Below are 113,631 nucleotides of genomic sequence, written 5' to 3'. Positions count from 1 at the left end.
CGCGCCGTCGCTCGTGGAGATCAGCACCCGGGTCGTGGACTGGGTGCCGTGCTTGCCCTCCAGGATGCGGACCTTGTAGTCCACCAGCTCCAGCTTGGCGAGCTGCGGGTAGATCTTCTCCAGGGCCACCCGCAGCGCCCGGTCCAGGGCGTTGACCGGGCCGTTGCCCTCGGCGGTGGCGACGATCCGCTCGCCCTTGGCCCACAGCTTCACGGTCGCCTCGTTGGCGTGGGTGCCGTCGGGGCGGTCCTCCACGATCGCCCGCCAGGACTCCACGTCGAAGTACTTCAGCGGGGCGCCCTGGGCCTCGGCGCGCAGCAGCAGCTCGAAGGAGGCGTCGGCGGCCTCGTAGGTGTAGCCCGCCAGTTCGCGTTCCTTGACCCGCTCGACCACCCGGCCCACCAGTGCGCGGTCGCCGCCGAGATCGACGCCCAGCTCGCGGCCCTTGAGCTCGATGGAGGCGCGGCCCGCCATGTCGGAGACCAGCATCCGCATGGTGTTGCCGACCTGCTGAGGGTCGATGTGCTGGTAGAGGTCGGGGTCCACCTTGATGGCGGAGGCGTGCAGCCCGGCCTTGTGGGCGAAGGCGGAGACGCCGACGTAGGGCTGGTGGGTGGAGGGCGTCAGGTTGACGACCTCGGCGATGGCGTGCGAGATACGGGTCGTCTCGCGCAGCGCGCCGTCGGGCAGCACCTTCTTGCCGTACTTCAGCTCAAGGGCGGCCACGACCGGGAAGAGGTTGGCGTTGCCGACCCGCTCGCCGTAGCCGTTGGCCGTGCACTGGACATGGGTCGCGCCCGCGTCGACGGCGGCGAGGGTGTTGGCGACCGCGCAGCCGGTGTCGTCCTGGGCGTGGATGCCGAGCCGGGCGCCGGTGTCGGCGAGCACGGTGGCGACGACGGCGCCGATCTGCGCCGGGAGCATCCCGCCGTTGGTGTCGCAGAGGATGACCACGTCGGCACCGGCCTCGGCGGCGGTGCGTACGACGGCCTTGGCGTACGCGGGGTTGGCGCGGTAGCCGTCGAAGAAGTGCTCGCAGTCCACGAAGACCCGGCGGCCCTGCGCGCGCAGATGCGCGACGGTGTCGCGGACCATCTCCAGGTTCTCGTCGAGCGTGGTGCGCAGGGCGAGTTCGACGTGCCGGTCATGGGCCTTGGCCACCAGGGTGATCACCGGGGCGCCGGACTCAAGCAGGGCCCTGACCTGCGGGTCGTCGACGGCCTTGGCGCCGGCGCGGCGGGTGGCGCCGAAGGCGACGAGCTCGGCGTTCTTCAGGTCCAGCTCTTTCGCGGCGCGGGCGAAGAACTCGGTGTCGCGCGGGTTGGCGCCGGGCCAGCCGCCCTCGATGAAGCCCACGCCGAAGTCGTCCAGGTGCCGTGCGATGGCCAGCTTGTCCGCGACGGTGAGGTTGATGCCCTCGCGCTGCGCGCCGTCGCGCAGCGTGGTGTCGAAGACGTGGAAGGAATCGTCGAGCTCGCTGGTTGCGGTCATGGTCTCAAGGCTCCTGTTGTGATGTCGGTCTTACCGGAATGACCGGCTCCACCGTTCCCCCCAGTTTCCCTCGCGCTCCGTCACCGGCCGTGGGTGGGCCGAAAACGAAAAAACCTCTCGCGGGTGCGAGAGGTCTGCGCGCGGGTCGAGGACGACGGTGCCACCCGTACCTGGTCGTACGAGGTGGTCACTGCGGACCGGCGCGCCTGCTGCCCATAATCATGGAGAGCGAGAACACGGGGGAAGTCTGGCACAGAACGCCCGCCGTCCCACCGGCTGTCTCAGTATGCGGGCGAGGGTGTCCAGAACGGCGAAAAGGCAAGCGCCCCGGACCTGCGGAAATCCGGGGCGCTTGCCTGTGGGCGACGGCCGAGGGCCGCGCCGGGTGTCTTACTGCGCCAGCTCGTGCATCCAGCCGTGCTTGTCCTCGGCGATGCCGCGCTGGAGGTCGAGCAGGGCCTCGCGCAGGCGGAGGGTGACCTCGCCGGGCTCGCCGTCGCCCTGCTTCCACTCGGCGCCCTCGCGCTTGACCGTGCCGACCGGGGTGATGACGGCGGCGGTGCCGCAGGCGAACACCTCGGTGAGGGTGCCGTTCTCCGAGTCGCGCTGCCACTGGTCGACGGAGATACGGCCCTCCTCGGCCTCGTAGCCGAGGTCGCGGGCGACGGTCAGCAGGGAGTCGCGGGTGACGCCCTCCAGGATGGAGCCGGTCAGGGTCGGGGTGACGATCTTGTTCCCGTAGACGAAGAACAGGTTCATGCCGCCCAGTTCCTCGACCCACTTGTGCTCGACGGCGTCGAGGTAGCAGACCTGGTCGCAGCCCTTGGCGGCGGCCTCGGCCTGGGCGAGCAGGGAGGCGGCGTAGTTGCCGCCGGTCTTGGCGTCGCCCATGCCGCCGGGGACGGCGCGGACGCGGTCCTCGGAGGCCCAGATGGAGACGGGCTTCACGCCGCCCTTGAAGTAGGCGCCGGCCGGGGAGGCGATGACGAGGAACAGGTACTCGTTGGACGGCTTCACACCGAGGCCGACCTCGGTGCCGATCATGAAGGGCCGCAGGTAGAGGGACTCCTCACCGCCGTGCGCGGGCACCCAGTCCTTGTCCTGGGAGACCAGCGCGTCACAGGCCGCGACGAAGGTCTCGACGGGCAGCTCGGGCATGCCCAGGCGGTGCGCGGAGCGCTGGAAGCGGCGGGCGTTCTGCTCGGGGCGGAAGGTGGCGACCGAGCCGTCGGGGCGGCGGTAGGCCTTCAGGCCCTCGAAGATCTCCTGCGCGTAGTGCAGGACGTTGGTGGCCGGGTCGAGCGGGATCGGCGCGTACGGGACGAGCTGGCCGTCGTGCCAGCCGCGGCCCTCGGTCCACCGGATGGTCACCATGTGGTCGGTGAAGTGGCGGCCGAAACCGGGGTTGGCCAGGATCGCCTCGCGCTCGGTGGCGGCGAGCGGGTGGGCGGAGGGCTTGAGCTCGATCGTGGGCGTCGTCATGAGCGGGAATCCTTCTCTTCCTGGCGTGGTCGGGGCGGCTTCCGGTCTTTCGGCCGGGCCGGGGTCGCCCCCGGCGGAAACGCAGCACCGGTCGTGGCGGGCCGCGCTCACGCCGCCCGCACCGGCCGGGGCCGGTGTGAGGACGTCCGAGCATTCCCTCATACCGCGGCTCCGCGTTCGATTATCGCGCGGAGCCGGGGCCGGAAGGAATCGGGGTGAATGCGGACCCGGAGGTTGATGGTGGCATCGCACGGGCGCACGGCAAAGGGCCGCCGGGCGCTGGACGCGACCCGGCGGCCCTCAGGGGGCCCGGCGGGTCAGCCGGTTACGCCCGCTACGAGCGCGTCGCCGATCTCGGCGGTGGAGCGGGCGGGGCGGCCCACGCGGGCGGTGAGGTCGGCGGCCACGGCCGCGTCGACGCGGTCGGCCTCCGCCTCGTAGCCGAGGTGGCGCAGCAGGAGGGCCACGGAGAGGACCGTGGCGGTGGGGTCGGCCTTGCCCTGTCCGGCGATGTCCGGGGCCGAGCCGTGGACGGGCTCGAACATCGAGGGGTACTCACGGCTCGGGTTGATGTTGCCCGAGGCGGCGACCCCGATGCCGCCGGAGACGGCCGCGGCGAGGTCGGTGATGATGTCGCCGAAGAGGTTGTCGGTGACGATGACGTCGAAGCGCTCGGGCTGGGTGACCAGGTAGATGGTGGCCGCGTCGACGTGGATGTACTCGGTGGTGACCTCGGGGTACTCCTCGGCCACCTGGTGGAAGATGTTGGTCCACAGGCGCCCGGCGAAGGTCAGCACGTTGTTCTTGTGGACCAGGGTGAGCTTCTTGCGCGGGCGGGCCTGGGCGCGGGCGAAGGCGTCGCGGACGACGCGCTCGACACCGTAGGCGGTGTTCACGGAGACCTCGGTGGCGACCTCGTGCTCGGTGCCGGTGCGGATGGTGCCGCCGTTGCCGGTGTACGGGCCCTCGGTACCCTCGCGGACCACCACGAAGTCGATCTCCGGCTGGCCGGCGAGCGGGGTGGCGACGCCGGGGAGCAGCTTGGAGGGGCGCAGGTTGACGTGGTGGTCGAAGGCGAAGCGGAGCTTGAGCAGGAAGCCGCGCTCCAGGACGCCGGACGGGACGCTCGGGTCGCCGATGGCGCCGAGCAGGATGGCGTCGTGGTCCTTGAGGGAGGCGAGGTCGGCGTCGGTGAGGGTCTCACCGGTGGCGTGGTAGCGCCGGGCGCCGAAGTCGTAGTCCGTGGTCTCCAGCTTCACGTCCTCCGGGAGGACGGCGGCCAGGACCTTGAGACCTTCGGCCACGACCTCCTGGCCGATGCCGTCACCCGGGATCACTGCGAGATGGATGCTGCGAGACATGTCGGCACCCTACTCCGGCGTCCCAGGTGATGACACGGCCTGTCCGCGATGCGGACAGTGAGGGCGGCTCGTACGTCTCAGTGGCCGGTCTCGCCGCCGTTGTCCCGGCGGTCCAGCGCGCGCTGGAGCGCGGCGGCGGCCTGGGCGCGGTCGGTCTCGTTCGTACGGGAGGTGTGGCGGACTCGGCGGCGGACGGTCGTCTCGGCCATGGGAAATCGACTCCTTCGACGGGCTGGGAGCACGGCGGCATGAACGGTGAGACGCCGGAAGGGGCGGAGAGCGGGCGCCGCAGGGATTGCCTGCACAGGGCGCGGCTCACGACCGCCATTCGCTGGATGGAGCGAGTCGTTCGGCTCATCCCAAGCTAAGGGACCGGCCCGCGCCTGTCTGCATCATTACTCGGACTTCCTACTATCTGAGACGGCGCGTCGCCTCAGACGCCGCTGACCTGGGCGTTCGCCATTCCCGGCCGCAGGGCGCGCAGCTCGCGCACGAGCGCCCGCACGGCGGAAACGGCCGCCAGCTCCGGCGTCGTCACATAGCCGACCGAGCGGTACGGGCGCTCAGGACCGAGGTCGGTGACCGCCACGGCGGGCGGTACGGCGGTGAGCGAGAGCGCGGGCATGACGGCCATGCCGAGCCCGCTCGCCACCATCGACAGCACGGCCCCGTCGTCCTCGGCGTGGACGGTCGCGGCCGGTATCCAGTCCTGGGCGGCCCACCAGTCGCGGGTGTAGGAGCCGCAGTTCTCCGTCCAGTCGACCAGGGGCAGGGTGCGCGGGGCGGGGTGTCCCACCGGGTGGACCAGGGAGTACGGCTCGCGCAGCAGCACGCCCCCGACCAGCCCGCCCGGGGGCCGGTCGCCGTCGCCGAGGGTGGCGATGCCGAGGTCGGCCCGTCCTGCGGCGACCTCGCCCGCCGTGCCGGCGCCCACTTCCCGTACGACGCTCACGCTCACCTCGACGCCGGGGTGCCGGGCGGACAGCCGTTCCAGGGCGGCCGGCAGCAGATGGAGGGCCGCGCTGCGGAAGGCGGCCACGCGCAGCGGGCCGGAGGTCTCGCCCGTCTCCGCGCCCCGGGCGTCGGCGGCCAGCGCCCGGAGCATCCGCAGCACGCGCCGCGCGTGAGCGGCCGCCCGCTCTCCGGCGGGCGTCGGCCGGGCGCCGAACCGGCCGCGCTCGAAGAGGACGGCGCCCAGCTTGCGTTCGATGCCGCGCACGGCGTGCGAGACGGCCGACTGGGTGGTGCCGAGCCGGACGGCGGCGGCGGAGAACCCGCCCTCCTCGGCCACGGCGACGAGCGTCCGCAGCTCCTGCGGGGCGAGGTCTGCTGCTGTCATGTCGGGGCTCCCACCTGCCGGTATGAGCGCGGCTCATGGATCGCCGCGTCGCATGAGCCCAACCCCCTGCCCGGCCTGGTCATTCCCGGCCTACGGTCCGGGACATGACCGACACCGCGCTCACCGTGCACCAGACCGCCCGCCCGGACGGCTTCCCGACCGCCGCCCACTTCCGCTTCGTCCAGTCCCCCGTGCCCGAACCGGCGCCGGGTACCGCCCTGTTGGAGAACCTGTGGTGGTCGGTGGACCCGTACCACCGCGAGATGATGGACGGCGACTTCGCGCTGGACGCCCCGCTGGAGGGCCGCACCCTCGGCCGGGTGGTCGCCTCGCGCACCCCTGAACTCCCCGAGGGGGAGGTCGTGTTCCACCGGCAGGGCTGGCGGACGCACTCCGTGGTGCGCCCCGAGGAGGTCCGCCGGCTTCCCCGTCACGCGGACGTGCCGCTGTCGGCGTATCTGAGCGTGCTCGGCGGGACCGGCCTGACCGCCTGGGTGGCCCTCACCCGTATCGCCCGACTGCGCTCGGGGGACGACGTGTTCGTCTCCGGCGCGGCCGGCGGCGTCGGCACGGCCACCGGCCGCTTCGCCCGGCTCCTCGGCGCCGGACGCCTGATCGGCAGCGCGGGCTCCCCGGAGAAGGTGAAGTACCTGACGGAACAGGTGGGTTACGACGCCGCCTTCGACTACCACGAAGGACCGGTCGCCTCCCTCCTCGCCGGCGCCGCCCCGGACGGCGTCGACCTCTTCGTGGACAACGTCGGCGGCGGCCATCTCGGCGCGGCGATGGGCGCGTTGCGCGAGCGGGGGCGCGTGGTGCGGGTCGGCACGATCAGCCAGTACAACACCCCGGCCGCGCCGCCGGTCGTCTTCGACCACGCCGACGTGGTGGAGAAGAGCCTGCGGATCGAGGGCTTCCTGGTGAGCGATCACCGGGACGCGCAGGAGGAGTTGTACGACTTCGCCGTACCGCGGCTGCGGAGCGGCGAACTGTCCCTGGACGAGACGGTGGTGGACGGCTTCGACCGGATCGTGGAGGCGTTCCTGCTGATGCTGCGCGGGGGCAACACGGGCAAGATCCTGGTGCGGAAGGTGTGAGGCGCGCCCCCTCACCCGAGGACGAACGGCAACCGCCCCGCCAGTGGACCGAGTTGGGCCCGCTCCCCTGCCGTCGGCGGGCGGCGGCCCGTGCCGAGCAGCAGCGCGTCCGGGTCGGACAGGGAGGCGGGGAACGGCTCTCCCGTGATCCTCTCCAGCAGGGCGCGGGAGTGGGACAGTCCCTCGGCGGGCGGGGGCGGGGCGTCCGGGAGGTGGGCGATGAGGTCCAGGTGGTGGAGGGTCCACTCCAGGACGTACGCCGAGAGGTAGTCGGCGGTGGTGAGGACCATGTCCTGGGTGGCGACCGGGGTGACGGGGTCCGCCAGTCGCGCCGCGCGTCCCGCCGCCGAGCCCACGTCGTCCAGGTGGAACTTGAGCAGCGCCGGGTCCTCGTACGCCGCCGCCAGCCGGACGGTCAGCGCGTCGAGCGGATCGTCGCCCGTGGGCGGGGTGTCGGTGACGGTCCAGTAGGCCGCCGCGTCGTGGGTCGGGGGCGTGCCGGCGGGCGTCACCAGGGTGATCAGGACGTCCTGGGCGTCGACGACCAGGTGGCAGACCAGGTCGCGGACGAGCCAGCGCGTACAGCCGGAGGGGCGGGCGAAGTCCGGGTCCGGGAGGGCGGCGACCGCCTCGCGCAGCGCCGTCCAGGAGCGGGAGAAGGGGTCCATGGCGCGGACGCTAGCAGCGGCCGGACGGACCACGGGCGGGGTACGGGAACGGCCCGGGAGGTCCCGACTCGTGGTCGGGGCCTGCCGGGCCGGTTTCACCGGGAAGGTCAGCCCATGTGCGGGTAGCCGTACTCGGTCGGCGGGACCAGGGTCTCCTTGATGGCGCGGGTCAGGGTCCAGCGCATCAGGTTCTGCGGGGCGCCGGCCTTGTCGTCGGTGCCGGAGACGCGGCCGCCGCCGAAGGGCTGCTGGCCGACGACGGCGCCGGTGGACTTGTCGTTGATGTAGAAGTTGCCCGCCGCGTAGCGGAGCTTCTCCATCGTGTACGCCGCCGCCGCGCGGTCGTTGGCGATGACCGAGCCGGTGAGGGCGTAGTCCGAGACGGACTCCATCTGGGTCAGCATCTCGTCGTACTTCTCGTCGTCGTAGACGTACACGCCGAGGATCGGGCCGAAGTACTCGGTGCGGAAGACCTCGTTCTCCGGGTCGGTGCACTCGATGACGGTCGGGCGGACGAAGTAGCCCACCGCGTCGTCGTAGGAGCCGCCCGCGACGATGGTGCAGGTGGGGTCCTCGGCGGCGCGGTCGATGGCGGCCTTGTTCTTGGCGAAGGAGCGCTCGTCGATGACCGCGCCGATGAAGTTCGACAGGTCGGTGACGTCACCCATGGTCAGGCCGTCGACCTCGGCCGCGAACTCCTCCTTGAAGCCGGAGTTCCAGAGGGAGGCCGGGATGTAGGCGCGCGAGGTGGCCGAGCACTTCTGGCCCTGGTACTCGAAGGCACCGCGGGTCAGGGCGGTCTTCAGCACGGCGCGGTCGGCGCTGGGGTGCGCGACGACGAAGTCCTTGCCGCCGGTCTCGCCGACCAGGCGCGGGTAGGCGCGGTACTTCTCGATGTTGTTGCCGACCGTCTTCCACAGGTACTGGAAGGTCTTGGTCGAGCCGGTGAAGTGGATGCCCGCGAGGTCGCGGTGCTCCAGGGCGACCTCGGAGACCGCGATGCCGTCGCCGGTGACCAGGTTGATGACGCCCTTGGGCAGCCCGGCCTCCTCCAGCAGCTTCATCAGCAGCACGGCGGCGTGGGTCTGCGTCGGGGACGGCTTCCAGACCACCACGTTGCCCATGAGGGCGGGCGCGGTGGGCAGGTTGGCGGCGATGGCCGAGAAGTTGAACGGCGTGATCGCGTAGACGAAGCCCTCCAGCGGGCGGTGGTCCATGCGGTTCCACACGCCCGGGGAGTTGGCCGGGGGCTGCTCGGCCAGGATCTGGCGGGCGTAGTGCACGTTGAAGCGCCAGAAGTCGACGAGCTCGCAGGGGCTGTCGATCTCGGCCTGCTGGGCGGTCTTGGACTGGCCCAGCATGGTGGAGGCGGCGATGGTCTCGCGCCAGGGGCCCGCCAGCAGCTCGGCGGCGCGCAGGATGATCGCGGCGCGGTCGTCGAAGGACATCGCGCGCCAGGCCGGGGCGGCGGCCAGGGCGGCGTCGATCGCGTCCTGGGCGTCCTGCTTGGTGGCGTTGCGCAGGGTGCCGAGGACGGCCTTGTGGTTGTGCGGCTGGACGACCTGGAACGGCTCGCCGCCGCCCATCCGCTTCTCGCCGCCGATGGTCATCGGCAGGTCGACCGGGTTCTCGGCCAGCTCCTTGAGCTTGGCCTCCAGGCGGGCGCGCTCGGGCGAGCCGGGGGCGTAGCCGTGCACCGGCTCGTTGACGGGGGCGGGGACCTGGGTCACAGCGTCCATGTGATCCGTTACTCCTTGGTGTGAGCGGGTGGTGGGGGGCTCGGCCGAGCGGGTGTGGGGGTTCAGCCCGTGCTGACCATCGAGCGCAGGAAGAAGCGCAGGTTCGCCGGCTTCTCCGCCAGACGGCGCATGAAGTAGCCGTACCAGTCGGTGCCGTAGGCGGTGTAGACACGCATCCGGTGGCCCTCGGCGGCGAGCCGCAGGTGCTCCTCGCTCCGGATGCCGTAGAGCATCTGGAACTCGTACTCGTCGAGCTTACGGCCGGCGCGGTGGGCGAGTTCCTGCGCGATGGCGATGAGGCGCGGGTCGTGGGACCCGATCATCGGGTAGCCCTCGCCCTCCATCAGGATCCGCAGGACGCGCACGTACGCCTTGTCGATCTCGTGCTTCTGCTGGTAGGCGACCTCGGCGGGCTCCTTGTAGGCGCCCTTCACCAGGCGCACCCGGCTGCCCGCGGCGGCCAGGCGGCGGGCGTCGGCCTCGGTGCGGAAGAGGTACGCCTGGATGACGCAGCCGGTCTGCGGGAAGTCCTTCCGCAGCTCCTCGTGGATGGCGAACATCGAGTCGAGGGTGGTGTGGTCCTCGGCGTCCAGCGTCACCGTCGTACCGATGGCGGCGGCCGCCTCGACGACGGGGCGGACGTTGCCGAGGGCCAGCTCGTGGCCGCCGTCCAGCGCTTGGCCGAACATGGAGAGCTTGACGCTCATCTCGACCTTCTCGCCCAGGTTCAGGAGCGCGAGGCGGTCGATCAGCGCGAGGTAGGCGTCGCGGGCGGCGTAGGCCTGCTCGGGGGTGGTGATGTCCTCGCCGACGACATCCATCGTCAGCTGGAGGCCCCGGCCGGTCAGGTCCTCGATGATCGGGACGATGTCGTCCACGCTCTCGCCGGGGATGAAGCGGTCCACGACCTGCTTCGTCACGGGCGCCGCCGTGACGAGACGGCGCATCCGGTCGCTGCGCGACGCGGCGAGAATCACAGGACCCAGCACGGGGCACCTCCAACAGCACAAGCACCAAGCCGGCCGTCGGCCGACGATGCGGCAACGGCGCGGAGAACCACCGTGAAACCTAAGGATCTCTCCGATGGTCGGCCATCGACAGCTGTCACGCATCCGTTCCCCTGATCTCAGACAGATGTATGAAGGCCCCTCGGATATGCGGCAGAATGCCCGGGTGGCGGCGGATACCGGATCGTTTCACCGAGGCGACTACCAGGAGCTGGTGGACGAGATCTCGGAGCTGCTCGACGCCCCGGCGACCCTGGAGAGCCGGGATTTCGAGCTGATCGCCTTCGGGGCGTACGACAGCGAGGGCGACCTCGATCCCCTGGCCCTGGACCCGGTGCGGGCCCGCTCGATCCTGACCCGGCGTTCGACGGCGGCGGTGCGGACGTGGTTCGAGGGCTTCGGCATCACCCGCGCGACGGTGCCGGTGCGCATCCCGCCCACTCCGGAGGCCGGGGTGTACCGGGGAAGGATCTGTCTCCCGGTACGCCATCGGGGTGTCGTCCTCGGTTACGTCTGGCTGCTGGACGACGATCCGGGCCCGACCGACGCCCAGCTCGCCGCCGCCATGCAGGTGACGGGCCGGATCGGCGCGCTCCTCGCGGACGAGGCGCGGGCCGGGGCGGGGCTCGGCCGGGAGCTGCGGGCGGTGCTGACCGCCGAGGAGGGCTGGCAGCGGGACATGGCGGTGACCGAGCTGCGCACCGCGCTCGGCCCGCGCGCGGACGGCCCGCACACCGTGGTCTGTGTGGCCCCCTGGCCCTCGGCCGACCCGGACGACGCCCCCTCGGTGCGTACGGTCCCGCACGCCACCGCGCTGTGCACGGTGCCCTGGGGGCCGACCGGGCAGAGCCTGGCGGTGCTGGTGCGGCTGCGCGGTACGGACGCGACGGCGCCGGCGCTGACGGCGGCGGCGCGGCTGGTGCAGGAGGCGGCGGCCGGGGACCCCTCCGGCGGCCGGGCGGGGGCCGACGGCCGGGCCGGGACCGGTGTCCGGACGGGGACCGGTGTCCCGGTCGGGGCCGGTGTCCGGGCCGGAGCCGGTGTCCGGGTCGGGGCCGGGATCGGCGATCCCCGGACCGGGCTCGCGGAACTGGGGACCGTGTGGCGGGAGGCGTCGGCGGCGGCGCGGGCCGCGCTGGCCGAGCCGAGGTTCGGGCCGGTCGCCCAGTGGCGCGGGATCGGGCCGTACCGGCTGCTGACCGCGCTGCCGCCGGGCGCGGTCCAGGACCCGGTGGTCCTGCCCCTCCTCTCCCCCGCCCAGCACGAACTGGCCCGCACCGCCGAGGTCTACCTCGACTGCGCGGGCCAGGCGGGCCGGGCCGCCGCCGAACTGGGCATCCACCGCCAGACGCTGTACTACCGCCTCTCCCGCGTGGAGCGCCTGACCGGTCTCGACCTGGACGACGGCGAGGACCGGCTGCTGCTGCACATGGCGCTGAAGCGGGCGCGGCTGGGCTGAGGGGTCAGCTCTTCCGGGCCGCCGCGACGATCTGGCGCAGCCCCTCGGTGAGGCGGTCGGCGGTGGGCGCGGACTTCGGGTCGAAGGACCACTGCGCGATGAGGCCGGTCATGAGGGTCACGTAGAACACGCCGAGGGTGTCCGCCGTCTCGTCCGTGACGTCCTCCTCGCGGCCGCCCATGAGCAGCGGGACGAGTCCGCGCCCCGCCTCCCGCTGGGCGGCGGCGAGATGGTCGCGGACCTCGGGCATCTGGTCGCCCATGGTCACGACCTCCATGCTGAGCCGCCAGATCGAACCCGGTTCGCGCATGGTGCCGATGATGTTCGACCACACCTCCTCGAACCGCTCGGTGGAGCCGGGAGGCGTGGCGCTCTCGCCGGCCGTCTCCCCCTCGAACGTGTCGCCCATCGCCTCGACGAGGGAGACGTACGCCCGCGCCAGCAGCGCGTCCTTCGAGCCGTAGTGGTAGCCGATGGAGGCCAGGTTGGTGCCGGACTCCTTCACGATGTCGCGCGCGGTGGTCCGGGCGAACCCCTTGGCCAGCAGGCAGCGCTTGGCGCCTTCGAGCAGATCCTCACGGTGTCCCATGCCGGCCAGCGTACCCCGGTCCATACAAGCGTCCTAGACGCATGACTTATACAGTCGTTCTAGACAAGCGTTTAAGACGCGCGTACATTCCTCGGCATGGTGAATCCGACGAGCACCACCCCAACCCCCTTCCAGGACAAGCCCGTTCGCGCCGGACGCCGCGAATGGACCGCGCTGGGCGTGCTGATGCTGCCGCTGCTGCTGGTCTCGATGGACGTCTCGGTGCTGTACTTCGCGACGCCCGCGATCAGCGCCGACCTCCACCCGAGCGGCACCCAGCAGCTGTGGATCTTCGACGTCTACGGCTTCGTCCTGGCCGGGCTGCTGATGACGATGGGCGCGCTCGGCGACCGCTTCGGCAGCCGCCGGCTGCTACTCACGGGGGCCGCGGCCTTCGGCGCCGCCTCCGTCCTCGCCGCGTACGCCGACAGCGCGGCGACCCTGATCGCGGCCCGCGCGGTGCTCGGCGTCGGCGGCGCGACCCTGATGCCCTCGACCATGGCGCTGCTGCGCACGATGTTCACCGACCCCGGCGAGCGGGCGAAGGCGATCGGGCTGTGGTCGGGCGTGATGACCGGCGGTATCGCGCTGGGCTCGGTGATGAGCGGGGTCCTGGTGGAGCACTTCTGGTGGGGCTCGGTGTTCCTGGTCAACCTGCCCGCGATGCTCCTGCTGCTGGTGCTCGGCCCGGTCCTGCTGCCCGAGTCGCGGAAGACGGCCACCGGCCGCTTCGACTGGCCGAGCGTGCCGCTGTCCCTGGCCGCCGTACTGCCGGTCGTCTACGGCCTGAAGGAGATCCCCTCCGAGGGCTGGCACCCGCTGTACGTCGTCTCGGTGACGGTCGGTCTGCTCTTCACCGCGCTCTTCGTCCACCGCCAGCGCACGGCCGCCGCACCGCTGGTGCCGCTCGAACTGCTGCGGCGGCGGGGCTTCACCCCGGCCGTGGTGCTGACGCTGCTGTCCGCGTTCGGGATGCTGGGCTCGGCCATCTACACCACGCAGTACATCCAGTCGGTGCTCGGCAAGAGCCCGCTGTCGGCGGCGCTGTGGAGCCTGCTGCCCTCGGTGCTCATCGGGGTGGCCGGGCCGGTGACCGCCGCGCTGGTCGCCCGGGGCGCGGACCGGGGCCGGGTGGTCGCCGCCGGGTTCGCGGTCTCCGCCGCCGGCTACGTCCTGCTCGCGCTCGTCGGCACCGACTCGCTGTGGCTGGTGCTGGCCGGGGCCGGGGTGCTGGCGTCGGGCGCGGTGATGGTGATGTCGCAGCTGACGGACCTGGCGATGGGCACCGCCCCGGCGGAGCGGGCGGGTACGGCGTCCTCGCTGCTGGAGACGGCCACGGAACTGGGCGGGGCGCTCGGGATGGCGTTCCTGGGCTCGGTCGGCGCCGCCGTGTACCGGCACGGGATGCCCTCGGACGCGCCCGGTCCGGCCCGCGAGACCCTGGGCGGCGCGCTGGCCGGCGCCGCCCGGCTGCCGGGCCGTACCGGCGAGGCGCTGCTGGCCTCGGCGCGCGAGGCGTTCACGAACGGGATGCAGGCGGCGGCGGTCACCGGGGCGGTGGTGCTGGCGCTGGCCGCGATCGGGGCGGCGGTGACGCTGCGCGGGCTGGGCAGGGAGGAGCCGGGGACGGAGCGGACCGCTGCGGAGCGGCGGACCGGCGTGGAGCAGCTCGACCCCCAGTAGCCCAGGCAGCCCAGGCAGCCCAGGCAGCCCAGGGGGAAACGCCGGAGCGCCGGGCGGGACCGATCGTCGGTCCCGCCCGGCGCTCCGGTGTGACTCAGACCAGGTTCACCGACCGGGCGGACGTCGCCCCGATCTCCTCGGCCAGCTCGGTCAGGGTGACCGGCGAGACCGTGTCGTCCACGGTCAGCACGGCCAGTGCCTCGCCGCCGGCCGCCGCGCGGGCGACCTGCATACCGGCGATGTTGACGCCCGCCTCGCCGAGGACCCGGCCGACGGTGCCGACGACACCGGGACGGTCCTCGTAGCGCAGGACGACCATGTGCTCGGCGAGCGCGAGGTCGACGTCGTACTCCCCGACGGCGACGATCTTCTGGACGTGCTTGGGGCCGGCCAGCGTGCCGGAGACCGAGACCTCCTCGCCGCCCGCGAGGGTGCCGCGCACGGTGACCACGTTGCGGTGGTCGGCGGACTCGGAGCTGGTGGTCAGGCGGACCTCGACCCCGCGCTCCTGGGCGAACAGCGGGGCGTTGACGTAGGAGACCGTCTCGTCCACCACGTCCTCGAACACGCCCTTGAGCGCGGAGAGTTCGAGCACCTTCACATCGTGCTGGGTGATCTCGCCGTACACCTCGACGTCGAGGCGGACCGCGACCTCGCCCGCCAGCGCGGTGAAGATGCGGCCGAGGCGCTCGGCGAGCGGCAGACCGGGCTTGACGTCCTCGGCGATGACACCGCCCTGGACGTTCACCGCGTCCGGGACCAGCTCACCGGCGAGCGCCAGGCGCACCGAGCGGGCCACCGCGATGCCCGCCTTCTCCTGGGCCTCGTCGGTGGAGGCGCCCAGGTGCGGGGTGCAGACGACCTGGTCCAGCTCGAAGAGCGGGGAGTCGGTGCACGGCTCCTTCGTGTACACGTCGAGACCGGCGCCCGCGACGCGGCCCTCCTTGAGCGCCGCGTACAGCGCGGCCTCGTCCACGATGCCGCCGCGCGCGGCGTTGACGATCCGCACGCTCGGCTTGACCTTGCGCAGCGCCTCGTCGCCGATCAGGCCGAGGGTCTCGGGGGTCTTCGGCAGGTGGACGGTGATGAAGTCGGAGACCTCGAGCAGCTCGTCCAGGGACAGCACCTTGACGCCCATCTGGGCGGCCCGCGCGGGCTGCACGTAGGGGTCGTAGGCGACGACCTTCATGCCGAAGGCGGACATCCGCTGGGCGACCAGGGCGCCGATGCGGCCGAGGCCGACGACGCCGAGGGTCTTCTCGGCCAGCTCGACGCCGGTGTACTTGCTGCGCTTCCACTCGCCGTTCTTCAGCGCGGTGTTGGCCTGCGGGATGTTGCGCGCGCTGGCGAGGAGGAGGCCGCAGGCCAGCTCGGCGGCGGTGACGATGTTGGAGGTGGGGGCGTTGACGACCATCACGCCGGCCTTGGTGGCGGCGGAGACGTCGACGTTGTCCAGGCCGACGCCGGCTCGTGCGACGACCTTCAGCTTCTTGGCGGCGGCGATCGCCTCGGCGTCGACCTTCGTCGCGGAACGGATCAGGATCGCGTCCACGTCGGCGATGGCGGGCAGCAGCTCGGCCCGGTCGGCTCCGTTGCAGTGCCGGATCTCGAAGTCCGGTCCGAGTGCGTCGACGGTCGCGGGCGACAGCTCTTCAGCGATGAGTACGACGGGTTTCGAGCTCACGTGAGTCCTCACAAGTCCAATGCGGACGGCCGTCCCGACGGCCGCTGGCGGTGGAGGGGTGCTAGCCGCGTGGAAGACGCACGACACTGTGGGCCTGACGCGTATGTAGTGCTGCAGTGTAGTGGCGCGAGGGCCGCCCGAACGTGCCACTGCGGAAGGATCACCCGGACGGGAAGCGCCGCTTTGTACGGGGCGCCCGCACGGCTCGGTGCGGGGCCCTCGCGCGGGCCCCGCGGCCGTGCTCCCCGGTCACCGGAGGGCGCGGCCGCGGGGCGCGGGGCTCACGCCTCTTCGTCGACCCAGGACATCAGCTTGCGCAGCTGCTTGCCGGTGGTCTCCAGCAGGTGCTCGGAGTCCTGCTTCTTGTACTCGTCGTACTTCTTCAGGCCGCCGTGGTACTCGTCCATCCAGTTCTTGGCGAAGGTGCCGTCCTGGATCTCGGCGAGGACCTGCTTCATCTCGGCCTTGGTGGCGTCGGTGATGATGCGCGGGCCGGTGACGTAGTCGCCCCACTCGGCGGTCTCCGAGATGGACCAGCGCATCTTCTCCAGGCCGCCCTCGTACATGAGGTCGACGATCAGCTTCAGCTCGTGCAGACACTCGAAGTAGGCGATCTCCGGCTGGTAGCCGGCCTCGGTCAGGGTCTCGAAGCCCGCCTTGACCAGCGCGGCGGTGCCGCCGCACAGCACGGCCTGCTCGCCGAAGAGGTCGGTCTCGGTCTCCTCGGTGAAGGTCGTCTTGATGACGCCGGCGCGGGTGCCGCCGATGGCCTTGGCGTACGACAGGGCCAGCGCGAAGCCCTCACCGGAGGCGTCCTGCTCGACCGCGACGATGCAGGGGACGCCGCGCCCCTCCTCGTACTGACGGCGCACCAGGTGGCCCGGGCCCTTGGGGGCGACCATGCAGACGTCGACGCCCGCCGGGGGCTTGATGAAGCCGAAGCGGATGTTGAAGCCATGGCCGAAGAACAGCGCGTCGCCGTCCTTCAGGTGCGGGGCGATGGACTCCTCGTAGACCTGGGCCTGGATGGGGTCCGGGACCAGGATCATGATGACGTCGGCCTCTTCGGCGGCCTCGGCTGGGGTGACCACGCGCAGGCCCTGCTCCTCGGCCTTGGCGCGGGACTTGGAGCCCTCGGGCAGACCGACGCGGACGTCGACGCCCGAGTCCCGCAGCGACAGGGCGTGGGCGTGGCCCTGGCTGCCGTAGCCGATGACCGCGACCTTGCGGCCCTGGATGATGGACAGGTCTGCGTCGTCGTCGTAGAACAGCTCGGCCACTGGTTCTCTCCTTGATGTGCGGTGTGCGTCCCACCGTATTGCGGCGGGGTGACGGAAGGTCTGGGGGTCTCGGCATCCGGTCGCCGCGCCGGTGCGGCGGCGGCCGGGCCGGGGATCACGCCGAGCGGTCGAGGGCGCGCAGCGAGCGGTCGGTGATGGAGCGGGCGCCGCGTCCGATGGCGATCGTGCCGGACTGGACCAGCTCCTTGATGCCGAACGGCTCCAGCATCTTGAGCATGGCGGACAGCTTCTCGCCCGAGCCGGTGGCCTCGATGGTGACGGCCTCCGGGGAGACGTCGACGGTCTTGGCGCGGAAGAGCTGGACGATCTCCACAATCTGGGAGCGGGTCTCGTTGTCGGCGCGGACCTTCACCAGGACGAGTTCGCGCTGGACGGCCTGACCCGGCTCCAGCTCCACGATCTTGAGCACGTTGACGAGCTTGTTGAGCTGCTTGGTCACCTGCTCCAGGGGCAGGTCCTCGACGCCGACCACGATGGTGATGCGGGAGATGTCGGGGTGCTCGGTGACGCCCACCGCGAGCGAGTCGATGTTGAAGCCGCGGCGGGAGAAGAGGGCGGCGATGCGGGCGAGGATGCCCGGGGTGTTCTCCACCAGGACGGAGAGCGTGTGCTTGGACATGGTCGTTTTACGTCTCTCTCGCTCAGTCTCGCTCAGTCGTCCGCGCCGTCGCCGAAGTCGGGACGGACGTCACGGGCGGCCATGATCTCGTCGTTGGTGGTGCCGGCGGCGACCATCGGCCACACCATGGCGTCCTCGTGGACGATGAAGTCCACGACCACGGGGCGGTCGTTGATGGCGTTGGCCTCCTCGATGACCTTGTCCAGGTCCTCGGGGCGCTCGCAGCGCAGGCCCACGCAGCCCATGGCCTCGGACAGCTTCACGAAGTCCGGCACGCGGGTGCCCCTGGCCGCGGGGTTGACGTCGTCGGGGCCTGAGTGCAGGACGGTGTTGGAGTAACGCTGGTTGTAGAACAGGGTCTGCCACTGGCGGACCATGCCGAGGGCGCCGTTGTTGATGATGGCGACCTTGATCGGGATGTTGTTCAGCGCGCAGGTGGTCAGTTCCTGGTTGGTCATCTGGAAACAGCCGTCGCCGTCGATGGCCCAGACCGTGCGGCCGGGCTGTCCGGCCTTGGCGCCCATGGCGGCGGGGACCGCGTAGCCCATCGTCCCGGCGCCGCCGGAGTTGAGCCAGGTCGCGGGCTGCTCGTACTCGATGAAGTGGGCGGCCCACATCTGGTGCTGGCCGACGCCCGCCGCGAAGATCGTGTCGTCGGGGGCGAGCTGTCCGATGCGCTGGATGACGGCCTGCGGGGAGAGCGAGCCGTCGCCGGGGCGCTCGTAGCCGAGCGGGTAGGTCTCGCGCCAGCGGTTCAGATCGCGCCACCAGGCGGTGTAGTCGCCCTGGTTGCCCTCGCTGTGCGCCTTCTGCACGGCCTGCACCAGGTCGGCGAGCACCTCGCGGGCGTCGCCCACGATCGGGACGTCGGCCTCGCGGTTCTTGCCGATCTCGGCCGGGTCGATGTCGGCGTGCACGATCTTGGCGTACGGCGCGAAGCCGTCGAGCTTGCCGGTGACGCGGTCGTCGAAGCGGGCGCCGAGGGCGACGATCAGATCGGCCTTCTGCAGCGCGGTGACGGCGGTGACCGCACCGTGCATGCCCGGCATGCCCACGTGCAGCGGGTGGCTGTCGGGGAAGGCGCCGAGCGCCATCAGGGTGGTGGTGACGGGCGCGCCGGTCAGCTCGGCGAGGACCTTCAGCTCGGCGGTGGCGTGCGCCTTGAGGACGCCGCCGCCGACGTAGAGGACCGGGCGCTTGGCGGCGGTGATCAGCTTGGCGGCCTCGCGGATCTGCTTGGCGTGCGGCTTGGTCACCGGGCGGTAGCCGGGCAGGTCCATGACGGGCGGCCAGGAGAAGGTCGTCTTCGCCTGGAGGGCGTCCTTGGCGATGTCGACCAGGACCGGGCCGGGGCGGCCGGTGGAGGCGATGTGGAACGCCTGGGCGATCACCCGGGGGATGTCCTCGGCCTTGGTGACCAGGAAGTTGTGCTTGGTGACCGGCATCGTGATGCCGACGATGTCCGCCTCCTGGAAGGCGTCGGTGCCGATCGCCTTGGAGGCGACCTGGCCGGTGATCGCCACCAGCGGCACCGAGTCCATGTGCGCGTCGGCGATCGGCGTGACCAGGTTGGTGGCGCCCGGGCCCGAAGTGGCCATGCACACGCCGACCTTGCCGGTGGCCTGCGCATAGCCGGTGGCCGCGTGGCCCGCGCCCTGCTCGTGGCGGACCAGCACGTGCCGGACCCGGGTGGAATCCATCAGCGGGTCGTACGCCGGCAGGATCGCGCCGCCGGGGATGCCGAACACCGTGTCCGCGCCGACCTCCTCAAGTGAGCGCACGAGCGACTGGGCGCCCGTGACGTGCTCGACAGGGGCGGTGTGCTGCCCTCCGGATCGGGGCCGCGGCTGCGGATGGTGGGCCCCGGTGGCCTGCTCGGTCATCGGCATTCTCTTCTCGATGCTGAGGGTTTTTGCGAGGTTTGAGCGGAGCTGGAGCGCCGCACGAGGGGCACTCGTGCAACAAAAAACCCCTCGTGCCGGGATGGCAAGCGAGGGGAGCGCGTCGGTGAGGTCGCTGGGGGTTTCCGGTTCGTCCTCCGGTCGTCCCAGCTCAGCCGACGCGCTTTCCAAGTACGAGAATTCGGGTGCGCATGGCACTGACCCTCCCCCCGGCGCGCACCTACTGTCAAGTGGGTGGGACGGCCGTCTCATTATGTGAGCGCAATGTGGTGGTACCGCCGATCACCGTGGACATGCCCCCGGCGTACACCCCGGCACCCGCGCCCGCACCCGCTCCCCCGCTCCCGCCCGGCCCCGCGCCCTTGCCCGCGAGCACGGGCCGGCCCGGGGCGTGCGGCACCGGATAGCGCCCGGCGGCCAGCGCGCGGCGCAGCCGGTACTCGTCCACCGGCCCGGCGAAGGCCATGCCCTGGCCGTGTGTGCAGCCCATCGCGCGCAGGGCGACGACCTGTTCGGGCAGGTCGACCCCCTCGGCCACGGACTGGAGACCGAGGTCGCCCGCGATCTTCAGCAGCCCGCCGGTGATCTTGTGCAGCCGCGCGGACTCCACGACGCCCTCGACCAGGCCCCGGTCGAGCTTGAGGATGTCCACCGGGAGCCTGCGCAGCGCGGTGAAGGCGGCGCAGCCCCCGCCGAAGCCGTCCAGGGCGATCCGCACCCCGAGCCGGCTGAGGGCGGTCAGCCGGCGTTCCAGCTCGTCCAGGGAGAGCCGGGGGTCGGTGTCGGAGAGTTCGATCACGAGCGCCCCGGGCGGCAGGCCGTGCCGGGTCAGCAGGGCCTCGATGGTGCCGAGCGGGGGCAGCGAGCGGTCGAGAAGCCGCCGGGCGCTCATCCGGACCGCGACCGGGACGACCAGTCCCCCGGCGGCCCGCTCGGCGGCCTGCTCCACGGCCTCGCGGAGTATCCAGCGCTCCAGCTCGGCCGTCTTGTCGCCGTCGTCCGCGACCCGCAGGAACTCGGCGGGGGTGAACAGCACGCCCTGGGAGGAGCGCCAGCGCGCATGCGCGGAGACGGAGGCGATCCGGCCGTTCTCCAGGCAGACCACCGGCTGGTGCAGCAGCGCGAACTCGCCGTCGTGCAGCGCGGCGCGCAGCCGTCCGGCCAGCTCGGCCTTGCGGACGACGTCCTGCTGCATCTGCGGCCGGTACAGCTCCACCCGGCCCTTGCCGCCCGCCTTGGCGCGGTACATCGCGAGGTCCGCGTTGCGCAGCAGCTCGCCCGCGCCGAGTCCGGGCTCGGCGAAGGCGACGCCGATGGAGGCGTTGACGCGGACATCGTTGCCGTCGATCGGGTAGGGCTGGGAGAGGGTCACCCTGAGGCGGTCGGCGAGCTCCAGGATGTTGCGCTCCCGGGCGGCACGGTCGCGGGTGCCGTCGCCGGTGATCAGGGCGGCGAACTCGTCGCCGCCGAGCCGGGAGGCGGTGTCCGACTGGCGCACCGCCTCGTGCAGCCGGCGGGCGGCCTGGACGAGGAGCTGGTCCCCGGCCTGGTGCCCGATGGTGTCGTTGACGGCCTTGAAGCCGTCCAGGTCGATGAAGAGCACGGCGGTGCCGCGCAGGGCGGCGCCCCGGTCGCTGGCCCGGCGCCCGGACAGGGCCTGCTGGACGCGTCTGGTGAACAGGGCGCGGTTGGGCAGGTCGGTGAGCGGGTCGTGCTCGGCGTTGTGCTGCAACTGGGCCTGGAGCCGGACGCGTTCGGTCACGTCGCGGCTGTTGAAGATCAGGCCGCCGTGATGCCGGTTGACGGTGGACTCGACGTTGAGCCAGCCGCCGGTGCCGGAGCGGAAGCGGCACTCGATGCGGGTGGTGGGTTCGTCGGCGGGGCTGGCGGCGAGGAAGCGGCGCACCTCGTGCAGGACGCAGCCCAGGTCCTCGGGGTGGATGAGCTTGGCCAGCTCGGTGCCGACCAGTTCCTCGGCGGGGCGGCCGTAGACCCCGGCGGCGGCCGGGGAGACGTACCGCAGGATGCCGCTCGGCGCGGCGATCATGATGACGTCGCTGGAGCCCTGCACCAGGGAGCGGAAGTGGTTCTCCTTGTGGGCCAGTTCCTGGGCGAGGGTGATGTTGTCGAGCAGCATGATGCCCTGGCGGACGACGAGCGCGAGGACCACGGCGCCGGCGGTGATCAGCACGACGTGGTCGGGCCTGCGGCCGTTGAGCACGTTGTACAGGATGCCGAGCGTGCACACGGCGGCGGCGAGGTACGGGGTGAGCGCGGCGAGCGAGCCGGTGATGGGGCGGCCCGCCGGGTACCTGACCTGTTCGGTGTCCGGTGCGGGCGGGCAGCCGGAGCCTCCCGTGCGCGGTCCGGGGACGCGTTCGCGGAGCGTTCGGGGCGGCCCGTCGTGCGCGTGCTGCTTCGGGGCGGCCCAGGGGGCGTACGCGAGCAGCAGCGAGCCGGCGAACCAGCCCGCGTCGAGCAGCTGCCCCGAGTGGTAGTGGCTGTGCAGCAGCGGGGAGGTGAACAGCGCGTCGCACATCACCGTGAGGGCGAGGGCGCCGATCGCGGTGTTCACCGCCGTGCGGTTGCCCGGGCTGCGCCGGAAGTGCAGGGCGAGCACCATGCTGACCAGGACGATGTCGAGCAGCGGGTACGCCAGCGAGAGCGCGGTGTGCGCGACGCTCGGGCCGTCGAAGCGGGCGGCCTGGGCGAGGGCGAGGCTCCACGACAGGGTGAGCAGCGAGCCGCCGATCAGCCAGGCGTCCAGGGTGAGACAGATCCAGCCGGCCCGGTTGAGCGGGCGTTTGGCGAGGACCAGCAGGCCCACGATGGCGGGCGGCGCGAAGCAGAGGAAGAACAGGTCCGCGTAGCTCGGGCTGGGCACGTCGCCGCCGAGGACGACCTCGTACCACCCCCAGACCGCGTTGCCGAGGGCGGCCATCGCGGAGGAGAGCGCGAAGAGCAGCCAGGCGGGACGGAAGCGCACGCCGGGGCTGCGGGCGTAGAGGAAGCAGGAGACGGCGGCGGTGCCCGCGGCGGCGGCGAGGCCGAAGTCGCCCATGAACAGCGCGACTTGCTTGCTGCCCCAGTCCAGCGCCGCTCCGACGCCGTACGCCCCGCAGATCAGGGCGAGGACGAGCTGCTGGGCCAGGCGTGAGCCCTCGGCGGCGGGCGGGGCCGGCTTCGGGGCCTGGGGCGGCTCCGGCGCGCGCAGCGCCCCGTCGAGCGCGGTCGGTGTGAGCGAGGGGAGCGCGTTCACCGGGGCCTCCCGCTCCGTGCCGGTCCCCGGTCGGCGGGGGGACGGTGGACAGGCCTCCTGCGGGCGCCGGGCCTGTGGTGCGGGCCGGGCCGCGCGCTGTGATGCGAGCCGTGGTGCCTGTGATGGCTCGCGTGATGGCCGCGACCGCGCGCGGTCGTGCGCCAGGGTCGCCGCCGGCGGCTCCGCCGCGTCGGATCGTTCGTCCATAGGCCGTGCATCGCCCGTCGCCCCCCTCACCATTCCGAAGTGTCCATCCCCGGCGCCGAACGGTCGGCGGCGCTGCCCCTGTCGGGACGATACACCAGTATCGTCACTCAGGGACATAGCTTCTCTACTCTCCGTGACGACCAGCGGCGATGCGGGCACGGACCGCGCCCGAAGGGTCGCGGAGGGTGCCCGTGGCGGTCAACCGCCGGTGGTGTCGGGGCCGGTGGTGAGGATCACGTTGCGCAGCGGCTCGTGGTTCACGAAACGGCTCAATTGGTCCGCCACGAGCCGCTTGGCGCGCGGCAGGAAGGCGGAGGTGGGTCCGCCCACGTGCGGGCTGATGAGCACACCGGGCGCCTGCCACAGGGGGTGCGCCGGAGGCAGCGGCTCCGGGTCCGTGACGTCGAGGGCCGCGCCGATACGGCCGCTCTCCAGCTCCCTGAGCAGCGCCTCGGTGTCCACGACCGGGCCACGGGCGACGTTGACCAGCAGGGCACCGTCCTTCATGCGGGCGAGGAATCCGGCGTCGACCAGGCCCCGGGTGGTCTCGTTCAGGGGTGTGGCCAGGATGACGACGTCCGCTTCCGGGAGCAGCGCGGGCAGATCGGTGAGTGAGCGCACGGGACCGCGCACCGTGGTGCGCTCGGAGCGCGCGACGCGCGCCACCCGCGCGACCTCGAACGGTACGAGCCGGTCCTCGATGGCGGAGCCGATGGCGCCGTAGCCCACGATGAGGACGTTCTTGTCGGCGAGGGCGGGGTGGAACCCGCTCTGCCAGTGCCCCCGCTCCTGCGCCCGGACGAACTCCGGGATCCCGCGCAGCGAGGCGAGGGTCAGGGTGAGGGCGAGCTCGGCGGTGCTCGCCTCGTGCACGCCGCGGGCATTGCACAGCCGGACGCCGGGCACGATCGCGGAGAGGTGTGCGGTGATGTCGTCGACGCCGGCGGTGAGGGTCTGGACGACCCGGAGGCTGCGCATCGACTCCAGCGGGCGCACCTTGACCGGCTGGCGCTTCAGGTAGGGCACCACGTACACGACGCAGTCGGCGGGGTCGCCGGGGAACTCCCGCGTACCGTCCTCGCCGCCGTCCCAGAAGAGGAAGTTGAGCCCCTGCGGAAGGCCGTCGATCTCGCCGGGAGGAATGGGCAGCCATACGTCTGAGGTCATGATCGGGAGGCTATGTCAGGGGCGCGGGAGCGCGGAGGTTAGGTTGGGGGCCACGGTGAGGGAGGTTCGCGGGCAGGTGGAGCGCAGGACGATCGGCGCGGGGGTGCTCTCCGCCGGGGCCGTCGGGCTCGGGTGCATGCCGATGAGCTGGGCCTACACCGCCTCCCGACGGCGGGGCGAGGAGTCGCTCCGTACCGTGCACCGGGCGCTGGACCTGGGCGTGGACTTCCTGGACACCGCGGACATGTACGGCCCGTTCACCAACGAGCTGCTGCTCGGACGGGTGCTGAAGGAGCGGCGCGCGGACGCCTTCGTGGCGACCAAGGCGGGGCTGCTGGTGGGCGGCGACCGGCACGTCGTGGCCAACGGCCGCCCCGGCTATGTGAAACGCGCCTGCGACGCCTCGCTGCGCCGGCTCCAGACGGACGTGATCGACCTCTACCAGCTGCACCGCGCCGACCCCGAGGTCCCCGTCGAGGAGACCTGGGGCGCGATGTCCGAGCTGGTGCGGGCCGGGAAGGTACGGGCGCTCGGGCTGTGCGCGGTGGGCCCGCGCGGCACGCGCCGCTCCGGGGCCGGGCCGTACGCCACCGCGCTGGACCAGCTCCGGCGGGTGCAGCAGGTGTTCCCGGTGGCCTCGGTGCAGGCGGAGCTGTCGGTGTGGTCGCCCGAGGCGCTGCGGGCGCTGCTGCCGTGGTGCGAGGCGCGGGGCGTGGCCTTCCTCGCGGCGATGCCGCTGGGCAGCGGCTTCCTGACCGGCACGCTGACCCCGGGCCAGGGCTTCGAACCGGACGACGTACGCGCCCGGCATCCGCGCTTCACCGCCGAGATGATGGCGGCCCACCAGCCGGTCGTGGCCGATCTGCGCCGCGTCGCCCGCCGCCACGGCCCCGGTGTCACCCCGGCCCAGGTGGCTCTGGCCTGGGTCCTGGCGCAGGGGCGCCATGTGATCGCGCTGCCCGGCACCAAGCACGCCCACTGGGCGGAGGAGAACGCGGGGGCGGCGGGGCTGCGGCTGACGGCGGAGGATCTGGCGGAGCTGTCGGGGGCGCCGGGGGTGCGGGGGGCCTGGGACTGATCCCGGGCGGTGGGGGTCCGCCGGAGCCGGGGCGGGCACCGGGTGGGGGAACCTCCGGGTCCGGATGTGGGACTTCGGGAACGGGAGGGGTGGGACGGTACGTTTCCGTGTCGGACGGGTAGCTGTTCCACGGCCGTCGCTCCGAGAGGACCCTGATCGTGCGAAGCCGAATCCTGCCGGCGGTGCTGGCGACGACCGCGCTGCTGTTCGTGGCGGGCTGTTCCGGCGACGGCGCCGGGGGGTCCGACGGCGGGGTGTCCGACGGCGGGCGGAGCACCACGCCCGGCGGGGCCGCCTCGGCGACCGCGTCCCCGGCCGCTCCCGCCGCCAGGGGCTCCGTGAAGGTGCTGCGGACGGTGGCCGACGGGCTGCGCACCCCGTGGGGGCTCGCACCGCTGCCCGGGGGCGATCTGCTGGTGTCCTCCCGGGACGACGCCACGCTCACCCGAATCGACACGAGGACCGGCCGGAAGACGGAGCTGGGCCGGATCTCCGGAGTCTCCCCGGCCGGCGAGGGCGGCCTGCTGGGCATCGCCCTGTCCCCGGACTTCGCCTCGGACCGCATGGTCTACGCCTACTTCACCTCGGCCTCCGACAACCGCGTCGTCCGCGTGCGCTACGACGAGAACAAGCCGTCCGGTGAGCAACTGGGCGCCCCCGACACGGTGTTCAAGGGCATCCCCAAGGGCCGCATCCACAACGGCGGCCGCATCGCCTTCGGCCCGGACGGCATGCTCTACGCGGGCACCGGCGAGAGCGGCAGCGGCGACCTCGCCCAGGACCGCGCGTCGCTCGGCGGCAAGATCCTCCGTCTCTCCCCGGAGGGCGACCCGGCCCCGGGCAACCCCTTCCCGCACTCCCCCGTGTACTCCTACGGCCACCGCAATGTGCAGGGCCTCGCCTGGGACTCCCGACAGCGGCTCTTCGCCTCGGAGTTCGGCCAGGACACCTGGGACGAGCTGAACGCGATCACCCCGGGCGGCGACTACGGCTGGCCCGACGCCGAGGGCAAGTCCTCCGACAAGCGGTTCCGGAGCCCGCTGGCCCAGTGGCACACCGACCAGGCCTCCCCCAGCGGCATCGCCTACGCGAACGGCGTGATCTGGATGGCGGGGCTCCGGGGCGAACGCCTGTGGCGCGTCCCGCTGCACGGCACCACCGCCTCCGCACCGCCCCAGGCGTTCCTGGACGGCACGTACGGCCGGCTGCGCACGGTGGTCCCGGCGGGCGGCGACCGCCTCTGGCTGCTCACCAGCAACACCGACGGCCGCGGCGACCCGAAGAAGGGCGATGACCGGCTCCTCGAGTTGCGGGTGAGCTGACAGGGGCTCACCAAGACGCCCCCCCCTCAGGGCGCCGCCCGCTACCCCGCCACCAGCCGCTCCTCCCCCGGCGGGAACAGCTCCAGCCGGTGGGCCAGCGCGGCGGCCTCGCCCCGGCCCGACACCCCCAGCTTCGCCAGGATGTTGGAGACGTGCACGCTCGCCGTCTTCGGGGAGATGAACAGCTCCTCGGCTATCTGCCGGTTGGTGCGCCCGGCCGAGACCAGGCGGAGCACGTCCCGCTCCCGGCCGGTGAGGCCGAGGGCGGCGGCCGGGTCCGCGACGGCGAGGGGCTGTTTCGCGGCGCGGGCCAGGGTGAGGCGGGCGCGGCGGCCGAGCCGGGCCACCGCGTCGGCCAGCGGACGCGCGCCCAGATGGTCCGCGACCGCCGCGCTCAGCCGCAGCAGCTCCACCGCCCGCTCCCGCTCGTCCTCGCCGCCCTCGGCGAGCAGCGCCTCGGCCAGGCGGTACCGGACCCGGGCGAGGTCGTACGGCCGGTCCAGGCGCTCGAAGGCGCCGGCCACCGGCGACCAGACGGCGGCCGTGGCCCGGTCCTCGGCGCGCAGCAGCTCGGCGCGGGTCCACTCCTCGTACGCCCGCCAGAGCGGGACTCCGGTCGGCAGGGTGCGCACGGTCTCGCGGAGCAGGGCGAGCTGGGCGGCGCGGCCGGGCCCGGCGGCGGGCAGGGCGCGGATGCCGGCCTCGGCGGTGGCGGCGGCCCGCAGCAACGGCCAGGCGTGCCGGTGGGCGCCCGTCGGCACCCCGCGCTCCAGTGCCGCGCGCAGTTCGGCCCGGGCGTCCTCGAACCGGCCCTCCTCGACGGCGACCCCGAGGGCGACCCGGGCGAGGGGCAGCCACTGCTGGGGCATCGGGTCCTGGGTGCCGTAGCGCTCCTGGGCTGCGGCCAGTTTCCGGGCCGCCTCCGCGATGTCGCCCCGGGCCAGCGCGAAGCGGGCGAGGCTGAGGGTGCCGCCGCCCTGCGGCCGGGCGCTGGTGGCGGTGCGCAGGGCCCGCTCGGCGGCGTCGGCCGCCTCGTCCCAGCGGCCGAGCGCGTACAGCGTCTCGGCGAGGTTGCCCCACATCCATGCCTGGGGGTCGCACCGTCCGGAACGGCGGGCGAAGTCCAGCCCCTCGCGCAGCAGGGGTTCGGCCTCCCGCTGCCGTCCGAGGGCCAGCAGCACGGAGGGCAGGTTGATGTAGGCGCGGCGGGCCACCTCGGTCACGCCCTCCGCGAGCGCGTCCGCGCTGACCTGGCGCAGCTCCGCGAGCCCGGCCTCGATGCCGCCCGCGTCGATCATGAGGCTGCCGAGGGTGAGCCGGGCCTGGAGTTCGATCTCGCGGGCGCCGACCATGCGCGCGTACTCCACGGCCCGCTCGGCGGCGGCGAAGGCGTCCGGACCCGGCCGGTGCAGCATGGACCAGCCCGCGGCGAGGGCCAGCACCTCGGCGTGCACCTCGGAGGGCGGCAGCCCGCGCACCAGGTCCTGGGCGGTGGCCAGTTCGCGCCGGCCGTCGCCCCGGGCCAGCGCCTGGACCAGATGGGAGCGCTGCACCCAGAACCAGGCGGCGCGCAGGGTGTCGGGCTCGTCCTCCAGGAGCCGCAGCGCGCGTTTGCAGATCTTCAGCGCGCGTTCACGCTCGCCGCCGAAGCGTCCCGCGAGCACCGCCTCCGCGAGCAGATCGATATGGCCCAGCGGGCCGGGCGGGCCGTCCGGCTCCCCGGAGGGGTGCGCGGGGGCCGGGTAGACGTCCATGCAGTCGATGGGGCGCAGCGCCGCGCGGGTCTCGTCCGGCGCGTTGTCCCACAGGACCATCGCCCGCTCCAGCAGGCGCAGTTGCTCGGTGTAGGCGTGTCTGCGGCGGGCGACCACGGCGGCGTCGAGGACGGCGGGGAGCGCCCTGGCCGGGTCGTGGGCGTGGTACCAGTACCCCGCCAGGCGCAGCACCCGGGCGTCGGCCGGGACCAGCCCGGGATCGGTCTCCAGGGCTTCGGCGTAACGGCGGTTGAGCCGGGAGCGTTCGCCGGGCAGCAGGTCGTCGGCGACGGCCTCGCGGACCAGGGAGTGGCGGAAGCGGTAGCCGTCGCCGTCCGGGTCGGGGATGAGGATGTGGGCGCCGACGGCGGCGCGCAGGGCCTCGATGAGATCGTCCTCGGTGAGCCGGGCGACGGCGGCGATGAGCCGGTGCTCCACCGTCGAGCCGCCCTCGGCGACGATCCGGACGACCCGCTGGGCGCTCTCGGGCAGCGCCTCGACGCGGACCAGGAGCAGATCGCGCAGGGAGTCGGTGAGCCCCGTGCCGCAGCCCTCGCAGCCGGCCACGGCCAGTTCCTCCACGAAGAAGGCGTTGCCGTCGGAGCGTTCGAAGATGTCGTCGACCTGGCGGGGGTCGGGTTCGGCGGCGAGGATGCCGGCGATCTGGCGGCCGACCTCCTCATGGGTGAAGCGGGCGAGTTCGAGCCGGCACACGGTGCGCAGCCGGTCCAGTTCGGCCAGCAGGGGGCGCAGCGGATGGCGGCGGTGGATGTCGTCGGAACGGTAGGTGGCCAGGAGCAGGACGCGGCCGGTGCGCAAGGTGCGGAAGAGGTAGGCGAGGAGGTGGCGGGTGGCGGTGTCGGCCCAGTGCAGGTCCTCCAGGACGAGCACGACCGTTTGCTCGGCGGCGGTCCGCTCAAGCAGCCGCGCGGTCAGCTCGAACAGCCGGGCCGTGCCCTGCTCGTCCCGTCTGTCCGTGACCGCGCTCTCGCCCAGCTCGGGCAGCAGCCGGGCGAGTTCCTCCTCCTGTGCGCTCGCCGCGTCGGCGAACGGGCCGGGCAGGGCCGCGCGCAGGGTGCGCAGCGCGCCGGAGAAGGGGGCGAACGGCAGCCCGTCGGCGCCGATCTCCACGCAGCCGCCCCGCGCGACGACCGCGCCCCGGGCCGCCGCGAGGGCGCCGAACTCCTCGGTGAGACGGGTCTTGCCGACCCCCGCCTCGCCGCCGAGCAGCAGCGCCTGCGGCTCCCCCTCGGCGGCGCGGGCGAGCGCGTCTTTCAAGGTGCCCAACTCCTCGGCACGGCCGACGAACACGGGACTGACGGACCTGGTTTCCACGTGCCCGAGCATCGCACGGGACGGGGAGGAGACGGCGGGAGTTTTCCACAGGGCCGGTGCGATCGTCGTACCGCCATCGGTCCTCGGGGCCACGGCAGCGCTCACCGGCCCGTTCCTCACGCCGCGCGGGTGAACCGGCGCCGCTCCGGACCGTCCGGGCGCCCGGGTCCCTCCGGCCGCCCGGGACCGTCCGAGCGCCCCGGCCCGTCCAGCCGCCCCGGACCACCGGCGGACCCGAGTCCGCCCGAACGCCCCGGGCCACCGACGGACCCGAGTCCGCCCGAACGCCCCGGACCTTCCGGCCGCCCCGAGCCGCCGGTATGCGCCTCCGCCTCCGTACCTCCCCGCCGGGCGCCCGGGCCGCGCCCTCCGGCCCGCCGCGCCGCACGGTCCGCCCGGGCCGCGCGCGTCGCCTCGCGGACCAGCCGGTCCCGGTCGGCGGCGCGGCGCAGTTCGGCGGAGCGCATCCGGTAGTCGTCGTACGCGAACATGGCATGTCCTCCTGGGATGTCGGATGGAACCGCTCGCTTCTCGCGAGGACTCCACCCTCCGCCCCCAGGGGGCCGCGCCGCATCGGGCGACTTCCGCATCCTGACGTGACCGTCCGCGCCCCGGGCACGCGTAAGGGGGCCTCAGAAACTCCCCGGAGGCCCCTGAGGGCACTCCTGAGACTTTCTGAGGCCCCCTTGGAGGAGGAGCCGGGGTCAGCTCGCCGAGGGCAGGCCGAGCAGGGCGTCGGAGTACTTCAGCACGGCGAGCAGCAGGCCGATGACGCCGAGCGAGACACCCGCCCAGGCGACGGACTTGATCCAGGGGGCCTGCGGCCGGCCGGGCGCCCCGAAGGCGGGCCGGATCAGCACGACGGCGCCGGTGACCAGCGCGGCGACGGCGAACAGACCGGCCCACAGCGCGGTGGCGTGCCAGGAGTCGCCGTACACCGCCTTGATCTGCTGGGAGACGCTCGCGGTGGACGAGGTCTTCAGCTGGCCGATGAGCTGCGCGCGGGCCGAGGCCAGCGTGCCGATCCAGCCGCCGTTGAGGGAGACCAGGCCGAGCGCGGCGGAGACCACGGCGGCGGCACCCTGACCGACCCCGGTCTTCTCGCGGGGCTCGACGGAGTCGTCCTCGGCGAGGAACTCCTCGTGGTCCTCGTCCGACGGCTCGGCACGGTCGGCGCCGGCCTCCGCCTCGGGGGCCTCGGTCTCAGGAGTCTTCGCCTCGGGGGCCTCCTTCTCGGGGGCCTCGGCCACCGGTTCCTCCTCCGGTGCCCGCTCGTCGTCGGTCTTGGTGACGTCGTCTGTCTTCGTAGCCATGCCCGGCACCGTACGGACGGAGTCTGAGAGTCGTCTTAACGATCGCTGTGGGCGGCACGCGCGCGTGCCGCGCGCCACTCCGGGGCGAGCACCGCCCAGATCTCGGTGTCCTGGCGCACACCCCGGTGCGGGAAGTTCTCGCGGAGCACGCCCTCGCGGCTCATGCCCAGGCGCCGGGCCACGTTGACGCTCGGCCGGTTGTCGGGTGCGACCTGCCACTCCACGCGGTGCATCCCGCGCTCGTCGAACGCCCAGTCCAGCAGCGTCCGCATCCCGCGCGTGACGAGTCCGCGCCCGGCCGCCTCCGGCACCAGCCAGCAACCGGCCTCGCAGCTGCCCGTCTCCGTGTCCCAGATCCGGAAGAGCAGGCCGCCGACGAGCCTGCCGTCCAGCCATATGCCGTGCAGGCTGCCGCTGTCGGTGGCGCGCTTGTCGGCGTACCGCTTCACATACGCGCGGGCGCCGTCGAGGTCCGGGATCACGTCCGGGAGAGCCACGTACCGCCCGATGAAGTCCCGCGCGCCGTCGATGGCGGCGAACATGGCCTCCGCGTGCCAGACCTCCATGGGCCGCAGTTCGGCGCCGTCGTCACCGAGGGATGTGGCGTACATCGTGCTGTGCTTCCTTCCGCAGTCCCCGGCGTTCCTCCGGCCCGGGCCGCGACGAGCTTTTCACACCGGCCGTTCACACCCCCTGCGGAACCGGACGCCCCCGCCGGACCCGCCGCCTCAGCCGAACCGGCCGCCTCAGTCGAACTGGTCGCCTCAGTCGAACTGATCGCCCAGCGCCATGATCATCGTCCCGGCCACCAGGAGCCACAGCGCGCGGCGGGTACGGCCCCGGGAGCCGAGGAACCCCGCGAGGGCGCACACGGCGGCACCGAGGGCGTAGGCGGCGGGCACCAGCGCGGGTTCGGCCGCGGTCAGCCGGAACAGCGCGGCCCCGGCCCCGGCGGCACAGAGCAGGGCACCGGTGAGGACGGAAGCCCAGCGGGCGCGGCGGGCGTCGTCGTACTCGTCGTCATCGTCGTCATCGTCCGGGTCGTCGTCATCGCCCTCGTCGTCGTCCGGGTCGCCGTCATCCGCTCCGTCCGCGTCGCCCGCGTCACCCGAGCCGTCCGCGTCCTCCGCGCCCCCGCCGGCCTCCCCCTCGGCGCCCGCGGCACCCGCCCGCGCCGTCTCCTCGTCGCTGCCCCCCGTGCTCTCCGCGAGGTCGTCCCGTTCGGCGGTGACGGGTGCGGTGCCGGAATCGGTACGTCCACTCATGCGGCGCGAGCGTAGCGCCTCGCTCGGACCATTCCGGGTGCGGGGCTGCCCGTAAGAGTGCTGTCCCTGATCGCTCTTGACCGGAAAACTGCAGAGTTCCGACGAACTCGACCGTCGTACACAAGGGTGTGGCCCCGCAGGACGCGAAGTCCTGCGGGGCCACGACCGGCGTGCGGCGGGACTCAGCCCTCGCTCACGCCCAGCTTCTCCAGGATCAGCTCCTTGACGCGGGCCGCGTCGGCCTGGCCACGGGTGGCCTTCATGACCGCGCCGACCAGCGCGCCGGCCGCCGCCACCTTGCCGCCGCGGATCTTGTCCGCGACGCCCGGGTTCCCGGCGATGGCCTCGTCCACGGCCGTGCCGAGCGCGGAGTCGTCGGAGACGACCTTCAGCCCGCGCTTGTCGACGACCTCGTCCGGGGTGCCCTCGCCGGCGAGGACGCCCTCGATGACCTGGCGGGCCAGCTTGTCGTTCAGATCACCGGAGTTGACCAGCGCGGTGACCCGCGCGACCTGCTCCGGGGTGATCGCCAGCTCGTCCAGGGACGTGCCCGACTCGTTGGCGCTGCGCGCCAGTTCGCCCATCCACCACTTGCGCGCGGAGGCCGCGTCGGCACCGGCGTCGATGGTGGCGACGATCAGGTCCAGCGCACCGGCGTTGGTGATCGACTGCATGTCGGTGGCCGAGATGCCCCACTCCGCGAGGAGTCGGGTACGGCGGGCCAGCGGCAGTTCGGGCAGCGCGGCGCGGATCTTCTCGACCCACTCGCGCGAGGGCGCCACCGGGACGAGGTCGGGCTCCGGGAAGTACCGGTAGTCCTCGGCCTCCTCCTTCACGCGGCCCGAGGTCGTGGACCCCGTGTCCTCGTGGAAGTGGCGGGTCTCCTGGACGATCGTGCCGCCGCCGTCGAGCACGGCCGCGTGGCGCATGATCTCGAACCGGGCCGCACGCTCGACCGAGCGCAGCGAGTTGACGTTCTTCGTCTCGGAGCGCGTGCCGAACTTCTCGCGGCCGTGCGGGCGCAGCGACAGGTTCACGTCGCAGCGCATCTGGCCCATCTCCATGCGCGCCTCGGACACACCGAGGGCGCGGATGACCTCACGCAGCTCGCGGACGTAGGCGCGCGCGACCTCGGGGGCCCGCTCGCCCGCGCCCTCGATCGGCTTGGTGACGATCTCGATGAGCGGGATGCCCGCGCGGTTGTAGTCGAGCAGGGAGTGGGACGCGCCGTGGATACGGCCGGTGGCGCCGCCGACGTGCGTCGACTTGCCGGTGTCCTCCTCCATGTGGGCGCGCTCGATCTCCACGCGGAAGGTCTCGCCGTCCTCCAACTGCACGTCGAGGTAACCGTCGAAGGCGATCGGCTCGTCGTACTGGGAGGTCTGGAAGTTCTTCGGCATGTCCGGATAGAAGTAGTTCTTCCGGGCGAAGCGGCACCACTCGGCGATCGAGCAGTTCAGCGCGAGGCCGATCTTGATGGCGGACTCGACGCCGGTCGCGTTGACGACCGGGAGCGCGCCGGGCAGGCCGAGGCACACGGGGCACGTCTGCGAGTTGGGGTCGGCCCCCAGCTCGGTCGAACACCCGCAGAACATCTTGGTGTGGGTGCCGAGTTCGACATGGACCTCAAGGCCCATGACGGGGTCGTACGACGCCAGAGCGTCCTCGTACGACACCAGGTCGGTCGTGGTGGTCACGGTGAAAACTTCCCTCTCAGCCCAGCAGGACGTCGTCGTCGCCCAGCCGCTTCAGCTCGCGGTAGAGGATGGCGAGTCCGGTGACGATGGCGACGGCGGACGCGGCGGCGTCGATCAGGCGCAGCGTGTCGTGCTCGGCGCGGGCCTTCCTGATCTGCTTGGCGACACCGACCGCGCCGAACGCGGTCCCGGCCATGGACAGGTACGTGCCGGACCTCGACTGCTTGAAGCCCTTGGCCTTGTTCAGTGCACTCACAGCGACGGTGCCTCCTCGATGAGCGGGTGCCCCCACTTTTCCACGAAGGCGGCCTCGACGGCGGCGCCGACCTTGTACAGCCTGTCGTCCTTCATCGCCGGGGCGATGATCTGCAGGCCCACCGGGAGGTTGTCCTCCGGGGCGAGACCGCAGGGCAGCGACATGGCCGCGTTGCCCGCGAGGTTCGTCGGGATGGTGCACAGGTCCGCGAGGTACATCGCCATCGGGTCGTCGGCGCGCTCGCCGATCGCGAAGGCGGTGGTCGGGGTCGTCGGGGAGACGATCACGTCGACCTGCTCGAAGGCCTTCTCGAAGTCCCGCGTGATGAGGGTGCGGACCTTCTGCGCGGAGCCGTAGTAGGCGTCGTAGTAGCCGCTGGAGAGGGCGTACGTGCCGAGCATGATGCGGCGCTTGACCTCGTCGCCGAAGCCCGCCTCACGGGTGAGGGAGGTGACCTCCTCGGCGGAGTGGGTGCCGTCGTCGCCGGTACGGCGGCCGTAGCGCAGGCCGTCGAAGCGGGCGAGGTTGGAGGAGCACTCGGACGGCGCGATCAGGTAGTACGCCGAGAGGGCGAGGTCGAAGGACGGGCAGTCCAGCTCGACGATCTCGGCGCCCAACTCCTTGAGCAGCTCGACGGACTCGTCGAAGCGCTGGAGGACACCGGCCTGGTAGCCCTCGCCGCGGAACTGCTTGACGACGCCGACGCGCATCCCCGCGACCGAGCCGTTGCGCGCGGCCTCGACGACCGGCGGGACCGGGGCGTCGACGGAGGTGGAGTCCAGCGGGTCGTGCCCGGCGATGACCTCGTGCAGCAGGGCCGCGTCCAGGACCGTACGGGCGCAGGGGCCGCCCTGATCGAGGGAGGAGGAGAAGGCCACCATGCCGTAGCGGGAGACCGAGCCGTACGTCGGCTTGACGCCGACCGTGCCGGTGACGGCGGCCGGCTGGCGGATGGAACCGCCGGTGTCGGTGCCGATGGCGAGCGGGGCCTCGAAGGAGGCGAGCGCGGCGGAGGAACCGCCGCCGGAGCCGCCGGGGATCTTGGTGAGGTCCCAGGGGTTGCCGGTCGGGCCGTAGGCGCTGTTCTCGGTGGAGGACCCCATGGCGAACTCGTCCATGTTGGTCTTGCCGAGGATGACGACGTCGGCGTCCTTGAGGCGCTTGGTGAGCGTCGCGTCGTACGGCGGGATCCAGCCTTCGAGGATCTTGGAGCCGACGGTGGTCGGCACGCCCTCGGTGGTGAAGATGTCCTTGAGCGCGAGCGGGACGCCGGCCAGCGGGCCGAGCTTCTCGCCGCGGGCCCGCTTCTCGTCCACGGCGCGGGCCTGGGCGAGAGCACCCTCGCGGTCGACGTGCAGGAAGGCGTGCACCTTCTCGTCGACGGCGCCGATGCGGGCGAGGTGGGCCTCGGTGACCTCGACGGCCGTCAGCTCGCCGGAGGCGATCTTCTCGGCGATCTCGGCGGCCGTGAGCTTGATGATGTCGGTCATGACGGGTTAGTCCTCCCCCAGGATCTGCGGCACCTTGAAACGCTGCTGCTCCTGGGCGGGGGCGCCGGAGAGCGCCTGCTCGGGGGTGAGCGAGGGACGGACCTCGTCCGCGCGCATGACGTTCGTCAGCGGGAGCGGGTGCGAGGTCGGCGGTACGTCTTGGTCGGCGACCTCACTGACGCGGGCGACCGCGCCGATGATGTCGTCCAGCTGTCCCGCGAAGTGGTCGAGCTCTTCGGGCTTCAGCTCCAGACGCGCCAGCCGGGCGAGGTGGGCGACCTCCTCGCGCGTGATGCCAGGCATTCAGCGATCCTCTGGGGTGAGTGTGTGTGCTTTGGGCCAATCCTATGGGGCGGGCACCGGTACCCGTGAAACGGTTTCCGGTGCCCGCCCCACAGGACCTGCGGCCGCCGCGCTCAACCGCGCCGGTCGTCCCACGCCTCGCTCCGCAGGAAGTGGTTGTCGTACCGCTCCTGCACCTCAAGGAGGCTCTCCGGGGTCAGCTCGCCGAGGCGGATGCGCTGGAGGTGGCGGAAGTACTCGAAGCGCTCGACTCCGGGGGTGATGACGACCAGGAGATCGACCCGGGAGCCGGGGACGGCGGCGAAGGCGTGGGGGCGGTCCGGCGGGACGATGACCAGGTCGCCGCGCCCGGCGGTCACGACGTCGTCGCCGGAGAGGACCTCGGCGGCGCCGTCGAGCACGTAGAACATCTCGGCGGAGTGGTGGTGGACGTGCGGGCGGGCTCCGTCGGCGCCCTCCGCGAGGGTGACGCGCACGGTGGACAGCGCGCCCCCGCTGGCGCTGCTGTCGGCCAGGAGCCTGACTCCGACGGGATCATCGCCGATCAGCTCGGCGTCGGCGTCCCGGACGAGCACGGTGTCGTCGAACTTCGGCACGAACAGTGACATCGGTTCCCCCTGCGGCTTCCGGAATGATCTTCAGACGGCGAACAGTAGCCCTGCCGCGATCAGCACGACCATCGCGGTGGCGAAGTGGATTCCGAAGGCGACGGCCCGCGTACCCCCGTTGCGCAGGACGATCAGGGTGTCGCCGAGCGGGATCAGGGCGACGCAGACCATGAACCACGCCTCGGCCCGCGCCCCGACGAGGAAGAGCAGCGCGAGACCGACGACACCGAGCGTGCCGTCCCGCAGCCCCTTGATGGAGAGATAGGCACCGGCGTCGCCCTCGGGCCGGGCGGGGACGCCGTAGCCGGCGGCGGCGGAGGCGGGCTGGAACAGGAAGCGGTAGCCGAGGAACACACAGAACAGGTCGAGCACGACGGCCAGGGTGTACGCGGTGACGAGCATGTCTTCTCCCCCTGATTTCTAGCAACGCTAGCAGTAATAGCGAAGCTAACAGAGCAGGAGCAGAAATGCTAGCGCTGCTAGAATCCACATCATGTCGATCCAGACGCGCCGGGAGCGCGAACGAGCGGAACGCGAGCGGCTGATCGTCACCGCCGCACGGGACCTGGCCGAGGCCGAGGGCTGGGACGCGGTCACCACGCGCCGCCTGGCCGCCGAGATCGAGTACAGCCAGCCGGTCCTCTACAGCCACTTCAAGGGCAAGGACGCGATCATGGCCGCGGTCGCGGTCGAGGGCTGCGTGGAACTGGCGGCGGAGCTACGGACGGCCCGTACGAAGGCCACGACCCCGAAGGAAGCCCTGGCGGCCGTCGGCAGGGCGTACACCGACTTCGCCCACCGCCGCCCCGCCCTCTACGACGCGATGTTCACCCACCACGTGGACCTCCCCTTCGCCACCCCGGAGGCCCCGGCCCCCCTGAAGGAGGCGTTCGGCGAGATCCTCCAGGCGGTGGAGCCGATCACAGCCGAGGGCGAGAATGCCGACCTGCTCACGGAGACGTACTGGGCAGCCCTGCACGGCCTGGTGACGCTGATGCGCAGCGGCCGCCTGCCGAAGGAGGCACAGGAGACGAGGCTGAAGCTGCTGATCAGTCACTTCGCGAAGAACTGAACCGGGAGCAGGGCAACTCCCTAAAGGGGCGCGGGGAACTGCGCGACAAGCCACGACGAACCCGCACCCCGCAATGGCGAGAACCCCTCACTCCCCGGCCGGAAGCGCCGCAGGCGACCGCCACCCCCGAGACCCCCGAGCCCGCAGCCAAGCGGTGGTCTCCTCGGGAGGCATAGCCGCAGCGACCAGCCACCCCTGCACCGCGTCACACCCCAGATCCCGCAACCGCTCCCACGTCTCGTCGTCCTCCACGCCCTCGGCGACGACCACGAGCCCGAGCGAGTGCGCCAGATCCACCGTGCACCGCACGATCTCCGCGTCCTCGGTGTCCACGGCGAGCCGCGCCACGAAGGACCGGTCGATCTTCAGCTCGCTGACGGGCAGCCGCCGCAGATGCACGAGCGAGGAGTACCCGGTGCCGAAGTCGTCGAGGGACATCTTGACGCCGTGACCGGTGAGCGCGGCGAGCGTGTCGGCGGCCCGGGTCGGGTCCTCCAGCAGCACGTGCTCGGTGATCTCCAGTTGGAGCGCCCCCGCCGGGACCCCGTGCCGGGCGAGCCGGGCGGCGACCGACCCCGCGAAGCCGGGCGAATGGACGTCGCGCGGGGAGACGTTGACGGCGACCGGCACCCGCAGGCCCTGCTCGCGCCAGCGGGCGACCTGGCCGAGGGCGGTCTCCAGGACGTACTCGGTGAGCAGCGGCATCAGCCCGGAGGTCTCGGCGATGGCGATGAACTCGTCCGGCGGAACCTTTCCGCGCTCCGGGTGCACCCAGCGCACCAGGGCCTCCAGACCGGCGACCTGTCCGTCGAAGCGGACCTTGGGCTGGTAGTGCAGCTGCACCTCGTGGGCGTCCAGGGCGCGGCGCAGATCGCCGAGGAGGGCGAGCCGGTCGGGGGTGTTGGAGTCCCGCTTGGACTCGTACGCCTCGACGCCGGAGCGGTCCCGCTTCGCCTGGTACATCGCCACGTCGGCGCGCCGGAGCATCCCCTCGGCGTCCAGGGCGTGGTCGGGGAAGAGGGCGACGCCCGCGCTGGCCTCCAGGACGAGGGTGAGCCCGTCGAGGTCGAGCGGGGAGCTGAGCGTGGTGACCAGGCCGCGGGCGATCCGGGTGGCCGAGGTGGTGGAGTCGGCGACGGGCAGCAGGACCGCGAACTCGTCCCCGCCGAGCCGCGCGGCCTCCGCCCCGCGCGGCAGGGCGTGCCGCAGCCGTTCCGCGATCTGCAGCAGTAAGCGGTCCCCGGCGAGATGACCGAGGGTGTCGTTGACCGATCGGAACCGGTCCAGGTCGATCAGCAGGAGCGCGGAACGCGCCCCGATGCGTTCGGCGTCGTCCAGCGCGGTCCAGATGCGCTCCAGCAGCCACTGCCGGTTGGGCAGTCCGGTCAGCGGGTCGCGCAACTGCTCCTCGGCGCGCGCCCGGGCCATCCACAGCGCGGAGTCGAGCGCGATCAGCGGGACGGCGAACAGCGGCAGCAGCACCGGCTGCGCGTCCGCGACCACGCACACCAGCGGGGCGATGCCGAGCAGCGCCACCGCGACCAGACCCTGTCTGACCAGGGCGCTGCGGGCGACGGTCGGCAGCCCGCGCCCACGCGGGGCGCGCAGGTACCACAGCAGCCCCCGCCCGACGACGAGGTACGCGGCGGCGGCGAGCACGGTCTCGGGTACGGTGCCGAGGCCCCAGCCGCCCATCCCCCACGGCCGCTCGACGGTGGGCACCCGGCCGAACGCGCCGAGCACCAGCCCGCCCGCGCCGACTCCGAGGATGTCCACCGCGCCGTGCAGCACGCCCTGGCGCGGCCGCTGCCGCCGGGCGACGCCGACCAGGACGACGACGGTGAGGCTGACCAGGGCCGCGGGTATCCAGCCGTAGAGCAGCAGGACGGCGAGGGTGAGCGCGGCGCCGGAGCCGGTGCCGCCCCACCAGCGGGCCCGGCCCAGCATGACGAGGTGTCCGACGATGACGCCGGTGAGCAGGGCGAGCGCCCAGCCGGCCGTGCCGCTCGGGAAGAGGGCGTGGCCGTCGGCGAAGGCGAGGGCGAGGCCGGTGGTGAGCGCCAGTCCTGCGGCGGCGACCACGAGCGCGGGCAGCGATCGCAGCCGTCGCAGACGGGAGCCGGCCGGGGCGCCGAATCCCGCCGGGAGTACGGGAGTTGATGCCGGGGCGGGGAGAGGTGCCGGGGCGCGGGGGCCGGCGCGGTCGCCGCTCTGTCCCGTCCACCGGATCCCCCGCCACGCGCCCGGACGGCGGCGCGGCCGCCGTGCGTCCGGGGCCACGCTCTCGGTCGGTTCCATTCCCGTCCCTCTCACAGCCGGCGGTGCCCACGCCACGCGGCTCGATGGCCGTCGGCCATCGGCGGCCCGGCGGTGTACAGCCCTCCCCCGGGCCGCCCCGCGGCCTCGGGGATGCCCCGGCCGCGGCTGGGCACGGCGGGCGCACACCTCAACAGTAGGCCGCCGAGGGCCTCCCCGGGCAGCGGTCGTGGACGGTTGCCCGAATGCGGCCGGGCCACCCGTATGCAACTGATATGCGCCGATCGGGTGGCCTTCAACCGCTACTCCTCGGTCGCCAGGGCGACTTCGGCCGCCGCGTCGGGGCCGCGCTCCAGCAGGACGGTGAAGCCGTCCTCGTCCAGGACGGGCACCTTGAGCTGCATCGCCTTGTCGTACTTGGAGCCCGGGTTGTCACCGACGACCACGAACGAGGTCTTCTTGGACACCGATCCGGTCACCTTGGCGCCCCGGGTCTGGAGGGCCTCCTTGGCGCCGTCCCGGGTGAAGTTCTCCAGGGTGCCGGTGACGACGACGGTGAGCCCTTCGAGGGGGCGCGGGCCCTCGTCCTCGCCGGTGGCCTCCTCCTCCAGGGGGACTCCGGCCGCCTTCCACTTGCGGACGATCTCGCGGTGCCAGTCCTCGGCGAACCACTCCTTGAGCGCGGCCGCGATGATGGGGCCCACGCCGTCGGTGGCGGCCAGTTCCTCCTCCGTGGCCGCCTCGATGCGGTCGATGGAGCGGAACTCGCGGGCGAGCGCCTGCGCGGCGACCGGGCCGACATGACGGATCGACAGACCGTTGATGAAGCGGGCGAGCGGGCGCTGCTTGGCCGCCTCGATGTGCTCAAGCAGGGAGAGGGTGTTCTTCTTCGGCTCGCCCTTCTGGTTGGCGAAGACGGTGACGACCTTCTCCTCGCCGGTCTTCGGGTCGCGCTTGGGCAGCCCGCTGTCGGGGTCGAGGACGTACGCCTTGATGGGGAGCAGCTTCTCCACCGTCAGGTCGAACAGGTCGCCCTCGTCCACCAGCGGCGGTTCGGCGGGCTCCAGCGGGCGGGTGAGCGCGGCGGCGGCGACGCCCCCGAAGTGCTCGATGTCCAGGCACTCGCGGCCCGCGAGGTAGGCCACTCGCTCTCTCAACTGGGCCGGGCACGTACGCCCGTTGGGGCAGCGGAGGTCGATGTCGCCCTCCTTCATGGCGCGCAGCGGGGTGCCGCACTCCGGGCAGTTCGCCGGCATCACGAACTCCCGCTCGCTGCCGTCGCGCAGGTCGACCACCGGGCCGAGGATCTCGGGGATGACGTCACCGGCCTTGCGCAGCACCACGGTGTCGCCGATGAGCACGCCCTTGGCCTTGACGACCTCCTGGTTGTGCAGGGTGGCGAACTCGACCTCGCTGCCCGCGACCTTGACCGGCTCGACCTGGGCGTAGGGGGTGACGCGGCCGGTGCGGCCGACGCCGACCTTGATGTCGACCAGCTTGGTGTTGACCTCCTCCGGCGCGTACTTGTACGCGATGGCCCAGCGCGGGGCGCGCGCGGTGGAGCCCAGGCGCCCCTGGAGGCGGATCTCGTCGAGCTTGACGACGACTCCGTCGATCTCGTGCTCGACGGAGTGGCGGTTCTCGCCGTAGTACTTGATGAACTCCCGTACGCCGTCGAGGTCGTCCACCACGCGGTTGTGCGTGGAGGTGGGCAGGCCCCAGGTCTTCAGCAGGTCGTACGCCTCGGACAGGCGGGTCAGGCCGCTGAAGCCCTCCAGGGCGCCGATGCCGTGGACGACCATGTGCAGCGGGCGGGTGGCGGTGACGCGCGGGTCCTTCTGGCGCAGTGAACCGGCCGCCGCGTTGCGGGGGTTGGCGAAGGGCTTGTCCCCGGCGGCGACCAGGCGCTCGTTGAGCTCCAGGAACTTGTCCATCGGGAAGTAGACCTCGCCGCGGATCTCCACGAGGTCGGGCACCGTCTCGCCGTGCAGACGGTCGGGGATGTCGGCGATGGTGCGGACGTTGGGCGTGATGTCCTCGCCGGTGCGGCCGTCGCCCCGGGTGGCGGCGCGGGTGAGGCGGCCGTGCTCGTACGTGAGGTTGACGGCGAGTCCGTCGACCTTCAGCTCGCACAGGAAGTGGTAGTCCTGGTCGCCCAGTTCGCGCTGGACGCGGTCGGCCCAGGTGGCCAGCTCCTCGTCGTCGAAGGCGTTGTCCAGGGAGAGCATGCGCTCGCGGTGGGCGACCGCGGTGAACTCCGTCTCGTAGGACCCGGCGACCTTCTGGGTGGGCGAGTCCGGGGTGCGCAGCTCCGGGAACTCCTCCTCCAGGGCCTCCAGGGTCTTCAGGAGCGTGTCGAACTCCGCGTCGCTGACGACGGGAGCGTCCTTCACGTAGTACCGGAAGCGGTGCTCCTCGACCTGCTCCGCGAGCCGCCCGTGCCGCTCGCGCGCCTCGGCGGGCACCGTTGTCGTCGCCGCTTGCTTGTCGCCGGCCACCGTGTGGTCCTCCCGTTACTCAGGGTTGTCCGCGAGGGATCTCGCCGCCCGGACGCAGTGGGCGAGCGCCTGGCGGGCGTAGGCGGGGGAAGCACCCGCCAGACCGCACGTGGGCGTGACCGTGACCGCCTCCGCGAGCAGCCCCGGTCGCAGCCCCAGCCTGCGCCACAGCGTCCTGACACCCATGACGCTACCGGCAGGGTCTGACAACGCGGCATCCGTGCCGGGCACGACACCGGCGAAGAGCCGGGTGCCCGCCTCGACGGCCTCGCCGATCGTGTCGTCGTCACGCTCGGTGAGAAGCGCGAAGTCGAAGGAGACGGCGTCCACGCCGGCGCGGCGCAGCAGCGCGAAGGGCACGTCGGGGGCGCAGGAGTGGACGAGGGTGGGGCTCTCACCGTTGGCGCCGAGCACGTCGCGCAGGGCGGACTCCACCACCTGGCGGTCGACGGCGCGGTGGGTGCGGTAGCCGCTGGCGGTACGGATCTGCCCGCGCAGTACGGCCGTCAGGGAGGGCTCGTCCAGCTGGAGCACCACGCGGGCGCCGGGGATGCGGCGGCGCACGTCGGCGAGGTGGAGCCGCAGGCCCTCGGCGAGGGAGGCGGTGAGGTCGCGGCAGGCGCCGGGGTCGGAGAGCACGGCCTCGCCGTTGCGCAGCTCCAGGGCGGCGGCCAGCGTCCAGGGGCCGACGGCCTGCACCTTGAGGTCGCCCTCGTAGCCCTGGGTGAACTCCTCCAGGGCGTCGAGGTCCTGGCGCAGCCAGGCGTGCGCGCGCCGGGTGTCGCGCCCGGGGTGGTCCGACAGGCGCCAGCCGCTGGGCTCCACGCGCGCGTACAGCTCGACCAGCATTCCGGCGGTACGGCCGATCATGTCGGCGCCGGGGCCGCGCGCGGGCAGCTCGGCGAGGTACGGGAAGTCCTCCAGGCTGCCGGTGACCGTCTTCGCGGTCTCGCGCGCGTCCCCGCCGGGCATCGAGCCGACGCCGGTGGCGGCCGGGAAGGTGAACTCGCTCTTCTCACTCACCCCGGCAGGGTATGCCGTACGGCACCGGCGTCGCAGGTCAGCGCCCGGGACGGACCGTCAGGTCGTTGATCTCGGCGTCCCTGGGCAGATCCAGCGCGAGCAGGATGGTGTCGGCGACCGACTCGGGGTCGATGAACTTGCCGGGGTCGTACTCCTTGCCCTCCTGCTGGTGCACCTTGGCCTGCATGGGGCTGGCGGTGCGCCCGGGGTAGACGGAGCTGACCCGTACGCCGTTGCCGTGCTCCTCGTGGCGCAGCGAGTCGGCGAGGGCCTTGAGGCCGTGCTTGGAGGCGGCGTACGCCGCCCAGCCCGCGTGGGCGTTGAGTCCGGCGCCGGAGTTGACGAAGACGACCTGGCCGCGGGCGGCGCGCAGCTGGGGCAGGAAGTGCCGGGTCAGCTCGGCGGGGGCGATCAGGTTGACGTTGAGCTGGTGCCGCCAGGCCTTGGGGGTGAGGTCCCCGACGTCACCGAGGTCGACGACGCCGGCGATGTGCAGCAGCGAGTCGACGCGCTCCGGCAGGCTCTGGTGGGAGAAGGCCCAGGACAGCTTGTCCGGGTCGGAGAGGTCGCCGACCAGGGTGCGGGCGCCGGGGAACTCGGCGGCGAGCTCCTTGGCTCGGCCCGCGTCGCGCGCGTGCAGGACGAGTTCGTCCCCGCGCGCGTGCAGACGGCGGGCGACGGCGGCGCCGATGCCGGAACCGGCGCCGGTGATCACATGAGTAGCCATGTCCGCCATGCTCGCATCAGCGGGCGGGCAGGGACTCCTCCAGGTGGGCCAGCGCGGCGGCGGGCTCGGCGGCGAAGTGGACCAGCTCGGAGAGCGGGCGGGGCAGGAAGCCCTCCTCCTCCATGCGCTGGAACTGCTGCTGGAGGCCGTCGTAGAAGCCCGCCGTGTTGAGCAGGACCACCGGCTTGTCGGTCTTGCCGTGCTTCTTCAGCTCCAGGATCTCGGTGGCCTCGTCCAGGGTGCCGGTGCCGCCGACCATGATGACGACGGCGTCCGCCTTCTCCAGGAGCAGCTTCTTGCGCTCCGCGAGGGTGGGGGCGACCACCATCTCGTCGGCGCCGGGCCGCGCCACCGCCGACAGGAACTCCACGGAGACGCCCACGAGCCTGCCTCCGGCCTCCTGCACACCGTCCGCGACGACCTTCATCAGACCGGAGTCGGAGCCGCCCCAGACGAGGGTGTGGCCGCCCTTGCCGAGCAGTTTCCCGAACTCCCGCGTGGGGCGCGTGTAGCGCTCGTCGAGGTCGGCGGCGGAGAGGAAGACACAGATGTTCATGCCGCCACGGTACGCGGGAACATAGACGGCTCCGCCGGTGCTCTTCCGGTATGGGCGATGGACACACGATCACGATCGAAAAGGGCGAGCAGCATGTGCGCGTCGTACACGACGGCCAGGTGCTCGCGGAGACCGACCGACCGCTGGTGCTGCGCGAGACGGGCTGTCCGCCGCGCTACTACCTGCCCGCCGAGGACGTCCGCCTGGACCTGCTGACGCCCTCGGAGACCCACACCGTCTGCCCGTTCAAGGGCACCGCGTCCTACTGGTCGCGGCCGGACGCGCCCGACCTGGTGTGGGCGTATCCCGATCCGAAACCGGAGGTGGCCGAGATCCGGGACCACTACTGCTTCTACGCGCCCGAAGTGTCGTGACCTCGGGTGTCGCCGCCGTGTCGTGACGGATGAGTACGGCACCGTACGGCAGTCTGCACGGGCATGGACAAGAAGACGACTTCCGCCGACGGGACCTCGCTCGCCTATCAGGTGACCGGCGAGGGGCCCACGGTGATCCTGGTGAGCGGCGCGATGTCCACCGGGGGCACGCTCGCGCCCCTGGCGCTGTCCCTCTCGAAGCGGTGCACGACCGTCGTCTACGACCGCAGGGGGCGCGGCGCGAGCGGTGACACCCCGCCGTACGCCGTGGAGCGCGAGGTGGCGGACCTGGCGGCGCTGCTCGCGGCGGTGGGCGGCGAGGCGGCGCTGTTCGGGGTGTCCTCGGGCGGCGCGCTGGTCCTGGAGGCGGCGGCGAGCGGGCTGCCGGTCGCCCGGGCGGCGGTGTACGAGGTGCCGTTCGCGGACTTCCTGCCGGGCGGCGCCGAGCAGCAGACGGTCTACGCGGCGAACCTGTCCCGCCTTCTGCAGGCGGGGCGCCTCGGGGACGCGGTGGAGCTGTTCCTGCGGCTGACCGGGCTCGCGGAGCAGATGATCCAGCGCGCCCGGCAGTCCCCGATGTGGCCCGGCATGGAGGCGGTCGCGCCGAGCCTCGCCCATGACGCCGCCGTCCTGGGCGACGGGCTGCTGCCCTTCGCGCGGCTGGCCCGGATTCCGGTGCCGGTCCTGTCGGTGGCGGGCGGGATGAGCCCGGCCTGGATGCGGGAGGCGGCCCTGGCGGTGACGGAGGCGGTGCCCGACGGCACGTACCTGGAGCTGCCGGGCCAGACGCACATGATCGACCCGGCGGCCCTGGCACCGGTGCTGGCGGCCTTCTTCACGGAGTGAGCCTTCGCTGAGTGAGCCTTCGCCGAGTGAGGCCGGCCGCCGCCCGGTGCGTGGTCAGACGGTCGCGGCCGCCGCCCGCGTCGTGGCGGCGATGGTCGCCGAGCCCACCACGCGCGTGCCGTCGTACAGCACGATCGCCTGGCCGGGGGCGACGCCGCGCACCGGCTCGGTGAAGGTGACGCGCAGCTCGCCGTCCACCAGCTCGGCGTCCACCTCGGTCTCGCCGCCGTGGGCGCGCAGCTGGGCGGTGTAGGTGCCGGGGCCCTCGGGGGCGGCGCCGCACCAGCGGGGCTTGATCGCGGTGAGCGCGGTGACGTCCAGGGCGGCGGCGGGGCCGACCGTGACGGTGTTGTTCACCGGGGAGATGTCCAGGACGTAGCGCGGCTTCCCGTCGGGGGCGGGGGTGCCCAGGCGCAGGCCCTTGCGCTGGCCGATGGTGTAGCCGTAGGCGCCCTCGTGGGTGCCGAGGCGGTTGCCGTCCTCGTCCACGATGTCGCCCTCGGCCTTGCCGAGCCGCTGGGCCAGGAAGCCCTGGGTGTCGCCGTCGGCGATGAAGCAGATGTCGTGCGAGTCGGGCTTCTTGGCGACGGCGAGTCCCCGGCGCTCGGCCTCGGCGCGGATCTCGTCCTTGGTGGTGACGGTGTCGCCGAGCGGGAAGAGGGCGTGCGCGAGCTGGCGGTCGTCCAGGACGCCGAGGACGTACGACTGGTCCTTGGCCATGTCGGAGGCGCGGTGCAGCTCGCGGGTGCCGTCCTCGCGGACGATCACCTGGGCGTAGTGGCCGGTGCAGACCGCGTCGAAGCCGAGCGCGAGCGCCTTGTCGAGCAGCGCGGCGAACTTGATCTTCTCGTTGCAGCGCAGGCAGGGGTTGGGGGTGCGGCCCGCCTCGTACTCCGCGATGAAGTCCTCGACCACGTCCTCGCGGAAGCGGTCGGCGAGGTCCCAGACGTAGAAGGGGATGCCGATGACGTCGGCGGCGCGGCGGGCGTCGCGGGAGTCCTCGATGGTGCAGCAGCCCCGCGCTCCGGTGCGGAACGATTGCGGGTTCGCGGAGAGCGCGAGATGGACGCCGGTCACGTCGTGCCCGGCTTCCGCGGCACGCGCGGCGGCGACGGCGGAGTCCACCCCGCCGGACATGGCGGCGAGGACGCGGAGGGGGCGCTGCGGGGTCTCAGTCATAACCCTTCCAGGGTACGGGGCGCGGGAACCGCGGACGCCGGGAGCCCGTTGAAGATCACAGGGGGAACGGGACGGCGGGGAGACGGGGGCGGCATGGGTGACGGGGACCGGCGGCTGGGCCGGCGGGCGCTGCTGATCGGCGGCGGCGCGGCGGCCGCGGGCACGGCGGCGCTGGCGCGCGAGGAGCTGTCCCGGCTGTGGTGGCGGCTGCCGGGCGTGGAGCGGCCCCGGGTGGCCGGCGCGGTGGACTTCCGGGGGGCGCGCTGGGTGGCGGCCGCGCCGGGGAACTACCGCCGCGCGGACCGCCCCGACGACTATCCGGTGGACCGGGTCGTCGTCCATGTCACGCAGGGCGATTACGCCTCGGCGGTGAAGGTCTTCCAGCAGCGGGGGTACGGCGCGGCGGCGCACTACATCGTGCGCGGGGACGGCCGGGTCACCCAGCTCATCCGCGAGCTGGACGTGGCCTTCCACGCGGGCAACCGGTCGTACAACGAGCGCAGTGTGGGCATCGAGCACGTCGGTTTCGTGGACGACGCCTCGTCCTTCACGGACGCGATGTACGCGTCCTCGGCGCGGCTGACGGCGCGGATATGCGCGCGGTACGGCATGAAGCCCGACCGGGAGCATGTGATCGGGCACGTGGAGGTGCCGGGCACGGACCACACGGACCCGGGTCCGCACTGGGACTGGGACCGGTACATGAAGCTGGTGCGGCAGGCGCGGGTTTAGCGGGAGACTCCCCCAGGTCTAGGTCAGTCCGGCGGCGCGCGCCCGCTCCACGGCGGGTCCGATCGCCTTGGCGACCGCCTCCACGTCCTCGTCGGTGGAGGTGTGGCCGAGCGAGAAGCGGAGGGTGCCGCGGGCGAGGTCGGGGTCGGTGCCGGTGGCGAGGAGGACGTGGCTGGGCTGGGCGACGCCCGCCGTGCAGGCGGAGCCGGTGGAGCACTCGATGCCCTGGGCGTCGAGCAGCAGGAGCAGGGAGTCGCCCTCGCAGCCGGGGAAGGTGAAGTGGGCGTTGGCGGGCAGCCGGCCGCCGGGGGCGGGGTCGCCGCCGAGGATCGCGTCGGGGACGGCCGTCAGTACGGCGTCCACCAGCCGGTCGCGCAGCGCGCCGACCTCGCGGGCGAACCGCTCCTGCTGTTCGGCGGCGATACGTCCGGCGACCGCGAAGGAGGCGACGGCGGGCACGTCGAGCGTGCCGGAGCGGACATGGCGCTCCTGCCCGCCGCCGTGCAGCACGGGTACGGGACTGTACTCCCGGCCGAGCACGAGCGCGCCGATGCCGTACGGCCCGCCGATCTTGTGCCCGGAGACGGTCATGGCGGCGAGCCCCGACGCGGCGAAGTCGACCGGGACCTGCCCGAACGCCTGGACCGCGTCGGCGTGCAGCGGGACCCCGAACTCGGCTGCCACGTCGGCCAGTTCACGCACCGCCATGAGGGTGCCGATCTCATTGTTGGCCCACATCACGGTGGCGAGGGCGACATCGTCGGGGTTGCGGGCGATGGCCTCGCGCAGCACCTCGGGGCTCACCCGGCCGTAGCGGTCGACGGGGAGGTACTCGACGACGGCGCCCTCGTGCTCGCCCAGCCAGTGCACGGCGTCGAGGACGGCGTGGTGCTCGACGGGGCTGGACAGGACACGGACGCGGGCCGGGTCGGCGGCGCGGCGGGCCCAGTACAGGCCCTTGACCGCGAGGTTGTCGGCCTCGGTGCCGCCGGAGGTGAAGACGATCTCGCTGGGCCGGGCGCCCAGCGCCTCGGCGAGGGTTTCACGGGACTCCTCGACCGTACGGCGGGCCCGGCGGCCGGAGGCGTGCAGCGAGGACGCGTTGCCGGTGACGCCCAGGCGGGCGGTCAGCGCCTCGGCGGCCTCGGGGAGCATCGGGGTCGTGGCGGCGTGGTCGAGGTAAGCCATGGTGCCGCCGATTCTACGGCGGCCGGACCCACACCCCGCGCCGTCGGCCCGGCCCGGGCTCCCCGGCTCGGGGACACCGGCCCATCCGGCTCGGAGACACCGGTCCCCACCGACTCGGGGACACCAGCCCCCCGGCCCGAGAACACCCGCGCCGCAAGCCCGGGAACGCCGGCCTCCCCAACTCGGGGACACCAGCCCCCGGCCCGGGAACACCCGCGCCACAGGCCCGGGAACGCCGGCCTCCCCAACTCGGGGACACCGACCCATCCGGCCCGAAGACACCGACCCCCGCCGACTCGGGGACACCAGTCCCCCGGCCCGGGAACACCCGCATCACAGGCCCGGGAACGCCGGCCTCCCCGACTTGGAAACACCGGCCCCGCCGGCTCGGGAACGCCGGCCCACCGCCCCGGGGCACCAGCCCCCGGCCCGGGAACACCCGCGTCACAGGCTCCAGGACACCGTGTGGGACAGCTGCATCGAGACGGCCAGGGCCACCAGGTCGGCCGCGCCCAGGGTCATGCCCAGCCAGGCCCGGCCGGGGCGGGACGTGCCGCGCCACAGGGCGACGGCGGCCAGGACGATGGAGACGGGGCCGAGGACGAGGTTGAGGACGAGCAGGCCGAGGAGGCCGAGGACGAAGGAGGCCACCGCCATGCCGTCGGCGTCCCGGGTGCGCGGGGCGGCCTCGGCGGGGCGGACGGCGGGTGCGGTCAGTCGCATGGTGCTCAGCTCCTACGGATCGTGACGGGCGGTCAGTCGGCGGAGTGGTGGCGCCTGCGGCCGTGGTACTCGCGGAGCGCGAAGACGCCGAGCCAGGCGGCGATGAAGACGGCGACGGCCGCGGTGACGGGCAGCGGCGCGTGGGCCACGGTGCCGAGGACGACACCGAGCAGCATCAGTGCGGCGACGAGGAACAGCATGGGATCGAATCCCCCCTCCGAGTGTGGGTGAACAGTTGTAGTAACAGTTGTTCACTGACACCGAGTCTAGCGCGCCGCACGACTTTCCAATTAGAGAGAACAGTTGTTAACTGGATGACATGAGTCACACCCTCGGCGCCCGGCAGGCCCAGAAACAGCGGACCCGTCAGGCGTTCCTGGACGCGGCACTCACCCTGCTGGAGGAGCAGAGCCTGAGCAGCCTGGGGCTGCGCGAGGTGACCCGGGCCGTCGGCGTGGCCCCGACCGCCTTCTACCGGCACTTCCGCTCGACCGCCGACCTCGGCGTCGCCCTGGTCGGCGAGGCGCTCGGCAGCCTGCACCCGATGGTGCGCCCGACGGTCGCCGCCGGGAACGACAGCGAGGAACGCATCCGCCGTGCCGTCGAGTTGATCGCCCACCACGTGGACACCCATCCCGCGCACGTCCGCTTCATCGCGCGCGAGCGGCACGGCGGGGTGAAGGCGGTACGCGAGGCGATCCAGGCCGAACTGGCCCGGTTCGCCGAGGAGGTGTGCTCCGAACTGGGCGCCGACCCGCAGACCGAGGGCTGGGCCGAGGCCGACGTACTCATGCTGGCCCACCTCTACGTGGACCAGATGCTCATCACCGCCTCCCTGTTCCTGGAGTCCCAGGACGGCCCCCCGGGCGAGCGGGAGCGCGTGACCCGGCTGGCCGCCCAGCAGTTGCGGCTCATCTCGCTGGGCAGCAGGCACTGGCTGGACTGAGACCCGGCTCCCCCGGAAATCAAGCCTGTTCGCCGTACAGCTCCAGCGCCGAGCGCGCGCCCCGCAGGAGTTCGGCCCGCGCCTCGGGCGGGTCCAGGATCTCCACCTGGTCGGAGAAGCCCAGGAGTTGACGCACCGCGCGCAGCACCGGGAAGGTCATCCGGGCGACGACCCACTCCTCCTCCCCCGTGTCCGGCGGGAGTTCGGCCAGGTGGGGTCCCGCGATGCGCAGGAAGAAGTCCAGGCGTTCGCGGCGCACCCGCACGGTGACGTCGATCGCGCCGTCCGGCCAGTCCTCCACCTGGCGGAGCAACACCTCCCACACATCGGCCAGTTCGGTGCCGGGGCGGCGGCGCACCGGGTCGTCGAGGAGGCGGGCCGCGTCCACCCGGTCGGCCCGGAAGAGCTGCGGCCGGGCCCGCCGGTCCGCGACCAGGTACCAGACCCCGGCCTTGGCGACCAGGCCGTAGGGGTCCACGGTGTAGGTGCGCGGCTCCCGCTGTCCGCTGTGCCGGTAGCGCAGCCGCAGCCGCCGGTCGCGGAACACCGCCTCCCGCAGCACCTCCAGATCGACCGCCGCCCGCGGTCCGTCGCGCCAGCGCGTGGCGTCGACGAGCACGCGGCGGCGGGCGAGTTCGGCGGCGGGCCGGTGCGGTTCGGGCAGCGCCGCCATCACCTTGCGCAGGGCCGAGCCGAGGGCGGCGTCCAGGCCGAGCGCGGCGTGCGCGCCCTCGGCGGCCAGGATGAACAGCGCGCGGGACTCGTCGGCGGTGAGCCCGCTGACATCCGTACGGAAGCCCGCGAGCAGCGCGATCCCGCCGTGCCGGCCACGCTCGGCGTACACCGGGACCCCGGCGGCGGACAGCGCCTCCACGTCCCGGTAGACCGTGCGCACCGACACCTCCAGACGGGCGGCGAGTTCGCGCGCGGGGACCCGGCCCCGGGTCTGGAGGAGCAGCAGGATCGACAGCAGCCGGTCGGACTTCACGCGCCCAGGATTGCGCCGATGGGGGGACGCGCACAAATGTTGACGGAATCTGTCAGGTTTTCCGCCGATGCTCTCCCCACCGGCTCACGCGCCCCACCGATACAGGGGCCGATTCACGGAGAGGCACCACCATGACCACCACCGACTTCACCGACCCGCGCCCCGTCTACCACCGCGCCAGCGAGCAGGCGGCCCGTCTGATCTCGGCGGTACGGCCCGATCAGCTCGGCCTGCCCACCGCGTGTACCGAGTTCGACGTGCGCGGACTGCTGGAGCACGTCGTCAACGGCACCCGGGGCATCGCCGCGATCCCCGGCGGCGCGGCCCCCGCCCCGGGCGGCCGTCCCGCCGGCGAGGTCGCCGACGACGGCTGGGGCGCGGCCTACGACGAGGTCCGCACCCTGATGCTGAAGGCGTGGGACGACGACGACCTCATGACGCGGGCGGTCCGGGTGCCCTGGGGCGAGGTCCCCGGTCACGCGGCCCTGGCGGGCTATGTGATGGAGATCGTGGCCCACACCTGGGACCTCTCCGACGCGCTCGGCCACCCCGTCGAACTCGACCCGGAGGTGGGCGCGTTCGCGCTCGCGGTGGCCGAGCGGCAGCTGCCGGAGTCCCGGTCGCGCGAGGTGCTGCCGTTCGGGGAGCGCCGCAGCGCCCCGGAGGGCGCCGACGCCTACGGGCGGCTCGCGGCGTGGCTGGGCCGTACGCCGATCAGCCGAGCCTGACGCGGGCCAGCTGACGGGACTGGGCGACGAGCCGGTCCTCGCTGTCCCAGACCTCGGCGTCCTCCTCCAGGAAGCCGCCGGCCAGGTTGCGGGTGGTGATCGACACCCGCAGCGGGCCGGGGGCGGGGCGCCTGCGGACGTGGACGGTCAGCTCGACGGTGGGCACCCAGCCGGTCAGCCCGATCTCGAACGCGGTCGGCGGCAGCGCGTCCACCGTGAGCAGCAGCGAGAGCGGGTCGGCGTCGCGGCCGTCGGCGAGCCCGAACCAGGCCCGCATCTCGCCCTTGCCGGAGGGCGCGCCGAGCGCCCAGCCGAGGGTCGCGGGGTCCAGCTTGAGCATGAGCCGGTCGGTGATGGCCGAGCCGCCCTCGACCGGCGCCGGGCCGTCCTCGGGCCCGAGGCACCGCGCCGGCGGCGGGATCACGGGCGGGACGGCGGTGGTGCGCACGTCGTCGGGGAGGGCGCCGAGGTCGCCGTAGGAGGCGAGGACGCGGATGCGCTCGACCTCGTTGCCGTCGGCGTCGTACTGGAACAGCGACGCCTGGCCGGTGGAGAGCGTGCGGCCGGTGCGCACGGTCTCGGTGCGCACCACGGCGGGCCCTGGCTGGGACGCGGTCAGATAGTGCGCGGAAACCGTGAACGGGTCGGGGTGCGGCAGGGTGTCCGCGAGGGCCCGGCCGAGGACGGCCAGCAGATAGCCGCCGTTGACGGCGTTGATGATGGTCCAGCCGGCCGAGAGGTCGATGTCGTAGACGCCGGGCTCGCGGCGGACGACCTCGGTGTCGCGGTCGAACTCGCTGTCGCCGATCAGGGCCGCTGCGGCGGGTACGGAAGCTGCTTCTGGCATGGGTGAACCGTACAACAACACATTACTAAGCAGTAGCTTTGGGTGTTGCGGGCAGATGACGAGATCTTCGCGCGCACGGCTCCGCTACTCCTCCATGACCGTCGACCGGCGGTTCCAGGCGCGCGGCGCCCGCCAGTGGTACTTCATCGCCAGCAGCCGCAGCACGAAGGCGGTGACGGCGGCGACCCCGCTGGTGACGGGGGTGAGGGCGTCGTAGCGGATACAGAGCACCACCATGGTGGCGCCGACGATCGCCGGGACGGCGTACAGGTCGCGGTCCCAGCGCAGCAGCGAGGGCACCTCGTTGGCGAGCACGTCGCGCAGCACACCGCCGCCGACGGCGGTGGCGAGGCCGAGTGTCGCGGAGGCGGTGAGGCCGAGGCCGTAGCTGTACGCCTTGGTCGTGCCGGTGACGCAGAAGAGGCCGAGTCCGGCCGCGTCGAAGACGAGCACCGCCGACTGGATGCGTTCGACGTGCGGATGGAGGAAGAAGACCACCACGGCGGTGAGCAGCGGGGTCACGAAGTAGCCGAGGTCGGTGAAGGCGGCCGGCGGCACGGCCCCGATGATCAGATCGCGGATCAGCCCTCCGCCCAGCGCGGTCACCTCGGCGAGGACGGCGATGCCGAAGACGTCGAAGTTCTTCCGGACGGCCAGCAGGGCGCCGGAGATCGCGAACACGAAGATGCCGATGACATCCAGCGTGTGCTGAACGGAGGGACTGAAGAGTTGCTGGATCTGCACCCTGACATTCTCACCTGACAGCGGGTGCGCGCCTTGCGATGCAAGGGGGAAACCCGGAGGGCTCCCTTCCGCCGCCCTGGCGGTGGAAGGGAGCCCTCGATGGTGTGCCCGGGTGTGTCAGCCCTCGGTGCTCTTCGGGGCGGCCTCGGGGGCCACCTCGGCCGCCAGCGCGGCCGACGTCTCCGCCGACTCGGCCAGCACCTCGTCGGCCACCAGCTCCGCCGCCTGCTTGGCGGCGGTCAGCAGCACGGTGTCCTGCGGGGCCTGGTCCTCGAAGTTCTCCGGGTGGTGGCAGGCGACCTGCTGGCCCGGCGTCAGCTCGACGAGCTTCGGCTCGGTGGTCTTGCAGACCTGGGTCGCCTTCCAGCACCGGGTGTGGAAGCGGCAGCCGCTCGGCGGGGAGATCGGCGAGGGCACGTCGCCCTGGAGCAGGATGCGCTCGCTCTTGGCCGACTTGCGCCGCGGGTCCGGGATCGGCACCGCGGACATCAGCGCCTTGGTGTACGGGTGCATCGGCCGGCGGTACAGCGCGTCGCGGTCGGCCAGCTCGACGATCTTGCCCAGGTACATCACCGCGATGCGGTCCGAGACGTGCCGGACCACCGACAGGTCGTGCGCGATGATCACGTACGTCAGGCCCAGCTCCTGCTGGAGGTCGTCCAGCAGGTTGACGACCTGCGCCTGGATCGACACGTCCAGCGCGGAGACCGGCTCGTCCGCCACGACCAGCTTCGGCTTGAGCGCGAGCGCGCGGGCGATGCCGACGCGCTGGCGCTGACCGCCGGAGAACTCGTGCGGGTAGCGGTTGTAGTGCTCGGGGTTGAGACCCACGACCGACAGCAGCCGCTGCACTTCCTTCTTCAGACCGCCCTCGGGCTCGACGCCCTGGAGCTTGAAGGGAGCGCTGATGATCGTGCCGATGGTGTGGCGCGGGTTCAGCGACGAGTACGGGTCCTGGAAGATCATCTGCACATCGCGGCGCATCGGGCGCATGCCGCCGACGCCGAGGTGCGTGATGTCCTTGCCCTCGAACTCGATCTTGCCGCCGGTCGGTTCGAGCAGCCGGGTGATCAGCCGGCCCATCGTCGACTTGCCGCAGCCCGACTCGCCCACGACGCCGAGCGTTTCACCGGAGCGGACCTCGAAGTCGAGGCCGTCGACCGCGTGCACCGCGCCGACCTGCCGCTGAAGCAGACCCTTCTTGATCGGGAAGTGCTTCTGGAGCCCGGTCACCTTCAGCAGGACCTCGCGGTCGCCGGAGCCCCCGGCGGCCGCGCTGTCCGTGCCCTGCGCGGGAATCGTCACCGCTGCGTCCTTCGCTTTCTCACTCACAGCTTCGGCGCAATCTCTTCGGTCCAGATACGCTCCCGCTGCTCCTGCGACATGTGGCAGGCGGCCCAGTGCCGGTCGCCGACCTCGGTCAGGTCGGGGCGGACCGTGCGGGTGACGTTGTCCTTGGGGACGTCCGCGTACGGGCAGCGCGGGTTGAAGGCGCAGCCGGACGGGATGTTGATCAGGGAGGGCGGGGAGCCCTTGACCGGGATCAGGCGCTCCTGCTGCTCACGGTCCAGCCGCGGCATCGAGCCGAGCAGACCCCAGGTGTAGGGGTGGCGGGGCTCATAGAACACCTCTTCGGCCGGACCGCGCTCGACGCAGCGGCCGCCGTACATCACCAGGAGGTCGTCGGCCAGCTCGGCGACGACACCCAGGTCGTGGGTGATGACGATGACCGCGGAGCCGAACTCCTTCTGCAGGTCGCGGATGAGGTCGAGGATCTGCGCCTGGACGGTCACGTCCAGGGCGGTCGTCGGCTCGTCCGCGATGAGCAGCTCGGGGTTGTTGACCAGCGACATCGCGATCATGGCGCGCTGGCGCATACCGCCGGAGAACTCGTGCGGGTAGCTGTCGACCCGCTTGTCCGGCTGGGGGATGCCGACGCGGTCGAGCATCTCGATCGCGCGCCTGCGGGCGGTCTTCTTGTCGACGTCGTGGTGGGTCCGGTAGGCCTCCACGATCTGCGCGCCGATCGTGTAGTACGGGTGCAGCGCCGACAGCGGGTCCTGGAAGATCATCGCCATCTCACGACCGCGCATCTTGCGCACGCGCTCGGGGTCGGCGGACAGCAGCTCGGTGCCGTTCAGCCAGATCTCGCCGGAGATCTGCGCCTTGCGCTTGCCGTACTGGCCGGCGGTGTGCAGGCCCATGATGCCGAGCGAGGTCACGGACTTGCCGGAGCCGGACTCGCCCACGATGCCGAGGGTCTTGCCCTTCTCCAGCGAGAAGGTGAGCCCGTCGACGGACTTCACCAGACCGTCGTCGGTCGGGAAGTGCACCTTCAGGTCACGCACTTCCAGGAAGGATTTCGGCGCGGGCGAGGAAACCGTGGGCTCGCCCACGGCCGCTCCGCTCTTGCTCAGTTCGGTCATGACAGCCTCACTCGGGGGTCGACCACGGCGTACAGGATGTCGACCACGAGGTTGGCGATCAGCACCGCGAGGGAGGTGATCAGGGTGACACCGAGGATGAAGGGCAGGTCCTGGCCCTTGATCGCGTCCAGCACCTTCTGGCCGAGGCCGGGCAGGCTGAACGTGGTCTCGGTCAGGATCGCGCCGCCGATGAGGGCGCCGAGGTCCATGCCGAGCATGGTCAGGATGGGGGTCATCGCGGAGCGCATGGCGTGCTTGCTGATGACGACCCGCTCCGTGAGCCCCTTGGCGCGCGCCGTGCGGATGTAGTCCTCACCGAGGATCTCCATCATGGTGGCGCGGGTGATGCGCGCGTACATCGCCGCGTAGAGGAAGGCCAGCGTGATCCACGGCAGGATCATGCCGCCCAGGTAGCCCGTGAGGCTGTCGCTGAGCGGGACGTACTGTGCGTCGATCAGGTCGAGGCCGTAGCTGAAGACGGCCAGCGACAGCAGACCGGTGAAGTAGATCGGCAGCGAGACACCGGCGAGCGCCACGACCATCGCGCCGCGGTCCCACAGGCTGCCGCGCTTGAGCGCGGAGAGGACACCCGCGGCGACACCGAAGACCAGCCACAGCAGGGCGGCACCGAGCGCGAGACCCAGGGTCACCGGGAAGCGGTCGGTCAGCACCGGCCAGACGGCCTGCTCGCTGCGGAAGGAGTAGCCGAAGCAGGGCGCGGCACAGTGGGTGACATCGCCGCCGGCCGCGTAAGTGCGCCCGACGAAGAGGCCCTTGAAGAAGTGCCAGATCTGGAGGTAGACCGGGTCGCCCAGACCCAGCTTCTCCCGGACCGCCTCGACGGATGCCGGGTCGGCCTGCTTGCCGACGAAGCTCGTGGCGATGTCGACGCCCGCCCACTTGGGGATGACGAAGAAGATGCAGAAGACCACCGAGATGATGACCACCAGCATCACTGCGGCGGCGAAGAGCCGCCTGATGAGGTAAGCGAGCACAGCTTACGGCCCGCCGCGGACCGCGGGCCCCGGAGGTCGTCCGGGGCCCGCGGTCACGCCGCGCCGGCCTTCACCTGCCTTTCGTGCCGTTCGGCGGGTGTGCCGGGATTACTTCGAGGCCTTCAGGCCCAGGCTGACAAAGTCGTACTGACCGCTGTACGCGTTGGTGGTGTACACGTCGGCGAGACGGTTCGAGCGCCAGTTGAGCATCTTCTCGAAGGTGAAGGGCAGGTAGTAACCGCCCTCCATGACCTTGTGGTTGAGCTCAGTGGCGATCTTGGCCTGCGTGGCGGTGTCGGTCGCCTTGGTGTACTGGTTGAACAGCCCGTCGATCTTCTTGTCCTTGATCAGGGCGAAGTTGTTGTTGCCGTTCTCCAGGATGTAGCTGCTGGACCACAGCGGCAGACCGTAGCCCTGGACGGACGGGAAGTCCGGGCCCCAGCCCATGATGATGATGCCGTAGCCCTTCTTCTTCACGTTCGAAGGGCTGCCGATGATGCCGGCGTACTGCGCACCGTCGTACTGGTCGATCTGGGCGTTGACGCCGATCTTCTTCAGCGACGCCTGCATCGACTCGGCGGTGGCCACCTCGACCGGCTTGTTGTTACGCACGGCGATGGTGGTGCTGAAGCCCTTCGGCTTGCCGCACGCCTTCAGCTCTTCCTTGGCCTTCGCGACGTTGCCGTCCTTGTTGGCGCCGGAGATCTGGTACGGGTCGTACTTCTGGCCCTCGGAGCCCGGCACGGCCGGCGGCAGCATGTTGGTGCCGATGTCGCCACCCGCGATCGGGCCACCGCGCGCGGTCTGCAGCGAGACGTGGTCCGCGCCGTAGATGACGGCGTTGCGGCAGTGGATGTTGTCGAACGGCTTCACGCTCTGCGGGAAGGACGCGTAACGGATGAAGCCCGAGACCGGGTTGTCCAGGTTCGCCTTGTGCTGCTTGAGGGCGATGGTGCGGCCCTGCGGCGACATGCCGGTCTGGCCCAGGTCCAGGTCGTAGTCGCCGGCGATCAGACGCTGGTCCATGTCGTTGGCGTTGGTGAACAGCTTGACGCTGATCTTGTCCGGGAGCGCCTTGCGGAACGGGTCCGACGACTTCTTCCAGGCCGCGTTGCGGACGAGGAGGAGGCCCTTGCCCGGCTCGTAGGACTGGAACTTGTACGGGCCGTTGGAGAACGGGTGCAGGCCGTACTTGGACTTGGTGTCCTTGTCCTGGCGCACCGGCGAGGCCGAGGGCAGCGCGATCATCTGCAGGAAGTCCGAGTTGGCCTCGGGCAGGTGGAAGACGATCGTCTTGTCGTCGGGCGTGTCGATCGCCTTCAGGCCCAGGTGGTCCTTGGCGGAGTCCTTGTAGGGACCCTTGTACTTGTTCTTCGGGTCGAGCACGTTCTTCAGGTAGACCGGGCCGCCCGAGAGGACGTCCTGGGCCCACTGGCGCTCGATGCCGTACTTGACGTCCTTGGACGTGACCGGCTTGCCGTCCTCCCACGTGGCCCCGTCGCGCAGGGTGAACGTGTAGGTCTTGCCGTCGTCCGAGACCTTGCCCATGTCGGTGGCGAGGTCGGGCTGCAGCTGCGCGCCCGTGGCGCCCGGCTCGGTCTTGTAGGTGACCAGCTGGCGGCTGTAGAAGCGCATGAAGTTCCATGCGAAGCCGTAGTAGCCACGGGTGGTGTCGTACGAGTCGGCGTCCTGAGTGGCCGCGAACTTCAGCTCGCCGCCCTTCTTGGCGAGCGACGCCTGGGCCACCTTGTTGTTGGCGGCGTCGAAGCCGGGCGCGCCGGCCTTCGAACCGCTGTTGTCGTCCTTGCCACCGCCGCACGCCGCCGTGGTCAGCAGGCCGGCGACCACTACGGCAGCGGCAAGGGCCTGCTTGCGCCGCCCTGAGGTGCGTTGGGTAGTCACGATCTCGGATCCTCCGGATTGGATGAAAGACCCCGTGCCAGGTGCCACGGGTCGCTTGGGGTAGGGCCGTTCAGCGGGAGCCCTTCGGGTCCAGCGCGTCACGCACGCCGTCGCCGAAGAGGTTGAACGCAAGGACGGTGATGAAGATCGCCAGACCGGGCACCACCATGTACGTGGGGTCCGAGTCGTAGTAGTCGATGGCGTTGGAGAGCATCTGTCCCCACGAGGCGGTCGGCGGCTTGACGCCCACGCCGAGGAAGCTGAGCGCCGCCTCCGTGAGGATGTTCGTCGGGATCATCATCGTCGTGTACACGATGATGGGCGCCACGAGGTTGGGCAGCAGTTCCTTGAAGAGGATGTAGAACCGCCCGGCGCCGAGCGAACGGGCCGCCTCGACGTACTCGCGTTCACGCATCGAGAGCGTCTGGCCGCGCACCACGCGGCCGATGTAGGGCCAGCCGAAGAAGCCGATGACCAGGATCATCACGAAGACGCGCACGCCGGTGCCGTGCAGGCCCAGCATGTCGTTCGGCATGACGGAGACCAGCGCGATGATGAAGAGCAGCTGCGGGAAGGCCAGCAGGCCGTCCATGATCCGGCTGACGAGGGAGTCGACCCAGCCGCCGAAGAAACCGGCGAGGATGCCGAGCACGGTGCCGAGGATGATCGCCACCACGGCGGACATGAAGCCCACCAGGAGCGAGATCTGGGAGCCGTAGAGGATGCGCGCGAAGATGTCGCGGCCGCTGACCGGCTCGACGCCCAGCAGGTGCTCGCCGCTGATGCCGCCGAAGGAGCCCGTGGGGGTGCCGAACAGCGGGTCGATCAGCTTCTCGTTGTGGACGTCGGGGTCCTGCCCGACCAGTCCGGCGATCACCGGCGCGAGCAGGGCCACCAGGATCAGCAGGAGGACCACGGTGCCGCCCGTCAGGGCGAGCTTGTCCCGCTTCAGGCGCTCCCAGGCGATCCGCCCGAGAGAGCGACCCTCGACCTTCCCCTTGCCGGCGCCGTCGAGCACAGCTCCCGGCTGTGCTTCGGCCGCCGCCCCGGTGGTCTCGATCGGTGCGGTCACAGTGACCCGACCCCTCTCGCCGGTGGTGACCGGCCTGTGCCTGCCGCGGATTGCGGCTATGTCGACTTGCACTCGAACACAAGATCTCCACCTCGTGTTCTGTTCGGGAGTCTTCAGTGCCGTCATGATCGCCCGCCAGTCCTGACGGGGAAAGGATGCGCAACCGTGATCCACTGAAGGGGGTTTCCGTTACCCGGTCCGTGGGTAACCATCTTCGAATCGTGGCCAGTTGGGACAGACCGGCAATCCCACGCGGTTGGGGTGGAACGACACGTTCCAGATGTGTCTTTGTGTTTCCGCTGGGTAAATTTTGCTCGCGGAAAACCAAAGGCCCTCCGTAGAGGGCCTGTTGCTCAGTAACCGCCGCGCACCGGTGGGTAGCCGTACCCGGCCGCGGGCGCCTGAGGCCTTACGGCGGGCGGGAGTTGGGGCGGGGACGCGACGACGTGGGCCTCGCGGTCGTAGAACGGGCGCGCGTTGGCGCGCATCCACATCACGACCGGGTCGTAGTCGTCGGTCATCGCGACCGTCGAGACGGGCAGCCCGTCGGGCACCGCGCCGATGGACTGCTGCATCATCGCCCGCACCGAGTCGACCGCCGCCGGGGTCGTCTCGTACACGTCCAGGCCGATGGCGAGGTACGGCGCGCCGAGCGCGGGCTGCACCCAGGCCCGGCGCAGCGAGCGCAGGGCGGGGGTGCGGTGGGCGTTCTGCGCGAGCAGGGCGTAGAACGCCGGTACGCCGATGGCGGGTTCGGACATGCTGAGCGGACCTGCGGGCTGGCGGTCCAGGCCCGTGGCGATGCGGCGCAGGTCCAGCCAGGGGATGCCGACGCCGCCGCCGGGGGCGTGCGGGTTGAGCCAGAGGCCGTAGTGGTCGGGGTAGAGGGTGCGGGCCACGTCGAGGCCGTCGACCACCTCGTACGACCGGCTCCAGCCGCTGGCCGACAGCTCCTGCGCGGAGGTCACACAGGGGGCGTAGCCGAAGCCGTCGACCTCCATGTTCCCGTACTGCGCGTCCGGGGAGCCGGCCTGGCCGTGCCAGAGCAGCATCCAGATCTGGCCTGTCGAGGGGGTGGCGAGGGCGCGCAGCAGTGCCTCGTAGGCGTCGTAGCGGCCGGGGGTGACCTGGCGGAGTGTGTGTTCGACGCCGGCGCTCGGGCTCGCGCTCACCTGTCTTACCGCCCCTTCGATTCTTGCCCCAGTGTGGAGGACAGCTTAAGCGGCGATCGCCGGTATCCCTATGAGTGACTAATTGCCGAACTGGTAGAACGGCCGCACGTTCGTCTTCAGCCAGTCGCCGACCGGGTCCTGGGCCACGTCCAGGAGGACGAGGTTGACGGGCCAGGGGGCCGGGGACAGGGCGAGGGCGCGCTCCAGCGCCTCCAGCGGGCGGTCGCGCAAGTCGCCTTCCCACTGGGAGAGTTCGACGCCGACGAAGAGGACGGGGTCGGCCGTCTCGATGGCGGCGAGGCAGCGCCGGGCCGTGACGACGACGCCCGTGGCCGCGAACTCGGCGGAGGCGGCGGCGAGGAAGTCCACCGGGTCCTCCTGCCAGTCGGGCTCGAACAGCCGGACCCGGGCGCCGCCCGCCGGACCGTCGAGCACCGTGCGGTCGGACCGGCACAGCTCGGCCACCGCCTCGGGCGGCAGCGGAACGCCCACCACGCCACCGGGGTTGAGCACGATGCCCGCCTGCGGCGGCAGCCCGCGCGCGAATTCCACGGCCGGGGCGACGGTGAAGGGGAGATGGGCGCCCGGGGACTGGCGGAACTGTTCCTCGGAGCTGAAGACCGGGATGAACACCTGGCCCTCGATCTCCACGGAGGGCAGATCGAGCGAACCGCTCTGCGGGCTGCCGCCGTTGGGCAGCGGGATCCACACGAAGCTGCGGGAGAGCACCTCGACGATCCGCGCGCCCGCCGAGGGCACGCCGAGGGAGGCCGAGAGCACCTCCTCCAGTTCGTTGCCGGGCCAGCCGCCGTGCGGCTGGGGGTGCGCCTGTGCCGGGAAGTCCGCGGGAAAGTCCGCCGGGAAGTCCATGTTCCTACCGCCTGCCGGGAAAACCATGCTGTGGTGCAGAAGGCTATCCGGTGCGGGCGGCGGACCTCACGCCGCGAAGTCGATCCGGCTGAGGCGGTCCGCCGCGGCGCGGTCCAGGAGCACCACCGAGGCGCAGCCGGCGGGCAGTTCGCCGCGCTCCACCGCGCGCAGCAGCCGGCCGGTGGCGTGCCGGTGCCGGCCGAAGGCGTAGCGGGAGACGCCCCGGCCGCGCTCGCGCTGGCCCCGGCGGGCGGCGCCCGCGTCCACGTCGAGCAGGACCAGATGGAGGGCGGCGCCCCTGCGGCGGGCCTCGCGGGCGAGCCAGGCGCGCACCCAGGGCTGGGTGCCGCAGTCGTGCACGACGACGCCCTCGCCGGTGGCCAGCGCGCGGCGCAGCCCGGCGTAGTGGGCGAGGCGGACCAGGGGGCGGTAGAGCGCGTACGGCAGGGCGGCCAGGCGGGTCTGCCAGCGGTCGCGGGTGTCCTGGGAGTCGACGCGGCGGCCGGGGACGGTGCGGTGCATGAGGGTGGACTTGCCGCTGCCGGGCAGCCCGGTGACGACCACGAGGTCCTCCGGCCCGAAGCGGAGTTCGCGGGGCGTGGCGCCGGCGCGTTCGCGCAGGTCGCGCACGAGCGGGGCCGGACGGGTGGCGGCCCGGCGTTCCCGCGCCGGGGCGGAGGGCTGGCTCGGCACCGCCAGGCCGGTGGTGGCGTACGCCGGAGTCCTGTTCACCGTGATCGTCCTCCCCTTGGGTTCGGTAATCCCTTGCCCATCGAATGTAAAGAGAAGGTAATGCGGTAAGTCGGTGGTTCCGTGCCCGTACTGCCACGGTCCGGTCACAGGCGGCCGCCCCTTCAACGGCGGCGATCGCCGTGCGATGATGTGGCCGCCAACTGCATACCGGCCGCTTGAATCCGCGCGGGAGAGTCCCTGGCAGTACGTCTGCCGGGGCGCCGAAGGAGCAAGTCCCTCCCTTGAATCTCTCAGGCCCCGTACCGCGCGGGCGAGGCACATCTGAAAAGCGGGCCGCTGCCGGCAGTGGCTCCACCCAAGGTGCAAACCGTGACCGTGCGGTCATGGCGAACCTCTCAGGTTCCGATGACAGATGGGGAGGAACGTTCCTCGCCCCATCCCCGTTGCCCTGGGAGACGACCGACCGATGAACAGCACCGAACCCCGTCACACCGCGCTCGACGCCGTGCACCGCGCGCTCGGCGCGACCATGACCGACTTCGCCGGCTGGGACATGCCCCTGCGCTACGGCTCCGAGCGGGACGAGCACGTGGCGGTGCGCACCCGGGCCGGTCTCTTCGACCTCTCGCACATGGGCGAGATCACCGTGACCGGCCCCGACGCGGCCGCGCTCCTCGGCTACGCCCTGGTCGGCGACATCGCCTCGGTCGGTCCCGGCCGCGCCCGCTACACCATGATCTGCCAGGCCGACGGCGGCATCCTGGACGACCTGATCGTCTACCGCCTCGGTGAGACCGGGGCCGCTTCTTCCGAGTACATGGTCGTGGCCAACGCCTCCAACGCCCAGGTCGTCCTCGACGCCCTGACCGAGCGCGCGGCGGGCTTCGACGCCGAGGTCCGCGACGACCGCGACGCCTACGCGCTGCTCGCCGTCCAGGGCCCCGAGTCCCCCGCGATCCTCAAGTCGCTGACCGACGCGGACCTGGACAACCTCAAGTACTACGCCGGGCTCCCCGGCACGGTCGCGGGCGTCCCCGCGCTGATCGCCCGCACCGGCTACACCGGCGAGGACGGCTTCGAGCTGTTCGTGAAGCCGGAGCACGCGGTGGAGCTGTGGCAGGCGCTGACCAAGGCGGGCGAGGCGTCCGGCCTGGTCCCGTGCGGGCTGTCCTGCCGCGACACCCTGCGTCTTGAGGCGGGCATGCCGCTGTACGGCCACGAGCTGACCCGGGAGCTGACCCCGTTCGACGCCGGTCTCGGCCGGGTCGTGAAGTTCGCCAAGGACGGCGACTTCGTGGGCCGCGCCGCGCTGGAGGAGGCCGCCGGGCGCGCCGAGCAGAACCCGCCGCGCGTGCTGGTCGGCCTGATCGCCGAGGGCCGCCGGGTGCCGCGCGCCGGGTACGCCGTCGTCGCGGGCGGCGAGGTGATCGGCGAGGTGACCTCCGGCGCCCCCTCCCCCACCCTGGGCAGCCCGATCGCCATGGCCTACGTGGACGCGGCGCACGCGGCCCCGGGCACCGAGGGCGTCGGCGTGGACATCCGGGGCAGCCACGAGCCGTACCGGGTCGTGGCGCTGCCGTTCTACAAGCGCCGGAAGTAACCACCACCGCGCGGGGACCGGGAAGCGGCCGCCGGCCGGGACCGCCGCCGGTGGCACACCGGCGTGACCCTGCGCACATTTTCCCCGCTCATCAGCGGTTTCCGTCCCCTTCGTCCGTCCAGCACGCCGTCGCGTACAGGAGAATTCAGGTCATGAGCAACCCGCAGCAGCTGAGCTACACCAAGGAGCACGAGTGGCTGTCCGACGCCGAGGACGGCGTCTCGACGGTCGGCATCACCGAGCACGCGGCCAACGCGCTCGGCGACGTGGTCTTCGTCCAGCTCCCCGAGGTCGGCGACACGGTGACCGCGGGCGAGTCCTGTGGCGAGCTGGAGTCCACCAAGTCGGTCTCGGAGCTGTACTCGCCGGTCACCGGTGAGATCACGGACATCAACCAGGACGTCGTCGACGACCCCGCCCTGGTGAACTCCGCGCCCTTCGAGGGCGGCTGGCTGTTCAAGGTGCGCGCCGCGGAGAAGCCCGAGGAGCTGCTCTCCGCCGACGAGTACACCGCCTACACCGCAGGCTGAGGAGCCGGAGCCGTATGACTGACGTCCTGAACACGCCCCTGCACGAGCTGGACCCCGAGGTCGCCGCCGCGGTCGACGCCGAGCTGCGCCGCCAGCAGTCCACCCTCGAGATGATCGCCTCCGAGAACTTCGCGCCGCTCGCGGTGATGGAGGCGCAGGGCTCCGTCCTGACCAACAAGTACGCCGAGGGCTACCCGGGCCGCCGCTACTACGGCGGCTGCGAGCACGTCGACGTGGCCGAGCAGATCGCCATCGACCGGGTGAAGGAGCTGTTCGGCGCCGAGTACGCCAACGTCCAGCCGCACTCGGGCGCCTCCGCGAACCAGGCGGCGCTGTTCGCGCTGGCCCAGCCCGGGGACACCATCCTCGGCCTGGACCTCGCGCACGGCGGCCACCTCACCCACGGGATGCGGCTGAACTTCTCCGGCAAGCAGTTCGACGTGGTCGCGTACCACGTGGACGCGGAGACCGGCCTCGTCGACATGGCCGAGGTCGAGCGGCTCGCCAAGGAGCACCGCCCCAAGGTGATCATCGCGGGCTGGTCGGCGTACCCGCGTCAGCTGGACTTCGCGGAGTTCCGCCGGATCGCGGACGAGGCCGGGTCGTACCTGTGGGTCGACATGGCGCACTTCGCCGGTCTGGTCGCGGCGGGGCTGCACCCGAACCCGGTCGAGCACGCGGACGTGGTGACCTCCACCACGCACAAGACGCTCGGCGGTCCGCGCGGCGGCATCATCCTCGCCAAGAAGGACTTCGCGAAGAAGCTGAACTCCTCGGTCTTCCCCGGTTTCCAGGGCGGCCCGCTGGAGCACGTGATCGCCGCGAAGGCGGTCTCGTTCAAGGTGGCGGCCTCGGAGGACTTCCGTGAGCGCCAGCAGCGTACGGTGGAGGGGGCGCGCATCCTCGCCGAGCGGCTGACCGCGCCGGACGCCCGCGCGGCCGGGGTGAACGTGCTCTCCGGCGGCACGGACGTGCACCTGATCCTGGTGGACCTGCGGGAGTCGGAGCTCGACGGGCAGCAGGCCGAGGACCGCCTCCACGAGGTGGGCATCACGGTCAACCGCAACGCCGTCCCGGACGACCCGCGGCCCCCGATGGTCACCTCGGGCCTCAGGATCGGCACCCCGGCGCTGGCGACCCGCGGCTTCACGGCCGAGGACTTCGCCGAGGTCGCGGACGTGATCGCGGAGGCGCTGAAGCCGTCGTACGACGTCGAGGCGCTGCGCGGCCGCGTGCGGGCGCTGGCCGACAAGCACCCGCTGTACCCCACGCTGGGCAAGTAGTACCCCGAAGTTCACCTGGGTGCCCCGCCCACTGTCCGGTGGGCGGGGCACCCGTGCTCTGTCAGCATCACTTTTGTACCTGTTCGTATGGAGGAGTCACCGTGGCCGTCTCGGTCTTCGACCTGTTCTCGATCGGCATCGGCCCGTCCAGCTCCCACACGGTCGGCCCGATGCGCGCGGCGCGCATGTTCGCCCGCCGGCTGCGCAACGAGGGCCTGCTGGACGCCGTCGCCTCCGTGCGCTGCGAGCTGTACGGCTCGCTCGGCGCGACCGGCCACGGTCACGGCACCCCGAAGGCGGTGCTGCTCGGCCTGGAGGGCGCCTCCCCGCGCACGGTGGACGTGGAGGGCGCGGACGAGCGGGTGGAGGAGATCAAGGCGGCCGGCCGTCTCCGGGTGCTCGGCGAGCGCGAGATCCCGTTCTCCTTCGACGACGACCTGGTCCTGCACCGCCGCAAGGCCCTGCCGTACCACGCCAACGGCATGACCCTGTGGGCGTACGACGCCTCGGGCGCCGAGCTGCTCACCAAGACGTACTACTCGGTCGGCGGCGGCTTCGTCGTGGACGAGGAGGCGGTCGGCGCGGACCGCATCGTGCTGGACGACACGGTGCTGAAGTACCCCTTCCGCACGGGCGACGAGCTGCTGCGCCTGACCAAGGAGACCGGCCTGTCGATCTCCTCCCTGATGCTGGAGAACGAGCGGGCCTGGCGCTCGGAGGAGGAGATCCGCGACGGTCTGCTGGAGATCTGGCAGGTGATGCGCGAGTGCGTGCGCCGGGGCATGTCCCGCGAGGGCATCCTCCCCGGCGGCCTGCGCGTGCGCCGCCGCGCCGCCGTCTCCGCCCGCCAGCTGCGCGCCGAGGGCAACCCGCTCGCGCACGCCATGGAGTGGATCACCCTCTACGCGATGGCCGTCAACGAGGAGAACGCGGCGGGCGGCCGCGTGGTCACCGCCCCCACCAACGGCGCGGCCGGCATCATCCCGGCGGTCCTGCACTACTACGTCAACTTCGTCCCCGGCGCGGACGAGGACGGCGTGATCCGCTTCCTCCTCGCGGCCGGCGCGATCGGCATGCTCTTCAAGGAGAACGCCTCCATCTCCGGCGCCGAGGTCGGCTGCCAGGGCGAGGTCGGCTCCGCCTGCTCCATGGCGGCGGGCGCGCTGGCCGAGGTCCTCGGCGGCTCCCCCGAACAGGTCGAGAACGCCGCCGAGATCGGCATGGAACACAACCTCGGCCTCACCTGCGACCCCGTCGGCGGCCTCGTCCAGATCCCCTGCATCGAACGCAACGGCATGGCCGCCGTGAAGGCCGTCACCGCCGCCAAGATGGCCATGCGCGGCGACGGCGCCCACATGGTCTCCCTCGACAAGGTCATCAAGACGATGAAGGAGACGGGGGCGGACATGAGCGTGAAGTACAAGGAGACGGCTCGGGGCGGGCTCGCGGTGAACATCATCGAGTGCTGACGCGTCAGTCCCGTACGCAGTGATGCCGCGACCCGTCACGAGGGCGCGGCGGGCGCTCGGCCGCCGGCTCGGGGGCGGAGCACCGGCGGATCGATGCCAGGAGCCGGTCGACGTCGGCGGTGGAGTGCGAGAACGACGTCACGAAGCGCACGACGCCGGGCTCCCATCGGTCGTGGTAGAAGGCGTATCCCTCCGAGAGGAGCTCCTTGACGACCGGCGGGGCGAGCGCGCAGAAGACCATGTTCATGCGCGGCTCGCCGCGGAGTTCGACGCCGGGGATGCCCTTCAGGCCGTCCCGGAGCCGGGACGCGTGGGCGTTCGCCCGGCCGGCGTTGCGCAGCCACAGGCCGTCGGACAGATAGGCGTCGAGCTGTGCGGCGTGGAAGCGGGCCTTCGCGGGAAGCTGTCCGGCACGCTTGACGCGGGCGGCGAGCTCGGCGGAGGCGGCGGGGCGGAAGGAGATGACCGCATCGGCGGTCATCGTGCCGTTCTTCGTGGTGCCGAACGACAGCACGTCGACACCGGCCTTCCAGCTCATCTCCGCCGGACTGGCCCCGAGCCGGCTCAGCGCGTTGGCGAACCGGGCCCCGTCCATGTGCACGCCGAGACCGGCGGCCTTGGCCTGCAGGCTCAGCACGCGGATCTCCTCCAGCGTGTAGGCGCCGCCGGTCTCCGTGCCCTGGCTGATGCTCAGCGCCGAGGGCCGCATGCTGTGCACGTCCCCGGCGCCCCGCCGTATCGCGCGCTGCAGGGCGTCGGGGTCGATCTTGCCGTCGGCACCGGGGACGGTGACGACCTTGGAGCCGCCGGTGAAGAACTCGGCGGCCCCGCATTCGTCGTTGTCGATGTGGCTGTCGAGGTGGCACAGAATGCTCCCCCACGGGCGCGCGAGAGACGACAGGGCGAGGCCGTTGGCAGCGGTGCCGGAGGAGACGAGGAAGACGTCGACATCCCGCTCGAAGACCTCCCCGAGCCGACGGCGGACGGCCTCGGTGAAGGAGTCGGCACCGTACGGCGGGGAGTGGCCCGCCGAGGCCGCCGCGACCGCTTCCAGTACTTCGGCGGACGCGCCGAAGGTGTTGTCGCTCAGGAAGTTCCGGCCGGCGCCGTCGTTGGCGTTCATCTCGCTCATCCCGTGTTCAGGTCTCCGTGGAGAGGGCGACGGCGGCCGCGAACGAGGGTGCCGGCGCCGCCAGGTCGTGGATGGCGAAGTCCCGTACCGGGGCCGGGACTTCGGAAACTCCCACATACGGGTCGGTGACCCCGTACGCGAGTCCCGCCCCGGTCGCCTTCAGGTACGCCTCCTTGCGCGTCCACACGCGTGCCAGGGCCCCGGGGCGGTCCGCGTCCGGCAGCGCGCGCAGGGCGCGCCGCTCGCGCGGGTGCAGGGAGGGCAGCAGTTCCTCGGCGATGTCGGGCCGTGGGACGCCTTCGACGTCGGCGCCCACCGTGACCCCCGACACGGCGATCAGGGCGAGCCCGTCGCTGTGCGAGAGCGAGAAGTGGGGGCCGCCGCCCGCCAGGGCGGGCCGTCCGTGGGGCTCGCCGCAGCAGGGGCAGTCCTCACGGACCAGCCCCACCGACTCGGGAGCGAGCCCGGTGTACCCGCCGAGGACCAGGCGGAGGCCGATGTGCGCGGCCCGGTGGCGGTGCCGGTCGCCGGGGCGGCGCAACCGGGCGGAACGCTCGCGTTCCGCCGTGCTCAGCGGCGCCTGCGCGCCCGCCACCAGGTGGCCGCCCACGACCTCCCGGTCCGTGTCCAGCCACCACACGGCCACCTCCCCGCCCTGCGGGGGCGGGCCCGGTTCCGGGAGCGTGTCGTCGAGCGCGTGGCACCGGAAGGGGACACACGCGGGCGGGAGGACGTGCGCCTGCTCAGGCACCGTCTGCTCAGGCACCGTCTGCTCAGGCACCGTCGCCGGTCCCGGCGAGCTCGCGGATGGTGGGCGTACGGAACAGGTCCCGCAGCGGTACGGCCGGCAGCCCTCGGCCGCGCAGCGCGGCGCTGATCCGTACCGCGAGCAGGGAGTTGCCGCCGAGCTCGAAGAAGTCGTCGTCGAGTCCGACCGGCGTGCCCAGCACGGCCGACCAGATCTCCTGGAGCACCGGGGCGGTCCCCGTCTCCCCGGCGGGGGCCGGCGTGGGGGCGGGAGCGGTTCGGGCGGGTTCCGGCAGCCGGGCGGCGTCGAGCTTGCCGTTGGTGGTCAGTGGCAGGGAGTCGAGCGCGGTGACGGTCGCGGGGAGCATGTGGGCGGGCAGCACGGTCGCGGCTCGCTTGCGCACCCCGGCGGTGTCCGCGTCCGCCGGGACGACGTAGGCGTCGAGGCGGGCGGTGGCGGGGTCGCCGGGCTCCTCTCGGCGCACGACGACGGCCGCCGCGCGGATGTCCGGGTCCTCCAGGAGGACGGAACGGATCTCGTCGAGTTCGATGCGGAAGCCACGGATCTTCACCTGGCTGTCGATGCGTCCCAGGTGTTCGAGGGTGCCGTCGGGGCGCAGCCGGCCGAGATCGCCGCTGTGGTACTGGCGGCCGTCCGCGTACGGGTCTGAGGTGAACCGGGCGGCGGTGAGCTCGGGTCTGCCGAGGTAGCCGAGTGCCACGCCCACGCCGCCGACGCGGATCTCTCCGGTGACGCCGGGCGGGACGAGCCGGCCGCGTGTGTCCGTCACGTACAGGTGCCAGCCGGGCAGGGCCGGGCCGACGGACTTCGAGCCGGCCAGGGCCAGTTCCCGGGTCAGGGTCTGCGCGGTGACGTGCACGGTGGTCTCGGTGATGCCGAACATGTTGACCAGGCGGCACTCCTCCTCGGGGTGCCGGTCGAACCAGCGCAGCAGCATGCGGGCGTCCAGCGGCTCGCCGCCGAAGACGACCAGCCGGACGGCGAGCCGGGCATGGTCGGTCTCCAGAAGCTGGGAGAAGGCGGAGGGCGTCTGGCTGAGGACGGTGACCCGCTCGCGCTCCAGCAGGTCGCGGAAGTCCTCGGGTTCGCGGGAGACGGAGTACGGCACGACCACGAGCCGCCCTCCGGTCAGCAGACAGCCCCAGATCTCCCAGACGGAGAAGTCGAACGCACCGGAGTGGAAGAAGGTCCACACGTCGCCCGGGCCGAGACCGTACTCGTCGCGGGTCGCGTCGAGGAGCGCGACGACGTTGCGGTGCGGTACGACGACGCCCTTGGGGCGACCGGTGGAGCCCGAGGTGTAGATGACGTACGCCGGGTCGTCGGGGCCCGTGGCGCCCGGCGGTTCCGCGATGTCGAGCGCGTCACCCGCGTCGAGGAGCGCGTCGGGGGTGACGGGGGTGCCCGCCTCGGCGGGGTGGTCCGCGAGCCGGGTGATCACCAGATCGAGGCCGGCGTCCCGCGCCGTGTGGGCGAGCCGGTCGGCGGGGTAGGCCGGGTCCGTGGGCACGTACGCCGCACCCGCCTTGAGCACGCCGAGCATGGCCACCACGAGTTCGGTGGTCCGCTCCAGGCAGATGCCGACCCGGTCGCCCGGGGCCACCCCGTGCGCCACGAGGCCCCGGGCCAGCCGGCCGGCCAGCCGGTCGAGTTCGCGGTAGGTGAGGGACGTCGTCCCGTCGCCGACCGCCGGGGCGTCGGGGCGTGCGGCGGCCACCCGTGCGAAGGCGTCGCCGAGCCGCTCCGGCACGCCGGCCGGGGTACCGTCCGGCCGGCCGAGGGCCGCGACCCGCTCGCGCTCGACGGCGTCGAGCAGCTCGACGGCGCCGGCGGGTGTCCCGGGGGTCTCGGCGAACTGGCGCAGGACGTGTGCCAGGTGCCGCAGGAACCCCTCGACGGTCTCGGGAGCGAAGTGGCCTCGGCGGTAGGCGGCCCAGAGCCTGCTCCCGGCCCCGACCCCGGTCCCGTCCCCGGCCCCGCGCTCCTCTGCCGCCGCGCGCGGCAGCACGGCGACGGTGAGCGGGAACGGCGGCGCGAGACAGGGCAGGTACTCCCCCGCGTGCGCGGCCGCCGCGGTGGGCTCGATCAGGCCCACGGTCACCGCGCGCTCCGACGGCGGCGGTACGGCGGCACGCAGCGCGGCGAGCGGGATGTCGTCGCGGATCGTGTAGGCGAGGGCGCCACGCCGGTCGCCGGCGACGGTGACGTCACCGGTGGCGCCGTGGCCCTCGTAGCGGTGCAGGGTCAGGGCGAGGGCGGCGAACAGCACGGCCGGGTCCGCGGTGCCCGACGGGTCGTCGGGCAGGTCGAGGGAGCGGGTCTCCCATGTGGTGGCGCCGCGGGTCCCCCCGCCCCAGTCCGGCGCCGGGGCCGCGGCGGGCGGGCGAACGGCCGCACCGGACACGGGACCGGGGTCCTCCCCCGTGAGCAGCGCCTCCACCAGCCGGTCGAGCCCGGCCCGGTCGAGCACCGCGCGGTCGGCGACCACGACCAGGTCCGTGACACCGTCCCGGTAGCGCAGCAGGACGCACCGTACGGCCGCTGTCGGCCGGTTCAGCTCGGCGTTCCGCCGGCGGCGGGCCTCCGGCTCGTCCGAGCGGGCCGCGACCTCCTCCACCCACAGCCGCCACGGGCCCGCCGCGCCCAGGCGGGCGGTCAGCTCGGCGTCGGTCGTCGAACCGTTCGGCCGGACCCGTACGGCGTGGCACTGCTCACCCTCCATGGGGTGTCCTCCCCCTCTTCCGTCAACGTCACGTCTTGCCGGCCGGGCGCCGGTCCCGCGCCTCAGCGCGCGGTGAACCCGCCGTCCACGGTCAGCACCGATCCGGTCACCTGCCGGGCGTCGTCCGAGACGAGGTAGACCACGGCGGCGGCCACGTCCTCGGGTTCGATCAGGGCGTTCATGGGCTGCGCCTCGGTGAACGTCTGCTCGTGCTCGCCCACCCGCACCTCCAGGGCGCGGGCGATCTCGGCGAGCATCCGGCCCTCGGCGGTGGCGTCGTCGCGCACCGAGCCGGGGCACACGGCGTTGACCCGCACCTTGGTGGGCGCGTAGTCGAGGGCCGCGGCCTTCGTCAGTCCGATCAGGCCGTGCTTGGCCGCGACGTAGCCGGCGAAGTGCCGGTAGCCGACCAGACCGGCCGTGGAGGAGACGTTGACGATCGAGCCGGAGCGGCGGGCGCTCATCGCCCCGGCGACCGTACGGATGACCCGGTAGGCGCCCGACAGGTCGACGTCGATCATCAGCGCCCACTCGTCCTCGCGGATCTCGTGCACCGGCTTGCCCGAAGGGGCCGCGATGCCCGCGTTGTTGACGGCGGCGTCGATCCTGCCGAACCGGTCCTCGGCGAGGGCCACGGCGGCCTCCACCGAGGACAGGTCACCGACGTCGCAGGCGGCGGTGAGCACGGTGGCGCCGTGCTTGCGGCACAGCGCGGCGGTGTGTTCCAGCTGGCCGCGGGTGCCCAGCGGGTACGGCACGCCGTCGAGGTCGTCGCACAGGTCCAGGAGCGCGAGGTCGGCGCCCTCGGCGGCGCAGGCGACGGCGGTGGCCCGGCCGAGACCCCGGGCGGCGCCGGTGATCAGGACTGTCCTGCCGGTCAGACGCACAGTTCCTCCGCCGTCCGGTCCAGGTCCTCGGCGAGGATACGGAGCAGCTCCGGCGCCGACCCGGTCAGGTACATGTGGCCGCCGTCGAGCTCCACGGCACAAAAGCCGGCCTCCGTGGTGCGCGCCCACGCCTCGGCCTCCGCGCGGCCGACGAGGGTGTCGGTGCTGCCGCGCAGGCTGGTCACGGGGACCGTGAGCGGCCGGTCGTCGGCCGGCCGGTACGACTCGTGCATCTCGACGTCGGCGCGGAGCGTGGGCAGGATCAGCTCGCGCATCTCCGGGTCCTGGAGGGCCTCGTCGGTGTAGCCGGCGAACTCGTTGACGCGGGCCAGGAAGGCGTCGTCGCCGAGGCCGGTGGCGTGCCGGGAGCGGGGCTCGGCCGGGTGCGGGGAGCCGCTGGCGAAGAGGCGTACGACCGTCACGCCCGGGGTCGCGGTGAGCCGGCGGGTCAGCTCGTACGCGAGGACCGCGCCGAGGCTGTGGCCGAACAGGGCGACGCGGTGCGCCCCCCGGGTGTCACCGAGCGCGGTGAGCAGGCCGGTGAGCAGCCCGTCGGCGGCGGCTGCCGCGTCCCGGTAGGGCTCCTCGTCGATGAGACGCTCGCGGCCCGGCAGCTGGAGCGGCAGGACGTCGAGGCCGAGGGGCTCGGCGAGGCGCTGCCAGGGCCGGAAGAAGGAGGCACCGGCCCCGGCGAAGGGCAGACAGACGAGTGTGGTGCGAGCGGTCATGTCAGTGCCCCTCGGGGGTGCCGGCGGCGAGCCGGGCGTCGTAGGTGACGGGCAGCCTCACCAGTCCGCGGCTGGTGGAATTGTCGAAGAGCCACTCGATCTCCTCGGCGGGCACGGCCAGGCGCAGGCCCGGCAGGCGGCGCAGCAGGGTCGTGAAGGCGATCTGGCCCTCGACCCGGGAGAGCGGCGCGCCGACGCAGAAGTGGGCGCCCTGTCCGAAGGCGAGATGGCGGTTGGCGGTGCGTGTGATGTCCAGCTCGTCCGGGTTCTCGAAGGCCTCGGAGTCCCGGTTGGCGGAGCCCATCAGCAGGTGGACGAAGCTCTCCTTGGGGATGGGGCAGCCGCCCAGCTCCATGTCCTCGGCGGCGACGCGGAGGGTGCCGCGGTACACCGGGGACTCGAAGCGCAGGAACTCCTCGACGGCGGACTCGGCCAGCTCCGGCCGGGTGCGCAGGAGTTCGAGCTGGTCGGGGTGGGTGAGCAGGGCGTGGGTGCCGTTGCCTATGAGGTTGGCGGTGGTCTTGTGCCCGGCGATGATCAGCAGGACGAGGGTGGAGACCAGTTCGTCGTTGGTGAAGCGGTCCTCCTCGTCGGCGGCCCGCACCAGGATGCTCACCAGGTCCTCGCCGAGGTGGGCGCGCCGGTCGGCGAGCAGGTCGATCAGATAGCGTTCGATGTTCTCGCTGGCGTCCTTGAGCTTCTCGTTGGACTCGGCGTCGGGGTACGGGGCGCCGCTGAGCCAGTTGCCCCAGGTGTGCAGCTGCGGCCGGTCCTCGGCCGGGACGCCGAGGAACTCGCAGATGACGCGCATCGGCAGGGCGAAGGCGAACTCCGTCAGGTTCACTTCACCGTGCTCGGGCAAGGCGTCGATGAGCTCGTCGGTGATCTCCTGGATGCGGGGGCGCAGCAGCTCCATCCGGCGCGGGACGAAGGCGCGGCTGACGAGCTTGCGCAGCCGGGTGTGCTCCGGCGGGTCGGCGGTGAGCATGTTGCGCACCAGGACCGGGCTGGAGTCCTTGACGAGGTCGCGGAACCAGGCGGGGGCGTTGTCGACCTTCTTGGACAGCCTCGGGTCGCTGAAGGCCTTGAGCGCGGTCGCGTAGTCGGCGACGACGTAACCCTCGCCGCCCACCGGGTAGTTGATGGCGTGGACCGGGCAGCCGGTGGCGCGCAGCCCGGCGTTGCCGGCGTGGAGGTCGTCGCCCTCGGGGGCGGTGAAGAACTCGGGGGGAAGCTGCTCGGTGATGCGGGGCAGTTCGGTGGTGCGGGGCAGTTCGGTGGTGCGGGGCAGTTCGGTGGTCATCGGGCTTCTCCTTCCTTGTCCGCGGAGGTCTCGTCGGCGGGCGTGGTGCCGGCGGGCACCGTGTCCGCGTACAGCTCCGGGGGGCCGAGCCTGCGGATGCGGGGGCTGAGGGTGGGCAGGGCGGCCAGGCCCGAGACGACGGCCATGGCGGTGAACACCCAGACCGGGCCTGCCTGGTCGAAGATGGTGCCGATGGCGAACACGCCGACCGGGGCGGCGATCATCGACATGAACATCACGGCGCCGAGGACCCGGCCCTGCGCCTTGTCCGGGACCATCGCCGCGAGATAGGCGAGGAACAGGGCGCTGGTGATGGGCCCGCGCAGGAACACGCAGGCGACGATGACGCCGAGCGGGACGAGCCCGGAGACGTTGGCGAGCAGTACGGCGGCCACCGGGCCGATCCACGCGGCGGTCAGGAAGAGCTTGGCCGGTGCGACCTTCTTGATGACCGGGCCCGCGATGAGCGAGCCGACCAGACCGCCGACGCCGGCGATGGACAGCAGCATGCCGGTGTAGCCCGCCGAGGCGCCCCGGCTCTCGGCGGTGGCGATCAGCGCGAGGAAGACGCCCGAGTGGGTGAACGCCATGTTCGAGCCCATGATCCAGACAATCAGCAGCCGCAGGACCGGCTGGCGCGCCAGGATGCGGAAGCCCTCGGCCGTACCGCGCTTCTCCCCCGGGGAGATCTGCTCCACCTTCATCGGCTTGCGGATGAACAGCAGGAGGACCGTGGAGACGAGGAAGCCGATGGAGGCGCTCAGGAACGGGAAGGCGCGCGCCACTCCGAAGAGGGTGCCGCCGATGGGCGGGCCGCCCATGGTCGCGGCGAAGTAGCGGATCTGGTTCTGGGCGGTGGCCTGGGTGAGCTGGGACGGCGGCACGAGCTGCTTGATCGCGGCCAGCCCGGTCGGGTTGGAGATGCCGAGGCAGGCGGCCGAACCCACGGCGACGGCGAAGATGATCGCGGGGTGGGTCTGATCGGCGAAGATCAGGATGCTGAAGAGGCCGAGCAGGACGACCCGGACCACATTGCAGATCATCATGAGCAGCCTGCGGTCCATCCGGTCGGCGAGCGTGCCGCCGGGGATGGAGAGGAGGCTGGCGGTGATGAGCTGGGCCGATCCGACCGCGCCCGCGTAGAAGGCGGAGCCGGTGGACGCCAGGATCAGCAGGGGGTACGCGACCTCCGCCGTCTCCTTCGCGAGCGCGGCGAACGCCTCGCTGGTCCACAGCGCCTGGAAGTCGAGGTTCCGCAGGAGGGGCTTCTCGGCCTTCTCGGCCTGCTCCGGCTGCTGCGCCTTCTCCGGCTGCTCCGCCTGCCCCAGCTGCTCCTGTTCCTTCTGTTCCTCGTCCGCCGCGCTGCCGGGCGGTGTCTGCGAGACCGTCATGAGTCCTTCCTCTCCTTGTGTTCCGCGGCCCGGAAGTCCGCCTTGAGTGCCTCGTCGACGCGCGCGGCCAGCTCGTCCACGTGCGGGGGCCGCAGCATCGACCAGTGGTCGCCGGCGACCGGGACCACGCGCAGCCCCGCCGGGTACAGCCCCGCGAGCCGCCGGCTCAGCCGGGCGGCCGTGCCCGGGCCCGCGTCCGCCTTGAAGAGCACGGCGGGGCAGGTCACCGGGCCGGGCCGGTGGGCCAGTACGGCGGCCTGGCCGGCGAGGAACCGGCGGCGCGCCTCCCGGTCCGCACGGAGCGGCCCGGCGGCCGGCCCCACGCCGAGCAGGGCGTCGAGGCCCGCCCGTACCCCGCCGAGCAGGAAGTCCGGGGCCGCGGCGACGGGCAGCGGCCGTGTGTCGGGCACATAGCCGTCGAGGCTGAACAGCAGGTCCACCGTCCGCCCCTGCCGGATGAGCAGCCGCGCGGTCTCGTGTGCGACCACGGCGCCGAAGGACCAGCCGCCGAGGGTGTACGGACCTTCCGGCTGGGCCCTCAGCAGGGTCCGGGCGTGTGCGGCGGCGAGGGCGCGGACGCTGCCGCCCCCGGGCACGGCCCGCTCCAGGGCCAGCACCGGGCGGTCGTCCGCGGGCGCCAGCCGCGCGGCCAGCTCCCGGTAGGGCAGGGCGTTGCCGAGGGCGTCCGCGACGAGGAGGACGGGGCGTCCGGTGCCCTCCCGCAGGGTGGCCACGCCGGGCGGCGGTGCGTCCTGGACGGGGCCGTCCGGGCCGGGCAGCCGTTGTCCGACGAGCTCGACGAGTCCGGCGAAGGTGCCCTTCCGGGTGAAGTCGGTGACGGAGACCTCCGCGCCCACGCGTTCGCGGACGGCGGTGGTGAGCGCGAGGGCGAGCAGCGACTCCCCGCCGAGCGTGAAGAAGTCGTCCCCGTCGGCCACGGCGGTGACGCCGAGGGTCTGGCACCACACCTCTTCGAGGACGGTCCGCCGGGTTCGGCGTTCGGGTGCCGGGGGCCGGCGGACCGGCTCCGGGCGCGCGGCGCCGTACCGCGCCTCCTGCAGAACCTCGCCCAGGAACGGGTGCGCGGGCAGCGAGCAGCGTGCGGGGCGGCCTCCGTTGCCGGCCCACCGTGCCTCAAGGACCGTCTCCAGGGCGCCGTCGACGCCGAGTTCCCACAGGGCGCCGATCGCGTCGAGAAGCCCGGTCTCGGCGTCGGCGCGCCCGCCGGGGGCGAGCCGTACGGTCCGGTGGCCGGGGTCCCAGCCGGGGGCGGCCCGCAGCGAGCCGGTCATCGAGCCGCCGGGGCCCAGTTCGAGGTAGGTGGTGCAGCCAGCGGCCAGCAGGGTGGCGGTGCCGGTGTCGAGCCGGACCGGCTCGCGCAGATGCGCGGCCCAGTAGCCGGGGGTGGTCGCGGCCCCGGGCTCGGCCCAGACGCCGGTGGTGTTGGAGATGTACGGCAGCCGGGGCGGGCGGAGGGACATCGACGACAGATGGTTCCGCACCGCCTCGGCTGCCGAGTTCATGGCCGGCGAATGGAAGGCTCGCCGGGTGTGGACGGGGGTGACGCGCAGTCCGTTCAGCGCGTCGCCCGCGAGGAGTGCGTCCATGGCGGCCTCGGGGCCCGAGAGCACCGCCGAGCCGTTGCCGCGTACCGCGACGGTGACGGCCGCGTCCGCGCCCGTGCCCGCGCCCGCGCCCGTGGGCAGCCGGCTCTCGACGTCGGCCGGGGCGGCCTCGACCAGAGCCATCCGGCCGGGGGAGGCGTCGCGCATCGCGACGGCCCGCCGGTGCACCAGGCCGACCGCGTCCGGCAGGCTCCACACCCCGGCGAGGGCCGCGGCGGCGTACTCGCCGACGCTGTTGCCGAGCATGGCGTGCGGGGTCACGCCCCACGCGGCCAGCTGGCGCCCGAAGGCGAGGCCCAGGGCGAAGAGGCCGAGCTGCTGGTGGACGGTGTCGGCGTACCAGTCGTCGGCGTCCGGGCCGGCGGACGACGGGACGGTCACGGGGTCGAGGTCCACGCCGCACCGGTCGTACGCGAGGGTGCGGATCTCGTCGAAAGCGGCGCGGAACTCCGGCAGCAGACGGTACGCGGCCTCGCCCGCGGCGCTCTTGAGCGTGCCCTGGCCGGGGAAGAGGAAGGCCACCTTGCCCAGCCGCCGTGTCTCGCCGGGCAGTCCGGCGGCGGCGCTCGCACGCAACGCCTCGGTGGCCCGGGCCGTGTCGTGCGCGACCACGGCCCGGCGGTGCCGGTGGACCCGGCGCCCCGCCAGCGTCCGTGCGACGGCGTCGAGTTCCGGGTCGGCGGCCGGGTCCGCCCCCGCCTCCGCCCCCGCCGCGTCGGCGAAGTGCTGCGCCAGCGCGTCGCCCAGGCCCGCCAGCGCCTCCGTGCTCCCCGCCGACAGCGCCAGCAGCTCCGGCCCGGCGGCCCGCGGCCCGGCGGACCGGCGACGGACGGCCGGTGGCTCGGTCAGCACCGCGTGCGCGTTGGTCCCGCCCACGCCGAACGAGCTGACCGCACCGGCCCTCGACTCCTGTTCCTCGCCGGGCTCCCACGGCTCGAACCGCTCCGTCACCCGGAACGGTGAGCGCTCCAGGTCGAGCAGCGGGTTGGGGGCCGTGTAGTGCGCGGTCGGGTAGATCTCCCGGTGCTCCAGCATGAGCGCCGTCTTGATCAGACCCGTGACACCGGCGGCCGCGCCGGTGTGCCCGACCTGGCCCTTGACGGCGCCGAGCGCGCACCAGCCGGTGTCCCCGCTCGCCGCCCCGAAGACCTCGGTGAGCGCCTGCACTTCGATGGGGTCGCCCAGCCGTGTGGCGGTGCCGTGCGCCTCCACGTGCCCGATGGCGGTGGGGGCCAGACCCGCGGTGTCCAGGGCCGCGCGGACGACCTCGCTCTGGCCGGTGGCGGAGGGCGCGGTGTACGCCATCTTGTCCGCGCCGTCGTTGTTGACCGCCGTACCGGCGATGACGGCGGCGATCCGGTCGCCCTCGCGTACGGCGTCGGCGAGCCGCTTGAGGACGACCACGCCCACGCCCTCGCTGGGCACGGTGCCTGCGGACCGGGCGTCGAACGGACGGCAGTACCCGTCCGGCGCGAGGATTCCGCCGGGTTCGAAGAGGTAGCCCCACTCGCCGTCGGGCATCACGGTGACGCCGCCCGCGAGAGCCGCGTCGCACTCGCCGCCCAGCAGCGCCCGTACCGCGAGGTGGACGGCGGTCAGCGACGTGGAGCAGGCGGTCTGCACGGTGAGGGCGGGCCCGCGCAGGCCGAGCTTGTACGCCACGCGGGTGGCGACGAAGTCCTTCTCCCGCCCGATGTGCCGGGCCAGTTCGCCCAGTTCGGCGTCGTCGCGGCCCGGCCCCGCGCGGTCGGCGCCCGCGTAGACGCCGATCCGGCCGGGGAACCGTACGGGGTCGAGGCCGGCGTCGTCGACGGCCGTGGCCGCGCACTCCAGGAAGACCCGCTGCTGCGGGTCCATCGCCGCCGCCTCCGCCCGGCTGTACCGGAAGAAGGACCAGTCGAAGCGGCGGGAGTCCTCGATGACGCCCATGGCCGGTACGAAGTTGTCCCGGCCCGCGTACGCGGGGTCCACCCCTCGGCGGAGCAGCTCCTCGCGGCCGGGGCGGCTGATGCCGTCCCGGCCGGCCCGCAACAGTGCCCGGAAGGCACGGACATCACGCGCGCCGGGCAGCCGGCAGGCCATCCCGACGACGGCGACGGCGCCCTCGTCGGGGGGCACCGCGGTGCCCCGGACGGGAGAGAGGGGCATGTCAGGCTTCTCCGCCCAGATCGACGTACAGGTGGTCGAGGCCGACGTAACTGAGGTTGGGACCCCACACGGCGGCCTCCTCGGACAGCCGGGCGTGCGGGAACCGCGCGGCCAGCCGGCGCAGCAGGACGGCCGCCTCCAGCCGGGCCAGCGGGGCGCCCACGCAGTAGTGCGGCCCGTGGCCGAAGACCAGGTTCCGGTCCCCGGCCGCCGGTGCGGCGGCGCCGGTGACCGGGCAGGCCGCCGGTGCCCCGGCCTCGTGGACGGCCTCGTCCAGCGGCCCCTGACCGGTGAGGCTCACCAGCACCAGGTCCCCCTGGCGCAGCCGCGCCCCCGCGAACTCCTGGTCGTACGCGACGACCCGGCCCAGATGCCGCAGCGGCGGCCTGCCGACCAGCACCGTTTCCACGAGCCCGGTCACCGCGCCCGGTTCGTCGCGGACGACGGTCTCCCACAGCGCGCGGTCGCCGAGCGCGGTCAGGACCGTGGAGCCGAGCAGCGAGGCGGTGGTCTCCAGGCCGCCGAACAGGCACATGGCCCAGGTCGCGGTGGTCCGGGCCTGGTCCTCCGGCGTGTCGGTGGGGAACCCGTCCAGGGCCCGGGCGCCGGCGAGCGCCTCGGACATCTCCACCATGACCCGGTGGGCGGCCCGCGCGTAGTCGCGGCGGTACATGGCGCCGATGAACAGCGACAGGGTCCGCGACCACTCGTGCAGCACGGGCGGGGGTACGCCGATCCCGACGACGTGGGCCATGACCTTGCCGGAGACGCCCTCGGCCACGGCCGGCACGAGGTCCTGCGGAGCGGTCCCCGCGGCGAGTCCGGTCAGGCACTCGTCCGTGATCTCCTCGACGCGCGGCGCGAGCGACCGTACGTACGAGGCGGAGAACACGCGCTGGACCGGGCGCCGCAGCGCCGTGTGCTCGGGGGCGTCGGCCTGGACGAACCACAGGCGCAGGAACTCGGTGAGCTCCCGGTACTCGGCGCGGGCCGCGTCCGACATGTAGAGCTGGAAGGAGCGCTCGAAGGTCCCGGAGGCGAAGCCGGGATGGCTGAGGACCCGCAGGGCCAGGCGCGGATCGGCCACGACCCAGCAGTCCAGTCCCTCGTCCCACTCCGGCGGCCGCACGCCGTCCGCGAGGGACGGCGGCGGGACCGGCACCGCGGCGGCGGTCACCGCTGCGTGGCCTTCTCGGCGAGCGCGATCAGACCGGCGGGCGTGGGCGACAGCAGGAAGTCCCGCAGCCGTACGTTCACGCCCAGCTCCCGCTTGACCTCGCGCATGAGGCGTACGGCGCCGAGGGAGTTGCCACCGATCATGAAGAAGTCGGTGTCCTCGGCGACGTCGGTCACGGGCTCGCCCTCGATGACGGCGGCGAACAGCTCGGCGACGCGCTCCAGGTCCAGCCCGGCCGGGGCCGCGGCGGCCACGGGCTCCTCGACGGCCGGGGCGGGGGCGGCGGCGGACCGCCTGGCCGACCCGGCCACGGCGACCAGCGCCCGCCGGTCCACCTTGCCGTTGGCGGTCACCGGCAGCCGGTCCACCACGGCCCACAGGTTCGGCACCATGTAGGACGGCAGCGTCTCGGTGAGCAGTTCGCGCAGCGCGACCGCGTCGACGGCCGCACCCGGCATGAGGACGACGGCGGCCACGAGGCGCTTTTCGGCACCCTCTCCGTCGGTCACGACCACCACGGCGTCCTGCACCTCGGGATGCCCGGCGAGCACGTCGCTGACGGCGCTCAGCTCGACCCGGTAGCCGCGCAGCTTGACCTGGTCGTCGGCGCGGCCGAGGAAGCGGAGGCGGCCGCTGGTGTCGACCCTCACCAGGTCGCCGGTGCGGTAGAGGCGCTCGGGCACGTCCGGGGACAGGTGTCCGAACACCCGGGCCGTCTCCGCCTCGTCGCCGAGGTAGCCGTCGGCCAGGCCGTCACCGCCGGTGTAGAGCTCGCCGACCGCGCCGGGCGGGAGCTGACGGCGGCGGGCGTCGAGGACGTAGACGCGGGTGCCGGGCACCGGGCGGCCGATGGGCAGCGGTCCGTCCACGTCCTCCGCCCGCGCCACCGAGTGGGTGGTGGTGAAGGTGGTGTTCTCGGTCGGGCCGTAGCCGTTGGTGACGACGATGCCGGGGTGCCGGGCCAGCAGGCGGGCGGTGTGCTCGTGGGGCACCACGTCGCCGCCGGTCAGCAGCTGGCGCAGGCCGCCGAGGGAGTCCGCGGCGAACTCCTCGACCAGCCGGAAGAGTCCGGCCGTCAGCCAGGCGACGGTGACCCCGCGCTCCTTGAGGAAGGCGGCCAGCTCGGTCGGCGCGGCGAGGCCGGCCGGGTGCACCTCGAGGGCGGCGCCGGTGAGCAGGGCACCCCACAGCTCCAGCGTGGAGGCGTCGAAGGACAGCGGGGAGAGCCGCAGCATCCGCTCGCCGGTGCCGAGGCGGACGTAACCGGCCTCGTGGACCAGGCGGATGACGGCCCGGTGCGGGACGCACACGCCCTTGGGCTGCCCGGTGGAGCCCGAGGTGAAAGCGACGTACGCCAGGCGCGCCGGGTCGGCGGGCGGGGTGGGCACGGCGGCGGCCGGACCGGGCCGCCAGCCGGGCTCCCAGGTCGCGACGGCGGGCACGCCGAGGCCGGCGAAGCGTGCGGCGACCGGGCCGGTGACGGAGCCCGTGAGGGCGGCGACGGGCCGGGCCCGGTCCAGGATCTTGCCGAGATGGCTGTCGGGCAGCGCCGGGTCGATGCCGACGTACGCGGCGCCCGCCCAGGCCACGCCGAGGACGGCGACGGCCTCGGCGACCGAGCGCTCCACGCCCACCAGGACCCGGTCCCCCGGCAGCACGCCGGCGGCGAGCAGCAGACGGGCCTGTTCGGCGGCGGCCTCGGCGAGCCGGCCGTACGTCAGGGTGTGCTCGGCGTCGCGGACGGCGACGGCATCGGGCGTGCGCGCGGCCGCCTCGCGGAAGAGGGCGTCGAGTGAACTCACGGGGAAGTCCCGGCCGCTCGCGTTGATCTCCTCCAGGAGCGCACGGCCCTCGTCGGAGATCCCCCGGACGTCCTCCACCCGGGCGTCGGGGTCGTCGGCGAGCTGGGCGACCGCGGCGCGGAAGTCGACGACGAACGCCTCCGCCTCGGCCTGGTGCCAGACGCTCGTCGCGTACTCCAGGTGGCCGGCGTACGACGGATCGGCATGGCCGATGAGCATGGTCAGGTCGAACTGGGAGCCACCGCCGTGGGCCTCCTCGATGCGGACGCGCAGCGGTCCCGCGGTCAGTTCGCGCGGCACGAGCTGGTCGTGCATGCCGAAGCAGACCTGGACGAGCGGGTGGCAGCCGAGGCTGCGCTCGACGCCGAGGCGGGCGACGAGCTCCTCGAAGGGCAGGTCGCCGGCGTCGATGGCGGCCGCGAGCGAGCGGTGGACGCCGCGCAGGAAGGCGGCGACGTCGAGGTCGTCGGCCACGTCGATCCGTACGGGTACGAGGTTGCCCGTGACGGCGATGAGCCGGCGCAGCTCGGAGCTGCCGCGTCCGAGCAGGGGCACGCCCACCAGGAGGCTGTGGACTCCGGTACGGCGGGCCAGCGTGAGGCCGAAGGCGCCGAGCAGGAAGGCGTACGGGGTGATGCCGAGGGCGCGGGCCCGGGCGGCGACGCGCTCGGTGACGGCCGGGCCGAGGTCGAGGCCGAGGCGGTCGCCGGCGCCGTCCTGGACGGCCGGGCGCTGCCGGTCGGCGGGGAGTTCGAGGACGGACGGCACCCCGTCGAGACGGGCGCGCCAGAACGCGGTCTGGTCGTCCCAGACGCCCCGGGCCTCGGCCTCCCCCTGGTGGCGGCGCAGGGCCGCGAGCGGGGTGCCGAGGTCGCGGGGGACGGCCTGTTCGGCCGCGGTGCCCAGCTCGGTGTACGTCTCCAGGAGCTCGCGCAGCAGCCGGCCGACGGCGTGGCCGTCGAGGACCATGTGGTGCGCGGTGAGGACGAGGGCGCTGCGCTGGTCGGAGACGTCGGCGGGGGCCCAGTAGCCGAACCGGTAGGCGGGGGCGGCGGCCAGGTCGAAGGGCTCGCGGCTGAGGCCGGAGTCCTGGCGGCGGACCTCGTTCTCGAAGGCCTCGGCCGGGCCGGTATAGGTGTGCTCGACGAGCTCGGGGGTGTAGGAGGGCAGGATCTCCTGGACCACGCCGCCGTCGGTCTCGCGCAGGACGGTCCGCAGTCCCTCGTGCCGGGCGACGGTGGCGTGGATGGCCTTGGCGAGCACGTCGCGGTCGAGCCGGCCGCCGTCGGTGAAGCAGCGGAAGACGAGGTTGTACGGGGAGCCGCCGGCCACCTGCTCGATCAGCCACATGCCGCGCTGGGCGGGGGTGAGCGCGTGCCCGGCCGGGCCGCCCGGGTCGTCGGCGGGGGCGTCGGGCTCGGTGGCGGTGACGGATGTGGCGCCGTCGAGGACCCGGGCGAGCGGGGCGTCGCCGAGCAGGTCCATGATCGCCACGCGCAGTCCGAGCTCCTCCCGCAGGACGGCGGCGAGGCGCATGGCGCACAGCGAGTCGCCGCCGAGGGAGATGAAGCTCTCGTCGCCGAAGGCGTCGGGGCCGTCCGGGAGGTCCAGGAGCCCGGCGGCCAGTGAGCGGGCCGTCATCGGGCGGCTCCGCCCTGGGTGCGGGCGGCGGCGAGGAGCGCGGCCCGGTCGCCGGCGGCGGGGGCGGCGGCCGGCTCGGCCGCGGCGGCTATGAGTTCGGCCTGGCTGCCGACCGTGGGCGAGCGGAACAGGTCCATGGTGCGGACCTCGCGGCCGGAGGCCTGGCCGAGGCGCTCGACGAGGAGGACGAGGAGCAGCGAGTCGCCGCCGGACTCGAAGAAGCTGATGTCGTCGGCGACGTCGTCGGTGTCCAGGACCTCGCGCCAGATGGAGCGGACGAGTTCGAGGCGCGCGGCCGGGTCGTCCAGGTCGACGGCCGGAGCGGTGGCGGTGGGACGTACGGACTCTTCGAGCACGGGATTCTCCGGGAAGGTGGCGAGGTCCACGGCGCTGCACCGCAGAGCGTTGAGGAAGTGCTGGACGTCGCCGGTGCCGAACACGTTGACCGGATAGTCCAGGGACAGCGCGAGCCGTCGTCCGTCGGGCGTGTCCTCCAGGCGGACGAACAGGGCCAGGTCGTACTTGATGAACATCGGGTCGAGCGGGCGCAGCCGCCCGGTGACGCCGGGGGCGAGGTCCAGGGACCGGGGCGCCTCGTCGAGGTTGACCAGGACCGGCGACAGCGGCGGCCACAGGGCGTCGCGGTCGGGGTTGAGGGCGGCGGACACCGCGTCCAGCGGCACGTCGCTGTCGACGAACGCCTCCATTCCGCTGACACGTACGCCGGCGAGCAGGTCGTGCCAGGTGTCCTCGGGGCCGACCGTGACCCGGAGCACCACGGTGGTCATGAACATCCCGATCACGTCCGCGGTGGCGGGGTCGTCCCGCCCGGGCCAGGCGAAGGCGATGAGGAAGTCGCGCTGCGGGCCGGTGCGGGCGAGGGCGGCCGCCAGGAGCGAGACGCCGGCCATGAAGGGGGTACAGCCCTGCCGGGCGGCCACCGCCATGGCCCGCGCGGTCGTGCCGGGGTCGAGGGAGGTGGTGAGCGTGGCGCCGAGCAGCGATTCCGCGGACCCGTCGATGGGGGTACGGGGGAAGGGGAGCCGGACCCCGGCGGGTGCGCCGCGCAGCCGGTCGACGACTTCGGCGACCTGCTCGGCGATCTCCTCCGGGTCGCGCTCGGCGACGACGGAAGCGGGGTGCGGCGGTGTGCTCAGCCGTGGCTCGGCCCCGTCGACGGCCGCCCGGTAGAGGGTGCGGACGTCCTCCAGGAGCATGCCGCGGGAGACCCCGTCGAAGACGATGTGGTGCACGTTGAGCACGAGCAGGGTGCGCTCGGCTCCCAGGCGGATGATCTCGGCGCGGGCGGGTGCGTCCTGGGCGAGGTCGAACGGCGCGGCGCTCAGCGCCCGTACCAGGTTGTCGACCTCTTCCCCGGTCCAGCCCTCCGCCTCGGCATCGAGGAAACCGGGCTCGGCCGGCGGGCCGTCGGTGCGGTACTCGACCTGGCGGCGTTTGACGTCGAGCCGGAAGCGGGCCCGGAGCGAAGGGTGCCGGGAGAGGGACCGGCCGACCGCCGACACGAGGGCCCGGTGGTCCACGGGGCCGGTGAACTCGACGACCGTGGGGACCAGTTGGGTGGGACGCAGCAGCTCGTCCCGGTCCAGGACCCACATGCCTTGCTGCACCCGGGTGGCCGGGTACCAGACGTGTCCGGCCGGTGACGTACCGTGCGGTGCCGCGGGCAGCACGAATGGACCCCCGAAATCTGCGGAAGGGACGGACTGGAGAACGGACCGGTGAGGACTCAGCCCCACTGGGAGTCGGCGGCGGTGCCGGGCACCGCGGGGGCGACGCCGCTGGAGACGGCCGCGCCCCACTGGGAGTCGGCGACGACGGCGGTGGCCGGGGCGTCGGTGGCCGGGGCGGCGAGGGCGGTCAGGCCCGCGGTGGCCGTGACCGTCAGGGTGAGAGCGGCGAGAAAGCGGACGGAAGTGCGCTGGAGCATCTTTCTACCTTTGCTTTCCTACGTGGTCAGAAAGTTGGTCCGCGTGGTTCAGACCAGGGTGGTTCCCCAGCCGAAATCTTGCGTCGTCTTTGCGTGTCAGGTCTTGGGGATCCGAGAGGATGATCCTGCATTGCGTAAACCAGCAGGGGGGAAAATGTGCACGAGGGCGGACATAGCGAGTGCGGGAAGCGCGGGTCGGACGGTCGAGATCTGCGCGGACGGCCTTCAGTACTACTCGGACGCACTGCAGGACCGGTCGACGCCCGATGAGTGTCCGCGCTGCCTGCTGGACCTCGGGCTCGTCCAGCGGCTGCCGGACGGGGCGCTGGCCCCGATCCCCCCGCGGCTGGCGGCCGACACGCAGATGGACCAGATGGAACGCGCCATCGAGGAGAAGCAGAACACCCTGTCGGCCATGCGGGCCGCCATCGCCCAGGCGCAGGAGATCTATCTCAACAGTTACGGCAAGGGCGATTCGCATCTGATCCGCGTGGTGCAGGGCGCCAACGCGATCAGCGCCACTCTCTCGGCGGCCGTGCACGCCTGCCAGGAGGAGCTGCTGACGGCACAGCCCGGCGGCGGCCGGCCCCGGGAACTGCTCGACAAGGCGCTCGCCAGCGACCTCGAAGCGATCGGGCGGGGGGTGTCGCAGCGGACGATCTACCAGCACACGATCCGCTCGCACCAGCCCACGCTCACGTACGTCGAGCGCATCGCCGGGGCGGGCGGCGAGGTGCGGACGCTGGACGAGCTCTTCGACCGGCTGATCGTCTGCGACCGCAAGATCGCCTTCATCCCCGATCCCAGCTCGGAGCGCAGCGAGATCGCGCTCGCCGTGGAGCATCCGGGCGTGGTCCGGTATCTGGTCGGCGTCTTCGAGCACGCCTGGCAGCGGGCGACGCCGGTGCGCAACTTCCCCAGCACCCGGCTGCCTCCGCTGCTGACGGACGAGGTGCGCCGGACGATCCTGCGGCACATGGTCAACGGCCATACGGACGAGGCGATCGCGTCCCGGCTCGGTATGAGCACCCGCAGCGTGGCCAACCACATGCGGTGGGCGGCGGAGCTGTTCGGCAGCCGCAGCCGGGCGCAGCTGGCGTACCTGATCGCCAAGAGCGGCTTCCTGGACGACGTACCGGAGTGACGGGGCGACAGGGCCCGCGCGGGAGACGGCTTCACCTTCCCTCCGGCGTCCTGTACGTTGTGCACACAGCACCCTTCCCCGCGCGGCCTCACCCGGCCGTCGCGCCGCGCAGACCGGCTGGTTCCCCGTCGCGCCACGCTGGGCCCCGCCCCGGGTCGTGATCCCGGTGGTACGTGCCCCGTCTCTCCTTTCGTGCGCCCCGCGCCGTGCTCTCAGCGCGGTGCGGGCCCGCACGTCATGGCGCGTTCCCACCGCCCGCCCCGGCGAAAGGAAGACGGGCCTTGACCGTCCACTCCGCATCCGTCCCCGGCGTACCGCCGCTCGCGCCCCCGCCCGGCTGCCCGATGCACGCGGCGGCGGCCGGCCCGGCCGCCGCCTTCGACCTGGTCGACCCGCGCCTCTACAGCGACGGGGACCCGCATCCGCTCTGGCGCCACATGCGCTCGCTCGGCACACTGACCCGTCACGAGGTCGACGACGAGCGCTGGTTCTGGAACATCGTCCGCTTCGACGACTCCGACCGGGTGCTGCGCGACACGGCGACCTTCACCTCCGAGCGCGGCACCATGCTCGACCTGCTGGGGCTCGACGACCCGGCCAGCGGCAAGCAGCTCGCGGCCACCGACCCGCCGCGCCACACCGAGATGCAGGGCCGGCTCAAGAAGGCCCTGGCCGTCAAGTCCGTCGACAAGCAGCGCGAGATGATCCGCGACCTGGTCGTGCCGCTGATCGAACCGCTCGGCGACGGCGGCACGTTCGACTTCGCCCAGGCCATGCTCGCGATGCCGATGTCGGTCACCGGGACGATGATGGGGCTGCCCACCGCGGACTGGGCGTGGCTCAACCGGCTCACGACCGTGTGCATCGCCGCCGACGACCCCGAGTACCAGGACCCGGGGGGCCGGGAGGCCACCCTGAAGGTGGCTCATCGCGAACTGTTCGCCTACTTCCAGGACTTGGTCCGCTTCCGCCGCAACAACCTGGGCGACGATCTGCTCAGCGTGCTGATCTCCACCGAGTTCGAGGGCCGGCACATGGCGGCCGACGAGATCGTGGCCAACTGCTACAGCCTGCTGCTCGGCGCGAACGTCACCACTCCGCACGCGCCGAACTTCGTCATGGCCGAGTTCATCGAGTCGGGCGTCCTCCAGGACTGGGCCGCACACCCCGAGCTGGACGCCACCGCTCTGGAGGAGTCGCTGCGCTGGGCCTCCCCGGTCAACCACTTCCTGCGGTACGCCACCCGCGACGTGGAGATCCGCAACACCCGGATCAGGGCCGGGGACGCGGTGGTCGTCTGGCTGGGCTCCGCCAACCGCGACGACCGGGTCTTCACCCACGGCGGCGAGTTCGACATCCGGCGCAAGCCGAACAAGCACCTCGCCTTCGGCATCGGACCGCACTACTGCATCGGCCACAGCGTCGCCCGGGTCACCCTCAAGACCCTCTTCCACGAGCTGTTCACCCGGTTCGAGGACTTCCGGCCGGCCGGGCGGCCCGAGCGGCTGCGGTCGAGCTTCGTCTCCGGCTACAAGCACATTCCGCTCACCGCCCGGCGGGCGCGCGGCGGCGACGGGCGGGCGGGGAGGACCGCGTGACGGCCCCGGCCGGAGCCCGGCGCCGGGTCGCGGCCCCGCCGACCGGGACGCGGTGGCTGCGCCGGTTCCACACCGCGCCCGCCGGCGCCCCGCGCCTGCTGGTCTTCCCGCACGCGGGCGGCAACGCCTCGTACTTCCACCCGTTCTCCAGCGCCCTGGCGGACCGCGCCGACGTGCTCGTGGTGCAGTATCCGGGCCGTCAGGAGAGGTTCGGCGAGCCGTGCGTGGAGTCGCTGCACGAGCTGGCCGACCTGGTGACCGCCGAGCTGGTCCAGGACCGGACATCCCACCTGGACCGGCCGTTCGGCGTCTTCGGGCACAGCATGGGCGCCTCCCTCGCCTTCGAGGTGGCCTGCCGGCTGCGCGACGCCGGTTTTCCGCCCGCCGCCCTCACGGTCTCCGGCCGGCGCGCGCCGTCGATCCCCGCGCCGGGTGCGGTGCACCTGGCCGACGACGATCTGCTCGTCGCGGACATGAGGCTCCTCGGCGGCACGGACGGGCAGATGCTCGACAACCCGGAGCTGCTGGCCGCGATCCTGCCCGCCGTCCGCAGCGACTACGTGGCCACCGAGACCTACCGGTTCCGCGGCGCCACCCCGCTGGACTGCCCCGTCACGGCGCTGATCGGCGACGCCGACCCCCGGGTCGACGAGCCGCAGGCGCTGGCCTGGCGCGCCCACACCACCGGCGCCTTCCGCCTGCGCGTCTACGCGGGCGGCCACTTCTACCTCCGGCCCCATCTGGACGCCGTCGTGTCCGAGCTGTGCGCCGGTCTGCCGGCCACCGGGGCGGACACCCCGGAGATCACCCCCATCCGAAAGGACCCGTCATGAAGTACCGCGTCATCGGAAGCTCGCCCGAGACCCGCCGCGAGGTCAGTGTGCTGAGTCTCGGCGCCATGACCTTCGGCACGATCGTCGACGAGGCCACCTCCTTCGCGATCCTCGACCGGTTCGCCGAGGCCGGCGGCACGTTCATCGACACCTCCAACAACTACGCGTTCTGGGTGAACGGCACCCAGGGCGGGGAGAGCGAGGAGCTGGTCGGCCGCTGGCTGAAGAGCCGGGGCATCGGCGACCGGATCACCATCGCCACGAAGCTGGGTGCCCGCCCCAACCAGCCCACCACGGGCTTCAGCCGGGACGTGGAGGGCCTGTCCGCCAAGGTGATCCGCGAGTCCTCGGAGCGCAGCCGCGAACGCCTCGGCATCGAGAGGATCCACCTGCTGTACGCGCACATCATGGACGAGAACACGCCGCTGGAGGAGACCGTCCAGGGCTTCGCCGACGTGGTCGCCGACGGTGTGGCCGGGCTTCTCGGCGCGAGCAACCACTGGGCCTGGCGCGTCGAGCGCGCCCGCGCCCTCGCGGCGGCGGCGGGCGTGCCCGGCTACGAGGTGCTCCAGCACCACCACAGCTATCTGCGTCAGCGCACCGACATCCCGAGCCTGCGCTCGCCCGACGGCAACCAGGGTCTGGTGAGCGGCGACCTGCTCAGCTACCTGCGCGCCAACCCGGAGCTGACGCAGGTCTCGTACTCTCCGCTGATCTCGGGCGCGTACGTACGGGACGACAAGCCGCTCGGCGCCGGTTTCGAGCACGCGGGCACCGAGCCGCGTCTGAAGGCGGTCCGCGAAGTGGCGGCGGAGACCGGCGCCACCGTCAACCAGGTGGTGCTCTCCTGGCTGATGGGCGGCGACATCCCGGTCCTCCCCCTGGTCGGCGCCTCCTCGGTGGCCCAGCTGGACGAGAACCTGGGCGCGGTCGACCTCGATCTGACGGCGGAGCAGCGGGAGAAGCTCGACTCCGTGAACTGAGAACGAGCCGCCCGCCAGATCTCTTTAGTGCTCAACTGACCATCGTACAAAGGTAGTTGATCCACGTACCGGCTCCCCGCGAGCAACCCCCGCCCGTCCGTCCCGCGTCTGTCCGGATGAACGCGCGCGCCCGCACGCAAGGGAGCGCGGGCCGGAGTGAATCCACGGGAAGGACAGCAGAGCGCGATGGGACAGACCGAGTCCAGCCCCGAGCAGGCGAGGCAGGAAGGCAAGGGCGCGTCCGGGACGTTGTTCGACGCGTTGTGGGGGGTCCCGATCGTCTTCGCCCTCCTGTCGGCCCTGGTGTACATCAAGGCCGACAACGACGACTGGGAGCTCGGCAGGGAGCTGGCCTGGTGGGCCTATCTGGCCGGCTGGGCCCTGGTGGTCCTGACGGCCGGGTGGGCGGCGGCCACGCGCAGGAAGCCGAAGTGGTCGACCGCCCTGACGGGTGTGGCGCTGCTGGTCGCGGCCGGCGTGCTCCAGTTCGCGGCCAACGGTGATGCCGCTCCCTGGAGTTGAGCGGCACGACGCCGGGCGCTTCGACGCGCGGGCCCCGTACGCGGTTGCGTACGGGGCCCGTTCGCGTGGCGGGGCGGCCGGTGGGCGCCGGGACATCAGACCTTCGGGCATCGCCCGAACGGCCGGGGCCGCCCCCTCGGCGAACCGGCGTACGGCCAGTCACCTCCCCGTCTTCGCCCGGACGGCGCCCGCACCCCGCCGGCATCCGCCAACTAGCTTGGAATTCAACGGAATTACCCATGCCGACACTGCCCCGAGCCTTGTGTAGGGTCCCGATCGAGGCGGACGGGGAACGCGACAGCCAGCCGCATTCCCGCCGGCCGCGTCATCACGGGGAACACGGGGAAAGGTAAGAGCTGATTTGTCATACGTCAGAGGACCAGAGAACGCGGGTGAACCTGATCAGGCACAACGGCCCTTCGTGAGGTGGCGGCCGGCCGCTCCGGGGGACATGGACGCCATCGCCGGCCTCACACCGCGAGAACGCGAAGTGCTGCTGTTGCTGTCCGCGGCGGCCTCCAACCGCGAGATCGGCCGCCGCCTCGGCATCGCCGAACGCACGGTCAAGGCGCACCTGACCAACGTCATGACCAAGATCAAGGTCACGTCGCGCACCGAGGCCGCACTGTTCGCCTACGCCCATCACCGGCAGATCGCCGCCGTCGGCACCTCCTGCACCGCCTGAGCCCACCGGACGCCCCCGGGACGCGCATGTGCCGCGCCCCGGGGGCGTCCTCGGGCGTCCGGGCGGGCGTCAGCCGGTCCGTCGTCCGTACACCGCGTGCCCGGCAACGGCCACCGCCGCGGTGAACGCCACGAACACCGCGCCGCCGAGCAGTCCCTGGGCGGTGGCGCCCTCGGAGAGCATCGTGCGGCCGGCGGCGAACGGTAGCCAGTCGGCCACCGCCGACAGGTGCGGTCCCGGGATACGGGCCAGCCCGGCCGCCAGGAGGCGCTCTCCGGCGGGGGCGGCGAGGAACAGCACCAGCACCGGTCCGACCCGGTTGCGCAGCAGCGCCGACACCGCCGTGCACAGCGTCATCCAGCACGCCGTCCACAGGGCCAGCCGTAACGCCGCCGCCAGCAGCCGTACCCACAGCGGCTGGGGAAAGCCCTCGGCCACGGCCACCAGCGCCAGGCCGCCCACTTCGAGCAGGGCCGTCAGTACGGACACCACGGCGCCGATCGCCGCGCCCACCGCGCTCTTGGCCCAGAACGCGTACGAACGGGACGCGGCGGTGAGCCAGCTGGTGCGGGCCGCGCCGCGCGTCAGCTCCGCCGACACCGGGCCGGTCGCCAGGACCATCAGGAAGAAGCCCAGGGCCGGCATCTGCGTCAGGCTCGGGCTCCACTGCACCGACTCCACGAGGGAGGGGTCGGTGAGGTCCTTGGCGGTCGCGACGAACGGCGCCGCGACCGGCACCCACAGCGCGAGGGCCGCGATCACGCCGAGCACGATCCAGGTGGAGCGCAGGGCGCCCAGGTTGCGGACCTCGTAGCGGCAGGCGCGCCACCAGGCTTGTGTCCTGGGCGGGTTGAGGTCCGCCGCCGGCTCCGTCGCCGCCGGCTCCGTCGCTTCCATCATCGGTGTGCCGCTCATGCGATCTTGAACTCCTCGTGCGCGATGGTCAGATAGAAGTCCTCAAGGGTGGGCCGGGTCTCCGTCAGCAGGAACAGCGCGATGCCCTCCTCCAGGCACAGCCGCGCCAGCTTCTCGCGGCCCACACCGGTGAGGTCGGCCGTGTCCGGTCCGGTCCGGCGCGGTACGAAGCCGTGCCGGCCGGCCAGCGCGGACAGCCTCTCCATGTCGCCGGGGGCCAGCTGCACCTGTACGACCGCCTGCCTGTCGGCGTAGGCGAGCAGGTCGCTCATGGGGGCCTCGGCGACGACCCGGCCCTGGGACAGGACGGCGACGTGGTCGGCCATCTGCTGCATCTCGGCCAGCAGATGACTGGAGACCAGGACCGCCGTACCGGCGTCGGCCAGGGTGCGCAGGAAGTCGCGCAGCCAGCGGATGGCGTGCGGGTCGAGGCCGTTGGCGGGCTCGTCCAGGATGAGCACGCGGGGTGCGCCGAGCAGGGCCTGCGCGATCCCGATCCGTTGCGACATGCCCAGCGACAGGGACGCCAGCCGGCTGGAGGCGGCCTCGCGCATGCCGACCTGTTCGAGGAGTTCGTCCACCCGCGCGTCGGGCACGCCCGCGCCCGCGGCGACCATCCGCAGATGGCCGCGCACCCGGTGCCTCGGATGTCCTCCGACACCGCCGAAGGCCGCCCCCACCACATGGGAGGGGGCCCGGAATTCACCGAGCGGACGGCCGAGGAACAGCGTGTGGCCCCGGCTCGGCAGCAGTCCGAGCATGGCGCGCAAGGTGGTCGTCTTCCCGGCCCCGTTGGAGCCGACGAATCCGGTGACGGACCCTGCCCGAAGGTCCAGCGTCACACCCCTCAGCACCTGCTTCTTTCCGAAATCGCGTGTCAGGTCACGCACTTGGACAACCACGTCGTTCATCGCACCTCATTCATGACGGAAATCGTGAGGCGACAGCCCGGGCGGCAAGACGCCTTTCCCGAACGGGAGGTTGCCTCTTCCCGCACGGAGGGAACACTCGGGCGTCGCACCAAATCCGGGGGCCTGAAGGTCGCATGCCTGAAAGTCGCATGCCCGAAGATCCGATGGAACCCCTCACCCCCGAATCGCCAGGATGCACAAGGCGGCGAACGCACAAGCTCCCGCGCTCACCGCTTCATTCGTCCACAGCCGACTTGGGGGAAATTTCCCGTGAATCGCAAACTCCGTCTGACGGCCGCATCGGTGGTCGCGGCGGTCGCCCTCGGTTTCGCCGCCCCGGCGGCCGACGCAGCGACCCAGCACCGTCCCGCGCCGGTCGCCGCCACCCAGACGATCCAGACCGGCAGCAACGCCCAGGCCCGTTCCCTGGTGACCCTGCTGCGGTCCGAGGGCATCACCGCCCACGCCGTCGGCCAGACCTCCGCCGTCGCGGTCGAGGGCGGCTACGGCACCCAGGGCACCGCCGGCGTGGTCCTCAAGGCCTGGAAGCTCCTCAAGAAGGTGCCCGGCGCGGTCAAGTGGTCCGGCAAGGTCGCGCGGAAGGCCTACAGCCTGGGCAAGACCAAGGGTGTGGCGTACCTGAAGAAGCAGGTCGCCGAGCTGTCCTCCTGGAGCCCGACCAAGTGGGTGTGGAAGACCATCCTGGGGCTGGGCAACGCCAGCACCATCTGGGACATCATCCAGTACATCATTCACCACACGTGATGATCACAGGTGATCGACTGTCCCCCGCTGCCCGGGCAGCGGGGGACAGTCCCCTTTTCAGCCGGCCCTTCTGCCCGGAAGGTGAAAGACCGTTGTCCGAGAACTCCGAAGCCGCGGAAACCACGGATGTCACGGAATCCGTGGAAGCCACCGCGGAAAAGCCGCCGCTGTACCGCTTCCTGCTCCACGCCCTCATGCTCACGGCGGGACTCGTGGGCGTCTGGTGCTTCACCACCTGGTGGTCCAGGGTCCTGGCGGGAATCGTGATCGTGGGCGGGCTCAACGCGTCCATAAATCTCGCGCACGCCGAGAGAAAGGCACATGAAGCCGGAATCGTCCGGAACACCCGGCGGCCGACTTCGCTGTTTCTCTATGCCGTGATCGTGGCTCTGGCCGCGCTCGTCGGCGCGATTTTCCGCTGACCCCCGGCGCATTGCCCGAAAAGGCAACTGCCCAAAGATCCGATACCGGGGAAAGACAGCGCGCGGAAGACTTCCGATTGCCCGACCGGACCCCTTCCGGTCACCCGGTCGCCGCCTGTGCGCGACCCCCCTGTCCGCAGGCGGCGGCCGGCTCGAACCGTCCCACTGAGGAGTCTTTCCTGTGACCAGCAAGCTGCGCATCGCCGCCGCCACCGTCACCGCGGCCCTCGCGCTGGGTGTCGCCGCCCCGATGGCCGACGCCGCCGAAGCCGCCCGTACCCCCGCTGTCGCCACCGTCGCCACCGTCCCGGCCCCGGCCGCCCTCACCTCCGCCCAGGCCGACGCCCTCACCGCCGCCCTCGTGGCCGCCCGTACCGACGCGGTGACCACCAGGGCCGCGAGCGGCGACCTGAACGACGTGGCGCAGTACATCACGGCGTACATCAAGAAGTACCTGGCCAAGGAGTACGCCAAGGCCAAGGCGGCCGCGAAGAAGGGCTACACCGCCTTCGTCAAGTGGGTCAAGTCCCTCAAGCCGGACAACCCGGTCCGCCTGGTGCTGGAGTTCGGCGGCAAGCCGCTGATCCAGATCGTCATCACGCTCCTCAAGAAGTAACACCGCCGCACCCCTCCCTCGCCGCGTCGGCCGGGCCCGGGCCTCAACGCTCCGGTCCGGCCGACGTGTTCGGGCTTGCGTGCTCCGGGCGGACGCGTTCGGGCCGACGTGTTCCGGGCGGAGGGGGAACGGTTTCAGCCAGCACCGCCCGCCGCGGAGACAGGCCACGTAGTAGTGAGTCATGAGTGAGAACCGGAGCAAGAAGCCGAACCCCGTGGGGGAAGGGGCGGCGGGCGCCCGCCCCGGGGGGAGCCGTCGTATCTGCCCGGGCCCCGAGACGCTGTGCGGCTCGGTCCGGGAGCACCTCGCGATCTACGCGGCGACCTGGTCGACCACCCGGCTCATCCGCAGGGACATCGGCCTGTCCGGCGTCCGGGGTCTGCAGGACCTCGTCGACATCGTCGCGCTGAAGCGGGGCAAGCCGATCACCCTGACCGAGGCCCCGCTGCCGCCTGAGGTCTCCGGTTTCTGCGCGCGCGGCCGCGACCGGGACTACATCGTGGTCGACGCGACCGCGAGCGAACTCACCCGGCTGCACGCCAGTCTGCACGAGCTGTTCCACCTGTGGGAGGAGCATCCGGCGGACGAGAGCGCCCACGATCCGATGCCGCCCGAGGTCGTACGCCGGCTGCTGCCGGGGCTGAAACCGGACCCCGCCCTGAAGGTGCTGGCCCGCTCCAACTACCGGCGGGACCACGAGCGCCGCGCGGAGACGTTCGCCACCGTCATGCTCGAACGACACCTTGAGCTGCGGCGGCACCGGCGGGCGACGGAGTACGTCTCCTCGGCCCTGTCGCATCGGCGGACCGGTGTCTGAACACCTCTCCAACATCGTGTACTTGACGATCACCGGCGTGGCCCTGGTGATGGCCGTCTGGAAGGGCCTGGCGCTCCTGCGCGACGCCACCGCGGCCCTGGCCCTGACGGTGACGATGATCGCGTGCGGCTCGCTGGTGTACGCCATGGCGTCGCCGGTCGGCTACCGGACCATCGGCGAGATCACCGGCCGGCCGAGTTTCGCGACCCTGCCCGTCTACGTCGGCATCCTGGCGTGCTTCGCGATGGGGCACATCCTCACCCTGCTCTGGGATCCCCGCCCGCGCCGGACCCCCCGTGGCCTGCGGCGCGTGGTCACCCGCTGGACCCTGGTCTACGTCCTGGGCGCGAGCGTCATGATCACCACCTTCCTCCTCGCCGGCCTCTCCGGACCCGCCGACCCGCTGCGCTTCAACACGGCCTTCGCCCGGAACCCGATGATCCTGCTGTTCCTGACGGCCTTTCTGGCGACGCTGACCAGCGGCACGCTGAACACCTGGCGCAAGTGCCGGCAGATGACCCTGGACGACCCGCGCATCCAGCACTCGGTGGACGCCTTCGCCGCGGCCATGCTGGCGGTCTTCGGTTACGTGGTCTGCTCGGCCCCCGCGATCGCCTTCGCCGCCCTGGGGAACCACAGCCTCGACACCCTGGGGGTGTTCGGGTCCACGTGCGGTGTCGTCGGGACGCTCATCCTCTACTACGGCCTCACCGGCGCGGCCAGCGCGGCCTGGTGGCGGGAACGCCGTGACTTCAGGTCCCTGCAGCCGCTGTGGGACCTGGTCGTCTCCCGCGTCGACCAGGATCTCGCCTTCAGCGTCGAGGCGGCCCGTGGCGGGCGGCTCACCGTGAACGTGACCTTCCAGCTCCACCGGCGGGTGATCGAGATCCTGGACGGCATCCGTACGCTCCGGCCGTGGGTCGACCCGGCCCCGATGGAGGCCGTCCGGCTGCTGCACGACGGGCACGGCGCCGGGGCGGGCGGCTGGGCGCCCTTGGGGCCCGAGGATCTGGACGCCGCCGCGACCGCCGCGTCGTTGCGCGACGCGGTGGACCGGCTCCGGGAGGCGCGGCAGGAGCACGGCGGGGTGCCCCGGTCCCGGCCCCCGGCCGGGCCGCCGGTGCGCCTGCCCGGCGACGACACCCCGGCGGCGGACGAGCGCGCCCGGCTGCTGCGGGTCTCCCGGGCCCTGTCCCATCCGGTCGTCGGCGCCGCGCTGCGCGCGGTGGCGGAGATGGACCGCCGGGCGCCGAGCGGTTCGCGGGGCGAGGGGTAGGCGTGCGGGCGACGGCTAGGCGTGCGGCGCGACGGTTAGGCGTGCGGGGCGACGGTTGAGGTGCGGCGCGGGGCCGGTGTCCCGGGGCGTACGTTCCGGGTCCGGGCTGCCCCGCGCCGCGCCGACCGTTAGGGTGCGCCACATCAGTCGACGGCGAGAAGGCCGGTGAGTGGGCCGGGCCCGCGGGCCCGCTCCGGGGGGATCGAGTGCGACGAGCGATCGTGATGGGTGGAAGCTTCGCCGGGCTGCTGGCGGCGCGCGTACTGGCGGACCACGCGGATGAGGTGGTCGTCCTGGAACCCGACGGCGGATCGGGGCGGGGCGCCCCGCACCGGCACCAGCTGCACGCCCTGCTGTCCATGGGGTACGTGCGGCTGAACCGCCTGTTTCCCGGCCTGGGTGAGCAACTGATCGCCGGCGGGGCCCGGTTGGGCACGGGTCCGGAGGTCCAGTACTACGTCGACGGGGTGCTCAAGGCCTGCGTGCCCGACAACCAACTGATCGGCGCGACAAGGCCGTTCCTCGAAGACCACGTACGCCGTCACGTTCTGGCGCTGCACAACGTGCGGGTGGTGCGCGCGCAGGCCCGGGACCTGATGTTCTCCGGTGCGCGGGTGTGCGGGGTGCGGTTCTCGCCAGCCGAGGACACGGCTGGGGACACGGCTGGGGACGCGACCGGGGACGCCGCCGGGGACCCGCCTCGGGACACCGCGCTCGCGGAGCTGGACGCCGATCTGGTCGTGGACGCCATGGGCCGCTCCAGCCGGCTCGGCTCCTGGCTGCGGGCGCACGGCTGGGAGTCCGCGCCGCTGGACCGCATGCGGGTCGATCTGGGGTACGCCACCGCCTCGTTCCACCGGGGGGACGAACTCCCCGGCACCGTCGTCGCGCACGCCTCTCCGGGTCCGGCCACCGGTTACCGGGCGGAGCTGAGCGAGCCCGGCGCCCTGGTGGCGGTCGAGGGGGACCGGTGGTCGGTGGTGATGGTCGGCTACGACGACTACCGGCCGGGCCCGGACCCCGAGGAGTTCCTGCGCCGGATGCGCCGGTGTGTCACTCCGCTGCGGGTGGTGGCCGACCGGTGCCGGCTGGACGGCGAGATCAAGACCTTTCACTTCCGCGAGAGTGTGCGGCGCGACTTCACGCGGCTCGGCCGCTTTCCCGGCGGGCTGGTCTCGCTGGGCGACGCCGTCGCCTCGGTGAACCCGGCCTACGGCCAGGGGCTCACGCTCGCCACGCTGGGGGCCTCCGCGCTGGCGGCCCAGCTGCGCTCGGGTGCCTCGCCTCGGGAACCGGCGTGGGAGTACTTCCGGCGGCTCGGTGTGATCGTGGACGCCGCCTGGCAGACGTCGACCACCGCCGATCTGGCCCAGCCCCATGTGACCGGCCCCTATCCCCCGGGCTACCGCCTGATCCGGTGGGCCGGGGACAAGGTGGTCGAGGCGTCCGTCATCGACCCCGTCGTGAACCGGGAGTTCATGGCCGTGGTGAACATGCGGAAGCATCCGCGCGCCCTCACGAGCCCGCGTGTGCTGCTGCGGACGGCACGCGTCCTGACGCGCCGGTGAACTACGGTTCCCCCGCGCCGAGTTACGGAGCCCCGCACACGCCGAGCGGCGGGGCCGGACTCAGTCCTCCTCCGGCCCGTCGGAGCGGACGAGGCCCAGCAGGTCCTGGATGAGCGGCATGATCCGGCGGCGGGACTTCACCGGCAACGCGGTGATGGTGTCGGTGAGTTCGCGCATCTCCGGGTCCTCCACGGGCGGCTCCGGCTGGCTGAGGGCCGTTTCGAGCGCGGCGCGCAGTTCATGGCCGAGCCGGGTCGAGGCGCCGTGGAAATCGCCGCTGCGCAGGGCGAGTTGATGGATTCCCTTGCCCTTGAGCAGCGCCAGGTGGGTCAGCGACTCGCGCACCGGCTTCAACGCCCGGTGCAGCGCCTGGCGTTCGGTGGCGGTGAAGAAGCCGGGCGGGACGTCGAAGAACCGCTCCAGACCCGCGAGCACCGTGAAGCCGGGCCTGCGCTCGCCGTTGAGCAGATAGCCCACCTGGCCGTGGGAGATGCCCGCCCCGGCCGCGATCTCGTCGAGGGTGAAGCGCTTGCCCCCGGGCTTCAGCCGGGTCTGCCGCAGGAAGACGAGCCGCTGCTGAAAGCGCTCCTCCAGGTTCTCGGGCCCCACCTCGGCGCCGTCGAGCAGCGCCCGGACCCGGTCGGCGGGAAGGCCGCTCTGGTACGAGAGGTCGTCCAGGTCGATGTCCTCGCGGCTCATGCGCAGCACGGAGAGCAGCTCGTCGATCTCCGCCATCATCGCCGCGAGTCCGTCCGCCTGCGATGCGTCAGCGGCGGCATGCATGGCAGGACCCTCTCGTGGTGCGCCGGCGGCGGGAGCGGCCACGTGCGCGCGGCCGTATCGAGATTAGCCGTTGCGGGAAAGTCTCGTCATCCACACCGGCCATGATGGTGGGGTGCGGGACACCGACACGCCTGTTTCTCAACAATCGTTGACAAGTTGAGGGTGGAGATCCCCCGTCCGTCTGGACCCCATGCCCGGCCGTGGCCGATATTCACCCCCGAGCCGCTCAAGATCCCCACAATTGTTGACAGTTCCGCGACGCACGTAGCAGCATCGCGGCGCCATGCAGCAGCTGCGTGGAGTGTGCCGGGCGTATCGCCGGCACGTCGTCGCCCCCGGCCCGCGCCGCCGTCCGGTCCCGCGCACGGGCTCGTGATCACTCCGACCCCATCAGAGGTGAGGCAATGTCAGGGCCCGTCCTGCTCCTCGGCGCCGGCTCAGCGGCGGCCGGCGCGGAGTTCCAGCTCGCGCGGATCGCCGCCGCCTGTCCGGTGGTGCTGGTCGACGCCACCGCGCCGGGCTGGGCCAGACCGTATCTGGCGAAGCACCTCGTGGCCGACCTCACCGACCATGTGGCCACCCTCAAGGCGGTCAAGGAGCACGCCGCCCGCTACGAGGTGCGCGGGGTGCTCGCGTACAGCCCCGAGCATCTGGTCACCGCGGCACACACCGCCGCGCGCCTGGGGCTTCCCGCCCCCTCCGTCGCCTCGCTGGTGGCGCTGCGCGACACGGTCCAGCTGCGCAGGCTGCTGGCCCGGCACCGGGTTCCGCAGCCGCGCTGGGCCGAGGCGATGGACGCGGAGGCGGCCGTGGCCCACGCGGACGTCATCGGCTATCCCGTGCTCGTACGGCCCCGGTCCGGCGGACGGACGGGGCCGGTGGCGGCCCGCGACGCCGGGGAAGTGCGCGCCGCCGTCGAGCGCCTGGGCCGCGATGTGCCGGCCGCGGCGAACCCCCATGGTTCGGTGGTGGTCGAGGAGTACTTGGAGGGCCTCCACCTCTCGGCGGAGACCGTCGTCCTGCCTGACGGCGAGGCCCACGTCGTCGCCGTCGCGCGCACCTCTTTCGGGCCGATGCCCGGCCGGCAGCCCCTGCGGCACTCCGTCCACGCCCACGACGGCCTGCTGCACAACCCGGTCCTGCGCAACACCGTCGGGCGGGCCGTGGACGCCGTCGGGGTCCAGCCCGGAGTACTCCACATCAGCGTGACGTCGACACCGCGCGGACCCCGCGTGACCGGCGTCCAGGCCCAGCCGGCCGACGACCTCATCCCCCTGCTGGTCCGGCGGGCCACCGGGATCGACCTGCCGAGGATCGCCGCGCACCTGGCAATCGGCAGGACCCCGGACCTCGCTCCCGTCCGGCAGCGTGCGGCGGCCGTGCACTTCGCCTACGCCCCCGTCTCCGGACGCGTCGAACGCCTCACGGTGTCGCCCCGGGCGTCCCGCCAACCCTCGCTGGAAGAGCTGAAGTTGCTCCAGGAGGAGGGCAACCGGGTCGAGTCGGTGGCCAGGGCGACGGCGGACGACCGGCTCGCCCACTGGGTCGTGCTGGGCAGCGACGCCTCCGACTGCCACAGCACGCTGGACGAGGTGTCCCGGCTCTTCAGCCCCGAGATCGTCGCGCCGTCGGCCGTCGTCACGTGAGGAACGCCGACCCCGCCGGAGCACGGTCCGGCGACCGCGCGAAGGTGCCGCCCGCGCCCGGGGACCCCGCCGCCATCGGTTCGCTCACCTCACGGGAGTGCGAGGTGCTGCTGGCGCTGTCCACGGCGGCGCCGAACCGTCTCATCGGCCGCCGCCTCGGCATCGCGGAACGTACCGTCAAGGCGCATCTGACCAGCATCATGGCCAAGATCCACGTACGGTCCCGCACCGAGGCGGCGCTGTTCGCCTACGCCCACCACCGGCGCATCGCCCGGTCAGCGGCCGCGCAGCAGCAGACGGAGGGCGGCCGGGCGTGACGGTGCGGCGGAGCCGTCCAGCACCCCGGCGCCGCGCGCCGACACGGCCTCGGCGGTGAGCAGTTCGACCTCGACCAGCGTGCTCAGCAGCCGCCGGTGCGGGGCCGGAGCCAGCCCCGGCAGCTCGCGGGCCGCCTCCAACGACCGCCGGGACAGCGCGACTTCATGGTCCACCAGGGCGCGCACGGCGGCCGGGTCGCCGCCTGCCGCGAGCGCGTCCCGGGTGAGGGAGAAGCGGGCCAGCGTGTCCGCCGGGATGCCGGTACGGCCCTCGCGCAGGTCCTCGGCGACGTCGTTGACGAAGTCGAGGCGCTGGGCGCCCTCGATGAAGGTGCGGCAGCCCGCGCGGAAGGAGCCGTCGTCGTCCCGGGGTCCCAGCAGGGTGCCGATGAGCATGAAGGCGGGGAGGGAGTAGGCGTCGACGTAGGCCTGGTAGTCGGCCTCGGCGGCGAAGCCGGAGAAGCTCAACTCGGCCTGCGCGGTGGCCAGATAGGCGTCCACGGTCTCCCGCATCCTGGGGTGCGCGGCGACGGTGTGCACCAGGGTGCGGATCAGGGGGTCGTCGCTCTCGCCGGTGGCCAGCGCCTTGCGCACCCGCTCCTCCCAGACCTCCCAGGCCCGCTGCCGCTCGGGCAGGGGGCCGGTGTCCAGGAGGGTGTCGCCGTGTTCCATCACGGCCGTGGCGGCCAGGACGTACGGCAGGACCGGCCGTGGCAGCAGCCACCGCGCGGCCAGGTAGGCGGTGGAGCGGGAGCGCTTCACCGCCTCCCGCTGTACGCCGTAGTCCTCACGTAATCCCGCGTCCCGGATGTCCGCCGCGTCCAAGCTCTTCGACCATGCGCTCATCGGCCCGATCGTAGAGCGCTGGCCGAGTCGGTGTCGTCCATGAAGCCCAGCATCCGGGCGTTGAGCAGGTCGGGGTGGTCGATCTGCGGTCCGTGGCCGGTGCCGGCGATGATCTCGGCGCGGGCGCCGGGGATCAGCCGGGGCACCCGCTCCAGCTGCCGCCGCGGATGCACGAGCAGGCTGCGCTTGCCCATGACCAGGTAGAACGGCGTGCGGATCGAGCCCAGTTCCCCGTCCGTCAGCGGCAGCGGGGCCGGGCGGCGCATCCGGAAGGCCCGCGCGCGCAGTTGAGCCATCGCGCGCAGCTCGGGCACGACCAGCACCGGCTGCTCCAGCCAGGCGGCGAGCCGGGGGCGCAGCGCCTTGGGGGCGAAGGTCGCGAAGAGGCCGGCGAAGATCCACACGAAGAAGCGCAGGCCCACCTTCTCCAGGCCGCCCGGGTCGAGCGCGACGACGGAGGCGAGCCGGCCGGGGCGCAGGTGCGCCTGGTTGATGGCCAGCCAGCCGCCGTAGGAGGAGCCGACCAGGTGGACCCGGTCGAGCCCGAGCCCCTCCAGCGCCTCGTCCAGCCACTGGGCGGCCCGCTCCGGCTGCCACATGTGCTCGCGCTGGACGCTGCGGCCCGCGTCGCCGGGGGTGTCGAGGGCGTACACCGGCCGCCCGGTGCTGAGCGCCCTGGTGTTGGGGTACCACTGCGCGGCACACGCGCCCGCGCCGTGGATCAGCACGACCGGCGTACGGGACGCGGCGTCGGGGTCATCGGGGCCGTACCGGTAGACGTGCGTGGTGCCGAAGCTCGTCTCGACGTCCGTCTCGGAGCGGGCCGGCGCGCCCAGGGCGTAGAGCGCGTCGCAGGCGGCGAAGTACCTCTCCCGCAGGGTGTCGTTCACGTAGTGGCCCAGGTCGCGGCGGGGGCGGGTGGCGTGCTCGGGCATGAAGGCACCTCCGGGGAGAACCGGTTTTCGTAATACGACCGTACCACGATGGTGATACGGCGGTACCATGAAAAAATCCGGGACCGACGGACCCGGACCGACCGCTGAACCCGAGCCCGAGACCCCCCACCGACGGAGACGCGACCATGCCGAAGCGGGTAGACCACGAGGAGCGGCGGACCCAGATCGCCGAGGCGCTCGTCCGGGTGGCCGGGCGGCGCGGGCTGCACGCGGTCGGGATGCGCGACGTGGCGGCCGAGGCGGGCATCTCGCTCCGGCTGGTGCAGTACTACTTCCAGACCAAGGAGAAGCTGCTCCTCTACGGGCTCCGGCACCTGACCGACCGCTTCACCGCGCGGGTGGGGACGCGCCTCGCCGCCGTCGGCGAGCGGCCGGGCCCGCGCGCGACCGTCGAGGCCATCCTGCTGTCGTCGCTGCCGGCCGACGAGGAGAGCCGCGTCTTCCATCTGCTCTACACCTCGTACGCGATCCTGTCGGTGACCGACGAGGCGCTGGCCGCGCAGCCGTTCATCGACAGCCCGGACGCCGCCGAGGACGCCCTGACCGGCCTGCTGCGCCAGGCGCAGGACGACGGCCTCGCGGACCCCGCGACGGACGCGCGTACGGAGGCGGTCGGGCTGCTCGCCATGGCGGCGGGCCTGGGCACCGCCGTCCTCGTGGGCCAGCGGGGCCCGGAATCGGCGGCCGGGGTGCTGCGCCACCACCTGGACCGGATCTTCACTGCCCCGGCGAAGTCCGAGGCCGGCGGCGGAAAGCGGCCGCCCGAGCGCGGAGCGGCCGCACCCGCGCGCTGACAACCGCCGCCATCACAAAGGGAGTCCCATGTTCCGAGTGCCCCTCTCGGGGGCACAACCTCTTCATGCTCCATGGGATCGACGTCAGCGCCTACCAGTCCTCGTCGTACGACACCGACGGGCTCTCCTTCGTCTTCATCAAGGCGACGGAAGGCCGGTCGTACGTCAACTCCAGACTCGCGGCCCAGACGAAGACCGCGCGGGACGCCGGTCTGGTCGTGGGCTTCTATCACTTCCTGTGGCCCGGCAATCTCACCGAGCAGGCCGAGTACTTCGTCTCGAAGGCGCCGGACAAACCCGGGGACATCCTGGCCGTCGACTGGGAGACCACCGGCGACGGCACCCACGCGAGCAACGCGGAGAAGGACTCCTTCATCCGCAAGCTGAAGCAACTGCGCCCGAAGAACCGGGTCGTGCTGTACACGAACCGCGACTACTGGCTGAACGTGGACACGACCTCGTACGCCGGTGACGGCCTGTGGATCGCGGACTACGTGGGCGCGGGCAAGCCGCGCATCCAGGCCAAGTGGCGCTTCCACCAGTACACCAGCGAGCCGCTCGACAAGGACGTGGCCGACTTCTCCAGCAAGGCCGCCCTGGTGGCGTGGGCCCACCTCAGCAGCTGAGGGGCCCTCGGTGCGGCACCGGGCGGCCCTGCCGGATCACGGTGCCGCTCAGCCCCTGAACTCCGCCGGGCGCTCCGGGGAGGCCGCCGCCAGGGCCGCGCGGACCGCGTCGACGCCCTCGCGCAGGCCGTAGACCGGGGTGGCGGGCTGCTGGCGCCAGGAGTCGTCGATGCCACCCGCGTCGACCGTGTCGAAGCCGAGTTCGTCGATGAGCGCGCGGACCTTCGCCTTGGCGGCCTCGTCGTCGCCGGCGACCGGGAGGGCCAGCCGGTCCGGGTCACCGGCGGGGCGGGGCCGGTCCAGGATGTCCTGGGCGTAGGTGCCGTTGAACGCCTTGACGACGGGGTGCCCGAGATGGCGCTCGGTCCAGCGGCTCTCGGTGACGCCCTCGTCCTCGATGCCCGCGATCCGGCCGTCGCGCTCACGCGGGTAGTAGTTGTTGGTGTCGATCACGGCGGCCCCCTCGGCGGCGCCGTCGAGCAGCCCCGAGGGCAGGTCCGGGACCGCCTTCAGCGGGACGGTGACCACGACGACCTCGGCGCCGTCCGCCGCCTCCTCGGCCCGTACGGGTGTCGCGCCGGTCTCCTCGGCCAGCGCCTTGAGCGTCTCGGGGCCGCGCGAGTTGGCCACGGAGACGTCGTGGCCGAGGGCGGTGAGCCGCCGGGTGAGGTTGCCGCCGATGTTGCCCGCGCCGATGATGCCGATCTTCATGAAAACCTCTCAGGGTTCATGCATGTGCATTCTTCTGCCGTGGGCGACAACCGTGGAGCGGGGCGGGCTATTCCGGCCCGTACGGCGAACAGGTGACGGCCATCGGGCGCGGGGTCCGGACGCGAAACCGGGCGCGAAACCGGGCGCGGACCCGGACCCGGAGAAGGGCGCGAAAAAGGGGCGCCCGCCGGGGCGCCCCTTCCCGCACACGCGTCACTTGGCCAGGTAGGCCCAGAACTCGTCGAACGACAGGACCTTGTCGCCGTTGAGGTCGCGGGTCTTGATGATGGCCGCCGCCACCGTCTCGGTCACGTTCCAGTCGCCCTCCTGGGCGAGCGCGGACTTGAACTCCGTCGCGGTGATGAACCCGTCACCGTCCGCGTCGATCCGCTGGAACTGCTTGCGTGCTTCCTCGATGTCGGCCACCGATCCGCCCCTTTTTCCTCGTGTGTGCGCTGCCGTACCGGCATACTGACGCTGGTCAGATTAACCGTCCGTACGCGCCCGCAGTGCGGCGACCACCCACCCGAAGTCCTCTTCGTGGTCGAAGACGGGCGTTCCCTTGAGGACGCCGAGCAGCCTGCGGTAGCGCGCGAGCCGGGGGTTGTGCGAGGCGAGCATCCGCTCCAGCACCTTGCCCCGGTCGGTGTCGCCGAGCAGCTCGCGCAGGACGGATTCCGCCTCGGGGGACGCCGGGTCGATGCCCTTCTCCCGTGCGTCGCGCGCGAGTTGGACCAGTCGCCGGGCGAACCACATGGACGCCCCGGGCGGTGTGCCCTGTCCCCGGTCGGCCGCGTTGAACTCCGCCGCGCGCCGCATCTGCCCCCGGAACTCCGGGTCCTGGACCAGTTCCGCCAACTCGACCCAGGCGTCCACCTGTTCGGGGGTGGGGTCGTCCGGCAGGCTCAGCGCGCTGTCCCGCATCCGGGTGCGGATCTCCGGGTCCGCCGTGTCGAGTCCGTGGAACATCTCCTCCACGAACTCCTCCATGATCCGCCGCCGTTCGGCCGCCGACAGCCGGGCCAGTTTGTTCATCAGGGTCGTCTCCTCCGCGCTCGAACCACGTCTCGCCACCGACGACAGCACCGCGCGGGTCACCTTCAGCGAGCCGATCTGCGCGTCCAGCGCCACCACATGGGCGGCGGCGACCTCGGCCACCGTCCGCTCCCCGGCCAGCACCTGACGTACGTCGGTGAGGCCGAGGCCCAGTTCGCGCAGGGTGCGGATCAGTTCGAGGCGGGCCACCGAGGCGGCGTCGTAGAGCCGGTAGCCGCCGGCGGAGCGGGTCAGGGGAGGGAGGGCGCCCTCGTCGGACCAGTAGCGGATGGTGCGGACCGTCAGACCGGTGGCCCGGGCCAGATCGCCGATGGTGAGAAGGCCTGTGCCGTCGTCGTTCACGGAGCCGAGTCTGCGGCCTCCACCCGCTGGAGACTCAACCCGGCTTTCCCGGGGAACCCGGGGGCGGCCCCGCCGTCATGGCGGCGAAGCGCTGCGACACGATGGGGAGATGACGAATCGCGGTGTGCGCTGGCTGGCGGAGTCCGAGTGGCAGTACGGCGTCACCTTCGCCCGTGGGATCACGCCGGACGAGCTGGCCGTCCGGCTCGGTGCCGCACCGGACGGCGCGCGGCCGCCGGCGACCGCCCGGGAAGCGGTCGGGCTCCTCACCGACGCGGACAGCGGTGTCGTACGCCTGGGCGAGGCCCAGGGCTGGGCGTTCGCCGCCGAGTACGGGGAGGCCGCCGGGACCAGGCACGACGTCCTCAGGAGGGTGTCGCGCGACGGTGTCGAGGCGGTGAACCTCGACCCCCAGGCGTTCCACCCGCCGCCCCTCTTCTCGTACGCCGCCGACGGTGAGTTGCTGTGCTCGTTCGGCCTGGGCGAGGAGCGGAGGCGCTGGGGTTCGCGGCCGGATCTTCTCCAGGGGGATCTGGAGGCGGCGGGCGTCCTTCTCCCCTCGGGGGGTCACCTTGAGGTGAGCGGTGCGCGGTACGGCCTGCGGATCGCCATGTCGCTGGGCGTGATCGAGAAGCGCTTCGGTCTCTCCCTGCCGCGCGATCTGCTGGAGGACGGCAGGCTGCCGCTGGCCGTGGTCGGCGGCAGGCCTTCCCTCGACGGGCTCACCGGCGTCCGGTGACGGTTCAGCGGTCCGCGAGCCGCATCTCGAACCAGGTCGTCTTGCCGCGCGGGAGCAGGTCCACGCCCCAGCGGTCGGAGAGCTTGTCGACCAGGAACAGCCCCCGGCCGCTGATGTCCATCTCGCGCACCGGCAGCAGACAGGGCAGGCCGCGCGAGGGATCGCGCACCTCGACGCGGATCGAGCCGCGCCGACGGCGCATCCGGAGTCCGAAGACGCGGGCGCCGGTGTGCCGTACGGCGTTGCCCACGAGTTCGGAGACGAGTAAGACCGTGTCCTCGGTCATCTTGGGGCTCAGTCCCCACTGCCGCAGCACGACCACCTGGACGAGCCGGCGCGCGGTGGCGGCGGACTCGGGACGGGACGGCAGCCGGACCTCCGCCTCGACCGGATTGCCGAACAGCTCCAGCGCCTTGAGCGCCCGTTCGTCCTCGACCGCGGGCGACCAGCGCGCCGCGGCCGCACGGCTGTGTCCCCGCGGCTGTTCGATGCCCTCCAGCCCCGCCATGCCCCCATGATGGCCGCCATCGGGCGCCTCCGGGGGCGTTCCGGTGGAATACGCCCCCTGTACGCCCCTGTCGTGCTCCATGCGCTCGGCATATGCCAATGGCACGACAGGTTGCACAGAGGCCCCTCCGACCTGCGGAGAAGGCTCGGTTCCCGGCAAGCGAAGGGCTCCCCTCGGCGAGGCAGGCTTAAGGTGGAGTTAAGGCTCCCATAAACCGGTCCACCGAGGGGCCCGAATCAGACGACACGTCAATTGCAAGGGCCATCGGGGCACTTGATCCGGAAATTCGGCCCTGCCGGAGCCCCTGCCGGAGCCCCTGCCGGAGGCCCCACCGCAGTCCCCGCCGGAGACCTCGCCGACGCGTTCACCCGACGGTCAGAGGAACGTGGCCTTGCCCGGCCCCTCCTCCACGAAGCTGCGCATCCCCCGCTCGCGGTCCTCGGTGGCGAACAGCCCGGCGAACCAGTTCCGTTCCACCGCGAGCCCGGTGTCGAGGTCGGTCTCCAGGCCGGTGTCGATCGACTCCTTGGCCGCGCGCAGCGCGACGGCGGGGCCCCGGGCGAGCCGGGCGGCCCAGGCGTGGGCCTGCTCGTAGACCTCGGCGGCGGGGACGACCCGGTCCACCAGGCCGAGCGCGAGGGCCTCGTCCGCCTTCACCATGCGGCCGGTGAAGATGAGGTCCTTCGCCTTGGACGGGCCGATCAGCCGGGGCAGCCGCTGGGTGCCGCCCGCGCCCGGGACGAGGCCGAGCAGGATCTCGGGCTGGCCGAGCTTGGCGTCGTCGGCGGCGATGCGGTAGTCGGCGCACAGGGCCAGCTCGCAGCCGCCGCCGAGCGCGTACCCGGTGACGGCGGCGACGACGGGCTTGGGGATGCGGGCGACGGCGGTGAAGGCGTCCTGGAGGGCACGGGCCCGCTGGACCATGCCCAGATGGTCGATGTCCTGCATCTCCTTGATGTCCGCGCCCGCCGCGAACACCCGCTCCCCGCCGTAGATCACCACGGCGCGCACGTCGTCGCGGCGCGTGGCCTCCTCGGCGAGTTCCTTCAGCCGGTCCTGGGTGGCGATGTCCAGCGCGTTCATCGGCGGCCGGTCGAGCCGCAGCGTGCCGACGCCCTCGGAGACTTCGAGATTCACGGTCATGCGCAGCAGGTTAACGCCCGCTAACGACAGCGGGCCCGGTGCCGTGTGTCACAGCGCCGGGCCCCTTGTCGCGAGGTCCTACTTCTTCCAGTCCGCCCAGCTCATGTTCCAGCCGTTGAGGCCGTTGTCCGGGGAGACCGTGCGGTCGTGGGAGTGCTTGACGACGACCACGTCACCGACCATGGAGTGGTTGAAGAACCACGCCGCCGGGACGCCCTTGTCGTAACCGCCCTTGACGTCGCGCAGGCCGACGCAGCCGTGGCTGGCGTTGTAGTTGCCGAACGCGCCGCCGCCCCAGTAGTTGCCGTGGATGAAGGTGCCGGAGTCGGTGAGCCGGATGGCGTGCGGCACGTCCTTGATGTCGTACTCGCCGCCGTAGCCCACGGTCTCGCCGTTCATGCGGGTCACGCTGAGCTTCTCGGTCATGACCATCTGGCCGTTCCAGGTGTCGTACCCGGGCTTGCCGGTGGTGACCGGGAGGGTGCGTACGGTCTTGCCGCCCTGGGTGACCTTCATGGTGTGCTTGCTCGCGTCCACGTACGAGACCTGGTTGCGGCCTATCGTGAACTTCACCGTCTTGTGCTGCTTGCCGTAGACCCCGTCGCGGCCCTCGACGCCGTCCAGGTCGAGGTCGACGGTGACCTTGGTGCCGGACTTCCAGTACTTCTCGGGGCGGAAGTCGATGCGGTCGTTGCCGAACCAGTGGCCCTCGACGTCGACGGCCGGCTCGGTCTTGATCCGTATGGCCTTCTCGACGGCCGCCGGGTCGGTGATGCCCCGGGTGAAGCGCACGGAGAACGGCATCCCGACGCCGACCGTGGAGCCGTCCTCGGGGGTGAAGTAGCCGACGAAGGTGTTCTTCGGCGTCAGTGTGGTGAAGGAGGAGTCCTCGGCGGCCTCGCGGCCCCGGGAGTCCTCGGCGACCGCGTGCACCGTGTACCTGGTGCTCGCGGACAGATGGGCCGACGGGGTCCAGGTGGCTCCCCCGTCGGACATCTTGCCGTCGATCTCGGTGCCCTTGGTGTCCTTGACGACGACCTTGGTCAGCCGCCCCTTGGCCACCTTCACCTTCAGGGCCCCGCTGGTGTTCACACTCTTCGCCCCGGACTTGGGCGAGATGCTGACGGCCGCGGCCGACTGCTTGTCCTGCTGGGCGGCCGATCCGCCGCCCTTTCCGTCCTTGGACCCGCTCCCGGCGTCCCCTCCGCCGCCGCACGCGGCGAGCGACAGCACCAGCGCGCCCGCCATCAGCGCGAGTCCTCCACGACCTTTGCGCCGGCTCCCCGCCGAAGCCCCCGATATCGGCCGCACGTTCAAGTCGGTCTCCCCTCCGTGGCCTGGCTCGAACAGGCCCGCACACCCCGGCGCGTCCCGCGCACACTGGGATGTTAGCCGCCGGGTTCCGGCCCGGACGCCCGCCCCGTGTCACCGTTCCGTCGCAACTTGAATCACTGCCCCCTCACCGGAACCCCGCAGCTCACACGGTCACTTGAGCACGCTGCCCGCCTTCCACCGGTTCCATGCCATGTTCCACCCTCCGAGCCCGTTGTCCGGGGCGACGGTTTTGTCCTTGCTGTGGACGATCTCGATGACGTCGCCGACGAGACTGCGGTCGAAGAACCAGCCGGCCGGGGTGTCCGCGCCGCCGCCCTTGACGTCCCGGAGGCCCACGCAGCCGTGGCTGACGTTGGTCTCGCCGGGGGCGTCCGGCGACCAGTAGTTGCCGTGCAGGAAGGTGCCGGAGTCGGTGAGCTTCATGGCGTGCGGCACGTCGGGGATGTCGTACTCGCCGCCGAAGCCGACGGTGCCGCCGTTCATGCGGGTCACCTCCAGCATGTCCATCACGACCATCTTGCCGTTGTAGGTGGGGGTCTTGGGGGCGCCCGCGGTGATCGGCACGGTGGCCAGCAGGGTGCCGTCGCGGCGGACCTGCATGGTGTGCGCGGCCGCGTCCACCTTGGAGACCTGGCTGCGGCCGACGGTGAAGGTGACGGTCTTGTGCTGGAGGCCGTAGACCCCGGGGGCGCCCTGGACGTCGCGCAGGCCGATGCCGACGGTGACCTCGGTGCCGGGCTTCCAGTACTTCTCGGGGCGGAAGTCCAGGCGGTTCTTGCCGAACCAGTGCGGGCGGATCTCGACGGGCGGTTTCGCGGTGACCCGCACCGCGCGCTCGACGGCGGCGCGGTCGGCGATCTCCCGGCTGAAGGAGAGGGAGACGATCATGCCGGTGCCGACCGTGGAGCGGTTCTCGGGGGTGACGTAGGCGATGAACCGCTCGTCGGGGACGTAGGTGGTGAAGGTGGTGTGCCGGGCCGAGCGGCGGCCCTCGCCGTCGACCGCCACCACGTCGAGCGTGTAGCGGGCGGCGAGCGCGAGCTGCTTGTCGTCGGGCTCCCAGCTGTGGCCGTCCGCGCTGATCCGCCCGGTGACCGGGGTGTCGCGGGCGTCCTGGGAGCGGGTGGCGGTGACCTTCTCCAGCCGCCCGTCGGGCACCCGTACGCGCAGCCGCCCGTCTGGGCGTACGCCGGTGCCGCCGTCGCGCGGGGTGACGCGAATGACGTCCTCGGGGGCCGGGGATCTCCCCGGCGGGCCGCCGATGCCCAGCGGTCCGGAGCCGTCGGCGGTGCAGCCGGCGGCCCCGGCCACCAGTCCCGCCCAGGTCAGTGCAGTGGCCAGTGCGGCCAGCGCGCGCCGCGCGCGTCCTCGTAGATACCTCACACCGGACATAACGACCAAGCCCGTCCCGGGGGCACGTGAGTGCGACGCCAGGGCTGGGCAGAACAGTGGGGAGGACGACAGGAAGGGTGCCCCGCCGGGGCCGGTGCGACCGGCTCCGGCGGGGCGTCCGCAGCCCGCTGTGGAGCCGTCGGGCGCAGTCGCACCGGGCGGCCTGCCGCGTCCCGGGGGGGGGCGCCCCGGGCCC

Annotated in this window: 102 protein-coding genes and 1 riboswitch (1 of these 103 only partly in view); of the genes, 32 read left to right on the top strand and 70 right to left on the bottom strand. The window is 72.5% G+C overall.

All coding sequences use genetic code 11. The features are described 5' to 3' along the window. The 5 genes from cimA to AB0898_RS17235 all read right to left on the bottom strand — a co-directional run. Positions 1–1,491 carry the 5' portion of a citramalate synthase gene (gene cimA / locus AB0898_RS17255; protein ID WP_366803772.1) on the bottom strand. The gene continues 114 nt to the left of window position 1, outside the view, so 1,491 of the gene's 1,605 nt are visible here — the first part of the coding sequence; its start codon is at positions 1,489–1,491; the stop codon falls past the left edge of the window. A 390-nt stretch (positions 1,492–1,881) separates the two neighbouring features. After that, on the bottom strand, positions 1,882–2,973 hold the full coding sequence (locus AB0898_RS17250) for a branched-chain amino acid aminotransferase (protein ID WP_366803771.1): 1,092 nt from the start codon (positions 2,971–2,973) through the stop codon (positions 1,882–1,884). A gap of 317 nt (positions 2,974–3,290) precedes the next feature. Continuing rightward, positions 3,291–4,334 carry a 3-isopropylmalate dehydrogenase gene (locus AB0898_RS17245; protein ID WP_366803770.1) on the bottom strand — a complete coding sequence of 348 codons (1,044 nt, stop codon included), beginning with the start codon at positions 4,332–4,334 and terminating at the stop codon, positions 3,291–3,293. Positions 4,335–4,411: 77 nt separating this feature from the next. After that, positions 4,412–4,543: a hypothetical protein gene (locus tag AB0898_RS17240; RefSeq protein WP_018544689.1), complete on the bottom strand. Its 132-nt coding sequence runs from the start codon at positions 4,541–4,543 to the stop codon at positions 4,412–4,414. 224 nt (positions 4,544–4,767) lie between these two features. Next, a complete protein-coding gene (locus AB0898_RS17235; protein WP_366803769.1) occupies positions 4,768–5,673 on the bottom strand; it encodes a LysR family transcriptional regulator in 906 nt (301 codons plus the stop codon). 104 nt (positions 5,674–5,777) lie between these two features. Here AB0898_RS17235 and AB0898_RS17230 point away from each other — a divergent pair, with 104 nt between their 5' ends. After that, positions 5,778–6,770: an NADP-dependent oxidoreductase gene (locus AB0898_RS17230; RefSeq protein WP_366803768.1), complete on the top strand. Its 993-nt coding sequence runs from the start codon at positions 5,778–5,780 to the stop codon at positions 6,768–6,770. An 11-nt stretch (positions 6,771–6,781) separates the two neighbouring features. On the opposite strand, the gene AB0898_RS17225 is transcribed toward AB0898_RS17230, so the two are convergent. From AB0898_RS17225 to AB0898_RS17215, 3 genes are all read right to left on the bottom strand, one after another. Further along, on the bottom strand, positions 6,782–7,438 hold the full coding sequence (locus tag AB0898_RS17225) for a maleylpyruvate isomerase N-terminal domain-containing protein (protein WP_366803767.1): 657 nt from the start codon (positions 7,436–7,438) through the stop codon (positions 6,782–6,784). A 107-nt stretch (positions 7,439–7,545) separates the two neighbouring features. Then, a complete protein-coding gene (gene pruA, locus AB0898_RS17220; RefSeq protein ID WP_366803766.1) occupies positions 7,546–9,177 on the bottom strand; it encodes an L-glutamate gamma-semialdehyde dehydrogenase in 1,632 nt (543 codons plus the stop codon). 62 nt (positions 9,178–9,239) lie between these two features. Beyond that, positions 9,240–10,166 carry a proline dehydrogenase family protein gene (locus AB0898_RS17215; RefSeq protein WP_366803765.1) on the bottom strand — a complete coding sequence of 309 codons (927 nt, stop codon included), beginning with the start codon at positions 10,164–10,166 and terminating at the stop codon, positions 9,240–9,242. 166 nt (positions 10,167–10,332) lie between these two features. Here AB0898_RS17215 and AB0898_RS17210 point away from each other — a divergent pair, with 166 nt between their 5' ends. Next, on the top strand, positions 10,333–11,643 hold the full coding sequence (locus AB0898_RS17210; RefSeq protein ID WP_366803764.1) for a helix-turn-helix domain-containing protein: 1,311 nt from the start codon (positions 10,333–10,335) through the stop codon (positions 11,641–11,643). Between the two features lie 4 nt (positions 11,644–11,647). Here AB0898_RS17210 and AB0898_RS17205 read toward each other — a convergent pair whose 3' ends face one another. Beyond that, positions 11,648–12,232: a TetR/AcrR family transcriptional regulator gene (locus AB0898_RS17205; RefSeq protein ID WP_366803763.1), complete on the bottom strand. Its 585-nt coding sequence runs from the start codon at positions 12,230–12,232 to the stop codon at positions 11,648–11,650. Between the two features lie 96 nt (positions 12,233–12,328). On the opposite strand from AB0898_RS17205, the gene AB0898_RS17200 reads away from it, so the two are divergent. Then, complete coding sequence (locus AB0898_RS17200; protein WP_366803762.1) at positions 12,329–13,915, top strand: MFS transporter; 1,587 nt, start codon at positions 12,329–12,331, stop codon at positions 13,913–13,915. Positions 13,916–14,009: 94 nt separating this feature from the next. Here AB0898_RS17200 and serA read toward each other — a convergent pair whose 3' ends face one another. The 6 genes from serA to AB0898_RS17170 form a co-directional block, all read right to left on the bottom strand. Further along, the gene (serA, locus tag AB0898_RS17195; RefSeq protein ID WP_366803761.1) at positions 14,010–15,599 is read right to left on the bottom strand and encodes a phosphoglycerate dehydrogenase; all 1,590 of its coding nucleotides are present in this window, start codon (positions 15,597–15,599) and stop codon (positions 14,010–14,012) included. A 281-nt stretch (positions 15,600–15,880) separates the two neighbouring features. Continuing rightward, complete coding sequence (ilvC, locus tag AB0898_RS17190; RefSeq protein WP_366803760.1) at positions 15,881–16,879, bottom strand: ketol-acid reductoisomerase; 999 nt, start codon at positions 16,877–16,879, stop codon at positions 15,881–15,883. Between the two features lie 115 nt (positions 16,880–16,994). Further along, positions 16,995–17,519, bottom strand: a complete 525-nt coding sequence (gene ilvN / locus AB0898_RS17185) for an acetolactate synthase small subunit (RefSeq protein ID WP_018544678.1) — start codon at positions 17,517–17,519, stop codon at positions 16,995–16,997. Positions 17,520–17,551: 32 nt separating this feature from the next. Beyond that, positions 17,552–19,402 (bottom strand): acetolactate synthase large subunit, encoded by a 1,851-nt coding sequence (locus tag AB0898_RS17180; RefSeq protein ID WP_366803759.1) that lies wholly within the window; start codon positions 19,400–19,402, stop codon positions 17,552–17,554. Positions 19,403–19,646: 244 nt separating this feature from the next. Beyond that, complete coding sequence (locus AB0898_RS17175; protein ID WP_366803758.1) at positions 19,647–22,679, bottom strand: EAL domain-containing protein; 3,033 nt, start codon at positions 22,677–22,679, stop codon at positions 19,647–19,649. Between the two features lie 405 nt (positions 22,680–23,084). Further along, positions 23,085–24,053, bottom strand: coding sequence for a 2-hydroxyacid dehydrogenase (locus AB0898_RS17170; RefSeq protein ID WP_366803757.1), 969 nt, complete (start codon positions 24,051–24,053; stop codon positions 23,085–23,087). A 76-nt stretch (positions 24,054–24,129) separates the two neighbouring features. On the opposite strand from AB0898_RS17170, the gene AB0898_RS17165 reads away from it, so the two are divergent. Then, positions 24,130–25,131 (top strand): aldo/keto reductase, encoded by a 1,002-nt coding sequence (locus tag AB0898_RS17165; RefSeq protein ID WP_366803756.1) that lies wholly within the window; start codon positions 24,130–24,132, stop codon positions 25,129–25,131. Positions 25,132–25,283: 152 nt separating this feature from the next. After that, positions 25,284–26,453 carry a PQQ-dependent sugar dehydrogenase gene (locus AB0898_RS17160; RefSeq protein WP_407078362.1) on the top strand — a complete coding sequence of 390 codons (1,170 nt, stop codon included), beginning with the start codon at positions 25,284–25,286 and terminating at the stop codon, positions 26,451–26,453. 41 nt (positions 26,454–26,494) lie between these two features. On the opposite strand, the gene AB0898_RS17155 is transcribed toward AB0898_RS17160, so the two are convergent. The 11 genes from AB0898_RS17155 to AB0898_RS17105 all read right to left on the bottom strand — a co-directional run bounded on the left by AB0898_RS17155 (position 26,495) and on the right by AB0898_RS17105 (position 36,876). Continuing rightward, on the bottom strand, positions 26,495–29,554 hold the full coding sequence (locus AB0898_RS17155) for an AAA family ATPase (RefSeq protein ID WP_366803878.1): 3,060 nt from the start codon (positions 29,552–29,554) through the stop codon (positions 26,495–26,497). A gap of 104 nt (positions 29,555–29,658) precedes the next feature. Then, positions 29,659–30,033 (bottom strand): hypothetical protein, encoded by a 375-nt coding sequence (locus AB0898_RS17150; protein WP_366803755.1) that lies wholly within the window; start codon positions 30,031–30,033, stop codon positions 29,659–29,661. 213 nt (positions 30,034–30,246) lie between these two features. Next, entirely contained in the window at positions 30,247–30,855 is a 609-nt protein-coding gene (locus AB0898_RS17145; protein WP_366803754.1) for a hypothetical protein, read from the bottom strand. A 35-nt stretch (positions 30,856–30,890) separates the two neighbouring features. After that, complete coding sequence (locus tag AB0898_RS17140; RefSeq protein ID WP_366803753.1) at positions 30,891–31,466, bottom strand: GNAT family protein; 576 nt, start codon at positions 31,464–31,466, stop codon at positions 30,891–30,893. 153 nt (positions 31,467–31,619) lie between these two features. Continuing rightward, the gene (locus tag AB0898_RS17135; protein WP_366803752.1) at positions 31,620–32,120 is read right to left on the bottom strand and encodes a hypothetical protein; all 501 of its coding nucleotides are present in this window, start codon (positions 32,118–32,120) and stop codon (positions 31,620–31,622) included. A gap of 182 nt (positions 32,121–32,302) precedes the next feature. Beyond that, on the bottom strand, positions 32,303–33,817 hold the full coding sequence (gene gatB, locus AB0898_RS17130; RefSeq protein WP_366803751.1) for an Asp-tRNA(Asn)/Glu-tRNA(Gln) amidotransferase subunit GatB: 1,515 nt from the start codon (positions 33,815–33,817) through the stop codon (positions 32,303–32,305). A 16-nt stretch (positions 33,818–33,833) separates the two neighbouring features. Next, on the bottom strand, positions 33,834–34,073 hold the full coding sequence (locus AB0898_RS17125; protein WP_366803750.1) for a hypothetical protein: 240 nt from the start codon (positions 34,071–34,073) through the stop codon (positions 33,834–33,836). Then, entirely contained in the window at positions 34,070–35,563 is a 1,494-nt protein-coding gene (gene gatA / locus AB0898_RS17120) for an Asp-tRNA(Asn)/Glu-tRNA(Gln) amidotransferase subunit GatA (RefSeq protein WP_366803749.1), read from the bottom strand. The genes AB0898_RS17125 and gatA overlap by 4 nt, the downstream gene beginning before the upstream one ends. Positions 35,564–35,569: 6 nt before the next feature. Next, the gene (gene gatC, locus AB0898_RS17115; RefSeq protein WP_018531282.1) at positions 35,570–35,866 is read right to left on the bottom strand and encodes an Asp-tRNA(Asn)/Glu-tRNA(Gln) amidotransferase subunit GatC; all 297 of its coding nucleotides are present in this window, start codon (positions 35,864–35,866) and stop codon (positions 35,570–35,572) included. Between the two features lie 113 nt (positions 35,867–35,979). Continuing rightward, complete coding sequence (locus AB0898_RS17110) at positions 35,980–36,474, bottom strand: cupin domain-containing protein (protein ID WP_366803748.1); 495 nt, start codon at positions 36,472–36,474, stop codon at positions 35,980–35,982. 30 nt (positions 36,475–36,504) lie between these two features. After that, the gene (locus tag AB0898_RS17105; RefSeq protein ID WP_366803747.1) at positions 36,505–36,876 is read right to left on the bottom strand and encodes a DUF4267 domain-containing protein; all 372 of its coding nucleotides are present in this window, start codon (positions 36,874–36,876) and stop codon (positions 36,505–36,507) included. 91 nt (positions 36,877–36,967) lie between these two features. On the opposite strand from AB0898_RS17105, the gene AB0898_RS17100 reads away from it, so the two are divergent. Beyond that, a complete protein-coding gene (locus AB0898_RS17100; RefSeq protein WP_366803746.1) occupies positions 36,968–37,546 on the top strand; it encodes a TetR/AcrR family transcriptional regulator in 579 nt (192 codons plus the stop codon). A gap of 87 nt (positions 37,547–37,633) precedes the next feature. On the opposite strand, the gene AB0898_RS17095 is transcribed toward AB0898_RS17100, so the two are convergent. The 5 genes from AB0898_RS17095 to AB0898_RS17075 all read right to left on the bottom strand — a co-directional run bounded on the left by AB0898_RS17095 (position 37,634) and on the right by AB0898_RS17075 (position 44,606). Next, positions 37,634–39,844: a bifunctional diguanylate cyclase/phosphodiesterase gene (locus tag AB0898_RS17095; RefSeq protein WP_366803745.1), complete on the bottom strand. Its 2,211-nt coding sequence runs from the start codon at positions 39,842–39,844 to the stop codon at positions 37,634–37,636. A 260-nt stretch (positions 39,845–40,104) separates the two neighbouring features. After that, complete coding sequence (gene ligA / locus AB0898_RS17090; RefSeq protein WP_366803744.1) at positions 40,105–42,300, bottom strand: NAD-dependent DNA ligase LigA; 2,196 nt, start codon at positions 42,298–42,300, stop codon at positions 40,105–40,107. A gap of 15 nt (positions 42,301–42,315) precedes the next feature. Next, entirely contained in the window at positions 42,316–43,323 is a 1,008-nt protein-coding gene (locus tag AB0898_RS17085) for a methionine synthase (RefSeq protein WP_366803743.1), read from the bottom strand. A gap of 37 nt (positions 43,324–43,360) precedes the next feature. Continuing rightward, the gene (locus AB0898_RS17080; RefSeq protein ID WP_366803742.1) at positions 43,361–44,059 is read right to left on the bottom strand and encodes an SDR family oxidoreductase; all 699 of its coding nucleotides are present in this window, start codon (positions 44,057–44,059) and stop codon (positions 43,361–43,363) included. A 7-nt stretch (positions 44,060–44,066) separates the two neighbouring features. After that, complete coding sequence (locus AB0898_RS17075) at positions 44,067–44,606, bottom strand: TIGR00730 family Rossman fold protein (RefSeq protein ID WP_366803741.1); 540 nt, start codon at positions 44,604–44,606, stop codon at positions 44,067–44,069. 50 nt (positions 44,607–44,656) lie between these two features. Between AB0898_RS17075 and AB0898_RS17070 the strand changes: the two genes are divergently transcribed. Together AB0898_RS17070 and AB0898_RS17065 are read left to right on the top strand one after the other, a co-directional pair. Next, positions 44,657–44,980, top strand: a complete 324-nt coding sequence (locus AB0898_RS17070; protein ID WP_366803740.1) for a DUF427 domain-containing protein — start codon at positions 44,657–44,659, stop codon at positions 44,978–44,980. Between the two features lie 63 nt (positions 44,981–45,043). Then, positions 45,044–45,826: an alpha/beta hydrolase gene (locus AB0898_RS17065; protein ID WP_366803739.1), complete on the top strand. Its 783-nt coding sequence runs from the start codon at positions 45,044–45,046 to the stop codon at positions 45,824–45,826. 54 nt (positions 45,827–45,880) lie between these two features. Here AB0898_RS17065 and mnmA read toward each other — a convergent pair whose 3' ends face one another. Beyond that, complete coding sequence (gene mnmA / locus AB0898_RS17060) at positions 45,881–47,005, bottom strand: tRNA 2-thiouridine(34) synthase MnmA (protein WP_366803738.1); 1,125 nt, start codon at positions 47,003–47,005, stop codon at positions 45,881–45,883. Positions 47,006–47,098: 93 nt separating this feature from the next. Between mnmA and AB0898_RS17055 the strand changes: the two genes are divergently transcribed. Beyond that, positions 47,099–47,737, top strand: coding sequence for a peptidoglycan recognition family protein (locus AB0898_RS17055; RefSeq protein ID WP_366803737.1), 639 nt, complete (start codon positions 47,099–47,101; stop codon positions 47,735–47,737). 18 nt (positions 47,738–47,755) lie between these two features. On the opposite strand, the gene AB0898_RS17050 is transcribed toward AB0898_RS17055, so the two are convergent. The 3 genes from AB0898_RS17050 to AB0898_RS17040 all read right to left on the bottom strand — a co-directional run bounded on the left by AB0898_RS17050 (position 47,756) and on the right by AB0898_RS17040 (position 49,848). Then, the gene (locus AB0898_RS17050; protein WP_366803736.1) at positions 47,756–48,925 is read right to left on the bottom strand and encodes a cysteine desulfurase family protein; all 1,170 of its coding nucleotides are present in this window, start codon (positions 48,923–48,925) and stop codon (positions 47,756–47,758) included. Positions 48,926–49,369: 444 nt separating this feature from the next. Beyond that, complete coding sequence (locus tag AB0898_RS17045; protein ID WP_366803735.1) at positions 49,370–49,648, bottom strand: DUF4190 domain-containing protein; 279 nt, start codon at positions 49,646–49,648, stop codon at positions 49,370–49,372. 32 nt (positions 49,649–49,680) lie between these two features. Next, positions 49,681–49,848, bottom strand: a complete 168-nt coding sequence (locus AB0898_RS17040; RefSeq protein ID WP_366803734.1) for a hypothetical protein — start codon at positions 49,846–49,848, stop codon at positions 49,681–49,683. Between the two features lie 119 nt (positions 49,849–49,967). On the opposite strand from AB0898_RS17040, the gene AB0898_RS17035 reads away from it, so the two are divergent. Beyond that, on the top strand, positions 49,968–50,594 hold the full coding sequence (locus AB0898_RS17035) for a TetR family transcriptional regulator (protein ID WP_366803733.1): 627 nt from the start codon (positions 49,968–49,970) through the stop codon (positions 50,592–50,594). Positions 50,595–50,613: 19 nt separating this feature from the next. Here the strand turns inward: AB0898_RS17035 and AB0898_RS17030 are convergent, their stop codons facing one another. After that, the gene (locus tag AB0898_RS17030; protein WP_366803732.1) at positions 50,614–51,582 is read right to left on the bottom strand and encodes a WYL domain-containing protein; all 969 of its coding nucleotides are present in this window, start codon (positions 51,580–51,582) and stop codon (positions 50,614–50,616) included. A 131-nt stretch (positions 51,583–51,713) separates the two neighbouring features. On the opposite strand from AB0898_RS17030, the gene AB0898_RS17025 reads away from it, so the two are divergent. Then, the gene (locus AB0898_RS17025) at positions 51,714–52,310 is read left to right on the top strand and encodes a TIGR03086 family metal-binding protein (RefSeq protein WP_366803731.1); all 597 of its coding nucleotides are present in this window, start codon (positions 51,714–51,716) and stop codon (positions 52,308–52,310) included. Here the strand turns inward: AB0898_RS17025 and AB0898_RS17020 are convergent. The 10 genes from AB0898_RS17020 to AB0898_RS16975 form a co-directional block, all read right to left on the bottom strand. Next, on the bottom strand, positions 52,297–53,157 hold the full coding sequence (locus AB0898_RS17020) for a thioesterase family protein (protein ID WP_366803730.1): 861 nt from the start codon (positions 53,155–53,157) through the stop codon (positions 52,297–52,299). The genes AB0898_RS17025 and AB0898_RS17020 overlap by 14 nt on opposite strands. Before the next feature lie 84 nt (positions 53,158–53,241). Then, the gene (locus AB0898_RS17015; RefSeq protein WP_366803729.1) at positions 53,242–53,901 is read right to left on the bottom strand and encodes a trimeric intracellular cation channel family protein; all 660 of its coding nucleotides are present in this window, start codon (positions 53,899–53,901) and stop codon (positions 53,242–53,244) included. Positions 53,902–54,018: 117 nt separating this feature from the next. Beyond that, positions 54,019–55,206, bottom strand: a complete 1,188-nt coding sequence (locus tag AB0898_RS17010; RefSeq protein ID WP_407078358.1) for an ABC transporter ATP-binding protein — start codon at positions 55,204–55,206, stop codon at positions 54,019–54,021. Positions 55,207–55,229: 23 nt separating this feature from the next. Continuing rightward, positions 55,230–56,327 (bottom strand): ABC transporter ATP-binding protein, encoded by a 1,098-nt coding sequence (locus tag AB0898_RS17005; RefSeq protein ID WP_366803728.1) that lies wholly within the window; start codon positions 56,325–56,327, stop codon positions 55,230–55,232. Continuing rightward, positions 56,324–57,322, bottom strand: coding sequence for an ABC transporter permease (locus AB0898_RS17000; protein WP_366803727.1), 999 nt, complete (start codon positions 57,320–57,322; stop codon positions 56,324–56,326). Before AB0898_RS17000 ends, AB0898_RS17005 begins: the two co-directional genes overlap by 4 nt. A 108-nt stretch (positions 57,323–57,430) precedes the next feature. Next, the gene (locus AB0898_RS16995; protein WP_366803726.1) at positions 57,431–59,224 is read right to left on the bottom strand and encodes an ABC transporter substrate-binding protein; all 1,794 of its coding nucleotides are present in this window, start codon (positions 59,222–59,224) and stop codon (positions 57,431–57,433) included. Between the two features lie 70 nt (positions 59,225–59,294). After that, the gene (locus AB0898_RS16990; protein ID WP_407078357.1) at positions 59,295–60,296 is read right to left on the bottom strand and encodes an ABC transporter permease; all 1,002 of its coding nucleotides are present in this window, start codon (positions 60,294–60,296) and stop codon (positions 59,295–59,297) included. Positions 60,297–60,649: 353 nt separating this feature from the next. Beyond that, positions 60,650–61,468, bottom strand: coding sequence for an enhanced serine sensitivity protein SseB C-terminal domain-containing protein (locus AB0898_RS16985; RefSeq protein ID WP_366803725.1), 819 nt, complete (start codon positions 61,466–61,468; stop codon positions 60,650–60,652). Positions 61,469–61,546: 78 nt separating this feature from the next. Beyond that, a complete protein-coding gene (locus AB0898_RS16980; protein ID WP_366803724.1) occupies positions 61,547–62,338 on the bottom strand; it encodes an enhanced serine sensitivity protein SseB in 792 nt (263 codons plus the stop codon). 66 nt (positions 62,339–62,404) lie between these two features. Further along, entirely contained in the window at positions 62,405–63,070 is a 666-nt protein-coding gene (locus tag AB0898_RS16975; RefSeq protein ID WP_366803723.1) for an AAA family ATPase, read from the bottom strand. 177 nt (positions 63,071–63,247) lie between these two features. Then, positions 63,248–63,346: riboswitch (glycine riboswitch) on the top strand. 151 nt (positions 63,347–63,497) lie between these two features. On the opposite strand from AB0898_RS16975, the gene gcvT reads away from it, so the two are divergent. The 4 genes from gcvT to AB0898_RS16955 all read left to right on the top strand — a co-directional run bounded on the left by gcvT (position 63,498) and on the right by AB0898_RS16955 (position 67,913). Next, on the top strand, positions 63,498–64,631 hold the full coding sequence (gene gcvT / locus AB0898_RS16970) for a glycine cleavage system aminomethyltransferase GcvT (protein WP_366803722.1): 1,134 nt from the start codon (positions 63,498–63,500) through the stop codon (positions 64,629–64,631). A 152-nt stretch (positions 64,632–64,783) separates the two neighbouring features. Continuing rightward, positions 64,784–65,161 carry a glycine cleavage system protein GcvH gene (gcvH, locus tag AB0898_RS16965; RefSeq protein WP_366803721.1) on the top strand — a complete coding sequence of 126 codons (378 nt, stop codon included), beginning with the start codon at positions 64,784–64,786 and terminating at the stop codon, positions 65,159–65,161. Positions 65,162–65,175: 14 nt separating this feature from the next. Further along, positions 65,176–66,444 (top strand): serine hydroxymethyltransferase, encoded by a 1,269-nt coding sequence (gene glyA, locus AB0898_RS16960; protein WP_366803720.1) that lies wholly within the window; start codon positions 65,176–65,178, stop codon positions 66,442–66,444. 101 nt (positions 66,445–66,545) lie between these two features. Continuing rightward, positions 66,546–67,913 (top strand): L-serine ammonia-lyase, encoded by a 1,368-nt coding sequence (locus tag AB0898_RS16955; RefSeq protein WP_366803719.1) that lies wholly within the window; start codon positions 66,546–66,548, stop codon positions 67,911–67,913. Positions 67,914–67,917: 4 nt separating this feature from the next. Here AB0898_RS16955 and AB0898_RS16950 read toward each other — a convergent pair whose 3' ends face one another. The 12 genes from AB0898_RS16950 to AB0898_RS16895 all read right to left on the bottom strand — a co-directional run bounded on the left by AB0898_RS16950 (position 67,918) and on the right by AB0898_RS16895 (position 87,186). Next, positions 67,918–69,045 (bottom strand): low specificity L-threonine aldolase, encoded by a 1,128-nt coding sequence (locus tag AB0898_RS16950; RefSeq protein ID WP_366803718.1) that lies wholly within the window; start codon positions 69,043–69,045, stop codon positions 67,918–67,920. Positions 69,046–69,052: 7 nt separating this feature from the next. Then, a complete protein-coding gene (locus AB0898_RS16945) occupies positions 69,053–69,811 on the bottom strand; it encodes a 4'-phosphopantetheinyl transferase superfamily protein (protein WP_366803717.1) in 759 nt (252 codons plus the stop codon). Between the two features lie 7 nt (positions 69,812–69,818). After that, entirely contained in the window at positions 69,819–72,536 is a 2,718-nt protein-coding gene (locus AB0898_RS16940) for an amino acid adenylation domain-containing protein (protein WP_366803716.1), read from the bottom strand. A gap of 62 nt (positions 72,537–72,598) precedes the next feature. Then, entirely contained in the window at positions 72,599–73,423 is an 825-nt protein-coding gene (locus tag AB0898_RS16935; protein ID WP_366803715.1) for an SDR family oxidoreductase, read from the bottom strand. Then, complete coding sequence (locus AB0898_RS16930) at positions 73,414–74,151, bottom strand: alpha/beta fold hydrolase (RefSeq protein ID WP_366803714.1); 738 nt, start codon at positions 74,149–74,151, stop codon at positions 73,414–73,416. Before AB0898_RS16930 ends, AB0898_RS16935 begins: the two co-directional genes overlap by 10 nt. A 1-nt stretch (position 74,152) precedes the next feature. Further along, positions 74,153–75,454, bottom strand: coding sequence for a cytochrome P450 (locus AB0898_RS16925; protein ID WP_366803713.1), 1,302 nt, complete (start codon positions 75,452–75,454; stop codon positions 74,153–74,155). After that, entirely contained in the window at positions 75,451–76,845 is a 1,395-nt protein-coding gene (locus AB0898_RS16920; protein ID WP_366803712.1) for an MFS transporter, read from the bottom strand. The genes AB0898_RS16925 and AB0898_RS16920 overlap by 4 nt, the downstream gene beginning before the upstream one ends. Continuing rightward, a complete protein-coding gene (locus AB0898_RS16915) occupies positions 76,842–80,618 on the bottom strand; it encodes a beta-ketoacyl synthase N-terminal-like domain-containing protein (protein WP_366803710.1) in 3,777 nt (1,258 codons plus the stop codon). The genes AB0898_RS16920 and AB0898_RS16915 overlap by 4 nt, the downstream gene beginning before the upstream one ends. Position 80,619: 1 nt before the next feature. Further along, entirely contained in the window at positions 80,620–81,795 is a 1,176-nt protein-coding gene (locus tag AB0898_RS16910) for a cytochrome P450 (RefSeq protein ID WP_366803709.1), read from the bottom strand. After that, on the bottom strand, positions 81,792–85,238 hold the full coding sequence (locus AB0898_RS16905) for an amino acid adenylation domain-containing protein (protein ID WP_366803708.1): 3,447 nt from the start codon (positions 85,236–85,238) through the stop codon (positions 81,792–81,794). Before AB0898_RS16905 ends, AB0898_RS16910 begins: the two co-directional genes overlap by 4 nt. Further along, positions 85,235–86,929 (bottom strand): condensation domain-containing protein, encoded by a 1,695-nt coding sequence (locus AB0898_RS16900; RefSeq protein ID WP_366803707.1) that lies wholly within the window; start codon positions 86,927–86,929, stop codon positions 85,235–85,237. The genes AB0898_RS16905 and AB0898_RS16900 overlap by 4 nt, the downstream gene beginning before the upstream one ends. 56 nt (positions 86,930–86,985) lie before the next feature. Next, complete coding sequence (locus AB0898_RS16895; protein WP_366803706.1) at positions 86,986–87,186, bottom strand: hypothetical protein; 201 nt, start codon at positions 87,184–87,186, stop codon at positions 86,986–86,988. Between the two features lie 154 nt (positions 87,187–87,340). Here AB0898_RS16895 and AB0898_RS16890 point away from each other — a divergent pair, with 154 nt between their 5' ends. From AB0898_RS16890 to AB0898_RS16865, 6 genes are all read left to right on the top strand, one after another. Beyond that, positions 87,341–88,330, top strand: a complete 990-nt coding sequence (locus AB0898_RS16890; RefSeq protein ID WP_366803705.1) for a LuxR C-terminal-related transcriptional regulator — start codon at positions 87,341–87,343, stop codon at positions 88,328–88,330. A gap of 281 nt (positions 88,331–88,611) precedes the next feature. Continuing rightward, positions 88,612–89,928 (top strand): cytochrome P450, encoded by a 1,317-nt coding sequence (locus AB0898_RS16885; protein WP_366803704.1) that lies wholly within the window; start codon positions 88,612–88,614, stop codon positions 89,926–89,928. Beyond that, positions 89,925–90,761, top strand: a complete 837-nt coding sequence (locus tag AB0898_RS16880) for an alpha/beta fold hydrolase (protein ID WP_366803703.1) — start codon at positions 89,925–89,927, stop codon at positions 90,759–90,761. The genes AB0898_RS16885 and AB0898_RS16880 overlap by 4 nt, the downstream gene beginning before the upstream one ends. Next, on the top strand, positions 90,758–91,744 hold the full coding sequence (locus AB0898_RS16875) for an aldo/keto reductase (RefSeq protein ID WP_366803702.1): 987 nt from the start codon (positions 90,758–90,760) through the stop codon (positions 91,742–91,744). Before AB0898_RS16880 ends, AB0898_RS16875 begins: the two co-directional genes overlap by 4 nt. A 186-nt stretch (positions 91,745–91,930) precedes the next feature. Next, on the top strand, positions 91,931–92,266 hold the full coding sequence (locus tag AB0898_RS16870; protein WP_366803701.1) for a hypothetical protein: 336 nt from the start codon (positions 91,931–91,933) through the stop codon (positions 92,264–92,266). A gap of 451 nt (positions 92,267–92,717) precedes the next feature. Then, the gene (locus AB0898_RS16865) at positions 92,718–92,951 is read left to right on the top strand and encodes a helix-turn-helix transcriptional regulator (protein WP_366803700.1); all 234 of its coding nucleotides are present in this window, start codon (positions 92,718–92,720) and stop codon (positions 92,949–92,951) included. Between the two features lie 69 nt (positions 92,952–93,020). On the opposite strand, the gene AB0898_RS16860 is transcribed toward AB0898_RS16865, so the two are convergent. Together AB0898_RS16860 and AB0898_RS16855 are read right to left on the bottom strand one after the other, a co-directional pair. Beyond that, a complete protein-coding gene (locus AB0898_RS16860) occupies positions 93,021–93,866 on the bottom strand; it encodes a hypothetical protein (protein WP_366803699.1) in 846 nt (281 codons plus the stop codon). After that, on the bottom strand, positions 93,863–94,708 hold the full coding sequence (locus tag AB0898_RS16855) for an ATP-binding cassette domain-containing protein (RefSeq protein WP_366803698.1): 846 nt from the start codon (positions 94,706–94,708) through the stop codon (positions 93,863–93,865). The genes AB0898_RS16860 and AB0898_RS16855 overlap by 4 nt, the downstream gene beginning before the upstream one ends. Positions 94,709–95,047: 339 nt before the next feature. On the opposite strand from AB0898_RS16855, the gene AB0898_RS16850 reads away from it, so the two are divergent. The 6 genes from AB0898_RS16850 (at position 95,048) to AB0898_RS16825 (ending at position 100,241) form a co-directional block, all read left to right on the top strand. After that, positions 95,048–95,542, top strand: coding sequence for a hypothetical protein (locus tag AB0898_RS16850; RefSeq protein WP_366803697.1), 495 nt, complete (start codon positions 95,048–95,050; stop codon positions 95,540–95,542). A 92-nt stretch (positions 95,543–95,634) separates the two neighbouring features. After that, positions 95,635–95,964 carry a hypothetical protein gene (locus tag AB0898_RS16845; protein WP_366803696.1) on the top strand — a complete coding sequence of 110 codons (330 nt, stop codon included), beginning with the start codon at positions 95,635–95,637 and terminating at the stop codon, positions 95,962–95,964. A 181-nt stretch (positions 95,965–96,145) separates the two neighbouring features. Beyond that, positions 96,146–96,580, top strand: a complete 435-nt coding sequence (locus AB0898_RS16840) for a hypothetical protein (RefSeq protein WP_366803695.1) — start codon at positions 96,146–96,148, stop codon at positions 96,578–96,580. A 181-nt stretch (positions 96,581–96,761) separates the two neighbouring features. Continuing rightward, the gene (locus AB0898_RS16835; RefSeq protein WP_366803694.1) at positions 96,762–97,397 is read left to right on the top strand and encodes a hypothetical protein; all 636 of its coding nucleotides are present in this window, start codon (positions 96,762–96,764) and stop codon (positions 97,395–97,397) included. Between the two features lie 16 nt (positions 97,398–97,413). Beyond that, the gene (locus AB0898_RS16830; RefSeq protein ID WP_407078361.1) at positions 97,414–98,673 is read left to right on the top strand and encodes an MAB_1171c family putative transporter; all 1,260 of its coding nucleotides are present in this window, start codon (positions 97,414–97,416) and stop codon (positions 98,671–98,673) included. Between the two features lie 224 nt (positions 98,674–98,897). Then, a complete protein-coding gene (locus tag AB0898_RS16825; RefSeq protein WP_366803692.1) occupies positions 98,898–100,241 on the top strand; it encodes a hypothetical protein in 1,344 nt (447 codons plus the stop codon). A 60-nt stretch (positions 100,242–100,301) separates the two neighbouring features. On the opposite strand, the gene AB0898_RS16820 is transcribed toward AB0898_RS16825, so the two are convergent. Further along, on the bottom strand, positions 100,302–101,024 hold the full coding sequence (locus AB0898_RS16820) for a helix-turn-helix transcriptional regulator (RefSeq protein ID WP_366803691.1): 723 nt from the start codon (positions 101,022–101,024) through the stop codon (positions 100,302–100,304). Positions 101,025–101,428: 404 nt separating this feature from the next. On the opposite strand from AB0898_RS16820, the gene AB0898_RS16815 reads away from it, so the two are divergent. Both AB0898_RS16815 and AB0898_RS16810 read left to right on the top strand, forming a co-directional pair. Further along, on the top strand, positions 101,429–102,670 hold the full coding sequence (locus AB0898_RS16815; protein ID WP_366803690.1) for a hypothetical protein: 1,242 nt from the start codon (positions 101,429–101,431) through the stop codon (positions 102,668–102,670). Then, on the top strand, positions 102,667–102,987 hold the full coding sequence (locus tag AB0898_RS16810) for a LuxR C-terminal-related transcriptional regulator (RefSeq protein ID WP_366803689.1): 321 nt from the start codon (positions 102,667–102,669) through the stop codon (positions 102,985–102,987). Before AB0898_RS16815 ends, AB0898_RS16810 begins: the two co-directional genes overlap by 4 nt. On the opposite strand, the gene AB0898_RS16805 is transcribed toward AB0898_RS16810, so the two are convergent. Beyond that, a complete protein-coding gene (locus AB0898_RS16805) occupies positions 102,946–103,833 on the bottom strand; it encodes a squalene/phytoene synthase family protein (RefSeq protein ID WP_366803688.1) in 888 nt (295 codons plus the stop codon). The genes AB0898_RS16810 and AB0898_RS16805 overlap by 42 nt on opposite strands. Next, positions 103,830–104,768 (bottom strand): alpha/beta fold hydrolase, encoded by a 939-nt coding sequence (locus AB0898_RS16800; RefSeq protein ID WP_366803687.1) that lies wholly within the window; start codon positions 104,766–104,768, stop codon positions 103,830–103,832. Before AB0898_RS16800 ends, AB0898_RS16805 begins: the two co-directional genes overlap by 4 nt. Positions 104,769–104,914: 146 nt before the next feature. On the opposite strand from AB0898_RS16800, the gene AB0898_RS16795 reads away from it, so the two are divergent. Beyond that, positions 104,915–105,583: a TetR family transcriptional regulator gene (locus AB0898_RS16795; protein WP_366803686.1), complete on the top strand. Its 669-nt coding sequence runs from the start codon at positions 104,915–104,917 to the stop codon at positions 105,581–105,583. Positions 105,584–105,648: 65 nt separating this feature from the next. After that, positions 105,649–106,209 (top strand): glycoside hydrolase family 25 protein, encoded by a 561-nt coding sequence (locus AB0898_RS16790; RefSeq protein WP_366803685.1) that lies wholly within the window; start codon positions 105,649–105,651, stop codon positions 106,207–106,209. 48 nt (positions 106,210–106,257) lie between these two features. Here the strand turns inward: AB0898_RS16790 and AB0898_RS16785 are convergent, their stop codons facing one another. The 3 genes from AB0898_RS16785 to AB0898_RS16775 all read right to left on the bottom strand — a co-directional run bounded on the left by AB0898_RS16785 (position 106,258) and on the right by AB0898_RS16775 (position 108,318). After that, positions 106,258–106,920 (bottom strand): NAD(P)-binding domain-containing protein, encoded by a 663-nt coding sequence (locus AB0898_RS16785; RefSeq protein WP_366803684.1) that lies wholly within the window; start codon positions 106,918–106,920, stop codon positions 106,258–106,260. Between the two features lie 213 nt (positions 106,921–107,133). After that, entirely contained in the window at positions 107,134–107,346 is a 213-nt protein-coding gene (locus AB0898_RS16780) for an EF-hand domain-containing protein (RefSeq protein ID WP_366803683.1), read from the bottom strand. 60 nt (positions 107,347–107,406) lie between these two features. Then, entirely contained in the window at positions 107,407–108,318 is a 912-nt protein-coding gene (locus AB0898_RS16775) for a MerR family transcriptional regulator (protein ID WP_366803682.1), read from the bottom strand. Positions 108,319–108,427: 109 nt separating this feature from the next. Between AB0898_RS16775 and AB0898_RS16770 the strand changes: the two genes are divergently transcribed. After that, complete coding sequence (locus tag AB0898_RS16770) at positions 108,428–109,057, top strand: DUF6461 domain-containing protein (RefSeq protein ID WP_366803681.1); 630 nt, start codon at positions 108,428–108,430, stop codon at positions 109,055–109,057. Positions 109,058–109,061: 4 nt separating this feature from the next. Here AB0898_RS16770 and AB0898_RS16765 read toward each other — a convergent pair whose 3' ends face one another. The 4 genes from AB0898_RS16765 to AB0898_RS16750 all read right to left on the bottom strand — a co-directional run bounded on the left by AB0898_RS16765 (position 109,062) and on the right by AB0898_RS16750 (position 113,426). After that, complete coding sequence (locus AB0898_RS16765; RefSeq protein ID WP_366803680.1) at positions 109,062–109,670, bottom strand: ATP-binding protein; 609 nt, start codon at positions 109,668–109,670, stop codon at positions 109,062–109,064. 270 nt (positions 109,671–109,940) lie between these two features. Then, positions 109,941–110,708, bottom strand: coding sequence for an enoyl-CoA hydratase-related protein (locus AB0898_RS16760; RefSeq protein WP_366803679.1), 768 nt, complete (start codon positions 110,706–110,708; stop codon positions 109,941–109,943). A 78-nt stretch (positions 110,709–110,786) separates the two neighbouring features. Continuing rightward, positions 110,787–112,025: an Ig-like domain-containing protein gene (locus AB0898_RS16755; protein ID WP_407078356.1), complete on the bottom strand. Its 1,239-nt coding sequence runs from the start codon at positions 112,023–112,025 to the stop codon at positions 110,787–110,789. 168 nt (positions 112,026–112,193) lie between these two features. Further along, on the bottom strand, positions 112,194–113,426 hold the full coding sequence (locus AB0898_RS16750; RefSeq protein ID WP_366803677.1) for an Ig-like domain-containing protein: 1,233 nt from the start codon (positions 113,424–113,426) through the stop codon (positions 112,194–112,196). Positions 113,427–113,631 lie beyond the last annotated feature (205 nt).

This window comes from Streptomyces sp. NPDC005435 (genome assembly GCF_040703155.1).
In the GTDB taxonomy this organism is placed as follows: Bacteria; Actinomycetota; Actinomycetes; order Streptomycetales; family Streptomycetaceae; genus Streptomyces.
This window is presented reverse-complemented; position numbering and strand designations above follow the sequence as displayed.

Excerpts from the sequence above, each read along its gene's own strand:
- AB0898_RS16820 (WP_366803691.1), bottom strand. The coding sequence starts at position 101,024 with ATGCATGCCGCCGCTGACGCATCGCAGGCGGACGGACTCGCGGCGATG.
- AB0898_RS16805 (WP_366803688.1), bottom strand. The coding sequence starts at position 103,833 with ATGAGCGCATGGTCGAAGAGCTTGGACGCGGCGGACATCCGGGACGCG.
- AB0898_RS17240 (WP_018544689.1), bottom strand. The coding sequence starts at position 4,543 with ATGGCCGAGACGACCGTCCGCCGCCGAGTCCGCCACACCTCCCGTACG.
- AB0898_RS16835 (WP_366803694.1), top strand. The coding sequence starts at position 96,762 with ATGAGTGAGAACCGGAGCAAGAAGCCGAACCCCGTGGGGGAAGGGGCG.
- AB0898_RS17100 (WP_366803746.1), top strand. The coding sequence starts at position 36,968 with ATGTCGATCCAGACGCGCCGGGAGCGCGAACGAGCGGAACGCGAGCGG.
- AB0898_RS16860 (WP_366803699.1), bottom strand. The coding sequence starts at position 93,866 with ATGAGCGGCACACCGATGATGGAAGCGACGGAGCCGGCGGCGACGGAG.
- AB0898_RS17250 (WP_366803771.1), bottom strand. The coding sequence starts at position 2,973 with ATGACGACGCCCACGATCGAGCTCAAGCCCTCCGCCCACCCGCTCGCC.
- AB0898_RS16920 (WP_366803712.1), bottom strand. The coding sequence starts at position 76,845 with ATGACGGTCTCGCAGACACCGCCCGGCAGCGCGGCGGACGAGGAACAG.
- AB0898_RS16905 (WP_366803708.1), bottom strand. The coding sequence starts at position 85,238 with ATGACGGCCCGCTCACTGGCCGCCGGGCTCCTGGACCTCCCGGACGGC.
- AB0898_RS17225 (WP_366803767.1), bottom strand. The coding sequence starts at position 7,438 with ATGGACCCCTTCTCCCGCTCCTGGACGGCGCTGCGCGAGGCGGTCGCC.
- AB0898_RS16930 (WP_366803714.1), bottom strand. The coding sequence starts at position 74,151 with ATGACCGCTCGCACCACACTCGTCTGTCTGCCCTTCGCCGGGGCCGGT.
- AB0898_RS17080 (WP_366803742.1), bottom strand. The coding sequence starts at position 44,059 with ATGGCGGACATGGCTACTCATGTGATCACCGGCGCCGGTTCCGGCATC.
- AB0898_RS16770 (WP_366803681.1), top strand. The coding sequence starts at position 108,428 with ATGACGAATCGCGGTGTGCGCTGGCTGGCGGAGTCCGAGTGGCAGTAC.
- AB0898_RS17020 (WP_366803730.1), bottom strand. The coding sequence starts at position 53,157 with ATGCCAGAAGCAGCTTCCGTACCCGCCGCAGCGGCCCTGATCGGCGAC.
- AB0898_RS16785 (WP_366803684.1), bottom strand. The coding sequence starts at position 106,920 with ATGAAGATCGGCATCATCGGCGCGGGCAACATCGGCGGCAACCTCACC.
- AB0898_RS16950 (WP_366803718.1), bottom strand. The coding sequence starts at position 69,045 with ATGAGCGAGATGAACGCCAACGACGGCGCCGGCCGGAACTTCCTGAGC.
- AB0898_RS17140 (WP_366803753.1), bottom strand. The coding sequence starts at position 31,466 with ATGTACGCCACATCCCTCGGTGACGACGGCGCCGAACTGCGGCCCATG.
- pruA (WP_366803766.1), bottom strand. The coding sequence starts at position 9,177 with ATGGACGCTGTGACCCAGGTCCCCGCCCCCGTCAACGAGCCGGTGCAC.
- AB0898_RS17065 (WP_366803739.1), top strand. The coding sequence starts at position 45,044 with ATGGACAAGAAGACGACTTCCGCCGACGGGACCTCGCTCGCCTATCAG.
- AB0898_RS17095 (WP_366803745.1), bottom strand. The coding sequence starts at position 39,844 with ATGGAACCGACCGAGAGCGTGGCCCCGGACGCACGGCGGCCGCGCCGC.
- AB0898_RS16870 (WP_366803701.1), top strand. The coding sequence starts at position 91,931 with ATGGGACAGACCGAGTCCAGCCCCGAGCAGGCGAGGCAGGAAGGCAAG.
- gatC (WP_018531282.1), bottom strand. The coding sequence starts at position 35,866 with ATGCCTGGCATCACGCGCGAGGAGGTCGCCCACCTCGCCCGGCTGGCG.
- AB0898_RS17155 (WP_366803878.1), bottom strand. The coding sequence starts at position 29,554 with ATGCTCGGGCACGTGGAAACCAGGTCCGTCAGTCCCGTGTTCGTCGGC.
- AB0898_RS17050 (WP_366803736.1), bottom strand. The coding sequence starts at position 48,925 with ATGGCTTACCTCGACCACGCCGCCACGACCCCGATGCTCCCCGAGGCC.
- AB0898_RS17105 (WP_366803747.1), bottom strand. The coding sequence starts at position 36,876 with ATGCTCGTCACCGCGTACACCCTGGCCGTCGTGCTCGACCTGTTCTGT.
- AB0898_RS16980 (WP_366803724.1), bottom strand. The coding sequence starts at position 62,338 with ATGGACTTCCCGGCGGACTTTCCCGCGGACTTCCCGGCACAGGCGCAC.
- AB0898_RS17110 (WP_366803748.1), bottom strand. The coding sequence starts at position 36,474 with ATGTCACTGTTCGTGCCGAAGTTCGACGACACCGTGCTCGTCCGGGAC.
- AB0898_RS17230 (WP_366803768.1), top strand. The coding sequence starts at position 5,778 with ATGACCGACACCGCGCTCACCGTGCACCAGACCGCCCGCCCGGACGGC.
- AB0898_RS17145 (WP_366803754.1), bottom strand. The coding sequence starts at position 30,855 with ATGGCTACGAAGACAGACGACGTCACCAAGACCGACGACGAGCGGGCA.
- AB0898_RS16890 (WP_366803705.1), top strand. The coding sequence starts at position 87,341 with ATGTGCACGAGGGCGGACATAGCGAGTGCGGGAAGCGCGGGTCGGACG.
- AB0898_RS16825 (WP_366803692.1), top strand. The coding sequence starts at position 98,898 with ATGGGTGGAAGCTTCGCCGGGCTGCTGGCGGCGCGCGTACTGGCGGAC.
- AB0898_RS16875 (WP_366803702.1), top strand. The coding sequence starts at position 90,758 with ATGAAGTACCGCGTCATCGGAAGCTCGCCCGAGACCCGCCGCGAGGTC.
- AB0898_RS17150 (WP_366803755.1), bottom strand. The coding sequence starts at position 30,033 with ATGTTCGCGTACGACGACTACCGGATGCGCTCCGCCGAACTGCGCCGC.
- AB0898_RS17035 (WP_366803733.1), top strand. The coding sequence starts at position 49,968 with ATGAGTCACACCCTCGGCGCCCGGCAGGCCCAGAAACAGCGGACCCGT.
- AB0898_RS17200 (WP_366803762.1), top strand. The coding sequence starts at position 12,329 with ATGGTGAATCCGACGAGCACCACCCCAACCCCCTTCCAGGACAAGCCC.
- AB0898_RS17180 (WP_366803759.1), bottom strand. The coding sequence starts at position 19,402 with ATGACCGAGCAGGCCACCGGGGCCCACCATCCGCAGCCGCGGCCCCGA.
- AB0898_RS16925 (WP_366803713.1), bottom strand. The coding sequence starts at position 75,454 with ATGACCACCGAACTGCCCCGCACCACCGAACTGCCCCGCACCACCGAA.
- AB0898_RS16915 (WP_366803710.1), bottom strand. The coding sequence starts at position 80,618 with ATGCCCCTCTCTCCCGTCCGGGGCACCGCGGTGCCCCCCGACGAGGGC.
- AB0898_RS17025 (WP_366803731.1), top strand. The coding sequence starts at position 51,714 with ATGACCACCACCGACTTCACCGACCCGCGCCCCGTCTACCACCGCGCC.
- AB0898_RS17070 (WP_366803740.1), top strand. The coding sequence starts at position 44,657 with ATGGGCGATGGACACACGATCACGATCGAAAAGGGCGAGCAGCATGTG.
- AB0898_RS16760 (WP_366803679.1), bottom strand. The coding sequence starts at position 110,708 with ATGACCGTGAATCTCGAAGTCTCCGAGGGCGTCGGCACGCTGCGGCTC.
- mnmA (WP_366803738.1), bottom strand. The coding sequence starts at position 47,005 with ATGACTGAGACCCCGCAGCGCCCCCTCCGCGTCCTCGCCGCCATGTCC.
- AB0898_RS16865 (WP_366803700.1), top strand. The coding sequence starts at position 92,718 with ATGGACGCCATCGCCGGCCTCACACCGCGAGAACGCGAAGTGCTGCTG.
- AB0898_RS16800 (WP_366803687.1), bottom strand. The coding sequence starts at position 104,768 with ATGCCCGAGCACGCCACCCGCCCCCGCCGCGACCTGGGCCACTACGTG.
- AB0898_RS17040 (WP_366803734.1), bottom strand. The coding sequence starts at position 49,848 with ATGCTGTTCCTCGTCGCCGCACTGATGCTGCTCGGTGTCGTCCTCGGC.
- AB0898_RS17005 (WP_366803728.1), bottom strand. The coding sequence starts at position 56,327 with ATGACCGAACTGAGCAAGAGCGGAGCGGCCGTGGGCGAGCCCACGGTT.
- AB0898_RS16795 (WP_366803686.1), top strand. The coding sequence starts at position 104,915 with ATGCCGAAGCGGGTAGACCACGAGGAGCGGCGGACCCAGATCGCCGAG.
- glyA (WP_366803720.1), top strand. The coding sequence starts at position 65,176 with ATGACTGACGTCCTGAACACGCCCCTGCACGAGCTGGACCCCGAGGTC.
- AB0898_RS17170 (WP_366803757.1), bottom strand. The coding sequence starts at position 24,053 with ATGACCTCAGACGTATGGCTGCCCATTCCTCCCGGCGAGATCGACGGC.
- AB0898_RS16940 (WP_366803716.1), bottom strand. The coding sequence starts at position 72,536 with ATGGAGGGTGAGCAGTGCCACGCCGTACGGGTCCGGCCGAACGGTTCG.
- AB0898_RS17045 (WP_366803735.1), bottom strand. The coding sequence starts at position 49,648 with ATGCGACTGACCGCACCCGCCGTCCGCCCCGCCGAGGCCGCCCCGCGC.
- ilvN (WP_018544678.1), bottom strand. The coding sequence starts at position 17,519 with ATGTCCAAGCACACGCTCTCCGTCCTGGTGGAGAACACCCCGGGCATC.
- gcvH (WP_366803721.1), top strand. The coding sequence starts at position 64,784 with ATGAGCAACCCGCAGCAGCTGAGCTACACCAAGGAGCACGAGTGGCTG.
- AB0898_RS17075 (WP_366803741.1), bottom strand. The coding sequence starts at position 44,606 with ATGAACATCTGTGTCTTCCTCTCCGCCGCCGACCTCGACGAGCGCTAC.
- AB0898_RS17245 (WP_366803770.1), bottom strand. The coding sequence starts at position 4,334 with ATGTCTCGCAGCATCCATCTCGCAGTGATCCCGGGTGACGGCATCGGC.
- gatA (WP_366803749.1), bottom strand. The coding sequence starts at position 35,563 with ATGACCGACATCATCAAGCTCACGGCCGCCGAGATCGCCGAGAAGATC.
- gcvT (WP_366803722.1), top strand. The coding sequence starts at position 63,498 with ATGAACAGCACCGAACCCCGTCACACCGCGCTCGACGCCGTGCACCGC.
- AB0898_RS16895 (WP_366803706.1), bottom strand. The coding sequence starts at position 87,186 with ATGCTCCAGCGCACTTCCGTCCGCTTTCTCGCCGCTCTCACCCTGACG.
- AB0898_RS17205 (WP_366803763.1), bottom strand. The coding sequence starts at position 12,232 with ATGGGACACCGTGAGGATCTGCTCGAAGGCGCCAAGCGCTGCCTGCTG.
- AB0898_RS17135 (WP_366803752.1), bottom strand. The coding sequence starts at position 32,120 with ATGAGTGGACGTACCGATTCCGGCACCGCACCCGTCACCGCCGAACGG.
- AB0898_RS16815 (WP_366803690.1), top strand. The coding sequence starts at position 101,429 with ATGTCAGGGCCCGTCCTGCTCCTCGGCGCCGGCTCAGCGGCGGCCGGC.
- AB0898_RS17235 (WP_366803769.1), bottom strand. The coding sequence starts at position 5,673 with ATGACAGCAGCAGACCTCGCCCCGCAGGAGCTGCGGACGCTCGTCGCC.
- AB0898_RS17055 (WP_366803737.1), top strand. The coding sequence starts at position 47,099 with ATGGGTGACGGGGACCGGCGGCTGGGCCGGCGGGCGCTGCTGATCGGC.
- AB0898_RS17210 (WP_366803764.1), top strand. The coding sequence starts at position 10,333 with ATGCGGCAGAATGCCCGGGTGGCGGCGGATACCGGATCGTTTCACCGA.
- AB0898_RS16790 (WP_366803685.1), top strand. The coding sequence starts at position 105,649 with ATGCTCCATGGGATCGACGTCAGCGCCTACCAGTCCTCGTCGTACGAC.